This is a genomic window from Bradyrhizobium vignae (assembly GCF_004114425.1).
GTDB classification, from domain to species: Bacteria; Pseudomonadota; Alphaproteobacteria; order Rhizobiales; family Xanthobacteraceae; genus Bradyrhizobium; species Bradyrhizobium vignae.
On the sequence record NZ_RDQF01000033.1, the window covers coordinates 1 to 80,836 of the forward strand.

The 80,836-nt window shown below is 62.3% G+C and carries 71 protein-coding genes and 4 pseudogenes; 47 read left to right on the forward strand and 28 right to left on the reverse strand.

What is annotated here, in order from left to right; translation table 11 throughout:
- Positions 1-1,315 (reverse strand): VCBS domain-containing protein (locus EAV90_RS24585; RefSeq protein ID WP_208738542.1); only part of this gene is annotated, 1,315 nt, incomplete at its 3' end.
- Positions 1,316-2,340: 1,025 nt separating this feature from the next.
- Between EAV90_RS24585 and EAV90_RS39670 the strand changes: the two genes are divergently transcribed.
- A complete protein-coding gene (locus EAV90_RS39670) occupies positions 2,341-2,478 on the forward strand; it encodes a hypothetical protein (RefSeq protein ID WP_164937090.1) in 138 nt (45 codons plus the stop codon).
- A 246-nt stretch (positions 2,479-2,724) separates the two neighbouring features.
- Here the strand turns inward: EAV90_RS39670 and EAV90_RS24590 are convergent, their stop codons facing one another.
- Both EAV90_RS24590 and EAV90_RS24595 read right to left on the reverse strand, forming a co-directional pair.
- Entirely contained in the window at positions 2,725-2,958 is a 234-nt protein-coding gene (locus EAV90_RS24590) for a hypothetical protein (RefSeq protein WP_129144936.1), read from the reverse strand.
- Positions 2,959-3,131: 173 nt separating this feature from the next.
- Positions 3,132-3,710: a hypothetical protein gene (locus EAV90_RS24595; RefSeq protein ID WP_245509602.1), complete on the reverse strand. Its 579-nt coding sequence runs from the start codon at positions 3,708-3,710 to the stop codon at positions 3,132-3,134.
- 475 nt (positions 3,711-4,185) lie between these two features.
- Between EAV90_RS24595 and EAV90_RS24600 the strand changes: the two genes are divergently transcribed.
- The 15 genes from EAV90_RS24600 (at position 4,186) to EAV90_RS24675 (ending at position 18,473) form a co-directional block, all read left to right on the forward strand.
- Positions 4,186-4,605 (forward strand): H-NS histone family protein, encoded by a 420-nt coding sequence (locus tag EAV90_RS24600; RefSeq protein WP_283810505.1) that lies wholly within the window; start codon positions 4,186-4,188, stop codon positions 4,603-4,605.
- A 331-nt stretch (positions 4,606-4,936) separates the two neighbouring features.
- Positions 4,937-5,230: a hypothetical protein gene (locus EAV90_RS24605; RefSeq protein ID WP_347338815.1), complete on the forward strand. Its 294-nt coding sequence runs from the start codon at positions 4,937-4,939 to the stop codon at positions 5,228-5,230.
- 101 nt (positions 5,231-5,331) lie between these two features.
- Complete coding sequence (locus tag EAV90_RS24610) at positions 5,332-5,838, forward strand: A24 family peptidase (protein WP_164937091.1); 507 nt, start codon at positions 5,332-5,334, stop codon at positions 5,836-5,838.
- A gap of 1 nt (position 5,839) precedes the next feature.
- A complete protein-coding gene (cpaB, locus tag EAV90_RS24615) occupies positions 5,840-6,799 on the forward strand; it encodes a Flp pilus assembly protein CpaB (RefSeq protein WP_129144940.1) in 960 nt (319 codons plus the stop codon).
- Complete coding sequence (locus tag EAV90_RS24620) at positions 6,799-8,004, forward strand: CpaE/TadZ family protein (protein WP_122404943.1); 1,206 nt, start codon at positions 6,799-6,801, stop codon at positions 8,002-8,004. Before cpaB ends, EAV90_RS24620 begins: the two co-directional genes overlap by 1 nt.
- The gene (locus tag EAV90_RS24625; RefSeq protein WP_129144989.1) at positions 8,001-9,446 is read left to right on the forward strand and encodes a TadA family conjugal transfer-associated ATPase; all 1,446 of its coding nucleotides are present in this window, start codon (positions 8,001-8,003) and stop codon (positions 9,444-9,446) included. Before EAV90_RS24620 ends, EAV90_RS24625 begins: the two co-directional genes overlap by 4 nt.
- Positions 9,443-10,375, forward strand: a complete 933-nt coding sequence (locus EAV90_RS24630) for a type II secretion system F family protein (RefSeq protein WP_164937092.1) — start codon at positions 9,443-9,445, stop codon at positions 10,373-10,375. The genes EAV90_RS24625 and EAV90_RS24630 overlap by 4 nt, the downstream gene beginning before the upstream one ends.
- Complete coding sequence (locus tag EAV90_RS24635) at positions 10,372-11,280, forward strand: type II secretion system F family protein (RefSeq protein ID WP_129144942.1); 909 nt, start codon at positions 10,372-10,374, stop codon at positions 11,278-11,280. Before EAV90_RS24630 ends, EAV90_RS24635 begins: the two co-directional genes overlap by 4 nt.
- A gap of 47 nt (positions 11,281-11,327) precedes the next feature.
- Positions 11,328-11,930 carry a methyltransferase family protein gene (locus tag EAV90_RS24640; RefSeq protein WP_245509603.1) on the forward strand — a complete coding sequence of 201 codons (603 nt, stop codon included), beginning with the start codon at positions 11,328-11,330 and terminating at the stop codon, positions 11,928-11,930.
- A 509-nt stretch (positions 11,931-12,439) separates the two neighbouring features.
- A complete protein-coding gene (locus EAV90_RS24650; RefSeq protein ID WP_129144945.1) occupies positions 12,440-13,777 on the forward strand; it encodes a pilus assembly protein TadG-related protein in 1,338 nt (445 codons plus the stop codon).
- Positions 13,777-14,193: a TadE/TadG family type IV pilus assembly protein gene (locus tag EAV90_RS24655; protein ID WP_245509604.1), complete on the forward strand. Its 417-nt coding sequence runs from the start codon at positions 13,777-13,779 to the stop codon at positions 14,191-14,193. Before EAV90_RS24650 ends, EAV90_RS24655 begins: the two co-directional genes overlap by 1 nt.
- A 419-nt stretch (positions 14,194-14,612) precedes the next feature.
- On the forward strand, positions 14,613-16,235 hold the full coding sequence (locus tag EAV90_RS24660; protein ID WP_129144947.1) for a type II and III secretion system protein family protein: 1,623 nt from the start codon (positions 14,613-14,615) through the stop codon (positions 16,233-16,235).
- 12 nt (positions 16,236-16,247) lie between these two features.
- Positions 16,248-16,646 carry a hypothetical protein gene (locus EAV90_RS24665; RefSeq protein ID WP_129144948.1) on the forward strand — a complete coding sequence of 133 codons (399 nt, stop codon included), beginning with the start codon at positions 16,248-16,250 and terminating at the stop codon, positions 16,644-16,646.
- 166 nt (positions 16,647-16,812) lie between these two features.
- Positions 16,813-17,262: a tetratricopeptide repeat protein gene (locus EAV90_RS24670; protein ID WP_245509605.1), complete on the forward strand. Its 450-nt coding sequence runs from the start codon at positions 16,813-16,815 to the stop codon at positions 17,260-17,262.
- Between the two features lie 971 nt (positions 17,263-18,233).
- Positions 18,234-18,473, forward strand: a complete 240-nt coding sequence (locus EAV90_RS24675) for a tetratricopeptide repeat protein (protein WP_245509606.1) — start codon at positions 18,234-18,236, stop codon at positions 18,471-18,473.
- Positions 18,474-18,869: 396 nt separating this feature from the next.
- Here EAV90_RS24675 and EAV90_RS24680 read toward each other — a convergent pair whose 3' ends face one another.
- A complete protein-coding gene (locus EAV90_RS24680; RefSeq protein WP_129144950.1) occupies positions 18,870-19,136 on the reverse strand; it encodes a hypothetical protein in 267 nt (88 codons plus the stop codon).
- A 615-nt stretch (positions 19,137-19,751) separates the two neighbouring features.
- Between EAV90_RS24680 and EAV90_RS24685 the strand changes: the two genes are divergently transcribed.
- Complete coding sequence (locus tag EAV90_RS24685) at positions 19,752-20,030, forward strand: hypothetical protein (protein WP_164937093.1); 279 nt, start codon at positions 19,752-19,754, stop codon at positions 20,028-20,030.
- Positions 20,031-20,107: 77 nt separating this feature from the next.
- On the opposite strand, the gene EAV90_RS24690 is transcribed toward EAV90_RS24685, so the two are convergent.
- Positions 20,108-20,845, reverse strand: coding sequence for a metallophosphoesterase family protein (locus EAV90_RS24690; RefSeq protein WP_129144952.1), 738 nt, complete (start codon positions 20,843-20,845; stop codon positions 20,108-20,110).
- Between EAV90_RS24690 and EAV90_RS24695 the strand changes: the two genes are divergently transcribed.
- Complete coding sequence (locus tag EAV90_RS24695; RefSeq protein WP_129144953.1) at positions 20,844-21,077, forward strand: hypothetical protein; 234 nt, start codon at positions 20,844-20,846, stop codon at positions 21,075-21,077. The two genes, EAV90_RS24690 and EAV90_RS24695, sit on opposite strands and share 2 nt — an antisense overlap.
- 358 nt (positions 21,078-21,435) lie before the next feature.
- The gene (locus EAV90_RS24700) at positions 21,436-22,866 is read left to right on the forward strand and encodes an undecaprenyl-phosphate glucose phosphotransferase (protein ID WP_129144954.1); all 1,431 of its coding nucleotides are present in this window, start codon (positions 21,436-21,438) and stop codon (positions 22,864-22,866) included.
- 44 nt (positions 22,867-22,910) lie between these two features.
- Here EAV90_RS24700 and EAV90_RS24705 read toward each other — a convergent pair whose 3' ends face one another.
- The 3 genes from EAV90_RS24705 to EAV90_RS24715 form a co-directional block, all read right to left on the reverse strand.
- On the reverse strand, positions 22,911-23,198 hold the full coding sequence (locus EAV90_RS24705; protein ID WP_129144955.1) for a hypothetical protein: 288 nt from the start codon (positions 23,196-23,198) through the stop codon (positions 22,911-22,913).
- A 404-nt stretch (positions 23,199-23,602) separates the two neighbouring features.
- On the reverse strand, positions 23,603-25,804 hold the full coding sequence (locus EAV90_RS24710; RefSeq protein WP_122404928.1) for a Wzz/FepE/Etk N-terminal domain-containing protein: 2,202 nt from the start codon (positions 25,802-25,804) through the stop codon (positions 23,603-23,605).
- Between the two features lie 31 nt (positions 25,805-25,835).
- Entirely contained in the window at positions 25,836-26,510 is a 675-nt protein-coding gene (locus EAV90_RS24715) for a hypothetical protein (protein ID WP_245509607.1), read from the reverse strand.
- A 486-nt stretch (positions 26,511-26,996) separates the two neighbouring features.
- On the opposite strand from EAV90_RS24715, the gene EAV90_RS24720 reads away from it, so the two are divergent.
- Genes EAV90_RS24720 through EAV90_RS24735 form a run of 4 tightly spaced genes read left to right on the forward strand, consistent with a single transcriptional unit; the run spans position 26,997 to position 31,754 of the window.
- Positions 26,997-28,208 carry an acyltransferase family protein gene (locus EAV90_RS24720; protein ID WP_245509608.1) on the forward strand — a complete coding sequence of 404 codons (1,212 nt, stop codon included), beginning with the start codon at positions 26,997-26,999 and terminating at the stop codon, positions 28,206-28,208.
- Between the two features lie 7 nt (positions 28,209-28,215).
- Complete coding sequence (locus EAV90_RS24725; protein ID WP_129144956.1) at positions 28,216-29,553, forward strand: hypothetical protein; 1,338 nt, start codon at positions 28,216-28,218, stop codon at positions 29,551-29,553.
- Between the two features lie 9 nt (positions 29,554-29,562).
- Complete coding sequence (locus EAV90_RS24730) at positions 29,563-30,669, forward strand: acyltransferase family protein (protein ID WP_129144957.1); 1,107 nt, start codon at positions 29,563-29,565, stop codon at positions 30,667-30,669.
- Positions 30,666-31,754 carry an acyltransferase family protein gene (locus EAV90_RS24735; protein WP_129144958.1) on the forward strand — a complete coding sequence of 363 codons (1,089 nt, stop codon included), beginning with the start codon at positions 30,666-30,668 and terminating at the stop codon, positions 31,752-31,754. The genes EAV90_RS24730 and EAV90_RS24735 overlap by 4 nt, the downstream gene beginning before the upstream one ends.
- A 17-nt stretch (positions 31,755-31,771) precedes the next feature.
- On the opposite strand, the gene EAV90_RS24740 is transcribed toward EAV90_RS24735, so the two are convergent.
- From EAV90_RS24740 to EAV90_RS24780, 9 genes are all read right to left on the reverse strand, one after another.
- Positions 31,772-32,908 carry a glycosyltransferase family 4 protein gene (locus EAV90_RS24740; RefSeq protein ID WP_245509609.1) on the reverse strand — a complete coding sequence of 379 codons (1,137 nt, stop codon included), beginning with the start codon at positions 32,906-32,908 and terminating at the stop codon, positions 31,772-31,774.
- Positions 32,909-32,989: 81 nt separating this feature from the next.
- Positions 32,990-34,432: a lipopolysaccharide biosynthesis protein gene (locus EAV90_RS24745; protein WP_129144960.1), complete on the reverse strand. Its 1,443-nt coding sequence runs from the start codon at positions 34,430-34,432 to the stop codon at positions 32,990-32,992.
- Between the two features lie 117 nt (positions 34,433-34,549).
- The gene (locus EAV90_RS24750) at positions 34,550-35,665 is read right to left on the reverse strand and encodes an acyltransferase family protein (protein ID WP_129144961.1); all 1,116 of its coding nucleotides are present in this window, start codon (positions 35,663-35,665) and stop codon (positions 34,550-34,552) included.
- A gap of 234 nt (positions 35,666-35,899) precedes the next feature.
- Positions 35,900-39,808 (reverse strand): RHS repeat domain-containing protein, encoded by a 3,909-nt coding sequence (locus EAV90_RS24755; protein ID WP_129144962.1) that lies wholly within the window; start codon positions 39,806-39,808, stop codon positions 35,900-35,902.
- A gap of 514 nt (positions 39,809-40,322) precedes the next feature.
- Positions 40,323-41,714, reverse strand: a complete 1,392-nt coding sequence (locus tag EAV90_RS24760) for a hypothetical protein (protein WP_129144963.1) — start codon at positions 41,712-41,714, stop codon at positions 40,323-40,325.
- Complete coding sequence (locus tag EAV90_RS24765; protein ID WP_129144964.1) at positions 41,711-42,985, reverse strand: glycosyltransferase family 4 protein; 1,275 nt, start codon at positions 42,983-42,985, stop codon at positions 41,711-41,713. Before EAV90_RS24765 ends, EAV90_RS24760 begins: the two co-directional genes overlap by 4 nt.
- Positions 42,986-43,015: 30 nt before the next feature.
- Entirely contained in the window at positions 43,016-44,350 is a 1,335-nt protein-coding gene (locus EAV90_RS24770) for a hypothetical protein (RefSeq protein WP_129144965.1), read from the reverse strand.
- Positions 44,351-44,453: 103 nt separating this feature from the next.
- Complete coding sequence (locus tag EAV90_RS24775) at positions 44,454-45,635, reverse strand: glycosyltransferase (protein ID WP_245509610.1); 1,182 nt, start codon at positions 45,633-45,635, stop codon at positions 44,454-44,456.
- 213 nt (positions 45,636-45,848) lie between these two features.
- Entirely contained in the window at positions 45,849-46,952 is a 1,104-nt protein-coding gene (locus EAV90_RS24780; RefSeq protein WP_129144993.1) for a glycosyltransferase family 4 protein, read from the reverse strand.
- 180 nt (positions 46,953-47,132) lie between these two features.
- On the opposite strand from EAV90_RS24780, the gene EAV90_RS24785 reads away from it, so the two are divergent.
- Both EAV90_RS24785 and EAV90_RS24795 read left to right on the forward strand, forming a co-directional pair.
- Positions 47,133-48,020 carry an aldose 1-epimerase family protein gene (locus tag EAV90_RS24785; RefSeq protein WP_129144966.1) on the forward strand — a complete coding sequence of 296 codons (888 nt, stop codon included), beginning with the start codon at positions 47,133-47,135 and terminating at the stop codon, positions 48,018-48,020.
- Positions 48,021-48,273: 253 nt separating this feature from the next.
- A pseudogene (locus EAV90_RS24795) lies at positions 48,274-48,369 on the forward strand (DNA-binding response regulator); the annotation flags it as partial.
- Between the two features lie 25 nt (positions 48,370-48,394).
- Here EAV90_RS24795 and EAV90_RS24800 read toward each other — a convergent pair.
- Both EAV90_RS24800 and EAV90_RS24805 read right to left on the reverse strand, forming a co-directional pair.
- Entirely contained in the window at positions 48,395-49,189 is a 795-nt protein-coding gene (locus EAV90_RS24800) for a lytic transglycosylase domain-containing protein (protein ID WP_245509611.1), read from the reverse strand.
- A gap of 49 nt (positions 49,190-49,238) precedes the next feature.
- Positions 49,239-49,541, reverse strand: a pseudogene (locus EAV90_RS24805) (alpha/beta hydrolase family protein); the annotation flags it as partial.
- Positions 49,542-49,676: 135 nt separating this feature from the next.
- Between EAV90_RS24805 and pgm the strand changes: the two are divergent.
- The 4 genes from pgm to EAV90_RS24825 all read left to right on the forward strand — a co-directional run bounded on the left by pgm (position 49,677) and on the right by EAV90_RS24825 (position 54,410).
- Complete coding sequence (gene pgm / locus EAV90_RS24810) at positions 49,677-51,323, forward strand: phosphoglucomutase (alpha-D-glucose-1,6-bisphosphate-dependent) (protein WP_129144967.1); 1,647 nt, start codon at positions 49,677-49,679, stop codon at positions 51,321-51,323.
- A 289-nt stretch (positions 51,324-51,612) separates the two neighbouring features.
- Entirely contained in the window at positions 51,613-52,662 is a 1,050-nt protein-coding gene (locus EAV90_RS24815) for an aromatic ring-hydroxylating dioxygenase subunit alpha (RefSeq protein ID WP_129144968.1), read from the forward strand.
- Positions 52,663-52,665: 3 nt separating this feature from the next.
- The gene (locus EAV90_RS24820; protein ID WP_129144969.1) at positions 52,666-53,418 is read left to right on the forward strand and encodes a GntR family transcriptional regulator; all 753 of its coding nucleotides are present in this window, start codon (positions 52,666-52,668) and stop codon (positions 53,416-53,418) included.
- Positions 53,419-53,429: 11 nt separating this feature from the next.
- Positions 53,430-54,410, forward strand: a complete 981-nt coding sequence (locus tag EAV90_RS24825; RefSeq protein ID WP_129144970.1) for a PDR/VanB family oxidoreductase — start codon at positions 53,430-53,432, stop codon at positions 54,408-54,410.
- A gap of 219 nt (positions 54,411-54,629) precedes the next feature.
- On the opposite strand, the gene EAV90_RS24830 is transcribed toward EAV90_RS24825, so the two are convergent.
- Positions 54,630-56,591: a putative bifunctional diguanylate cyclase/phosphodiesterase gene (locus EAV90_RS24830; protein WP_129144971.1), complete on the reverse strand. Its 1,962-nt coding sequence runs from the start codon at positions 56,589-56,591 to the stop codon at positions 54,630-54,632.
- Positions 56,592-56,851: 260 nt separating this feature from the next.
- Positions 56,852-57,217: a nuclear transport factor 2 family protein gene (locus EAV90_RS24835; protein WP_129144972.1), complete on the reverse strand. Its 366-nt coding sequence runs from the start codon at positions 57,215-57,217 to the stop codon at positions 56,852-56,854.
- Between the two features lie 173 nt (positions 57,218-57,390).
- Between EAV90_RS24835 and EAV90_RS24840 the strand changes: the two genes are divergently transcribed.
- The 3 genes from EAV90_RS24840 to hemC all read left to right on the forward strand — a co-directional run bounded on the left by EAV90_RS24840 (position 57,391) and on the right by hemC (position 60,864).
- Positions 57,391-57,981 carry a TetR/AcrR family transcriptional regulator gene (locus tag EAV90_RS24840; RefSeq protein WP_122404907.1) on the forward strand — a complete coding sequence of 197 codons (591 nt, stop codon included), beginning with the start codon at positions 57,391-57,393 and terminating at the stop codon, positions 57,979-57,981.
- A 252-nt stretch (positions 57,982-58,233) separates the two neighbouring features.
- Entirely contained in the window at positions 58,234-59,859 is a 1,626-nt protein-coding gene (locus EAV90_RS24845; protein WP_129144973.1) for a GMC family oxidoreductase, read from the forward strand.
- Positions 59,860-59,883: 24 nt separating this feature from the next.
- Positions 59,884-60,864 (forward strand): hydroxymethylbilane synthase, encoded by a 981-nt coding sequence (gene hemC, locus EAV90_RS24850; protein ID WP_122404905.1) that lies wholly within the window; start codon positions 59,884-59,886, stop codon positions 60,862-60,864.
- A gap of 397 nt (positions 60,865-61,261) precedes the next feature.
- Here hemC and hemE read toward each other — a convergent pair whose 3' ends face one another.
- The gene (hemE, locus tag EAV90_RS24855) at positions 61,262-62,296 is read right to left on the reverse strand and encodes a uroporphyrinogen decarboxylase (RefSeq protein WP_129144974.1); all 1,035 of its coding nucleotides are present in this window, start codon (positions 62,294-62,296) and stop codon (positions 61,262-61,264) included.
- 110 nt (positions 62,297-62,406) lie between these two features.
- On the opposite strand from hemE, the gene EAV90_RS24860 reads away from it, so the two are divergent.
- The gene (locus EAV90_RS24860) at positions 62,407-62,622 is read left to right on the forward strand and encodes a hypothetical protein (RefSeq protein WP_122406831.1); all 216 of its coding nucleotides are present in this window, start codon (positions 62,407-62,409) and stop codon (positions 62,620-62,622) included.
- 172 nt (positions 62,623-62,794) lie between these two features.
- A pseudogene (locus EAV90_RS24865) lies at positions 62,795-64,698 on the forward strand (diguanylate cyclase).
- Between the two features lie 48 nt (positions 64,699-64,746).
- On the opposite strand, the gene EAV90_RS24870 reads toward EAV90_RS24865, so the two are convergent.
- On the reverse strand, positions 64,747-64,965 hold the full coding sequence (locus EAV90_RS24870; protein ID WP_122404903.1) for a SlyX family protein: 219 nt from the start codon (positions 64,963-64,965) through the stop codon (positions 64,747-64,749).
- Positions 64,955-65,737, reverse strand: a complete 783-nt coding sequence (gene trhO / locus EAV90_RS24875) for an oxygen-dependent tRNA uridine(34) hydroxylase TrhO (protein WP_129144975.1) — start codon at positions 65,735-65,737, stop codon at positions 64,955-64,957. The genes EAV90_RS24870 and trhO overlap by 11 nt, the downstream gene beginning before the upstream one ends.
- Positions 65,738-65,931: 194 nt before the next feature.
- Between trhO and ggt the strand changes: the two genes are divergently transcribed.
- The 5 genes from ggt (at position 65,932) to EAV90_RS24900 (ending at position 72,153) form a co-directional block, all read left to right on the forward strand.
- Positions 65,932-67,518 (forward strand): gamma-glutamyltransferase, encoded by a 1,587-nt coding sequence (ggt, locus tag EAV90_RS24880; protein WP_129144976.1) that lies wholly within the window; start codon positions 65,932-65,934, stop codon positions 67,516-67,518.
- A 231-nt stretch (positions 67,519-67,749) separates the two neighbouring features.
- Complete coding sequence (locus EAV90_RS24885) at positions 67,750-68,313, forward strand: (2Fe-2S)-binding protein (protein ID WP_245509612.1); 564 nt, start codon at positions 67,750-67,752, stop codon at positions 68,311-68,313.
- Between the two features lie 4 nt (positions 68,314-68,317).
- Entirely contained in the window at positions 68,318-69,334 is a 1,017-nt protein-coding gene (locus EAV90_RS24890; protein ID WP_129144978.1) for an FAD binding domain-containing protein, read from the forward strand.
- Positions 69,335-69,336: 2 nt separating this feature from the next.
- Positions 69,337-71,628, forward strand: a complete 2,292-nt coding sequence (locus EAV90_RS24895) for a xanthine dehydrogenase family protein molybdopterin-binding subunit (protein ID WP_129144979.1) — start codon at positions 69,337-69,339, stop codon at positions 71,626-71,628.
- Positions 71,629-71,688: 60 nt separating this feature from the next.
- Positions 71,689-72,153, forward strand: coding sequence for an FKBP-type peptidyl-prolyl cis-trans isomerase (locus tag EAV90_RS24900; RefSeq protein ID WP_122404897.1), 465 nt, complete (start codon positions 71,689-71,691; stop codon positions 72,151-72,153).
- A gap of 60 nt (positions 72,154-72,213) precedes the next feature.
- On the opposite strand, the gene EAV90_RS24905 is transcribed toward EAV90_RS24900, so the two are convergent.
- The gene (locus EAV90_RS24905; RefSeq protein ID WP_129144980.1) at positions 72,214-72,432 is read right to left on the reverse strand and encodes a CsbD family protein; all 219 of its coding nucleotides are present in this window, start codon (positions 72,430-72,432) and stop codon (positions 72,214-72,216) included.
- A gap of 129 nt (positions 72,433-72,561) precedes the next feature.
- Between EAV90_RS24905 and EAV90_RS24910 the strand changes: the two genes are divergently transcribed.
- From EAV90_RS24910 to EAV90_RS24920, 3 genes are all read left to right on the forward strand, one after another.
- Positions 72,562-73,074, forward strand: coding sequence for a cupin domain-containing protein (locus tag EAV90_RS24910; protein WP_129144981.1), 513 nt, complete (start codon positions 72,562-72,564; stop codon positions 73,072-73,074).
- Between the two features lie 129 nt (positions 73,075-73,203).
- A complete protein-coding gene (locus EAV90_RS24915) occupies positions 73,204-73,632 on the forward strand; it encodes a VOC family protein (protein WP_122404894.1) in 429 nt (142 codons plus the stop codon).
- A gap of 36 nt (positions 73,633-73,668) precedes the next feature.
- Positions 73,669-74,157, forward strand: a complete 489-nt coding sequence (locus EAV90_RS24920) for a VOC family protein (RefSeq protein WP_129144982.1) — start codon at positions 73,669-73,671, stop codon at positions 74,155-74,157.
- Between the two features lie 168 nt (positions 74,158-74,325).
- Here the strand turns inward: EAV90_RS24920 and EAV90_RS24925 are convergent, their stop codons facing one another.
- Positions 74,326-75,462: a hypothetical protein gene (locus EAV90_RS24925; protein ID WP_164937094.1), complete on the reverse strand. Its 1,137-nt coding sequence runs from the start codon at positions 75,460-75,462 to the stop codon at positions 74,326-74,328.
- 2 nt (positions 75,463-75,464) lie between these two features.
- Entirely contained in the window at positions 75,465-76,166 is a 702-nt protein-coding gene (locus EAV90_RS24930; protein ID WP_164937095.1) for a FecR family protein, read from the reverse strand.
- Positions 76,167-76,357: 191 nt separating this feature from the next.
- Between EAV90_RS24930 and EAV90_RS24935 the strand changes: the two genes are divergently transcribed.
- Complete coding sequence (locus EAV90_RS24935; RefSeq protein ID WP_129144985.1) at positions 76,358-77,647, forward strand: phospholipid carrier-dependent glycosyltransferase; 1,290 nt, start codon at positions 76,358-76,360, stop codon at positions 77,645-77,647.
- Between the two features lie 54 nt (positions 77,648-77,701).
- Here the strand turns inward: EAV90_RS24935 and EAV90_RS24940 are convergent, their stop codons facing one another.
- The gene (locus EAV90_RS24940; protein ID WP_129144986.1) at positions 77,702-78,343 is read right to left on the reverse strand and encodes an OmpA family protein; all 642 of its coding nucleotides are present in this window, start codon (positions 78,341-78,343) and stop codon (positions 77,702-77,704) included.
- Between the two features lie 413 nt (positions 78,344-78,756).
- Here EAV90_RS24940 and EAV90_RS24945 point away from each other — a divergent pair, with 413 nt between their 5' ends.
- From EAV90_RS24945 to EAV90_RS24960, 4 genes and pseudogenes are all read left to right on the forward strand, one after another.
- Positions 78,757-78,978, forward strand: coding sequence for a hypothetical protein (locus EAV90_RS24945; RefSeq protein ID WP_129144987.1), 222 nt, complete (start codon positions 78,757-78,759; stop codon positions 78,976-78,978).
- Positions 78,979-79,007: 29 nt separating this feature from the next.
- Entirely contained in the window at positions 79,008-79,163 is a 156-nt protein-coding gene (locus EAV90_RS24950; protein WP_430644746.1) for a hypothetical protein, read from the forward strand.
- A 187-nt stretch (positions 79,164-79,350) separates the two neighbouring features.
- Positions 79,351-80,511, forward strand: a complete 1,161-nt coding sequence (locus EAV90_RS24955) for a winged helix-turn-helix domain-containing protein (protein ID WP_129144988.1) — start codon at positions 79,351-79,353, stop codon at positions 80,509-80,511.
- A 131-nt stretch (positions 80,512-80,642) separates the two neighbouring features.
- Positions 80,643-80,836, forward strand: a pseudogene (locus EAV90_RS24960) (MFS transporter); the annotation flags it as partial.

The window sequence follows — 80,836 nt, forward strand, 5'->3', positions numbered from 1 at the left end:
CATCGATCGTGAAGTCGCCGTAGCTGCCGTGGACATTGCTCTGCGCCACGACGTGGGCTTCGCCGGTGTCGGGGTCGGTGATGGTGAGCTGGCCGGAGGTGTTGAGGGCGGCGGCTGCATTGCCCTCCGTGGCGGACTTCGAGTCCGATGAGACCGTCGCGGCATCGTTCGTGCCGGTGATGGTCACCGTGACGGTGCCGGTGGCGGTGCCGTCCTGGCTCACCACCGTGAACTGGTCCTGGACCTGCTGGCCGGCGGTGAGCTCGTTGTGGGCGCCATTGCCGGCGTAGCTCCAGGCCCCGTTGGCATCGATCGTGAAGTCGCCATAGGTGCCATGGACGTTGGTCTGCGCCACGACATGGGCCTGACCGGTATCCGGATCGGTGATGGTCAGCTGGCCGGAAGTGTTCAGCGCGGCGGCAGTATTGCCTTCGGTGACGGACTTCGAGTCCGACGAGACCGTGGCCGCATCGTTGGTGCCGGTGATCGTGACTGTGACCGTCTGGGTAGCTGTCGAGCCGTGGCCGTCATTGATCGTCACCACGAAGCTCTCGGTGACGGTCTGGCCCGCAGCGAGGTATTGGGCAGCCGCGTTGTTCAAATTGTAGTGCCACTGCACCGAGCCGTTCGCGGCATTGGCCGCCTCATTGACCGGATCGAGCGAAAACGTGCCAAGCGAGGTCGTATTCGCGGGCGACGCTACAAACGTCGCTGTGTGGGTATCACTCAGATCCACATCGGTGAAGCCGATGCTGCCTGCGGTATTCAGGGAATCCGACGGGTCCGGTTTCGACGGCGCGTCTTCCACCACCGAGCCGCTCTGCGGGCTGGAGGTCATATAGACCGCGTCGTTCACGCCATTGAACTGGAGCGTCACCGTCGCCCAGCTCAGCGTGCCGTTGCCCATCTGAATGGCGTAGGTGAATGTATCGGTCAGCGTTTGTCCGGCCGCCAGCGCTTGAAGCTGAGCGTTGATATCGCCCTTGTCGTAATGAACGGTGCCGTCCGACTCGATCCAGATGCGCGCACCGAGCGCGCTGCGGTCACCGGTTCCGGCCATGCCGGCCGCGTCGCTGCTGTACGCCACATCCTTGACCAGCAAATCCGCAGGGGCGTAGCTCTTGGTGGACGCGGAGGCGCTCGTTCCGTCGTCCAGCGAGAACAGCGTCTTGGCCGCGCCGCCAAGATCGTTTGCCAGCACGTTCAAGATGAGAATGTTGCTGGCGTCTTCCGTAAACGAGAAAACGTCGGCGTTGGCCTGCGGAGTATTTCCAAACGAAACCGTGCTGCCGCCGCCCGTGGTCTGCGTCGCCATAGCTAAATCCTCCGGATGATACGCCGTCCGCGTTCACGGACCTGGAATTGCACAATTGCGCGGTGATAGTCGGCCGATGCCTTGCCTACACCGTTGAAGAAAAATGCTCTGCTGCCGAGCAAGACTGTCGTCATGCTGAGGGCTGAGAAAATCTGCAAAGAATGCATGCGACGAACTCAAGCTTGTCTGGAGCTGGCGTCGCTCCGAGCTCGCAATAGGAGATCGCGGCCTGACAGGAACGAGAGATTGTCCTTGGGCGCCGGACCGTGCGCGACGGGATCGTTCGCGAACGGCACCCTGCGCGCGTCGAAGGATCACACGCTGACAGAAAAGAACGTGGAATCGCCTGAAGATCGGCTTCAATTTGAGCCCGGCCGAAGATGGTCTCGGACTCCCACACAAAACGCACGCGTCTCAATCTCATTCGCGGGCCCTCGTCTGCCAATGCAGAGCAGAGAGTGTCGCCGCCACATCAATTCACGCAACCGCGAGCGTTCGCTCGGACGAATGACATGTCCGCTCGTTAGCGCCGATCTGGCCCACCTGCTGCCAAGTTACGCGAAAAGATTTAGAGCTGTATTCCCCCTGCCCATTCGTGTGCGGTCCTCGTCCGCCCACGTTGACAATATTGATCTGCAGCATTCTTCATTGATCTGCAGCATTCTTCAGCTCCCGAGTGCCGTCCGTGATCAGGAGCGATCACGATCGTTTGGCTCGGGATTTAATTAAACCTAGATTAAAATAATGCGACGGTCCATTTATTTATTCATCCCCTGCATTTAATGATTAATGCATGAGAATCAGCAGCAAAGAGACGCTTGCGTCGCTTCCGGCAGGAAACACCGGATTCATACGGGCGTTATCCGACGTCGCGGTCGCTGCTCGGACCAACGCCGGCACAGGATCTTGCGAGGTCGTGCAAGCCGACGACATCGCGCTTAAATGATAAACTCGAGCTTGATTGATAATGGTGCTGACCTCGGCATATAATCAAAAAATATGCTTGGGGAAAATGGGAGGTTGGAATGGAAGCTGCCCGCCGCTTTCGCGCCATGGCGCTACTTTGCCGACAGACCGCCGCGCGCCAACCCGAGAGAAGCTGGAAACTGCTCGCCGAGGCAGAGTACTGGGAGCATCTGGCGGCTGCGGCCTTGACTCAGTGAGCTTGGAGTGAGCGATTTTTCGTTGCTTGCCCTTTCATCGCCTTCTTAGTTCAAGTCATAGTTCGAGGCGGTCATGTCCAGTCCGCGTCAGGTTTACAGCTGTGCCGTTCTGAGTGAACGTCGCCAAGCGCTTGTGGTGGAGCTTAGAGAAGTGGAGAAGCTTCGAACCAAGCTCCGGCGTGTAGAAGCGAGAACAATCGGCAGAAGACGGTGTGTCAAAGCGGGCAACAGAACAAGCGCCGTGTACTAACTCGGCGGCGAGACCGGCCTTTTATTCAGGACAGAACGGCCGCACCGATTTCCGTTCGACGCGGCACTTTGAAAAACCGCAACGAGCCGGTCACCCTCCCAAAGCTCCACGTCGTGCTCGCCAGACATTTGCCCGGCTCGATGCCGTGCTGCCTGCTCGTCGATGCAGTCGAGCTTTGCGGCGCAGATCACTCGGCGGCTGCTGTCCACCACGAACACTTTGTACCGCATGATGGTAGTCCGATCCCAAGAAAGGGGACCGTCATCGTAATCGAATGTCCGTCCAAGTCAGGGAGAAACTCTGTGGCGGTGCGCGGAACCTTTGTACGTGTGGCAATTCAGCTATAGCCCGCGTGAACTCATCGACTTCGCGGTGAGCGTCAGGGTCAGCAGTGTGGCACGCTTCAGTGGCGCAATCTCACCGCCTGTCGAAGCGTGCGACTCGCGCTTAAGAGCGAGAAGCCCCCGAGCGTCATCAGCAGCACACCGAGCCAAGTTACCGTCCGGCTGCGCGCCTCGTCGGGCGCCTCTTCATCGCGCGCGCCCATCGGCATAGCTGGAGATAAGTCGGCTCGCGCGGCAGCGGAAAGCTTCTCCACGTCAACTTGGGGCGGCGTGGAACGCTTGGGCGTGAGTTGGTCGCTGGAAGGATCCGAGATGGGTGCCGCCGGCATCAGGATCGGCGTGCCCGCATCAACGACAGAAGCAGCATCAGCCACCCTCACCTCGCGTGCCGGCGGAGTCGGCTGAGCCTCGCCGGCCGTCGCGGAGCTTAGTACCTCGGCGCGCGCATCGCTCACCGGGCTCCGCCGTTGCCGCGCGGCCACCTTCTCGTCGGGCCTGACGGTGCGGTTCGCGATGCGACTATGAACCGGTTTTCGCAGCGTCGCGACGCCCTCGGCCAAGAACCAGCATTTGCGGCGGCCGTCCCGCCGATAGACCCAACGCTGGCCGGCGCCGGGCGGGTTGCCGGGCTTTGCCAAGCATTCCGGCTGCGCCGAAGACGTTGCAGCGGGCTCGCGAGCAGGATCGAACAAGTCTGTGAATGGATTGGAGAGCGCAGGTGTCGCGGCAAGACCTCCAAGAAGAACCAAACTGGCGAAATAACATCGCAAATGACCGGACATCGGAAACTCCCGGTGATACGCCCACCCGGCACGAGCCTTCGCAGCGATATGGGCTCCGATACGACTTAAATCTGGCAGCGCAATGAATTAATTGTGTTGCAGGCCGGCCGAATTAATAAGCCCGCCCAGCACTCCCGGGTTGCAGCACGGGGCTACGAGCCCAATTAAAGGGTCAAAGCGCAGCTGGCGGGCCGCAAGTTTCTGGATGTCATGATCCCGATCGCGGCCTCAACGCGTTACCCCTCACGGTAAATTAAATGCTCCGCCATGATGTTACCGCCGTCGGCCCCGCTCTCTGCAATCTCCCGAATTTAAATGTGGATTATGCGGCTTGGATCTAACTGATGGCTTGTCTGCGCCGTCATTCCCGATTTGTCTGCCTGCGCCTTCTCTCAGGAATTCGGATCAAGCCATGAATACCGCGCATTTCAATTCGCTCTCTCTCGAGGAGCTGTGCATACTTCACCAACAGGTGGCCGCCAGCCTCGTTCAAAGAATTTTGGTGCGGCACGCACGGCTGGAGGAACGGCTCCAGAAGATTGGACGGGCCGACGAGGCCACACGGTTTGATCGCAAGCGCCGTCCCTATCCGCCGGTGCGTCCCAAATATCGCAATCCGAAGAACCCGGCGCAGACATGGTCGGGCCGCGGCAGGCTGCCCCGCTGGCTGCGGCCGCAACTGCGAGGGGGGCGCAGGCTGGACGATTTCCTAATCGACCAGGCTTTGGTCCAAAAGCGGCAGCCCAATTGAGCGCCGCAGTCGCGATCGCGCCGGGAACAAGGCCAGAATTGATCGCCGGCGGCCTCTTACATTTTGGGGCGGGCGTTCTTGAATTTGGATGTGAATAAAATAAAGGCGCGTCATTTAATGTGGTCGAAACGGAGAGGGCTCGCGTGATCTGCGGCTGCTGTCCGTATTATTCCGGTGAATCTCAATGATTAATGGTTAATCCGCGTAAGCAACTGTAACAAAACGAATTTATGGATCACCTGTCAGATTCGCCTGGTGAGGGACTCGAAAATTTAAAATCAGCAACATATTAATTATTGACTAAATATAATATTTAATGAAGAGTTTTCGAGTGGCGGCGTTGTCGTTCGCAGCCGCTGAAATTTGCCAAGGGTGTCCTGCAATCCATCTTCAAAGAAAGGCTTTCCCTATGCTGCACTATTATATCAAGACCACCGAAGCCATGAAGCGTCTGCGCGCCGACCAGGAGGGCGTGGTTTCGTTCGAGTACATTATCGTCGCGGTTTGCATCGTTGGCGCAGTCGGCGCTGTGTTCGGCGGTGGAGCTGGCGGTCAGATCGGCTTGGCGCTGCAGAACGGGATCGGCCAGATCACCGCCACTTTCGCTAATGCGATCGCTGGTTGATACGGCCATTTGAACCCGGAAGGGGGGCAACCCAGTGCGCCCCCCTTTGCTCGAACTCCCCCTATCTCGTGCGCGTTCCACTTTTCTGAGGCGTGCATTTCATGAGTTGGATTGCTCCCACAGCCTCGTTTCTTGAAATCGTATTGTTGCTCTACGTCGCAACGATCGACGTCGCGACGCGGCTGATCCGAAACGAAATGTGTCTGGCCCTGGCGGCCCTCGGGATCGCCAGTCAATTGGCCAATCCAATGCAAGTTGCCGAGTCGCTGATATCGGCCGCGATCCTCTTTCTGCTATTGTTCGTCCTATACGCGCGCGGAGGGATTGGCGGCGGCGATGTCAAATTGCTGACTGCGTTGGCGATCGGATTTCCCCTGACCGGCCAGATTCAGCTCGTGACCATAACTGCGCTGGCCGGCGGCGTTCTTGCCATGGTGCATCTGATGATGCGCCACCTCCCTCATCCGAAACTGGCACCCACCAGATCGTCACTCCCACGCCGGGTTTACGCGATCGAACGTTGGCGCCATTTGCGACACGCCCCGCTGCCCTACGGAGTTGCAATAGCGTGCGGCGGCATCTGGACGATTTTGAGCAAAGGATTGTGAGATGTCATCTGCGTTGCGTCTGTCGATCATCATGGTGCTTCTGCTCGCAACCACGGCGTTCGCGCTCGTCGCCTATAACATGAATCTGCCGAAGGCGCCCGCTCCGGCCCCGGCGCAAGTCACGGAGACGGCTCCGGCACCGGCGCCTACCGGCGGATACTTCGTCGCGGCGCGTTCCTTGCCGAAGGGGACTTTGGCCCGCGAAGAAGATTTCACCGTGCGTTCGGTGCCACCGGAGCGCATTCCCCAGGGCGCGATTCTTGAAACACCGGAGTCCAAGGCCGGACTTCCCGGTTCTCTGATCCGCAGGTTCGTTGAAGCAGGTAGTCCCGTGACGTTGCAGGACATCCTGCGTCCGCGGGATCGAGGCTTCCTGGCCAGCGTCCTGGCACCGGACAGCCGTGCCATCAGCATCAAGGTTGACGAGGAGGCGGGTGTCTCCGGCCTGATCAGGCCGGGTGATCACGTGGACGTCGTGTTGACCCAGGTGTTCGAGAAGGCCGACACCGCACGTCGAGCCCTGAGCGAGACCGTTCTGCGCAACGTTCGGGTCATCGCGATCGACCAGGAGATCGTGCAGGGTGCACGACCGATTGGCGGAATGGCAGGCAAGCAAACGCAAACCGTGTCCCTGGAGCTTGCACAGGAGCAGGTCAAGAAAGTCACCGTGGCAAAGCAGCTCGGAACACTGTCTCTGGCCGTGCGTGCAGCAGTCGATCAATGGGACAAGGCCGACACTGGCGCGATGTCCAGCTGTGATGTGTCCCCGGAACTGGCTCGCCAGTACGCAATCGCACGTCAGAGAACGGCAGTCGTCATTCATTCGGGCGGCGAAGCCAAGCAATACACGGTCAGGAAGCAGGACGAGGACGCTCTCGTCAGCTGCGAGGGGACCCCGGAAGTCGTGCACCAGACCGCAACGGCCGAAAGTTATGACAACAGGTTTTCGGAGAAACGTTGATGAACATTGCCCTAGCCGTTCCGCCCGAAGAATCGACATCGATCGTCACGCGTAACCGCATCGTTTGTTTCGTAAACGACGAGATTAGCGCCGCGGCCTTGCGCAAGGGCCTCGAAGGCGCCAACCTCTCGATCAGGCGCGGCACGATCCGCAATGCGATACGGATGCTGGAATCCGACACAGACCTGTTCGCGCTGGTAACAGACATCAGCGGCATCGATGATCCCTTCACTGAACTGGAAAGGCTGGCCGGCGTCTGTCCGCCCGACGTCCGCGTAGCTGTGATTGGCGAGAACAGGGAGATCACCTTCTACCGTGAGCTTCTGGAGCTCGGCCTGGCCGAGTATCTGCCGCGGCCGCTCACGCGCGATTTGGTGCTGGACCAGTTGCGCCCCAAGCTGCTGGGCGACGTTGCCGCCAATCAGATCGATCGTGGCGGTCACGTGGTTTCGATCTGTGGGGCGCAGGGCGGGGCCGGCGCCACGAGCATCGCGATCAATCTGGCACTGCAACTCGCCGAAACCACCAAGGCCAAAGTGGCGCTGCTGGACCTTCACCTGCAGGGCGGCGAAGCCGCCGTGATGCTGGGTGTCCGTCCCGGGCCGGGGCTGCGCATCGCCCTGGAGAACCCGATGAGGGCGGACACGCTGTTCCTCGAGCGGGCGGCAATCGAAGTCAACGAGCGGGTCTGTCTGGTCTCGGCCGACGAGGATCTCGATGCGCAGCTCGAAATCACGGAAGCCGGCGTACGACACGTGCTGGGTCTGCTCCGTCAACGATTCAACTACATCGTCGTCGATGTGCCCGTCCCGTTTCCCCCGTCGATCTATCCGGTAATCAAGCTTTCCCGTCACGTGATGGTGCTGCTCGAAGCCGAGGTGACCGGACTTCGCAATGCCCACGCACTGCGCACTGCCGTCGTCAACATCGCCGGCAAAGATCGGGTCTTTACCTTGCTCAACCGCGCCGGTCGTCCCGGTGGACTCCCGAGGGAGGCAGTTGTCAAGGCGATGGGCGCAGAGCCGGACATCGTCGTTCCCGATCTCGGCAAGGGGATGACCGAAGCGCTCAATCTCGGAATTCCCGCTCTGAAGCACGTCAGGAAATTGCGACGTCACCTGGCACCGATTGTACGGGAGATCAGCGGTGTCGGCGCCGAGCGGAAGAGCTGGTGGAGGAGGGTGCTCACAGCACATCTGCGATGAAAATATTTGGAAGACGTGAGGAAGAGGCGTCCGTTCTTGTAGCTGCATTGGGGACTGAGCTGCCTGGTCCTCCGGCAGGCTTGCCTCCGTCGATGCCCAACGTTGCTGTATCTGCGCCAAGCGCGCCTCCACCTGTGTCAAGCCTGCCCGCATCCGCGTCCAGGCGCGACGAACTCCCGATCCACCACCCGATAATACCGGATTCGTTGCGTGAACGGGTCATCGAGCAGATCGAGCCCGCGGTGGCGGCAACCGTCTCGCGCGAAGTTCTTCGGCGGCAGATCGAGGAAATCATCCATCAAATCGCCAACCAGGAGCGGCTCGAGCTATCGGGGCGCGAGCAGCTTCAGCTCGCGGACGAGATTGCCGACGACATGACGGGGTACGGGCCGCTCCGTCCGCTGCTGCTCGATCAATCGATCAGCGATATCATGGTGAACGGTCCCAGCAACGTCTACGTGGAGCGCAGCGGCAGGCTGGAACGAATTGCGGTGCGATTCCGCGACAATGACCATATCGCCTCCGTCGCTCAGAAGATTGCCGCGCAGGTTGGCCGGCGCGTCGACGAATCCAGCCCGATGGTGGACTGCCGCCTGCTGGATGGCAGCCGCGTCAACATCATTCTCCCGCCGCTGGCGATCCATAGTCCGTGCATCTCGATCCGGAAATTTCCAAGCCACCGTTTGGATATCGCCGGATTGATCGAAAATGGCTCAATGACCGCGGCCATCGGAAAACTGCTGGAGATCGCCGCCCGGTCTCGGCTCAATGTTCTGGTCTCCGGCGGTACCGGCTCCGGCAAGACGACGCTCCTGAACGCGATGAGTCAATTCATCGATCACAGCGAACGCATCGTAACGATCGAGGATGCGGCAGAGTTGCAGCTTCAGCAGCCGCACGTGATCAGCCTGGAGACCCGGCCTCCCAGTCTGGAGGGCACGGGGCAGGTGACGCAACGGGATCTGCTGGTGAACGCCCTGCGCATGCGTCCCGACCGGATCGTCGTTGGCGAGGTCCGCAGCGCAGAAGCTTTCGACATGCTGCAGGCGATGAACACCGGCCATGATGGTTCGATCTCCACGGTCCACGCGAATAGTACCCGGGATGCCCTGACCCGCATCGAAAACATGGTGCAGATGGGACAGGTCAACCTGCCGTCGCGCGCCATTCGAGCTCAGATTGTTGCTGCGCTGGATCTCATTGTGCAGGTCGAACGCATGCGGGACGGACAGCGCCGTATCGTTCAGATCAGCGAGGTCATCGGCCTCGAAGGGGAGGTGATCACCACCAATGACATCGCAGCCTTCGAATACAAGGAGGAGGATGAGCAGGGTCGCCTATCGGGCACCTACAGGTGCAACCTTGCCACTCCGAAATTCAAGAGCCGTCTTGTCTATTATGGACTGGATGGAGCATGGGCCGAGGCAATGAGGCAAATATGATGCCGGAGTCGGTAATCGCGTCTTTTCTGGCGCTCGCGATGTGCGCAGCAGCCATTGCGCTGTGGCTCGACGCTCGGGAGCGACGCATCAATCGCCGGCTGGCGGTTGCTCTGCCAGCTTCCCATCCGGCCAACCTACCATCCATTCGCCGGTTGGAGGCCGGGTCTCCGTCGCTGTTGCTCCATCGGTTGGCCAATTACAATCGCGAGATACCTTACATCTGGCATCCAGCCTATGTGTTGCTGGCCGGTGCCATCGCAGCAGCAGCGATCCTCTACACCAATCGCCTGCTGGGATTCTCCATTCTCTACCTGTCCGTCGCGGCGGCCATTGCAGCCATAGTCGTGGTTCGCGGCCTCTTTGGATGGCAGCAGCGCCGCTTTGCCAGGCAACTTTTTCGACAGCTGCCTGATGCGATCCAGCTGGTGACGAGCACCGTTCGATCGGGTCTGCCCGTGCACGAAGCTTTTCGCGCCCTCGCGCGCGACATGCCACAGCCAACGGCTGGGCAGTTTGCCATCGTATGCAGCGAGGTGAATCTCGGAAGATCTCCCGAGGACGCCGTCCAAAGTGTCTATCGGCGAACCCAAGTGGCGGAATATGCGATGTTCGCGGTGACCCTTGCGGTTCAGTTGAAGTCGGGTGGTAGCCTTGCGGAGACCTTACAGAACCTGGGAGACACCGTGAGGCAACGCGTTGCACTGGCCGCGCGGGCCAAGGCCCTGGCGGGAGAGGTGATCTTTTCCTCGCGGGCGCTGACAATCTCGCCCTTGCTCGGGGGCGGGGCGCTATACGCAGCCAATCCGCAAACGGTCGATCTGTTGTTCACTGATCCGGTTGGAAACAAGCTGCTGGCTTACGCGGTGGTCTCGGTGCTTGTCGGGGCCTTGGTGATAAGTTGGATGGTCAGACGGGAAACGGCACTATGACTCTTGGCCTTGGTCTGGTGGCCCTCGCATTCGCAGCCGGTGCTGCGAGCTGTGTGTTGATCATCCGCGAAATGCACATTCGCGCTTTGGACGTGCGGGTGTCGAACGCCGTGATGGGCGTTGCCGGACGATCGGCGCCGTTCCAAGACATGACGGGTTGGTTCTCGTCGCTCGGCATGCGGTACCGCCGCTTCTACGCGGAGGAAAATCTGGATCAGCTACGCGCGATTCTTCAATCAGCCGGTTTCAATCATCGTCGAGCCCTGCCGACCTGGATCGGCGTCAAGGCCGTCAGCATGTTCTTGTGCCCGATCATCGCCGGAGGGGTCGCTCAGCTCCTGGGAAAGCCGTTGCTGGACGTGCTGGTCTTCACGCTGATCGGCATGGCGGTCGGAATCGTGGGACCGCGGTTGATCCTGGCCGCACTGAAGCGGCGGTTTGATGCTGCCATTCGTCTGGGCACCCCGGATATGATCGATTTGCTGGTCGTGTGCAGCGAAGCGGGAATGGGCCTGGAGAGCGGGCTGGCACGCGTTGCGCAGGAAATGGACGAGACCAATCCCTCCATAGCTGGGGTCTTGAGGAATCTTCTTGATGATCTCCGGGTACTGCCTAGCCGCAGCGAGGCGTTCGAGAAGCTGGGAGCTACGTCGGATGGGCTGCGCCGGTTCGGAATCATGGTCGCCCAAAGCCTGCAATACGGGACGCCGATCGGTCAGGCGCTGCGGAGCATCGCCGTCGATCTCCGCCGAGAGCGTATCACCAAGCTCGAGGAAAGAGCGCACAAGTTGGGCGCCAAGCTGACCATTCCGATGGTGTTGTTCCTGCTTCCAGCCATGTTCGTCATTCTGGGAGGCAGCCCCATCCTGCACCTCGTACGTTCATTTGCCAGCTTCGGTAAGTAGCCATGAGCACAATCGTCCTGTCGAAAACCTCCGCTTACGACCGGGCCATGCAATTGTTCGGCGGCATGTGGTTCATGTTGCTGGCACTTGGCGTGGCCATCAAGCTCGGATCGTCGGCTGGGGATCCCTGGCCGTCGCTCCTGTCGAGTTTTTGCCTCGCCGTCTTCTACGTGCTGCTGGCGCTGTTGACCATCACGCGGTCGCCGGCAAAGGCGCAAGCGGATGGCCTCCTCCCGAGAATAGCGGCGTTCGTCGGCACCTACATGCCGTGGACAATCGCCTTCTTCGGCAAGACCGACCAAGCGCTGCCAAACCTGGCGTCCACCGCTTGCGTGCTGATCGGCATGATCATGATGCTGATCACCATCAGGCATCTCGGCAGGTCGTTCAGTCTGGTGCCGCAGGCGCGTAACGTGGTGCAAACGGGTCCGTACCGATGGATCAAGCACCCACTCTATCTAGCCGAAGAGGTTGCACTGTTGGGTGTGGTGCTGAGAAGTCTGACGCCGCTGACAGTGATCCTGCTCGTCCTGCATATCGGCGTCCAGATCTGCCGAATTCATTACGAGGAGGATCTGCTTCGGCGTAACTGCCCTGAATATTCCGGTTACGAAGCATCACGCTGGAGACTGATCCCTTACGTTTGGTGAGTGCGGTCGACCCGGTCGACGACCGGAGTGGCGAGTAACGGTCGAGGTAGGTTCATGAGCCTCAGAAGATGTTTGATCAGGGATCAGCGTGGCGCCGTCGCGCTTGAGACCATGATCGTTTACATATTCCTGGCTTCCTTCCTGCTTGTGCCGCTCGCCGACGTCGCCGCCGCGGGCTTCCAGTTCATTTCGGCGTGGAGCGCGTTGCGCTCCTTCGGGCAGTACGTCCAATACTACAATCCACTCGGCCCCGACGGCACAGTGACCTGGAGGTCAGGGCTACAGACGACAGTTGCGGGTCACTCAATCAGTAACCTCCAGGTAAAATGCGGAGACGCGGGCGCTACCTGCTCGCCGAGCAATATCGCGTCGCCGAAGTACATTACTTTTTCGACAACCATCACTTTGGCCCCGATAGGGGCGCGCGTGCCATTTTGGAAGTCCGTGTTGTGTCCCACCAGTTGTACATACACGCTAGCGTACTCAGAACGCTTCCAGTAGGTGCTTCCATGCGCAATCTGCTCCGTTCCAGGCGAGGGTCAGCGGCATTCGTAACGGCGATCGCGCTCGTGCCGCTGATCGGCGTGGTCGCGCTCGGGGCCGAGGCCGGATCGTGGTACGTCACGCGCAAGCACGCACAGAACGCCGCCGACTCGGGAGCCTATTCGGGCGCCTTGCGGCTTGCATGCACGATTGCTGGCGCGAGCTGCGACGCGCAGTCAGTGGATTACCGTGGCAAGGAATTCGCGGCACAGAACGGGTTTTGCAACTCGAGTCCGAAGGACAGCACGCCCTATCCCGACAGCCAGTGTCCGCCCAGCCTTCCGACCAGAGTCTCGCGAGCCGTGCAGATCGATATCGGTACCTACAGTGGAGGGACGTTCACAACGCCACCAACAGGCACCGGCAACGCCGTTCGCGCCAGGGTCAGCCAGCAACAACCGGCCTACTTGTCGGCGGTGCTGGGGTTCTTGACCATCAACATCCCCGCCCAAGCCATAGCTCTGGTTCAGCTGCCGAGCAAGGTGTGCGCCTTGGCGCTTGGACCTAACCCGACCGCAGGGAGCGGAGCGCTTAAGATTTCTGGTAGCTCCAGCAACAACGGAACAGGTTGCCCGGTGATGTCGGACGACACCGTCCAGTTTGCCAGCACTCCTTCGTTCACCGGTTCAGGGTGGGCCGTCTTTGGTGCAAATGGCTGTTCTCCAACCAGCACCTGCACCGACCCCGGCGTAACGCACAACTACTTCATGCCTCCTGCGATGGATCCGTTGCAAGGACTGAAAACTGCGTCGTTCAACACGAGGACGAGCCCATCAACCAAGCCATGCGGTGGCAATGTTACCAACGGTCAAACCTGCTCGCTGAACCCGAACAGCGCTAGCGGGGTCTACGGCGACCTGAAGGTGAACTCCGGAGGCACGGTAAACTTTGCCCCAGGCACGTACTTTTTCTACAATGCAACGATAACTTTTGGCGGAACGGTCAGCGGCACAGGCGTAACGCTTGTCTTACTCGGGACTTCCAGCCTCACGATCAATGGCGGGAGTGTCAATCTCTCCGCCCCAACGACCAACACTTTCTCTTCTGCTTTGAACGGGGTTCTGATTGACGATCAATCAGCCGCTGGTGTCAGCATCGGCGGCAACGGCGTGATCAAGCTGGCGGGCGCGATGTACTTTCCCAAGGCAGATGTGTCGTATGGCGGGGCGACTCAACCTGCCAATACGACCTGCTCCAGTGTGATCGCAAAGACACTCAACCTCAGTGGCGGCGCGTACTTGAGCACGGATGGATGTGCTCCGTCCACGGTTGCGTTCACCCAGGTCGTCTCTTTGGTGCAATGATGAAAAAGCTCGACAACCGAGGTACCGCGGCGTTTGAATTTATCATGGTGTTCGTGCCGCTTTTCACATTGATGTTCGTTATCTTCGATCTCGGACGTTATGCAGTCACGATGCAGTCCTTGCGGACGCTCGCGAGCGCCGGTGCCCGGGCGGTCATGATTAGCTGCTACACGCCTGCCATGCTTCAAAACCCACCGCAGTCGCCGGCCGGCTGCACCGGAGATCCCCTCTCCACAGGGGCCAAGCAGAACGCAGCGCCGTTCTTGTATTTGGGCCACCTCACACCAACGCTCACCGTCGGCGCCAGCGCCAACAACTTGACCGTTACAGCTTCCCAGGCCCAGTTTACCATGCTGATGCCGATATGGGGCACGGCGCTCGATAAGCCGAGCGCGTCAACGCAAATTCCCTTTTAGTGCACTTCCGAGCACCAGCCGATGACACCTACCCGCCTGGCCATGCGAGAATGTCGACACTTGTTCGACCGAGCGGAAATATGGCAGTGTAGCTTACCTTTTTTGCTATACAGCCTTGTGGCTGCGCCGGACGAGTCGGCGTGGTGGCCTCGGCGTGATGCAACGACATCCGACAACAGCAGCAGAAGAATGATGCTCGCTGGCAACATTGGAAAGTTTTCTTTGCCGCTGTAGACATCCGGTAAGCCTCCCTTGTTGCAAGGAGACCCTTTTAGGGACGATGATCTTGGAAGCACATAGTAACGAATTGTAGTGGGACAGCTTGTAAACTCTGCGGCGTGGTGCGCAGAGGAGAAGCGTTGGGGAAATCGAGCACGTAAATTTGCGGTGATAGCCGCGGATTACGTTGGGGGACTCGAATGGGTGGTAATTACGTTTCGGGTGCGAAGGTAGAGTGGCTTCTCGCCTGCGGTGCGATGGGGCTGTGCACGGCGCTCGCTTGGTCTGGTTGCGCCGATCGCGCCACGGCTGCAGACCGGCGGGGCCCCTCCGGTGGCGTCATCGTCAGCGAGATGAGCGACGTCCAGCGCGTCAAGCTCGTCGTCAACAAGTCCCGTACCTTCAAGGTCGACACACCCTTCGCGACCATCGTGGCCGGCTCGTCTGACATCGTGGACGTGAAGTCGCTCAGCGATCACCTGATCTACGTCCAGGGCAAGCAGACCGGCACCACCAATGTCATCCTGCTCGACTCCTCGATGAAGCAGATCGGCATCCTTGACGTCGAGGTCGTGATCGATACCGGTAATCTCCAGCAGAACATCCGGACCAGCACCGGCGGACAGGGTATCCGCGTGTCGGCTTCCGAGGGCCAGGTGGTGCTCAGCGGAACGGCCGCGGATGCGGTTACGGCCGAGCGGGCCATGGCGATCGCCACCAGTACGGTCGCGAAGGGGGGAACGGTCGTCAACGCGATGAGCGTCGCGGCCCCGCAGCAGGTGATGCTGGAGGTGCGCTTTTTGGAAGCGAACCGCATCGCCGGTCGCGAGCTTGGCATGAACCTTTATGCGGCAAATGCCAGTGGGTCGAATATTGCCAATTCAGGGCTTGGCGGGGCTAGTTCGATCAATACGAAGAGCGGCCGAGTCGCGATGCCCAACGTCGGTCCCCCACCGGGCTCAATCCCGTTACTCGGAACGGCGGGGACGCTCATAGGGGCCGCGGGCGGTGTCTCCCCTATCCCGTTCGGAAGTTTATTGACCAGCATCCTCCGAACCAGCAATGGCAGCTCAGTGGATTTGCTGATCACCGCATTGGAGACGAAAGGGCTGGTTCGCCGACTGGCCGAGCCAAACCTGACCACGCTTTCCGGCGATGCCGCCCGCTTCCTGGCCGGCGGTGAATTTCCGGTGCCGATACCGACCCAGACGTCGAATGGCTTTCCCACCATCACGATCGACTACAAGAAGTTCGGCGTTGAGTTGTCCTTCGTGCCTACCGTTCTTTCGCGGGGTGTGATCAACCTTCGGGTCGAGCCCTCGGTCAGCGAACTTGATTTCTCCAATGCGATCACCATCCAGGGGACGACAGTCCCAGCATTGACCCGTCGCGACGCGCGCACCACGGTCGAGTTGCGCGACGGTCAGAGTTTTGCGATCGCCGGCCTTCTGCAGACCCGCAATCGGCAGGATGTTTCGCAATTGCCTTGGATTGGCTCGGTGCCTGTGCTCGGGACGCTGTTCAGCAGCAAGTCTTACCAGCAGGAGGAAACTGATCTCGTGATCGTCGTGACGCCGCGCCTGGTCGCGCCGGCGGCACCCGGCCAGCAACTGGCCTCGCCGCTAGACTCGCGGCTGCCGGCCAACGATGTTGATTTCTTCCTCAACGGGCAGATGGAAGTCCGCAAGCGTTACGACGATTATGTCAATTCAGGTGGCGACGTGAAGGGTCCGTACGGTCACATCATCGCTCCCGAGATTAGGGCACCTGTCGTCGCCCCTGCCGCTGCTGCCGACCAGCCGGTCGTGAAAACCCTCAACTAAAGAAAGCGGGAAATGAGCATCAGGTATCCGGCTCTGTTCGCACCCCTCCTGCTCGGGGGATGTTATGGCCTCGCCGGCCATGACGAGATGGAGCGTTACGTGCAGCGTTCCGACACTCTCACGATGAGCGCTGGCGATGCCAAACAGGTCAACGCTGTCACCCATACGATCCACCCATGGCCGCGATACGTCGGCGATCGCAGGCTCGCCTACGACGCCCGGCGCGTGGGTGCCGCTGTCACACGCTATGGCAAGACGCAACAGCCGGTGGATCAGCTCCCCGATAACGGTGATCCGACGAAACAAATGGGCGTGCGGACGTTGCCGACGCAGAACGTCAACATCGAGGGATTGGGGGCAGGTTCGTCAGCCGGAGTGTCGGTACCGGTCGGCGGAGCACCTAATAGGTAGGAGCGAAGGGGGCCTTGGCTTTGAACGTTCTAGCGATGATCTTTCCATGAGTTCGCCCAGCCGGACCGGGACAATTGTTATGCGGCGCGTCTTCTTGATACTGACCTGTTGCTGCTTGGGGACAGGCCTTGCTGCGTGCGACTACACAACTAGGGAGGCAGTGATCGTGGCTCCGGTGGATCCGCCGGGTGGCGACCCCGTGCAGGAGCCGACCGACGTCAAATATTACCCGTCGGACGAACCCGTGCGGCTTGGGCTGGAGCACTACAACCGTGGTAGCTACGGCCTCGCCCAGCGCTATTTCAAGGACGCCGTCGAGAAATCGCCGAAAGACATCACCGCTTGGATTGGCCTGGCTGCAAGCTATGATCGGATTCGTCGATTTGATCTTGCCGATCAGGCCTATGCCCGAGCGATCCGGCTCGGCGGCGAAACTGTGCAAGTCCTGAATGACCAGGGATATTCGTACATGTTGCGCGGCAATCTGGGTGCGGCGCGCCGAAAGTTCGAGAAGGCTTATTCGCTCGATCCAGGTAATCCGGTCATCGCCAATAACCTCGAGCTTCTCAATGGCAGCCGGCGGTTCATTGAAAGACCACCAAACAACCAGCCCTAGCGGTCTACGTTATTCCATGGTCTGCAAGGCGGCTCAATGATCCCCCGCCAAAACCGCCTCCATATCCCCGCTGCCAAGTTGTCGAGGCTGTCGTGCCCCCGGCGCATTGGCCTGCACCCCTGGACGATCGTAGCGTAATGCGGTGCAAGGCTCGGGTCTGCGCTTTCGAACATTCATGCACCTTGCGGCCGTGGCATTCCAACACATCACCGCTGGTGCGCTATGGTCCTAGTTCGCATCCTCGTGGCCGCGTCACAACCGCCTGGACCCAGCACGCTCCCAGAAATTTCCCGTCGATCGAGGAAAGCATCGGCGGTGGTTCGGGCAAAGAGATGACGTAAATTGCATCAGAAGCCCTGATGGATGATCGTGCTGCTTATGGTGTCGTCCAGAATGCGCAGAGCGGGAAACAAGTTTCTCACTGGGGCGAACATTCTCGGATGTGAAAGACAGCAAATTAGCGTGATGATATGCGCGCCGACAAGTATATAACGAAAGTGTTAAGGGCCTCGCGATCAAGACGCAATTAAAGGCCCGGCGGTCGCAAGCCAACGACCGCCGAGATCGCCGCGCTGGGATTACTGTTGATAGTGTGCGGCGCGTGCCGTTCGGTTTACGACTCTCATTTGCATTTGACAGCTATTTTTTGCAAGCGTGGAGCTTGGAGAAAAGGACGCCGAGCAGCACGTCTAGCGATCACGAATAGCCGCTAGACTAATGGTTCTTCACCGTGGCATCGATAATTGGAGAACATAGTGGACGCGTGGACGCTTATTCCGTTTCCCTGTTCAGCGCACGCTCATTCCCTGATCACATCAGCAATTTCCCTGTTATTGATTTGCGCATGCGTTGCCGTTATACTTTGGAGTCGCAGGCGTTTTCTGGGATTCCGTTGGTCAAATCGCCCGCCACAGAGCAGGATTTCCCTGTAGAATTCCCTGTTCGCAGGGAAATTCACCGGCTGGATCGGCTTGGCTGCAAGCTATGATCGGATCCGTCGATTTGATCTTGCCGATCAGGCCTATGCCCAAGCGATCCGGCTCGGCGGCGAAACTGTGCAAGTCCTGAATGACCAGGGATATTCGTACATGTTGCGCGGCAATCTGGGTGCGGCGCGCCGAAAGTTCGAGAAGGCTTATTCGCTCGATCCAGGTAATCCGGTCATCGCCAATAACCTCGAGCTTCTCAACGGCAGCCGGCGCTATCATTGAAAGACCACCAAACAACCAGCCCTAGCGATTGTCTCGGTAAGTACACGCGTCTGCATTCGGTCGAGGCGCATGTAAGCCGCCTGCCGCGTTGGGCGCGTTTCTGACGCTTGTCCAGCCCCAGCTGACCGCAACGGTAGTGTCATCGATGCGACCATCATAAGGTGGTGCAATTTGGCGCATCGCGCTCGACGCAGGCGGGGTTGGCCGCGAGGTATGATCTGATACGCCGGTCCTTTCAGGTCAGGCTCGACAGGCTGGCAACGCAGGCCCGAGTCGCCGCGCTCGCCTTGGCAATCTTCTCAGCCGCCCAAATGAAAAGCGCCGCTACCGTTTGCTCGGCGCGGCGGTTGATGGTTGAGGGCGTCTGGGTTGCGGTTAGCCCGCCGCTCCGGCACGTTACCGCACGTACCAATATCCCCACCAGCGCTGGGACACCGGCCGCGCCGCTGCCTTCATGGCTGCGACTTCCTCGACCGGGCGCAGCTGGGGGCCATAGATCGCGGGCGGATAGACATCATCCCACAGCACGAGTCCGCCTTGGACGGCGGCCGCCCGATGATGGGCCGGAGCAACGGAGAGCTCGGCGGCGGACGCCACGGATGCCGACAAGGTAAGGCCGAGAGCAGACAGGGCAATGGATGGAATAAGGGCACGGAAGTTCATTGGATTAATCCCTCTCAGAATGAGATGCGAAATAATGCGACGGGTCCCTTACGGTTGCAAGAGCATCGGCCGACGGATCGACCCCAATCTCCCGTTGCGGAGGCGCGCGGTCTCGCGACGCACGCCTGCTCGGCCGCGACGGGTCTGGACATGTCAGGCTGCGAGAAACGTCTCTCTTGCGTCTCTCTTATATGGAGCGGCACTCATATAGAGCGTCCGATGATTGCCGCCGGGCGAGGCGAGATGCAGCAGTGCCGCCAGACCTGGCTGCCTAGAAGAGATCGCAGGTTGAACAATCTTTCGGCGTCGAGGAGTCTTCGAGAACCATGATGTCGACACACTGCTCGCTCTTGATAGGAGGCGTACGATCCAGGACGACTCCCATGACTTCTGCGTTTGTCTCCGCTTCCATCTTTGGTGCTGGCCTCATTCTGGGATACGCGCTGCGCGCCTGGCGCGTCCAACGAAGAACCGTGAACTCATCCTGCGGCGCCTCACGCCGTACGTCCGAGCCCGCTCCCACCTCGACGTTCGGCCACGCCCGACGAGCCTTCTAGGCATCGTCCAACTCGTTGCAGCATCCAGCCTCATACTGGAACGTTGGGACATGATGAAATGAGTGGGCCCAAGAAGGATGCGCCGCGACGCTATATCGTGGACGGCGCCGGACAGCGCGTGCTCGTTGGTTTGACGATCTCGGAAACGATCGAGTTCGAAGCGCTGGACAAGCCGGACACCCGCCCCGGCGCAGACTTGCTTGGAGAGGCGGCTCGTGTCCATGAGGCCAAGCATGACAAACGTTGGATGGAACTCTACGTCAAGCACGAGCGAGCCTGGAGCGACTGGATGGCCCAGACGCGTGAGCGTCTGGAGAAGCCGCCTTTGCTCAACTAGAGCACGATAACACCAAGGCCACTGCATCGTTGCCGCGAAGCCATCTCGCCCGTTAGTGGCAGGTAGGGGGCCTCATATCACACCGCGATCATGCGGCTTCCCTGGATGCTCATCAGGGTGAGGTTGCCGGTCGCATAGGCGCCGGTGTCGATGTTGACGCGATTGGCCATGAACTCCGCGCTGCGGACCGGCGTGTGACCATGGACGATATACTTGCCGAAATGCTCCTCGCTCCGCAGGAATTCCTCGCGTATCCAGAGCAGGTCGCGCTCGGTCTGCGCGGCCAATGGAACGCCGGGGCGCACGCCAGCGTGGACAAAGAAGAAGTCTCCGCAACTGAAGCTCAGCCGCAGATTGTCCAGGAATTCCAGATGCTCGGTCGGCATGGCGCGAATCAAATCGCGCAGGATCGATGCCGGCTCGTCGCGCTTGAGATCCGGCGGCGCAAGCCCGTATGACATCAATGTCTGGGTCCCGCCGAAGGCAATCCAGTCCTCGAACAGTGAAGGATCTTCGAAAACCCTCACCAGAAAGGCCTCGTGATTGCCCTTGAGGAAAACCGCATTTCCCCGGCGGCTCCGCTCGACCAGGATGTCGAGGGTGGAGCGCGTATCCGGGCCGCGGTCGATGTAATCGCCCATGAAGACTTCGACGGCATAATGCGGCCGGCTGCGGGCGACGTCGGCATCGACCACCCGCAGCATGGGCTCGAGCAAATGCGCGCAGCCGTGAATATCCGAGATCGCGTAGATGCGAACTCCGTCCGGCAATTGCGGCTTGGGGATGGAGGAGTGTGGTCGCGCGAGGGATTTCATGGCGCTCATCGATCGGGTGGTCGAAAAGTTATCCCCAAGTCGCCGGCACCGGAGAGCTTCCATCCAACACGAACAACGTGAATTCGGTGGGGCCGCGACCTCGTTCTCCGACCTGATCATGCCAAAAGAAGGGCGGCATTTTTTGCCGACCTTGTTTGTGGCGGACTGCAGGAACAAGATCGGTGCGCAGGAATTGCATCACTGCCCCGAAGTGTGCAGCAAAGCTGCATGACTCGTGGAATCTTCATATTCAGCCACAGATAGAAATCCGAAGAAATTCTCGCAGCCGACTCTGTGTGCTTCGGCGGGAGCAATGCAGCGCCTCAAAGTTGAGCGGAGAGGCGCATCGGATGCGGAACTTGAGTCAAAATAGGGCAGTCCGTTCACTCGTATGTCAGCACTGTGACGACATTTTCAGCGCGTCGAATTTCGCTGCGTACTTCGACACGACGCATCGTCCGTGCGCCGCAAAAGTTTTGCGTGCAGCGCCACAATGTCGCTGCGATCACTCAACACTTTCGCGCGGGGAATTGACGAGTCTTCAGCATCACGATGAGCGTCAGGCACTCTCTCGATAGGCAGAGGTTCGAATGGCTGTTGCAACTTATGGTTCTGAAAACGCCCATGCGCTTTCATCTGCGCGCGGCAGCGCTCTTCAGAGGCCTTTTCAGATCGTCGTCATCGCTACTGACTTTCTGTTGATCCTGTTGAGCTATGCGGCGGGAGCTTCGCTGTATGGTGGGGCTGTCGCTTCGCCTGCCGACGGCGCATCGGTGGGAGCCGGGTTGTTCGTGGGCGTGGTGTTCGTCGGGATCGCCTATTTCCGCGACGTCTATTCCACGCACCGCCTGCTCAATCTCGTATGGCAGCTTCGAATGGCGGCGTTCATTTGGCTGACGTCGCTCACGATCCTGGCCGTTGCGGCCTTCCTGCTGAAATCGACCGACAATCTATCGCGCGGCACCGTCATCGTCTTCGCCGTGATCGGCGGACTTGGCCTGATCAGCCTGCGCTTCGTCTGGCAGGCCGTGTTCGGCACGAGCTTTGCGCGAAGCCGGTTGGTCGATCGCAAGGTGATCCTGCTCAGCCTGAAGCCGCTCGACTTCACCTCGAGCCGCTTCAAGGATCTGCGCAGGAATGGCTTCGACGTCATGCGCCATTTCGTGCTCGGAGACGACCGGGATGATGGCCAGTGGGAGCGACAGATTCGCGACGTCATCCGTCAGTCGCGCTCGGCTGACGTCGATGAATATCTGCTTGCGATCGACTGGAACGAATTGCCGATGCTGCGCAAGCTGGGGCCATACTTGCGCGCCGTCCCGCAGCCCATTCGCCTGCTGCCGGACGACCCGGTTGCTGACCTCGTGACCCGTCCCTTTTTGCCGGTCAGCGGAACCGTCGCGGTCGAGATCCAGCGACCGCCGCTCACAATTCTCGAACGGCTGCAAAAGCGCTGTCTCGACGTCGGCGTCGCTCTGTTCGCGCTCGTGCTGCTGACGCCGCTGCTGCTGACCGTTGCCATGCTGATCAAGCTGGATTCACCTGGAAACGTCATATTCCGGCAGTCGCGCCGCGGCTTCAACGGCCGGCCGTTTGAGATCTGGAAGTTTCGAACCATGACCGTTTGCGAGAATGGTGAGACGGTGACACAGGCGACGAAGAAGGACGCCCGTGTCACAAAAATTGGGCGTTTCCTCCGCATGACGAGCATCGACGAGCTGCCGCAGCTCTGGAACGTGCTGCGTGGGGACATGTCACTGGTCGGACCGCGTCCGCACGCGCTCGCCCACGACAACTACTACGACGAGCTCATCAGCAAGTATGTCTACCGCCATCACATGAAGCCGGGCTTGACGGGCTGGGCCCAGGTGAACGGATTCAGGGGGGAAACGCCGACGATCGATCTGATGGAGAAGCGGGTCGAGTACGACGTCTGGTACGTCAGCAACTGGAGCATCTGGCTCGACCTGAAGATCATGGCCCGCACCGCGTCCGCAGTGATGTTCCAGGAAGCCTACTAGTCGCTTGATGTCTCAACCGCCTGAGAGCGCTGACCCGAGGCGCCTCAGGTTCCATTGCGCGGCGGCTTGCCGAGGAGCCGCATGATCGCATCCCGCAGGGCAAGAAGCGGCGGCACGAGCACGAAGAAGGCTCCCATTGCAAGGGAGAAGATGACATGGCGGATCGAGAAAGGTTCGTCCTGCTCGATCTCGCGCCGGCTTGGCTCGATGGGCGCCGGTGAGAGCGTCGTTGCCATGGGCTGCCGAAGCGGCTTGCGCGGGGGGATCACGACCAATACGAAGAGAATGTTGAGCAGAACCCAAATAGTCAAAATCGTAAGGACGATCAGCATCCGAGCCCACCGGAAAAGAGCTGTGAGTGAGTATGGGCCGAGATTAGCCCCGGGGAACCGAGAAGGAAAGATGCCTAAAGTTTCGTCATTTTGAGGCATCAAGCCCGGATTGTCTCGTCTTAGCGACAGATGGTTGCCCATGGCGCACCGTCTTGGTCAATCCTTGCTTTTGGCTAGAGCAATAACCGCAAGTTGTGGATTCCGGATGAATACGGACGTCCAAGCAGCCCGGCTGTGCCTGGGCACGATCTCCGTCCGTCCGACGGGCTCGGGCTGTCTCGCGTGCAAGGCGCGCTCGCTCGCCTTCAAGCGACAATTCCACGAAACAAGAATAAGGTCCGCTGCCAAATGGCAGCGGGCCCGAGGTCGTTCCAGTTCGGCTGGGCGCGTCGCCGCGCCTCCGCCTAGGCGTGCTCGACGTAGTAGCTGTTGTGGTGCTTACCCTTGTAGGCCTCGATGCGCTTGAGCATCTTCGGATTGGCGCGGTTGAGCACGGCACCGAGCAGTTTCTTCTGGAGCACCTCCGACCCCGAAACCGACTCTTGAAGAGCGCTTCGTGTCGTCTGCCCCCATTCGATGACGTAGACCATGGCATCGATCAGGAGGCTGACGGCCTTGGAGTCCGCCACCGGCATCACCGGGGCAAGATCGATCACGATATACTCATAGTGCTCTCTCAGCACCTTGAGCAGCTCGGCCATCGCCTTCGATCCAATCACGTCGGCCGAATTCACCATGCGGGAAGCCACGACGGAGGGAAGGAAATCCAGTCCCGTCTCCTTGCTCCGCTGCACGTGGTAGCCGAGGCTCGCGGGGTCGTTGAGCGCCTCCACAAGTCCGCTCTTGGCGTTGGGCGCGAGCTCTCGCGTCAGCGAGCGCGTGTGCAGGTCGCCGTCGATCAGCACCGTGCGATGCCCCGTGAGAGCGATCAATTGCGCGAAATTCGCCGCGACGGTCGTTTTTCCTTCCTTGGGAAGGGAAGAGACGATGCCGATCACCTTGATCTCGCGGGTCAGGCGCGCAACGTCGATCGACACCTTGATGTTGCGCAACGTCTCGGCAAACCGCGAGAACGGATGATCGACGACATAGCGAGATATATCGGATGCGCCGGTCTTCGCGGCTGGACCGATATCGGGCAGGACGCCGAGGCACTTCACGCCGAGCTCATCCTCGACCTCGCCGGGGGTCCTGAGCACGTCGCTCAGCAGTTCACGCGCAAATGCGACACCGAAGCCGAGACAGAGGCCGCCCACCAGGCCGCCAACGAGCGCCAGGACCGTGCGCGGTGAGCTCTTTTGGTCCGGATTCGTGGCGGTGCTGATGAGACGCGCCTCGCTGAGCGGGAAGCTCTGGTTTTGCGTCGCGCTTTGCAGCTTTTCGAGGAAGTTGTTGTAGAGATTGCGATAGGTGTCGGCGGCGCTTTCGAGATCGCGCAGCTTGACCTCGGCCTGGCCGGTGTGACCGGCCTGGGCAACGAGGTCCTTGACGTTCTTCTCGAGCGACGCCTCGCGGCTCTTTGCGATCTCATAATCGCTGCGATAAGCATCCCCGATCCGATGCAGCTCGTCGGCGATGTTCTTGCGCAGCTCGTCCATCTTGTTGGCCAGATTGACCGCCGCAAGGTGAGTCTTGCCATAACGCCTGGACCAGTCGGCATATTGGGCCTGGAGGTCGAGATATTGGGCGCGCAGGCGGGTGATGACCGAATTGTTGAGAGCGTCCGTCACCGTCGGCTGCGCGAGATCCTGGTCGGAGATCGCCTCGATCCGGTCGAGCCGGGCCTTGGCCTCGGCCGTCGCAGCCCGCGCTTGAACCAGCTGCGTATTCAGGTCCGACAATTGCTGCTCGGACATCAGGCCGCGGCTGGTTCCGACGATGTTGTGCTCGGCCTTGAAGGTCTGCACGGCGCGGTCGCTGGCCGTTGCCTGCTCGCTCAGCTCGAGGCTGCGCTGCTGAAGCCATTCGGTTGCCCGCTTGGTGGACTGATATTTGGCTTCCAGAGCGCCGACAAGATAGGCATTGGCGATGGCGTTGGCGATCTTGGCGGCCTTGTCGGGGGTCCGTGCGCGATAGTTCAACGAGAGAACATATGTCGTCAGGACGCGCTCCGTTCTCAGGTTCTTCTGAACCTGCTCGACCACGGCATGTTCGATTCGTTCCTGGGTCGGCGGTTCACCGGAGCCAAACAGCGAACTCACCTTGCCGATGATGAGGGAGAGAAGGCCCGGATTGGAACCTTTGAACTCCGGATCCTCCGTGAGCTTCAGACGACGAACGACGGACAGAATCAGGTCGTCCGAGTTGATGATTTCGACCTGACTGTCGACATAGCCGGTGTCGATCAGGGCGCTGTTGGTATTGCTGTCCTTGTCCAGCACCTGTGCCTGACGCGTGTCCATCATGATGCGGGCATTCGCCGTATACATGGGTTGCGCCGTAATCAGGTAGACCATCACCAGCGCCAACGAAGCGCCGGCGCATGCCGCAATGATTGGCCATTGGCGGCGTAGCACGTCGGCCACGCGCTCGAAGCTGAGCACGGCCCCGCCGAATTCGATGCCGAACCGGTGTCCCGACTGGAAATGTTCTCTAGGCTGGTACATTTGCTAATTCGCTGCCTTTGACGATCACTGATCAATTCGGAAGGGGAACGGGCTTGAAGGGGTCGGCCAACTTGGTCTTCCATTCGCCGTCGAGCAGCGCTCCGCCTCGCGGCGGCCGCGCAAGACCCTTGCTCTGCGATTGGGCCTGCTGGGGGCCCGAGTCCTCTCCCGCTGCGGAATAGCCTGATTGCACGTTGAGATCGCCGATCCGCTGCGCGAAATCCCTGATCTTGCGGGCTGCGTCGGGCTTCGTCGACGTGCACCGCTCTTCGGCAATCCGCAGCGCGGCGCCGATGGCCGACCTATCGCTTGAAGCCGATGCGGAGATGAGCGTCTGCACGGAGGGCAACACCGATGGATTGGTCGCGATGAGAGCCGAGAGCCGATATCTCAGCTTCTCCTTGTCATTGCGCAGTCGCTCCAGAAGCGAAGACGGCGACTTGACGAAGGTATCTAGTTCGAGCTGCGAGGCGCGGTCAGAGAATTCGACGCACTGGGCGCGGCAAGCATCGCTGCTCGAAACGATCAGCGCAGAACCTATCAAAACAGTCGATAGCCATCGCGGCTGTGCATGACGACGTGTTAGTCCGCGGCCCATCCGTGTTCCTTGCTTCTGTTGCAATAGGAGAACACGCGAAACTTGGCAGGTAACTGTGTCATCTTTTTGTGCGGCGCAAACTGATGCACGATCGTCGACGACGAACAACGTTGCTCAAACTTTGCGCCGGTTGCAAAAGCACGATTTGCAATGCCTGCGAGATTGGCATGTCGCGCTCATGGATGTTGCAGCTTGAAAACATATCAGGCACTCGCAGACCCGCGGGTCGCAAAACCGACACAAGTCACGGCGCGCTTGTATTGTTCCCTCGGACAAAAGAATTTTTGCTGCGACATCCATACGCAGACAGACCAATGTCTTGGGAATGGCCTCTACCGCAACAGCGCCGAATTTCGCGCACACTTTCCACGCAAATACTCGCAATCATCACAGCTGATGGAATTTGCGCCCGAAGCACGCGGCGCCTCAAACAAAAAGTGGCGTGAAGTTGGCGCTCACATGTCTGAATGATCTACGAGCATTGAAAGTATCGTCGGTCGTCATGCATCGCGTGCGAGTCCGTGAATCGCAGAGATTGAACACGCGCGAGACCTGATCCACACTGCTGCGGCGCAATAGCTATGGAATGTTGATGTGACGGAGTTGGTTCATCGTGAGAAGGCGCATGTCCTGCCCCTCGACAGCATTCGGGGGATCGCCGCGACTTCGGTGGTGATTCACCACCTTCTGCTGATGCCGACTTTCCTCGCGGCGTTCCCGCACAATGCGTGGATCAACTGCTCGTTCTTCAGAAGCGCCTGGCTGCTGGTCGATTTGTTCTTCGTTCTCAGCGGGATCGTCATGTCGCTCAGCTACGTCGAGAGCGACTTCGGGCGCTTCTCGCTGCGCGAGTTCATGGTGCGGCGCCTGGCAAGGGTCTATCCGCTGCACATCGTCATGCTGATGGCCAATCTGTTGTTCCGCCTCCTGCGCATCAGCCTGGTCATGGCGGGTGTCGTGGTGGCTGCGCCGGCGGCCTTCGAGGTGAACAACGCCTATTCCTTCGTGCTCAATGTCCTGCTGCTGCACTCCATGGGGTTCATCGATTATCTCAGCTGGAATGCGCCGAGTTGGAGCATCAGCGTCGAGTTCTACACCTATCTGGTGTTCGGCCTGGTCGTCCTGTTTGCCCAGCGCATGCGTTCGCTGTTGTGGTTCTACGGTCTCTGCGGGCTGCTTGCGGTCGGGAGCCTCGTCTTCATCATTTTCGGGCTCGACAAGAGCAGCCTCGGGCTTCAGACCGACTTCGGCATCCTGCGCTGCTTCGTGAGCTTCTTTCTGGGCGTGCTGACGGTGCGGATCGTCGATCGGCTGCCGGCCATGCCGGGCCCTGCGGTCCAGGGCATGGTGCAGTTCGTCGCCATGATCGCCAGCATCGTCCTTGTGTCGGTGGCGGAGACCAATCCCGCGGCGACCTTCCTCGCGCCGGTGACGTTCGCGATCTTCCTCGGCAGCTTACTCGCGTTTCCGGATGCGATGCTGGTGCCGCGGTTGCTGGTGGCAGGACCACTGGTCTGGCTCGGGCGCCGCTCCTACTCGATCTACATGGTGCACGCGGTCGTGGTGCTGCTGGCCGAGTATTTCGTGCGCGCGCTCGGGGCCGGGCGGATCGCCGCGCTCGATTCGGTCTGGGCCGGTCTGCCCGCAACGCTGAATCTCGTCGTCTCACTTGCCGCCGTGCTGGCGGTGTCGCACTTCACCTATCTCTACGTCGAAATCCCTGGCGGCAGGCTGATGCGGAACGCTCTTGGCAGCCGGTCCGATTTCTCGGCTTCCCCGGCGCCATCGGCGCGGCCGACGAACTGAGCGGGACATGACCATCCTCGCGCTGAACCGTCCCCGAATCACGCTGATCAGCCTCAACATCGAGGCGATCGCGCTCGGCGTCTATCTGGTCCGCGACGCCTTCGGCGGCGTGATCCGCTACTACACCAGCATCTATCACATGGATCCGCTGTGGTATCTGCCGGACGCCGTTGCGCTTCTGTGCCTCGTCCAGTTCTTCGTCCATTGCATCCTGCGCAATCGCAGCACCCTGGCCCTGCTGGTCTTCGTGCAGATCATGCTGTCGCTCGTGCTCGGCTATTTCATGCTGGGGACGATGAACGCAGCGATCTCGTCCTTCAAGATGATGCTGCCGGTGTTCGTCGGATTCTGCTTCTGCGATTCGAGTCTGGGCTCATACCGAAAGCTTCTGTCGGTCATCGCCGTGACCTTCTATCTGTCCGTGATCGGCGTTTTCCTGACGAAATTCTACGCGATGCCTTGGGTGGGCTACAAATACGAATCCTTCGGCGCGGTACGGGAGGCCGGCCGGTTGTGGTGGGCCTACGGCGGCGACGACCAGCGCCTGATGGGCTTTGCGGCCGACAACACCATGGCCGCCTTCTTCATCCTGGTATCGTTCGCAATCACGTCAATCCGCAAGAGCACGTCCTGGTGTATTGGGGCCGGATCGATCGCTATTTATGTGGTTTGGCTGACCACCAGCAAGACGACATTCATTGTCCTGTCGTTCTATTTGTTGCTCCTGCTTCTTGTACGAATGTTGCCGGAGCGGTCTCGCTTTTTGGCTGTTCGGGGCATCGCGTTGTGGTCGTTTGCTGCGATCCTGATTCCGCTCTTCATGATCCTGCTCGCGTCAGGCACGCCGGCGGTCCCGCACTCGACGCTGTACAGCATTCTTGATCGCATCAACAACAGCTGGCAATTGCCCTTCGTCTACATGACTCAGCTGATGCCGATCGGGTTGGTGACGGGTTGCGGTGCGGGCTGCTTCAACTATCCGCAGCAGCTGTTCTCGCCGCTCGCGTCGTTTTGGGTGCCCGTCGACAATTTCTACATCGGGACGTACCTGATGTTCGGTCTCCCCTTCGTCGCGTTCATGGTGATGGTGTTCCGGGCGACGTTCGGTGCGACCGACGTGTACAAGCTGACGCTGCTCTTCGTCGTCAACCTGTTCACGATCACGGTCTTGAATTACGGCCCGGCCTCCGGCCTGCTGATCATCGCATTGAGTTTCAGCGAAGTGTTCTCGCGGCGCGCGACCTCTGCACGTGGGGCCGACGCCGTGCCAATCGTCATGCGGCCTCCGATGCGGCCACTGGATGGCTTCAGCCCGGATCTACCGGCGGCGAGCGGAAGCAGGTGAGAACGAACGATGCATAGACGGCTCGCATTCATCGACACGCTGCGCGGCATTGCCGTGCTGTCGGTCCTGGTCCAGCACGTGTTCGAGTTGATCGTCGAGAAGCACCCGACGGGCGCCTATTACTGGCCCATCCACGACGTGTTTGGCTACTACATGAACTTTGGCCGGTTCGGCGTCGTGTTGTTCTTCTTCGTCAGCGGCTTCGTCATTCCGTTCAGCTTTCCGGACAGCACCACGCCCGTGCGGGATTTTACGATCAGCCGCTTCTTCCGTCTCTATCCGGCCTACTGGACGTCGCTCCTGGTCGGGCTCGTGACGATGCAGCTCTTGGAGTCGAAAGTCTATCCGCTGGGGCAGGTCGCCGCCAACGTGACGATGTTGCAGACCTTCGTGAACGTCCCGAACCTCTGGGTGTTCTACTGGACGCTGGCGATCGAGCTGCTGTTCTACGTCGGGTGCACGATTCTCTTTGCGATGGGGTTGCTGAACCAGCGCTTCACGGCGGTGACGATCGTCGTTGCGGCCGCGCTGGTCGGAACCACCGCCGCGCTCATGATCGAGAACAGGACCGTCTCCTCGGTGATGGAGGTCGGGTTGAACCTGTCGGCCATGTTCCTGGGCAAGATCATCCGCGACACCGTCGTCGGCGGCAAACTGCGCTGGACCCACGTGGCGGTCTGCACGCTTCTGTATGCGATCTTCGCCGCCACCCTGTCCGATCGGCGGTTCGGAGGCGTGTATCACGAGAATTTCTTCTACAGCTATTCGATCGGATCGGCCTATGTCTGCGCGGCGCTGGTCTTCATCGCCTTTGCCGTGTTCGGCGAGCGAATGGCGTGGCGCCCGATGGCGTTCGTTGGCGTGATCAGCTATTCGGTCTACCTGATGTCGCCATTCGTGATCGTCGCCGTCCATCGCCTCGTTTGGTTCGGCAACGGGCCGCTGGGATGGTCGCTCTTCCTGGCCGTGATCCTGGCGTTGTCGATCCTGGTCAGCTGGATGACTTACGCCTTCGTCGAGAAACCCTGCATTTCCTTCGGGCACAGGTTCCGCTCGGCGCGACGGAAGCCGGTCGTGCTCGAGCCCGCCCTCAGCACCCAGGGTGCCGCGGAGTGATCAAGACACCGCACCAGCCGGGCGCCGCCTATGACGGATCGTTCGTTCCGTCGGTCCAGGGCCTGCGGGGCATCGCCGCGGTGAGCGTGCTGATGGATCATTTCTACGACATGCCGAAGGGCGGCATGTACGACATCCCGGACCCCGGCTTCCTGCCACCGCTCTGGTCCTGGCTGCAATCGGCGATCAATGTCGGCGGGCACGGCGTCGAGCTGTTCTTCATGATCAGCGGATTCCTGATCCCGGCGAGCCTGGTGCGGCACGGGTCGCTGTCGCGGTTCTTCTTCGATCGCGTCCTGCGCATCATGCCGGTGTTCGTCGTGCTGCATCTTGCGTTGTTCGCGATCGGTCCGATCGTGGCCTACAAGTTCTTCCGCGGCATCGATCTGAGCAGCTATCTCGCAATCTTTGCGGCCAATCTGTTCTTCGTACAGGACGCGCTCGGCCTGCCCATTGCCCAGCAGAATGCCTGGACGTTGACCTATGAGTGGGCGTTCTACATCTGGTTTGCGCTGACGTTCTCGACCTGGCGCACCGGGGGCAGATTGCTGGCGGCACCTTTGCTCTTGCTTGGCATCGCCTGCCTGATGCGCTGGCCGATCACCGCCTTCTTCTGCATCGGCATGCTGTTCAGCGCCACCGGATTCCGCATCTCGATTCCGGGGCGTGCCGGCTTGCTCGCCGGCCTTGCCTGCGGAGCGGCGCTGTATGCGAGCCTGGTGCTGTTTCATCCCTTCGTCGGTCTAATTCCCGGATTTCTGCTGTTCGGCATGGTGCTTGCTCCGGACTCCGGCATCGGCAAAGCTCTGAGCACACCGGCCCTGCAGTATGTCGGCAAGATCAGCTACAGCCTCTATCTCGTGCACCCCTTCGTGCTCTTCCCCTTGCAGTTGATCGGCCTGAAGCTGGTCGCCGTCGGCGTGGATCGCTGGCTGCTGTGGGCCGCCTTCATCGGGCTCGGGCTCGTGATGTCACTCGTTGCGAGCGCGATCAGCTATGAATTGATCGAGGTCAGGCTGAGGCGATTGCTGGACGGTGCGATCCGCAGCATGTTCTTTCGACCGCAGGTCGAGCAATCGGTTTGAGAGGCCGCCTGTCGCGGTCAGCTCACGGTGCGGCCAGCGAGCCGGTGATAGGACCCGAGTAGCTGCTCGGCGATGCGATCCCAGTTCAAGAGTCCGGCTGCGGTCTGCCGCGCGCCTTCGGTCAATGTCGCGGTTAGAGGCTTGGAGGTCAGCACGCGTTCGAGGGCGTCGGCCAATGCCGTGGCGTCGCCGGGCGGAACCAGCAGTCCGTTGACGCCATCCGTCACGACGTCGGGAATGCCGCCGGTCGCACTGGCGACGACGGGCCGGGAATTGCCATAGGCGGAAGCAAGCACGCCGCTCTGCGTTGCGTCCTTATAGGGCAGGGCAACAACTGTGGCGGACCGAAACAGTCGTCCGGTATCTGCGGGCGAGATATAGGCGTTGATGGTCTTGACCGTCGGCATCGCCTCCATTCGCGCGCCGAGCCGTGTCATCTCGGGGCCGCGGCCGGCGACGATCGCTTCATGGGCGACACCGCGCTTGGCCAACATGTCGATCGCATCGATGAAGACGTCGAGGCCCTTGTAAGCCCACATCCGCCCAAAAAACAGGATGCGTGCAGCTTCAGGCGCAGTGACCGCACCTCCGGCCGGCGGCACCATGAGCACGCCGTGCATGCTGGAGACCGTTTCGCCTTTGAAGTCGGGCGAGGCGCGGCGAAAATCGGCAATACAGCTCTCGCCATGCGTGGTGACGACCGATGCGGCTGCGCGCATGCGCCCGCGCCAGGCATCTTCACGTGGCGAGGTGCCGGAGCCGCCTTCCGAATGCGGAATCGCATCGTGAACCGTCAGCACCAGCGGAATGCCAAGCGGACGGAGAAACTGGATCAGCTTGGACGTGTAGATCTCCGGAACTTCGTGACAATGAATCACGTCGGGACGAAACGAAATTATGTCCAGGAACGAGGCCGGGATGCCGATCGCGCCGCCGCGGCGCAGGCTCAAGTCACGAATTCTCGTCTCAAACGGAGCCGTCACGGCGATATCGGCCAGTTCCCATTGCTGATTGGCGTCTTTGCGATTGAGCACCAGCCGGACGTCGCAATGGCGGGCCAATCCCGACGCGAGACGGTAGGAATATTCCGCAAAATGTGGTGCGTAGATCGCCACACGCAAACGTGGACTCTGATGGGCAACTGTGCCGTGCACGGTGATCTCCTGGTTCCCTGACCTTCCTAGATCAGATGATCCTCAACGCCTGATGATGCCGCAAGATTGGGAGGTCAGTGTTCAATTATCGGCAAAGCGCATGCTGACCCTCGTCTTGGTCCATCCGTGCGAGACGTACCGATACATCTCACGTCGCGCGGAGGGGAACATCGCGATGACAAGCAGCGATACCGCGTAGGATAGGCCAAAGCAGGCCAGCAGAGTTGGCAGGTCGCCAGAGAGCCGAGCCATCATCGCGTCGCGCAGCAGGTGAACGCTGATGATCGATGCGATCGCGCCCGCAAGGTGTGGCGCGATTGATTGCATGACGTCGCGATGGCCGACGGGACCTCTGCGTCCGACGAACCACCACAGAATGGGTGTTCGCAGGCATTCGCTGACCGAATATGCCGCCGCCACGCCCGCCGGCCCGTAGTGCAAGCCGCAGACGAATGCGATCACGGAGGTGATTGCGACGAAGAGCCCCCACTTCATGTATTCACGCGATCGTCCCTGGCTGAGGAAGAGCCAGTTCGCCGGGCTATTGGTCGCTTGCAGGAGTGCGGCGACGCTCAACCCTACAAAGACCGGAGTCACTTCCTTCCAGCGATCTCCGAGCAAGGTCTCAACCAGAGGGCCGGCGGTCGCAATCATGAAGGCGACCCCCGGCAAGACCACCGTATAGGCTGGCAACACGGCACGGCGATACGACTGACGGTAGCGCTCGGTTTCGTTGAGCAGGCTGGACAGGGTCGGAAGCATGATCCGGACCATCGGATTGGTGATTTGCTGAAGCGGAAAGAGCAGCAGCCTGTAGGCCCGATTATAGACACCAAGGGATGCCGCGCCCCACACCTGCCCGATCAGGACGCTGTCGATGTTGCGGGAGAAGAACTCAGCGAGGTTGTAGCCGGTTACGCCGAGGCCAAAGCTCAGCATCCCCCGCGATTGCCCGATGGACCCTGGCCGCGACGGCAACCATCCCGAGCTCAGCCAGGCGCCGCTTGCGAGTACCACCCCGGACGTCAGGCTGCCGGCGAGGATCGCCCAGTAGCTGTGGTAGATCAGGGCCATGGCGATCGATGCCGCAAGTCCGGACAAAGCCGCCATGGACTCGATCGCGGCGAGCGTCCAGAACCTCATTTGTCTGGTGAGGAGCGACAGGTGTTGAACGTCTGCACCGCTGAGCAGGAGGGTGAGACTCATGCTTGCAGTGAGCGCCGCCAGCTTGGGCTCGCCATAGAACTTTCCGACCAGGGGGGAGAGCACAACAAGCGTCAGCGCCAGTGCCGCTCCGATGGATAAATTGACCCAAAACAGCGAACTCAGGTCGCGTTGGCTGAGCGAGTCCTTCTGAACGGTGGCATGTCCAAGCCCGAGGTCCTGGAACAAGACTGCGAAAGCGAGCACCGGAGATGCCATGGCGAAAATGCCGAAATCAGCGGGAGTAAGCAGCCGCGAGAGGATGATCACCGAACCGGCCTGCGTTCCCACGCGCACGATTTGGGTGGCAATGGCGGCCATCGCGCCCGCGCGAACTCGTCTCGCGTGGGTCTCCTCCGAGTAGCGTGGATTTAGCTCGATCAATTCGATTGCCTCTGCAAATCGCTCGCGGCGAGTGAGGTCAAAGCATGAATGCCGTCAGCGGGCATTCGCGGACTCCACAACGGCGGTATCGAGCGAGGCTGTGGTCAAGACCTGCCGCGAACGCGGTCGACCATACCGATTGATCCAGTCGCGTGCCGGCCTTTCAACATAAGCATACGTGACATCGGCCGTGATCATGAGCAGGAGGCAGCATGCGAGCACGAACAGCGGAAAATCCTTTGGGCCCAATGAGAAGTGCCGCCAGATTGGAAGGAAAACGAGAATGATCAGAAGCTCATGCAGCATGTAGACCGAGTAGGATGTGTTGCCGAGACGGCCCAACCATGCAGCACCGGGAACCCGATCAAGCGCGCTCTCACCGACCGCCGTCAGCAGGATCGCCAGCGAGAACAGGATGATCGCAAGATCGGGCTTGGCGAAGATGTTGAGGATCAGGACCGCCATCGCGAAAACTGCAACGCCGAGGAAAATGACGACTCTCTTGCGGTAGCTCCCTGATAGGCGGAAAAGAATGGCGAGAAGAATGCCGTTCAGGAAGCTAGGCAGCGCCCTCAGCATTCCATAGTCGAAGTTCGCGCCATACATCTGCGATCGTTCATGCCAAATCGGTAAATGGCCATGGGCAAGGATGCCGTACGATGCGGCGACGATCAGCGCGAGAAGCACGGGCGATACGCTCCTTGCGAGATACATCAGGAGCGGGAACAAAAGATAGCAGAACAGTTCCGCGCTGATCGACCATGCGGGCGTGTTGAAGCTTAGGTGATCGGTGACGCCCCAGGCCTGAACCAGGAACAGGTTGTAGATGAAGTCCGATACGCTCGTATGTGAGGCGGAATCGTGAATGCCGATGAACGCGACGCCCCCGAAAGCCAGCAGTGTCAGAAGATGCAGCGGATAGATCCGGGCGATCCGGCGAAGCATGAAGCGGAGATAGGAATGGCCCTCGCCGGAGTTGGCCGGATAAGAGTACGAAATGACGAAGCCTGAGAGGATAAAGAACATGTCGACGAACAGGCCGAATGATCCATTCCAGGCCGGAGAAATGCCGGGGTCAATGTTTTTCAGGTGAAAGACAAAGACTCCAAGCGCGGCAACGAACCTGTAGAAGTCGAGGACGACAAAGCGTCGCGGTTCATTGCCATCCATGTCGCCACATCGCGCTGTTCAAGACCGAGCGCAACGGTAAATGCAAATTGTGACGCAAGTTCGGACCATGCTGCATCGCGACGCAACGGAGCATTGCGCCGATCAGAGAGTCGAACAGGCTGTGCCTGCTCAAACGCGAGGCAAGGGCCTAAAGCTTGATCGAAGGGTCGGATCGCAAGCGGCGATCCAACCCTTCTTCGTCAAAGAGAAGCCGAAGATTAGCCGTCCGCCAGTTCAAACGAAGGCAAAGTCATGGCTGGTAAGATTGGTGACGTAATTGTTCTTGATCAGGATCGAGTCGTTTGCCGACAACTGGATCGCCACGTCCGTCCCCCATTGCGACATTTGGAGGTGGCCGTAATCGGACACCAATAGCTTAGAAATCGCAATCGTATCGTGATTTGCCGTGTCGCCTGCCTTGAAGTTCAGGATCTGATCATGGCCATGATCGTAGAGGATAGTGGTTGAATTTGGCGCCGACGAAAACAGATCGTCACCATTTCCGCCCTGGATGCTGATTCCGGCGGCGACCGCCGTCACGTTGTGGGTGCCATCCGGCTTCACGTCGTCGAAGGACTGCAGAGCACCAGCCGAGTTGTACTTCTCGTGCTGCGTCGTGCCGGCCTGCCCGTTGAAGTTGAAGAGAAAGATGTCCTTGCTGGCGTCGGCATGTTGAGCGATCTCCTGGGTCTTGGTCCCGCTGCTGTCATAGATGTCGGTCAGCGTGCTGCCGTCATTGTTGAGCACCTGGGTGTAATCCAGCGTGCCGTCCGCGTGAGTCCGGGTGATTGCTACTACATGCCCGGCAGCATCCAGATGCTGGTGCTGGGTGGTGTAGCTTTGACCGGTGATGTTGTAGCTCCAATTGTCCGAGGTTCCGTCGGGGTTAGTGATGTAAGCGGCGCTTTTCACGCCGCCGGTATAGATCGTCGTCGCGCTATAACCGTCGGATCTTGTCGTCACCTCGCTCGTCAGCGTTCCGCTCGCGTCGTACCAATCGGAGGTCTTCGTACCGCCGGACGTCTGCACCAGCGTGAAGGCCAGGCTGTTGTCGGCGTGGGTCCGGACGATGTTGGTGAGAAAGCCCGTCGAATCGTAGGTGTCGTGCTCGGTGGTATAGTTCTGACCGACGACATCATACAGGAAGACATCCTTCGACCCGTCGGCATGATGATCGGTCTCGTCCGTCTTGTTGCCCCTGGCATCGTAGTTGCTGACAGAGCTGCTGCCATCGGCATTGATGTGCTGGACGTAATCAAGCGTGCCGTCAGAATGCGTTCGGGTGACGTCGGTGATGTGGCCTGCTGCGTCGAGGTGTTGATGCTCGGTCGTATAACTCTGGCCCGCGATGTTGTAGCTGTAGTTATCGTGGCTCTGGTCGGCATTGATGATGTAGGCGGCCGTCTTTACGCCATTGGCGTAGACGGTCGTCGAACTCGAGCCGTCGGCGTTTTGCACGACCTCGCTGGTGAGGGTGCCCGTCCCATCATACCAGTCGGATGTCTTGGCGCCGCCACTGGTCTGCTTCAGCGTGAAAGCCAGGGTGCCGTCGGCGTGGCTGCGCTCGAGCAAGGTCAGAAAACCCGTTGCATCATAATGATCGTGCTCGATCGTGTAGTTCTGCCCAGTGATGTTGTAGAGCCAAAGGTCTTTGCTGCCGTCGGCGTGTGCATCCGTCTCGCTAATCTTCGTTCCCGTGCTGTCGTAGTTGACGACGACGCTGCTGCCATCGTTGTTGATCACCTGGGTATAGTCGAGCGTTCCGTCGGCATGCTTCCGGGTGACGGCGGTCACCTTGCCCGTAGGATCGACGTGCTGGATCAGCGTCGTGAAACTCTGACCCGTTATGCCGTAGCTGTAATTGTCCTGGCTGCCGTCCGCGTTGCGGACGTAGGCCGCAGTTTCGGCCCCGTTGCTGAAGAGTGCGGTCGAATAATAGCCGTCGGCCTTCTGGACCACTTCACTCGTGAGATGTCCGGTGGCGTCGTACCAGTCGGTTGTCCTGGTCCCGTCGGTGCTCTGGACCAGGCTGAACGCCAGGCTGCCGTCGGCGTGGCTGCGCTGCAACGAGGTAAGAAAGCCGGTGCGGTCGTAGACGGCGTGTTCGGAGGTATAGCTCTGCCCGACGATGTTGGAGGTCCAGACATCGATGCTGTGATCGGCGTGATAATCGGTCTCGACCTGCTTGACGCCGGCGGCGCTGTAAAGCGTGATCGCGCTGCTGCCGTCGCTGTTAAACAGCTGCGTCGATTCCAGCGTACCGTCCGCATGGGTCCGGGTCACACTCGTGACATGCCCCGCCGCATCCAAGTGCTGAACCTCGGTCGTGTAGCTCTGGCCGGTGATGTTATAGGCGTAGTTGTCCTGGGTGCCATCGGCATTCAGGATGTAGGCCCTCGTCTTCACCCCATCGGTGTAGAGCGTCGTGGAGTAGGCCCCGCTGGCCTTCTGCACCACTTCGCTGACGAGAACGCCCCCGATTGTATAGGTATCGGTGGTTCTCGTGCCATCGGTTGCAAGATGGATCAGCGCCGTCTTGATTCCATTGGTATAGCCGAAGGAATCCTCCGAGCCGTCGGAATAGTCTATGGTGGTCGTGAAGGGGCGGCCGCTGTCATCCAGACCGGTATTGGAATTCGCGGTAAGCGTTCCGGTGGAATCGTAAGTGAGAGTGTTGCTCCAGGTCGCGGCCGTGTTCGTCACCGAGAAGGAATATCCACCCTGGATCTTGGACAGCGCGCTGCCGTAATGGGCGATGATGTAGTCCATCGTCGCCTTCGAGGCGACCGGAAGGACGTGCGAGTCGGTCAGCGTGATGCTCTGCAGCGCCGTCGACTTGCTGAGGTCGGACAGTTGCGGCGCGATCTCGGCGGCCGTGCCGCTGACGCTGGTCCGGGTGTCCGGGGGAGTCGGGGTGGTCGCAGGCGCGTCGATCTCGATGACCAGCGGATGATCGCTGACCGGAACGGTGATCGTGCTGACGTCGGTATAGCTGGCGATCGCCGTAGTTCCCGTCAGCGTGTCGTACACCTTGACCGTGTGATGGACGGCCCCGAGGTTCACCGTGACGGTCTGGGTCGGATTGGATATCTCGGTATCGGTCGCATCGTTCCAGAGCTTCGGCTCGGCCCAGACGACGAGCTCGTAGGCGCCGTTGCTCTTGCCGAGCACCATGCTGTTGCCCGAGGCCGGCATGTTGCTGAGGGTGTAGTTCAATGGATCAGTCGGCTGCAGTCCGCCCTTGCCGTCGTCGGCCAGAATGGTCGTCAGGTTATGAATCGCGGTCGCGGCGAGCTTTGGCGTGCCGTCGGAGTTGAACAGCCCGAAGTTCGCTTCCGGATCGGTATTGGCGGCGGAGGAATCGCGGTCGAACATCTCGTAGAGATAGGTCGCGCTCACGCCGGCCTTGTAGGCATCGACCAGCGTGTTCAGGATCGACTTTGCCTGCACCGTCTCGTCGACGCCGAGATACTGCGTGTTGGCTTGCGTGGTGTAACCGGTTTCCGTGATGACGACAGGCTTCCCCGGCGCCGCGGTCGAGACGGCGCTCAGCGTTGCCGCAATGGAGCTGCTCGGAGTCAGGCTGGTGCTGACATAGGCGTGCGCGTTGGCGTAGTCGACCGAGCCCGACATGTTGCCGAGCTGGCTGTAGCCTTGCGGATCGTTGTAGGCCAGCGACAGATTATAGACGGGGGTGTTGGCGAGCGCGGCGTTGGAATTGACGGCCTGATAGAGCGCGCTCTGGAACTGAGCCGCGGCACTGAGGCTCGAGCTGCCATTGTAGCTGAAGGGCTGGTGATTGGCCTCGTTGAGACCTTCGATGGCGCTGATGCTTCCCGGATGGCTCGCCGCGAACTTCTCGAGCGAGACGATGTAGTTCTGCAGCCCGGTTGCGCCTGTCTGAGGCAGGGCGGACGATACCAGGAAGTCGAACTTGTAACCGGCAGCGGCCAAGCCATCAACCATAGGTTGTGAAGCCGGGCTGGTTCCCATCGCGTCGCGGAGATGGGTGACGCCAAGGTACTTCAGGTTATCGACCATCAGTGCGAGATTGTTGTAGTCGGTCCACCCGAAGCCGGCGTGCGTGTTGACGCCGATGGAGTTGACGAAGCCGCTGGCGGACAGGATGGTTTGATCGGACATTGCACACTCTAGTTTCATCGCGAGCGAAATTGCTCGCAGGGATTTGCGTTCAAGCTTCTCTATCGAGTGTGAATTTCAGATAAAAATGAAAGCTACAAATCGCGAGCGAAGGAAGTTCCTTGTGCAGGAACTGATTTGCTCATGTCGTAGCAGAATATTGATGCGATGCCGGTGCAGGATGGCGTGAGGAAGGCACTTTCAAGATTTTCGCGTTTTGCACTGCTGAATGTGTATGCGCAAGCCGTACGAACACGACGAGCTTGCAATGGAACACGCGGCACTCTTGCAGTGCTCGATGCCGGCTAAGGGCGCTCTGCCGTGTCCGCAATCCGACGGGCATCTTCACCTGCAGTCCATAGTTTCTGCACAGGACGTTTGCAAATGCCGTTTCTACGGGCGGTTAAAATATAGGGTTTGCACGCAGCGGTTGTGGTGCCGTTCATGAGGTGCACGCACGCACAGCGGGAATCGGGACGCGAGGCTGGTTCCGTGCCGCAACCACGGGTGCGGCGAATCAGCTGCGGCGGCTGAGCATGAGAAAGTCGCCGCGCCATGCGATGATCGCAGTCGCGAGCGCGGCGATCACGATCTTGCCGCCGAGCCATGCCGCAGGCTCCGTCGGCATCGAACCGAGCGAGCCGATCAGGATTGCGGCCACCAGCGCCTGCGCGACCAATGACCCGCGCGGAAATGCCTCAAACCGCAGCGTAGGACCCAGCGCGACCAGAATCGTTGCGAGGGTGGCGAGCGAAGCGCAGTTCACCGCCCCCCGCGGCGACAGGCCGGCCGACGCCGCGACCAGGGAGAGGGCCACGACGATGGCGAGCTGGCCGGCCGCGACCAGCACCAGCCTGGTCGCCAGCTTCTCGAGGTGGGGGACAACCGCGATCGTCGCCTGCAAATGGGTATGCAGGAAATAGAAGGCCGCGATCGCCGGCGCCGTCTCCAGGAATCCACCCAGGCTCTCGTGCGGCACCAGGATCCGCGCAGCATCAGGAATGAAGCCGACCAGCCCGCCGAGCAGCACGAGGGTCGTGCAGATCATGAACTCGAACATCCGGCGCGCCGATTGCACTGATTTTGCGCCGGTCCCGTGCTCGAAATCGTTGACGACTTCGGGATAGCTCACGGTGTGGATCGCCGCATTGAGAACCCAGAACGGGCGCTGCAGCAGGTCGAGCGCAATCGAGAAGCCGGCGCCAGCCCCCGTCGCACCCAGCCGGCCAATGACGATGATCCGGAGCAGCACCGGCACCGACAGATGGATGACGGATGCGGCTGCGGCGAGCATGCCGTAACGGGAGAAATCCCCCCAGTCGGCGAGCATCGTCTGCAGCGAAACGCGTTCCAGGGGGGTGCGATAGGCCGCCAGCGCCGCGACAAGGCCCAGTGCGTGGCCGGCGCTAACGCCGAGCAGCGCCGCTTCGGCCGTTCCTGAAATCGCTGCTCCCGCGGCGGCCCCGGCCAGAAGAGCGGTAGCCCGGAACGCAAGAAGAAAGGACGCGATGCCCAGCCGATCGGAGAGGCGGACCGACAGGAAATAGAGATCCGTCAGGCCCTGAAGCACGGATATGCCGAGGCCAAGCGCGATGATCCCTGTCGGGAGCGCGCTGGCCAAGGATGCACAGCTCCCGATCACGACGAGCGCGCCCGCACTCGACAGGCCTGCGGCAAAGAGCGACCATCTCAGCCGCGCCGCCTCCTTCTCCCTCGCTGCCGCCAGAAAGCGCAGTCCGGCAAGCTGGAGCCACTCGAACATGAGGACGCAGAGCAACTGGCTAGAGGCCAGGGTGAAGGAGAAACTGGTGTAGGCGGCGGCGGGCAGCAGATGGCTGAGCGCGAAGATCAGGATGATCGCCGCGGCACTCTGGTAGACGTAGCCCGCCATCGCGAAGAGGCGTGTCATCTCGGAATGAGGCGCTCCTTGCCGACGGTCGATCCCTGTGGCGCTTCAGTCATTGCTGCGCGCATGCGCGACATCCGTTGCTCGCGCAATTGCTCATACAGGTTCTTGTATGAAGACAGCACGTCGGCAAATATCCATTTGTTGGTATCGGCGATCAGGCGTCGGCTGATCTCGTCGATCTTGTGCGGATCCGACGCGACTGCGAGCATGCTCCTGGCCAGGGATTTGGGATCTGCGTCGGTCAGCCAGCCCGTCACGCCGTGCTTGATGACCTCGGGCATGCCGCCAAAGCGCGTTCCGAGCAGCGGCCTGCCGGCCGCCTTGGCATCTGCAACGACGAGTGGACCGGGGTCGTGCCAGATCGACGGGGCTATCACCACGTCGACCTGCCTGTAGAAATCGTCCGGCGAGACAAAGCCCATGAACTCGATGCGCGCGTCCGGAGCGAGCGCCCTGAGGCGTCGTTGCTCCTCGTCGCTGACCCGGCCGGCGATCAGCATCCGGATGCGATCACGGGGCAGCATAGCAAGGGCCCGCATCAGGTTGTCGATGCCCTTCTCCTCGGTGAGGCGGCCAATGAACCCGAACGTCACTTCCGTGGTGCAGATCGGACGAGGGTAGGGCGCGCGCGGCGGCTCGGTCGAGGCGTTGCGGATCACGGTGCGGATCGGCGTCTCCGAGAACATGCCCATATCGGTATGAATCGACAGCACACGCTCGCTCACGCCGACCACGGCGCTCAGCCAATGTGTGGCCCGCTTGCGATGAAAGCTCAGAATTCCGCAGCTCGTGCAGGTGTGCTCGCAAGACCGTCCCTTGTCGAAGCGGGAGCAGCGTGGACAGGTCAGATAGTAGTCGTGAAGCGTATGCAGCACCGGCACGCCGAGCTGGGCGGCAACGCGCCAGATCGCGGTGGTGAGACCCGACAAATTGTTGGAGTGCAGCACGTCCGGCTTGAAGGCCCGGACTCGCTCCGCGATCAGGGGCGCCTGCATCTGCCAGTCGTCGATCGCGTGCCAGACGCCGCGTAAAGCGGCGTTCTTCTGCTCCATGAAGGGCAGATAGATGTTCCGCACCGGCGCGGAATAGACGTTGATGCCGTTGCAGCTTTCGCGCTCCTGCCCAGGGGACGATGCGGTCCGTATCACCTCCACCTCGTCTCCGCGCTGCACCAGGCCTTCGGCGAAACGTCGCGCGAAGATCTCTGCACCGCCAACGATCTTTGGTGCCTGAGGCGTCGGATAAAGCGTGGACGTCAAAAGAACTTTCATCACGTAACCTCATGTCTTCAAAAATCGCGCCTACCGCGCCGGCCTTATCTCCAGGGCGGGAGCGGCACCGTTCTTGGCTGCAATCAGAACCGGTGTGCTCGAAACCGGAATCCAGGCCCCGGATGCAGGTGTTGCGGCCGCATCGCACGGCAGTGCATAGGTAGTGCCCTGCTGATCGCCTTTGAGCCGGATTTCGTAACGTCGATCCGGAGCCTCGGACCAGACCGCGACTCTGCCGCCGGACGTCGTGGATGCATTGATCGAAACGATGCCGCTGGCGAGCTCGCGTCGCTCGGCACTCAGGCTGGAGCGAATGAAGGCCCAGGCGCCCTGGGCTGCACAGGCGACGGGCTTTGGCGAATTGTCGAAGCGATAAAGGCCAAAGTTATGCTCCAGCTCCGATGGATTCTTGCCGCTGTCCTTGAGCTCGTAAATCCAGATCCCCTTGAGCCAGCGCGTCGCGGTCGACGCCCACAGGATGAGCTGCGCCGTATTGTCGGCCTGGGCCTGTTCGCTGACGCCGCATTTGTTGGTGGGCGTGGTCCAGCCCGTCTCGGTGACATAGATCGGGAAGTCGGCATTTCCGCTCGCCTGGCCGACGAGCCGGTGAAACGCCGTGAGCCGCTCGATGATTTCGGCCGAGCTGCGTTTGCTCGGGCCCATGCAGAAATTGTAGAGATGGATCGACGCGCCGTCGGCATATTGCAGAATGCCGGTCCGCAGCATCTTCTCCGTCCATGTCCAGCCCGGATCGTCGCCGAGCGCGCCAACCAGGAAAGGCGCGTTCGGCGCCACCCGCTTGACCGCCGGTCGTGTGGCCTCGGCAAGCGCCAGATAGTTCTCCGGCGAGAAGGCGGCATCCTTCTTCGCCGCCAGGTTCCACTCGTTCCAGAGCTCGAACAGGGGATGCTGCGCCACGACCGATTGCGCCGCCGCGGCAGCATAGTCCGCGAACCGCTGCCGCGCCTCATCGGTCGTTGGCGGCGAGGAATTCGGAACGAGATGATGGCCGAAGGCGAGGATCAGGAGGGGACGCGCGACCCCGGATTTGACTTGCGCTTCGAGCCTGCCGAGCCTGGGCGTGAAGCCCATCCGGCGTCCGCCGACCTCGAAATCGGACCAGGGAAAATCGTCGCGGAAGGCGTTGAAGCCGAGTTGCTTGATCTGGGCGATGTTCTCTGCGGGCACGTATCCGCGCTCGCTCACCGGCCCGCCCAGCCCCTGATGGGTGCCGACGCCGAGCAGGAATCGCGTGTCGAGCGGTTGAGCCTGCTGAGCGCAGGCAGGGACCGACAGAACAATGGACGAGATGAGGCCCGCGAGGCGGAGGACACTGTCGCGGACCAAGGTGCGTGGGCGTGTCATGGTCTAGATCACGCGCGACGCACTGGCGGTGACATCAAGCCCGGCCCAGGGCATTGCCATCGCGATCTCCTGCATCTGCAGGGGCGACCGTGCATTTTGCTCATCAGAAATTCTTTGAGAGATCCGACTGCAGTCCCGCTTTCGCTTCGACCGGTGTCTGGTCGTCCTGAAGGAGCTCGACATAGACCTGCTGCAATTCTCCATGCGTCTTCTGGACGTCATACAGCTGCTTGAAGCGGTCGTAGCCGCGCTGTCCCAGTACCTTGAGATCGAGATCGAGCGCTCGCCGGAACCCGTCGACGAGCGGCTGAACGGCGACGGGCTCGCAGAGCACGCCGGTGACGCCATCGACGACGATCTCGGGCAATGCGCCGCTACGGAACGCCAGGATGGGCTTGGCTGCGCGCATCGCTTCCAGGGCAACGAGACCGAAGGCTTCCCATCGTGATGGAATCACGACGAGGTCGGCGGCCTCGAGCTGGGTCTCGATGGTCGGGCGGTCCAGCCAGCCCAGCAGGCTCACGTTGGAGGGGACCGTCGGGCCTTCATACTTGTTGACGACGGAGGCACCGACCATGCGGATGTCGAGCACATCCTCGAGCGAGCGCGCCGCTTCGATCAGGAGATCAAAGCCCTTCTGCCGGTCCAGGCGTCCAATGAACAGCACCTTGACTTTCTTGGATGTTGTCCAGTCCGCCGCGACGGGCTGCGGCGTGCGGCTCTTCGAGATGCCATTGTGGACGATGGTGAGGCGCTCGGCGGGAATTCCCGCGCGGACCGCCTCATTATACTCGTCACCGGAGATGCAGATGATCCGGTCCGACGTGCGCGCGAGAAGATTTTCTGCTGCCTTCGTGATGAGATGGCTGAGACGACCGGTCTCGCGCGAAAATGCCCAGCCGTGTGGGCAATAGACCACACGCGGGCCGTTCGAGCGGGCCGCCAGCACGGGCCGGAGCACGAGGCCTGCAAAGGAGGAATGCAAATGCACCACGTCCGGCCGGAAGGCGTCGAGGGCTTGCATGCTTGCGCGCAACATCTGGAACAGCCCGGAGACGCTGCGGCCGGTCCGCTCGAACGTCGTAATCTGGCTGTCATCGATCGCGCCGAGATCGCGACGATGATCCGAGGGCACGACATAGTGCACGTTGTCGGCGCCGAAGCTCGCCTGTTGCTGCGGATGCAACTCGTTCAGATAGCTGGCAATCCCGCCGCGGATCGTCTCGGCGACGTGCAGCACTTTCATCGTCTGCCTTGCGTAGGGCCGCGTTGGAGAGCCGGACATCGTGTATCCCTGTTCTGAGTTCGCTACTGCGAAACACAGTTCCTCGAATACGTAGCGATATTGGGGCAGCGATGTGGTCATGTTGCGCCAAGCTCTTCGTGCGTGCGATCACCCGCAAGAACGAGAAATTTTCATGGAACTATGCAAGAAGCCGCGAGTTGCAAATCGTTTGTGCAAAAACCGTTGCGCGCGAGAGGCGAGCTGCGTCGAATTTCAAGCAGCGCTGGCGACGTTCGCCGGCGCTGCGAGGTGATCGAGCAGAGCCTTCGCCGATTTTTTCCACGAATAGAATGTCACGCGATCCTGTTGCCGCATGCGTTCCTGGTCCGAGATCGCGCCCGCTGCCAATCTTTCGAGCATGAGCTGCTTCAATGCTTCGGCATCGGTGGCGCGAAAATACGCGGCCGCGTCACCGCACGTCTCCACGACGGCATCAGCCGTCGAAGCGATGACCGGACAACCGAAGATCATGGCTTCGAGCGGCGGCACGCCGAATCCCTCATAGAGCGAGGGAAACACGAATGCCGATGCATGCGCATAGAGAGCTGCAATCTCGCTGTCGGTCAGACGGCCAGCAAGCAGCAGGCCTGCAGCCCCTACGCCCGAATTGTCTTGAAAGACTTTACTGTTATCGCCGCCGACGATGACCAGGGGAACGTCAGGCCGATCGAGCAGCTGGATGGCGCGGATCGCGACGGAAAGATTCTTGTTCTTGGTCCTCGAGCCCACATAAAGGAAGAATTTCTGCGGCTGAAGGCCGAGCCGGGCAATGATGCCGGGATCTAGTTTCGTCTTGGCGAAGTGCTCTGCGCTGTTAGGAAAGACCGGGATCTCTGTTGCCGATAGATTCAACACCTCGGCGAGCTCTCCGCGCGAAAAAGCCGATACGGTTGCAATGCTTGCGCGCCGGGCGAGCAGCCGGCCCATGGTTCGGTGAACTGCCAGATAGCGCCAGTTGAAGAAGTCGGGCCGGCGAAAGACCTGGGCGTCGTGGATCACGACGAGGTGGTCGCGATGGAAGACGGGACCGGAATTGGCCAGACTGATCAGGCGGCCTCCGGCGGCGGCGCGCGCGAGATCGATTTGATCCCACGCATGTCCATGCAACCGGCCGACTGGGCGGATCTTGATCCGCTCGAGATCAAGGCTCTCGCTTGCATCCGCAGGCGTCAGCAACTGCCAGTCCGCATTGCGCAGCGAGGCTGGAGTCTGCTCAGACGCCAGCAGCACGTCGATGGCCTTGACCACTTCAGCGGCATAGCGCTGAACGCCCGTGAGCTTTTGCGACAGAAAGCGGCCGTTGATGAAGAATTTCAATTGGCTACCACGATGGTTCATGGAGTCCCGGCCGGGGTCCCGGGGAGCTCGCGGTGGAGGAACCGCAAGTGAGCAATCGTTAGGTACAGAAATATGACGCAGCTCGGCATGGCTCCGAGGCGCCGCCTGCATGGCCGGCGCTGCCTTGCTGCGTCTGAGTCCGCGGTGTAGAGGTCGGCAATGACCGACGACACCCACTCCCTTCGCAGCGGCTCCCTCACCGCAACCATCAAGGCGCACGGCGCCGAGCTGTGCTCGCTGAAGGACGGCGGCATCGAATTCCTTTGGCAGGCGGGGCCGGAATGGCCGCGTCACGCGCCGCTGCTGTTTCCCATCGTCGGGCGTCTTGCCAATGACGAATTGCTGCACCAGGGCAAATCGTATCGGATGACCCAGCACGGCTTTGCCCGCGACAGCCGCTTTGTGTGGGCAGAGCGCGGCGAGAGCCGCTGCACCCTCGTGCTCCATGACAATGAGGCGACGCGCGCGCTCTATCCGTTCCCGTTCCGGCTCATGGCCGCCTATGCGATCGATGATTCCGGTCTCGAGCTGACGCTCACGATCGCCAACACCGGCAAGGAGACATTGCCGGCTTCGATCGGCGGCCATCCCGCCTTCAACTGGCCGCTGCAGTCCGACGCGGCAAAGCAGGACTATGCGCTGACCTTCGCGCGCGCAGAGTCGTCTCCCGTCCGCCGTCTCGATGGTGGACTGCTGCGCCCGGCAGTGCAGCCGAGCCCGGTCAAAGGTGCCGCGCTGCCCTTGTCCGAATCCCTGTTCACCGACGATGCCATCATCTTCGACCGGATCGAGAGCACTTCGGTCCGCTATGCCGCGGGGCAGGGGGCATCGATGGGGCCCTGGCTGAAAATGTCCTGGCGCGGCTTTCGCGAACTCGGCGTCTGGTCGAAACCGTCAGGTGCGCCGTTCCTCTGCATCGAGCCCTGGCGCGGCTATGCCAGTCCCGCCGGCTTCGACGGCGAGTTCACCGACAAGCCGGGCCTGATGCACATCGCGCCGGGCGCTGAAGAAGAGTTGTCCTACCGGATCGAGGTCGGATCGTCCTGACGCCGAACAGATTCCGCACGCATGTTTGCGGCGCGCGTGCTTCGATGATGCTCAGACCTCCATACGCGTGAGATCCTCGCCGAGCACGACCGGCCCCGCATAGTCCTGCCTGACATCCTCGAGCAGCGCGTTCAACATGGCATCATCGCTGCGCGGCCGGTGATGGGTCAGCGCGAGCTTCTTGACGCCGGCCTTGGCCGCGATCTAGATGCGAAGCGTGCGGCCGAGCAAGCCGCGGCGGGCTGCCGGAGGCGTGGATCGCATCCTCGGGCTCGAGGTCGCCGGCGACCACTACGTCACCAGGCCTATCAACTTGCGCGATCTGCTCGCGCGCGCAGAGCTCGCGCTCAGTGAGCAGTTGTAGGACATCATCGTCAGCGAGACGCGACGCGCTTCCATCGTGCTTCGATGCGTGCCTTGATCTGGCTGATGCGGGCCTCGTGTGCGGCCCAATAGGCGCGGCTGGCGGCCGCGGTGCCTTGACGGTAGCGGGCATAGACCGCTTTGGGCTGCACCGCGATCTTCGGGCGGCTCGCCGGTTTTGCCGGAGCAGGAGCAGCGACCGGGGGCGGCGGATCCGGAGCAGCCGCAGCTTCGGTCCCCGCCTGCATCGCGTTCATGGCAACGAGACGGTTGCGGGCCCGGTTGCAATAGACCTGCGACCGCGCGGTCATCTCCTCTTCGCCATGACCTGCCCGGTATTTCATCAGGGCGCGGCAGAGGTCGCCGCCCGCCAGCTGCCAAGCCCGGCTGAGATAAAGCACCCCGTAATGGATGTTGATATCAGGCTCCGCCAATTCCGCATTGCTCCCGCGGAAGCCCAGCATCGCCGCCGTCTCGGGGCGCACCTGCATCAGGCCGATTTCGCCCGCCCTGCCGATGATCGCCGGGTTATAGCCGCTTTCGACGAAGACGACCGCTTCGGCGATATCGGCCGGTAAATTGGTGCTTTTAGTTTCTCTCTCGATGATCTTCCGGATCATGGCCCGCGATGACGGCGTTTCGCCGGCGCCGAGCTCCGTGTTGGCGTTCGCGATCGTCGAGGTCGTGTGCGGCCCGTCGATATCGCCGTCGCCGGCATGTGCACCGATCGGGGCCGACAAGAGCAGGACGACCGCGAGGTGTCTCCACATCGCGCCGAGTATGAAGCGTGCCCGATCCCACAGCATGGGTTTGTCATAGCGCTCCGGAGTTAACAAACCGGCCTCTGGCGCGAGGTCACTGGCGCGCGCGGGCGCTCTGCTCAGTGGACCTTGCTTGCGAAGGCTCCGCCAGCTGGTCATCGACCGCATAGAGCGTGCAGACGGGCGACCATTTCATGCAGGCCGCCAGCGAGTCGCGCCCGGCGTCGTCGGCTGAGGCGCGACCCGCGCGCCAGCCGTAACCGCCGTTCGGCGACACGGCAAAAGCCTTGTGCGGCAGCATGCTTGCGAGATAGCGCGCGAACTCGGCCCGCGCGGCCTCATTGAGCTGGTGCGGTGGCGGCAGCGGATCTGGCGGGCTCAGAATGCCGTGGCTGAGATCCGGAGCGGTTGTCCCGCATGTCATGCGAACCACAACCCAGGAACGCCTTCCCCCTCGCGCGTGTTGTGCCCTTGGCGGGGGCACGGCCGATGCTATGGTGTCCCGCACTCACGACAGAACGAGGATATTTCAGTGGCTGATGTTCATCCCGCGGCGGGCAAGCAGGCTTCGCCGGACGCGCTCACCAATATTCCGCGGCTGGTGACGGCCTATTTCGCCGGCAAGCCGGATGCGTCCGATCCGGCGCAGCGCGTGGCGTTCGGCACGTCCGGCCATCGCGGCACCTCGTTCAAGAACACGTTCAACGAAGGCCACATCCTCGCGACCACGCAAGCCATTTGTGATTACAGAAGAGAAAAGGGCCTGACAGGTCCGCTCTTCATCGGCATCGATACCCACGCGCTGGCCGAGCCGGCGCTGGTCAGCGCCATCGAAGTGTTCGCCGCCAACGGCGTCGACATCATGATCGACAAGGACGGCGGCTACACGCCGACACCTGTCATCTCACACGCGATCCTCACCTACAACAAGGGCCGCACCAGCGGCCTCGCCGACGGCGTCGTCATCACGCCCTCCCATAATCCGCCCGAAGACGGCGGCTACAAATACAATCCGCCGCATGGCGGCCCGGCCGATACGGATGTGACCGGCGTCGTCGAGAAGCGCGCCAACGCCTATCTCGCCGGCGATCTCGAGGACGTGAAGCGCATCGACTATGCCAAGGCGCGCAAGGCGGCGAACGTCCACGCCTACGACTTCGTCACCCCCTACGTCGCCGATCTCGGCAATGTCGTCGATCTCGATCTCGTCAAATCCGCCGGCGTCAATATCGGCATCGATCCGCTCGGCGGTGCCGCCGTGCAGTACTGGCATCCGATCATCGAGCGCCATGGCCTCAACGCCACCGTCGTGAACCAGGCGATCGATCCGACCTTCCGCTTCATGACGGTCGACTGGGACGGCAAGATCCGCATGGACTGCTCCTCGCCTTACGCGATGGCGAGCCTGATCGGCATGCGCGACCGCTTCGACGTCGCCTTTGCCAACGACACCGACGCCGACCGCCACGGCATCGTCACCCGCACCGGCGGCCTGATGAATCCGAACCATTATCTGGCGACCGCGATCTCCTACCTCTTCGCGCATCGCCCGAACTGGGGCAAGAGTGCTGCGATCGGCAAGACCGTGGTGTCGAGCTCGATCATTGACCGCGTCGCCAAGAAGCTCGGTCGCAGGCTGGTCGAGACGCCGGTCGGGTTCAAATGGTTCGTCGACGGCCTCCTCACCGGCAGCTTCGGCTTCGGCGGCGAGGAGAGTGCAGGGGCCTCGTTCCTGCGCCGCGACGGCACGGTGTGGACCACCGACAAGGACGGCATCATCCTCGGCCTGTTGGCTGCCGAGATCATGGCCAAGACCGGTCGCGATCCCAGCCAGCTCTTTGGCGATCTCACCGCCGAGTTCGGCATGCCCCATTACGCGCGCATCGACGTTGCCGCGACCGGGCCGCAAAAGAACATCCTGAAGTCCGTCACGCCCGAGCAGCTCGGCCTCGAGGAGCTCGCCGGCGATCCGGTGCGCTCAACGCTGAGCAAGGCGCCCGGCAACGGCCAGCCCTTCGGCGGCATCAAGGTCGAAACCGATTTCGGCTGGTTCGCCGCAAGGCCGTCGGGGACGGAGGATGTCTACAAGATCTACGCCGAAAGCTTCCGCAGCCCCGAGCACCTGAAACGGATTCAGGAGGAGGCCCAGGCCGGCCTGGCGAAGGTGTTCGCGGCGTAAGGTGTTCTGCAGCCGGCACGCCTTTCTCTCGCCCTCCGAGAGGGCCGCCACATTTTTCCGGTGTCATCGCCCGCGAAGGCGGGCGATCCAGTACGCCGCGCCTGAAGTTGTGTGAACCAATGTCTGCCGCGGAGTACTGGATTCCCCGCCTTCGCGGGGAATGACAGCGGATGGTATGTATACATAATGGAATATGAAGGTAATATAATACGGCATTTTTGGCCTTGAACGTTTCCGTACCCCCGCTATTGTATACATAACGTATTCATAAGCCGTGGGAGTGAGACCGATGACAAAACCCTTTCCCATGAACGCCTGGTACGCCGCCGCCTGGGACGCTGAGGTGAAGCCGGCGCTGCTGCCGCGGACGATCTGCGGCAAGCATGTCGTGATGTATCGGAAAGCTGACGGCTCGGTGGCCGCGCTGGAGGACGCCTGCTGGCATCGCTTGGTGCCGCTGTCCAAGGGGCGGCTGGAGGGCGACACCGTCGTCTGCGGCTATCATGGCCTGAAATACAATGCGCAGGGCCGCTGCACCTTCATGCCCTCGCAGGAGACCATCAACCCCTCGGCCTGCGTGCGCGCCTATCCCGTCGTCGAGCGCCATCGCTACATCTGGCTCTGGATGGGCGATCCTGCACTCGCCGATCCCGCGCTCGTGCCCGACATGCACTGGAACGACGATCCCGCCTGGGCCGGCGATGGCAAGACCATCCATGTCAATTGCGACTACCGCCTTGTGCTCGACAATCTCATGGATCTCACCCACGAGACCTTCGTGCACGGCTCGTCGATTGGAAATGACGCGGTGGCGGAAGCGCCGTTCGACGTCACCCATGGCGAGAAGACCGTGACGGTGACGCGCTGGATGCGCGGCATCGAGCCGCCGCCGTTCTGGGGCAAGCAGCTCGGCAAGCCTGGCCTCGTCGATCGCTGGCAGATCATCCGTTTCGAGGCGCCGTGCACCATCGCCATCGACGTCGGCGTGGCGCCGACGGGCACCGGCGCGCCGGAAGGCGACCGCTCGCAGGGCGTCAACGGCTTCGTGCTCAACACCATCACGCCGGAGACGGAGAAGACCTGCCATTACTTCTGGGCCTTCGTTCGCAATTATCGCATCAGCGAGCAGCGCATCACCACCGAGATCCGCGAGGGCGTCTCCGGCATCTTCCGCGAGGACGAGCTGATCCTCGAAGCGCAGCAGCGCGCGATGGACGAGAACCCCGACCGCATCTTCTATAACCTCAACATCGACGCCGGCGCGATGTGGTCGCGCAAGCTGATCGACCGGATGGTGGCGAAGGAAAACGCGCCAACGCACCTCCAGGCCGCGGAGTAGATCATGGCCGAGCGTGAGGTCGACCGCTCCGTCTCGCAGACCGTGAAGGCGCAGCTCGCGCTGCGCGATCAGATTCTGTCGGGGTCTTTACGCCCCGGCGAGCGCATCTCCGAGCTGCAGGCGGTGGAGACCACCGGCGCCTCGCGCACGCCGGTGCGCATGGCGCTGGTGCGGCTGGAGGAGGAGGGCCTGCTGGAGGCGATCCCCTCGGGCGGCTTCATGGTGAAGGCGTTCTCCGAGCGCGACATCTCCGATTCCATCGAACTGCGCGGCACGCTGGAAGGTTTGGCTGCGCGCTTTGCCGCCGAGCGCGGCGTCTCCGCGCGCGAGCTCGAATCGTTGAAGGAGTGCCTTTCCGCAATCGACGAATTGCTCCGCCAGGTGCCGATCTCGGTCGATGCCTTCTCGTCCTATGTCACGCTGAATGCGCGTTTCCACGCGCTGCTCACGGAACTGTCCCGCAGCCAGCCCCTGATCCGGCAGATCGACCGCGCCTCAGCGATGCCGTTCGCATCGCCAAGCGGCTTCGTGATGGCGCAGTCGGCGCTGCCCGAGGCGCAGCAGATCCTGATCATCGCCCAGGAGCACCATCGCGTCGTGATCGACGCCATCGAGAACCGCGAGGGCGCGCGCGCCGAGGCCATCATGCGCGAGCATGCCCGGCTCGCGGTGCGAAACCTGCGGCTCGCGCTGCGCAACCGCACCCATCTCGACCTCTTGCCGGCGCTCGCGCTGATCAAGACCGCAACCGATTGAGGGCAGTCACAATGCGCTTCGTCGAAACCCGGATTCCGGCGACACTCGTCTCGACGCGCGATCTCGCGCCCGGCATCCGCGAATTTCTGATCAGGCCGGATCAGTTCGACGTCACGTCCTATCCGGTCGGCAGCCACATCAATGTCAGCGTCACCATCGACGGCCTGCCGGAGACGCGATCCTATTCGCTGGTCGGCGAAGCCTCTTCGCATGGCTTCAGAATAGCGGTGCGCCGCGCTGAGGATTCCCGCGGCGGCTCGCGCTACATGTGGCAGCTCGCACCCGGCGCGCGCCTCGACATCACCCGGCCCGCTTCGCTCCTTGCGGTTGACTGGGCTCGCGAAAACTACTGCCTGATCGCCGGCGGCATCGGCATCACCCCGATCCTCGGCGCGGCGCAGGCACTGGCGCGGCGCGAGGCAAACGTCGCGCTGCACTACGCCGTGCGCTCGCGCCGTGAGGCCGCCTATCTCGACGATCTCGCCGCGATGCTCGGGGACCGTCTGGTTGTTCACGCCAGCGACGAGGGCCAGCGGCTCGATCTCGACGCCCTGTTCGCCTCGTTGCCGCAAAGTACGCTGGCCCTGTTCTGCGGCCCGATGCGGATGCTGGACGCCGCGCGCCATGCCTGGATCGGGGCCGGCCACCCGCTGCCCGATCTCCGCTACGAGACCTTCGGCTCCAGCGGCACGCTGCCGACCGAAACTTTTCGCGTGCGATTGAAGGACTCGAACGTCGAGCTCGAGATCCCGCGCGAGCGCTCGATGCTGGACGTGCTCAACGCCAGCGGCCACGACGTGATGTACGACTGCAAGCGCGGCGAATGCGGCCTCTGCGCCATCGACGTGGTCGCGGTCGACGGCGAGATCGATCATCGCGACGTCTTCTTCAGCGATCATCAGAAACAGAGCAACCGGAAGATCTGCGCCTGCGTCTCCCGCGCGCGCGGCACCATCACGGTGGACACCCTGCTGCGGGCGGATGCGATCTGACACTAAAGCGCGATGGGATCAGGATGAATCGCCATCGCGCTTCAGGTTATTGTTTGAGCATGATCTTTTCGGAAAACCGCTGCACACTTTTCCGGATCATGCTCTAGGAGAGGTCGCCATGCCCGGGCTTGTCCCGGGCATCCACGTTCTTCATGCTCGGAGCCGACGCGTGGATGGCCGGGACAAGCCCGGCCATGACGCATTTGGAAGCGCTGGCACCTACGCCGCGTAAATCGCCCGAAGCTTCTTCGTATCGAGCAGCGCCAGCACGCCATCGGCCGAAACAGGCCGGCTGATGAGATACCCCTGCACCTCGTCGCAACTGATCTGGCGCAGATATTCGAGCTGGTCGGCGGTCTCGACTCCCTCCGCCACCACGCCGATGTCGAGGTCGCGTGCCAGCGAAATCACCGACTTCACGATCGCGGCGCAGTCCGGCTGCACCAGCATGTCGCGGATGAAGGACTGGTCGATCTTGATGCGGCTGAACGGCAGCTTGCGCAGGTATGTCAGCGACGAGAAGCCGGTGCCGAAGTCGTCGAGCGCCACGGTGACTCCGAGCTCCAGCAATGCGTTCAGGACCGTCGCGGCCGAGCCGTATTTCGACAGCAGCATCGATTCCGTGATCTCGATCTCGAGCCGATGCGGGGCGATCTTGGCGTCGGCGAGCGCCTGCACGATGATCTGAAGAATGCCTGTATTGTGGAACTGCGCCGCGGAGAAGTTCACGGCGACCCTGATCTCTTCCGGCCATTGCGCCACGGTGGCGCAGGCGCGGCGGATCACCCATTCGCCGATCGCGTGGATCAGCCCGGTCTCTTCCGCGATTGGTATGAATTCACTCGGCGGCACCAGCCCGCGCGAAGGATGCCGCCAGCGCAACAGCGCCTCGAAGCCGGTGATCCGGTTGTCGCGGATATCGAGGAAAGGCTGGAACACCAGGAACAGCTCGTTTCGCGCGATCGCGCCTTCGAGGTCCGACTGCAGCGCCTTGCGGTCGCGAGATAGCCTGTCATCCGCTTGTTCGAAGAAGCAGACCGTGCCCGGCCCCGCCTTTTTGGCACGGTAGAGCGCCGCATCGGCGTTCTTCATGACGTCGAGCGCCGTGTTGCCGTCGCGAGGGGCCAGCACGATGCCGACGCTGGTCGCGCCGATGATCTGGCGGTCTTCGATCTGGAACGGTTCGTCGAACGCCGCGACGAAGCGCTCGGCGATTTCGAGCGCATCCTCGGGCCGCGCCAGATTGGCCATTACCAGTGCGAACTCATCGCCGCCGATGCGCGCTATGTGCTCGGCCGTGCGGGTGCAGCGCTGCAGGCGGCCTGCGACCTGCACCAGGAAGTCATCGCCGGCGGGATGGCCGAACTTGTCGTTGACCTCCTTGAAGCGATCGAGATCGAGCAGCAGCACCGCGAACTCCTCGCCGGAAAGGGCCAGTCGCTTCAGCGCGGCATCGAGCGTCTCGTTGAAGGCGAAGCGATTGGGCAGCTGCGTCAGCGAGTCCTGGCGCACCGTGCGCTCCGCCTCGATCTGCCGTATCACGCGCCGCGCGAACGAGAACGAATTGACGAACACGTTGCGCAGCAGCACGCTGCCATAGACCACGACGAGGAAGGCGATCAGCAGGAAGGCCAGGTCGCCGTTCCTGCTGAGGCAGATCGCGATGCCGAGGAAGATGGGCGCCGTGAACGCGATGGCCGCGATCGGGATCGTGGCGAAGGCCAGCGCGCCTCCGGCCAGCATGCCCGAGCACAGGCAGGTGATGACGAGCTGTCCGCCGGTCGAGGCGCCGGCGAAGAACGCGACCGGGACGATGCCCCAGGCGGAGCCAAGAATGAAGGCATTGCGCACCAGCCGGTACATGGCGTGGCGCGAGACGGATTGCGGCTTGGTGATGCGGCGCGCGGCGTAGGATTGCAGGCAAAATCCGATCGCGGCGGCGGCGACCGCGACCGCCCAGATCAGGGCGAACATCCGGTCCGGCGACTGCCACAGCGCGATGGCGAGTACGATGGCGTTGCAGGCATTGGCGAGCATGATGCCGACCGAATAGCCGAGCACCAGCGACATCTGTTCGGCGCGGATATGGCCGGCCATCGCCTCGTCGGTTGCGGGACCGCCAAAGGCCGACAGATCGCCGGCGAACAACCGTGCGACATAGTTGGTCGTTTGAGTCCGCATCCCAGAGCCTAGCAGCAGGGCCGTTCGTCCAGCTCGATCCGGAGAATTCGCTACAAACCTTTGACGAACTATGAATTTTCCACGCCAGCCAGCTTGGCTGCGACCACTCCTGCGTGTTCAAAGCAAGGTATCGATAACAAATCGATACAAATGCGACGCCTTGCGTTACGGATGTAACGGAAGGAGCATGTTGGCGAGCAGTTCCGCTGTCATGTCCCCGGGCTGAACATCAAGCCGGGCGATGACAGCAGCTCGGGGCTTCACCGCCCCAGCTGCTTCGGGTCGTAATAGAACCGTTCCTCGATCAGCTCATCGCCCCGCCAGGCCTGCCACGCGATCTCGTCCAGCGTTCGGACGACGCCTTCGGCATTGGTGAAGCTGAAAACCCAGCGCGTGGCGACGTGGTCGCCCTCGATCAGGCTCGGGCCGACGCGGACGGCCTTGACCTCCTTGAAAGCGGCCAGCACGCCGCGCTCCTTTGCCGCCAGCTTGTCGCGCCCCATCGTCGGCTCGGCGTTGTTCTCGTAGGTGGCAGCATCGGGCGCATAGAATTGCTCGATCGCGCCGACGAAGTCCCCGTCCTCCAGCAGTTTCGCAAAGTCTTCGACGATGTCACGGCTCGGCATGGCGACCTCACGATTAAAACCGACTGATAGTCGGTAAATACCGACCGATGGTCGAAAAGTCAACTGGCCGTCCGCGCTGAATTCGATTAGAGGGGAGTGAGTTTGAATCGATGCGAGCCAAGAACTCGGAACACCTCTCCCCGTCGGGGAGAGGTGGACGCAAGACGAGAGCCATGGCGAAACAGGCGGAGCGGCGGGCGGCGACGACGGAAGCGATCCTGACGGCGGCGCGCCGCTTGTTCGGCACGCAAGGCTTTGCCGCCACTACCATGGACGAGATCGCCGAAGGCGCCTCCGTCGCCAAGGGCGCGGTCTATCATCACTTCAAGACCAAGGAGGCGGTGTTCGAAGCCGTGTTCGATCAGGTCTCGCGCGACCTCGTTGCCGAGATCGACCGCACGGCGCGGGCAGAGAAGGACGTGCTCGCCGCGATGGTCGCCGGCACCCAGCATTACTTTGCCGCTACCGCCAAGGGCCCGACCGGCCAGATCATCCTGCGCGACGGTCCGGCCGTGCTCGGCTGGGAACGCTGGCGCGAGATCGACGCGCAGCACTTCGGCGGCAAGATGCCGCGTGCGCTTTCCGCAGCGATGGAGGCCGGCCTGATCGCGCGGCAGCCGGTCGAGCCCTTAGCGCGGCTGCTGCTCGGCGCCGTGACGGAGGCCGCGGTCGCCTGCGCCGGCCGTGCCGATATCGCAAGGGCAGGCGCGGAATATGCCCGTGCGTTCAAGTCGCTGGTCGAGGCACTGCGCGTGCGCGCATGATTGTGTTAATGCGGAGCGAGTGATGTGGATGGTGTTGACGCCGCACTCGGTCACCTCTCCCGTAGGGAGAGGTCGGATAGCATCGTAGATGCGATCCGGGTGAGGGGGTACGGTCTCACTTGCCATTGCGGCTCCTCACCCGGATTGCTACGGACGATGCTGCGCATTGCCGTGCGCAATCCGACCTCTCTCCGCTGGGAGAGGTGAAGTGACGAACTGGAAACGCCATACCAACAAAAAGAACAGTAGCGCATGAACGCAAATTCCTCTCTCGCACTCAACGATCCCGAATTCGACTACGTCATCGTCGGCGCCGGCTCTGCCGGCTGCGTGCTGGCCAATAGGCTCTCTGCGAACGGCAAGCACAGCGTGCTGCTGCTCGAGGCCGGCCCGAAGGACTCCAACATCTGGATCCACGTCCCGCTCGGCTACGGCAAGCTGTTCAAGGAGAAGAGCGTCAACTGGATGTACCAGACCGAGCCGGAGCCCGAGTTGAAGGGCCGCCAGGTGTTCCAGCCTCGCGGCAAGACACTGGGCGGCTCGAGCTCGATCAACGGCCTGCTCTATGTCCGTGGTCAGCACGAGGACTATGACCGCTGGCGCCAGCTCGGCAACACGGGATGGGGGTATGACGACGTGCTGCCCTATTTCAAGAAGGCCGAGGACCAGTCGCGCGGCGCCGATCACTATCACGGCACGGGCGGACCGCTGCCGGTCTCCAACATGATCGTGACCGATCCGCTGTCGAAGGCTTTCATCGATGCTGCCGTCGAGACCGGTCTGCCCTACAACCCTGATTTCAACGGCGCGACGCAGGAAGGCGTCGGCCTGTTCCAGACCACGACGCGCAACGGTCGCCGCGCCTCCACGGCGGTGGCCTATCTCGGCCCTGCCAAGGCCCGCGGCAACCTCAAGATCGAGACGGGCGCGCTCGCCCAGCGCATCCTGTTCGAGGGACGCCGCGCCGTCGGTGTCGAGTACCGCCAAGGCGCTGCCTTGCGCCGCGCACGGGCGCGCAAGGAGGTCGTGCTGTCGAGCGGGGCCTACAACTCGCCGCAACTGCTCCAGCTCTCCGGCGTCGGCCCTGGCGATCTCCTGCGCAAGCACGGCATCGAGGTGGTGCTGGACGCACCGGGCGTCGGTCACGACCTTCAGGACCACATGCAAGTCCGCATCGTGATGCGCTGCTCGCAGAAGATCACGCTCAACGACACCATCAACCATCCGCTTCGTCGCACCATGGCCGGCGCGCGCTATGCGCTGTTCCGCAAGGGCTGGCTGACGATCGCGGCGGGCACGGCCGGAGCCTTCTTCAAGACCAGTCCGCGGCTGGCTTCGCCAGACATCCAGGTGCACTTCCTGCCGTTCTCGACCGACAAGATGGGCGAGAAGCTGCATGATTTCTCCGGCTTCACCGCCTCGGTGTGCCAGCTACGTCCCGAAAGCCGCGGCTCCCTGCGCATCAAGAGCGCGGACCCGACCGTGCCGCCGGAGATCCGCATCAACTACATGTCGACCGAGACCGATCGAACCACCAACGTGGAGGGTCTGAAAATCCTGCGCAAGATCCTGAACGCGCCGGCGCTGAAGCCGTTCGTGGTCAGCGAGTACGATCCCGGGCCAAAGGTATCCACGGATGCCGAGCTGCTCGATTTCTGCCGTGAGCGCGGCAGCACCATCTACCATCCGACCTCGACCTGTCGTATGGGCAATGACGCGCTTGCCGTGGTCGATCAGCGGCTGAAGGTGAGGGGGCTCGACGGCCTTCGTGTCGTCGACGGCTCGATCATGCCGGACCTCGTGTCGGGGAACACCAACGCGCCGATCATCATGATCGCTGAAAAGGCTTCCGACATGATATTAGAGGAGGCGCGTTGATTTGCGGCTAGAAAGGACAGCGGCTTGGCTACGCGACTGAAGATCGGCACCCGCAAGAGCGCCATGGCGCTGGCACAGACGGACGAGATCGCGCGCCGCCTGACCGCCGCCGTGCCGGGTCTCGACGTCGAGATCGTCAAGTTCGACACCACGGGCGATCTGGACCAGACCAGCAAGCTGCTGCCACATGGCGGCAAGGGCGGCGCTTTCGTGGCGCAGATCCGCGCCGCCGTGCTCTCGGGCGAATTGCAGGCGGCGATGCATTCGCTGAAGGACATGCCGGGCAACGAGGACACGCCCGGCCTCGTCATCGGCGCCACGCTGTCGCGCGATCCGCCGAGCGACGCGCTGGTGCTGCGCGATGGCGTAACGCTGGAGGCGCTGCGTCAGTCGCGCGGCAAGGGTTTTAAGATCGGCACCAACGCCGTGCGCCGGGCGGCTTATGCACGGCGGTTGTTCCCGGAGGTGGAAGTGATCCATTTCCGTGGCGCCGCCGACACCCGCGTGCGAAAACTCGACAACGGTGAGAAGCAGCGCCTGCCGGATGGCGGTGCGGTGGGGCCGGCAGATGCGCTGATCATGGCGCGTTCGGGCCTCGATCGCGTCGGTCTGTCGAGCCGCATTGCGCACGAATTCACCGCGGCGGAGATGCTGCCGGCGGCGGGGCAGGGCATCGTCGCGGTCGAATGCGCGGCGCGGGACTGGCAGACGCGACAAATTCTGTCATCGATCGACGATCCCTTGGCCCACGCCTCAGCCGATGCCGAGCGCGAGGTGCTGTGGGTGCTCAACGGTCATTGCAATTCGCCGGTGGCGGGCTTCTCGACCATATCAGGCGATCAGATGTCGCTCACCGCCTCGGTGCTCGACCTCTCCGGCAACACCATCATCGAAGCTTCGTGCACGGGCCCGGCCAATCGCCCGCGCGAGCTCGGCCGTGCGGTAGGGCTCGATCTGCTGGTGAAGGGTGCGGCGGAGATCATCGAGCGCAGCCGCCCGCGCTGACGCGCTTTCCGCGACCGCCGTCGTCATTGCGAGCGCAGCGAAGTAATCCAGACTGCTACCCGCGGAAAGATTCTGGATTTGCTTCGCTGAGCCCGTCATCGGGCCGCGCTTCGCGTGGACCCGCTGGCTCGCAATGACTGGTGTGATGAGGAGCCGTCGTCTAACCCGCTGCACCAAGAGCCGGTTGGCACGCTGGCCTTTCTCGAAGCGGGGCAGCGGCGCGATGATGCCATACTGCTCCTGTTTTGCCCGACGAGTCAAACCTCGGCGCGATCTGGTGCGATGACGTCTCATCTGATTTCAGCGCGCGCTAAGTCATTGATCGGGCGTGGTCTCTCTACTGTGCATGGGGTTGTTTTCGCACTTTTTTGTTTGCGCCTCCCGAGAGGCGGAAAGATCATCCCCGCACCCGCTTGATCATCTGCTCGACATGAGCGATCGGCGTCTCCGGCTGGATGCCATGGCCGAGATTGAAGATCAGCCGCCCTTGCGCAAAATTGGCCAGCACGTCGTCGACCGCGCGGTCGAGCGCGGCGCCGCCTGTGATCAGCACCAGCGGATCGAGATTGCCCTGCACCGCGACCTTGCTCTGCACGCGCTCGCGGATGAAGGCCGGCTCCGCGGTCCAGTCGATGCTGACGCCGTTGACGCCGGTTGCCTCGACGTAAGCGGGCAGCAGCGCGCCGGCCCCGCGCGGAAAGCCGACGATCTTCGCATCCGGCACCTTCGCACGCACGCCCGCCACGATGCGCCGCGTCGGTTCGCTCGACCAGCGCGCGAACTCGGTTGGTGGCAACACGCCGGCCCAGGTGTCGAAGATCTGTAACGCGTCGGCACCGGCGGCGAGCTGCGCCAGCAGATATTCGATCGAGCTGTCGACCAGCACGTCGATGATTTTGGAGAATGCCTCGGGATGCCGGTACGCCATCATCCGGGCCGGCGCCTGGTCCGGCGTGCCGTGGCCGGCGACCATGTAGGTCGCCACCGTCCACGGCGCCCCGCAGAAGCCGATCAGCGCGGTCCTGGGATCTAGCGCGTCGCGCACGATCTTCAGTGCATCGAACACCGGTTGAAGCTTGCCGAGATCAGCGCGCGGCGCCAGCGTCGCGACCTTTGCCGGATCGTCGAGCGGCTCGAGCCGCGGGCCCTCGCCGACCTCGAACCGCACCGAGCGTCCGAGCGCATAGGGGATCACGAGGATGTCCGAGAAGATGATCGCCGCGTCGAAGCCGAATCTGCGGACCGGTTGCAGCGTGACCTCGGCGGCAAGCTCTGGATTGAAGCAGAGATCGAGGAAGCCGCCGGCCTTGGCGCGCACTTCGCGATATTCCGGCAAGTAGCGCCCGGCCTGACGCATCATCCATGTCGGCGGGACGGTCTGGCGCTGGCCGGAGAGCACGTCGATGAAAGGCTTTTTTGCAGACTGGGGCACGAACTGTCCTGATGCAGATTTGAGGTTCCTGATACACCGCCAAAGGCCCGAGCGGAACAGGGGAACCGAGGCAAATGCGCCGCGTTGACCGGCGAATGGAGGAGGATCTCATGGCTCAGACATTCAATCCCGCCCCGCACGACAAGCACGCCGAAGATCTGCGCGAGGCGCTCGCTGCCGATCGCAATGCCAAGCTCGACGCCGGGCTGAAGGATACGTTCCCGGCTTCAGATCCCGTAAGCGCCGCACAGCCGACGCCTTCGAAGGCCGATGCGGATGCCGAGCATTCCTCATTCTGGGACAAGGTTAAGGCCATCTTCAGCTAGCAGCATCGCGCGCCGGACTCCGATAGGCGTGCTAATGTCTTGTTAGCGATGCCTGGATCATTGCGTCCGTAAGACTACTGGAAACGGGGGAGTCGCCGCGTATTCCGGTCGTGATTTCAGACTTCAATAACACAAGCGGCAGAGTCTCCCGTCGATCGGAGAACCCTGCCGCATGAGCGCTGTTACCCAACGAGCCGGATGGAGCCGTCTGCCGCTGCGCGCGGCGGCTTTCGTCGTGCTGACCTGCGCGACCATCCTCGGCGTCAGCGGTTGGCGCGAATGGGCGGCACGCGACGCGGTCCTCAAGGCCGCCGAGGCGGAGATGGCGAACGTCGCCCGTTCGCTGACACAGCATGCCGAGGACAGCCTCGATCTCCTGGACTCCGGCGTCGTCGGCGTGGTCAGCCGGTTGGAGATGGATGGCACTGGACCGGCCACGATCGCCAAGCTCGGCAACCTCCTCGAAGCGCGCAAAAAGGCGATCGCGCGCATCCACAGCCTCGCCATCATCGACGATCAGGGCAACTCGCTGACCTCGCCCGGTACGATCGGCTCGACCTTCAGCGACGATGCGTTCTTCCGATATCACCAGCTCTCGCCGAAGCGCGAGGCCCATGTCGGCCGTCCCGTGAAGAGCCTCCTGGACGGCGAGTGGGTCATCACCCTGTCGCGCCGCTTCAACAAGCAGGACGGCAGCTTCGGGGGCGTGGTGCTCGCGACCACCAGCTCCGGTTATCTCTCGCATTTCTACGAGCAGTTCGAGATCGGCCGCAACAGCGCTGTGGCGCTGATGCACGGCGACGGCCTGATCATCGCGCGCAATCCCAGCAACGAGACATTCGTCGGACGCAGCGTCTCCGACAAGCCGTTGTTCCGCGAGCCGGATCTGCAACGGCCCAAGGGTGCCTATCATTTCAAGTCGTCGCTGGACGGTGCCGAGCGCGTCAGCTTCTTCAATCGCAGCAGCCGCTTCCCGCTCCTGCTGCTCGCCACCGTCGCCAAGGACGAGTTGCTCGCGCCCTGGCGCGCCGCGGCAATCTCCCGCATGCTCTACGTGCTCGCGCTGGTCATGCTGATCGCGGTCATCGGCGGCGTGCTGGTGCGGCAGTTGCAGCGGGGCCAGCGCATGGCCGTCGCGCTGGCCGAGAAGGAGGCGCATTTCCGCCTGCTCGCCGAAGGCTCCAGCGACATGGTGACGCGCATCGGGCTCGACGAGCGGCTGCGCTACGTCTCCCCTCCTCGGTCCGCATCGTCGGCTGGCGTCCCGATCAGTTGATCGGCACGCCGGCTCTTGCAGGCATCAATCCGGAGGATCTGCCGGAGGTCCAGGCGATCGTCGACGCCATGAAGCGTGGCGAGAAGGAGGAGGCGCGTCTCACCTATCGCAACTCGCACCGGCAGAACGGCGAAATCTGGCTGGAATCGACCATGCAGGTCACACGCAAGGACAATGGCCGCATCGACGGCGTGGTCGCGATCTCCCGCGACGTCACCGAGCATAAGAAGCTGGAAACCAGGCTCGAGACCCTTGCGATCGAGGACAGCCTCACCGGCCTCGCCAATCGCCGCCGCTTCGACGAGCGGCTGAAGGAGGAATGGGCCCGCGCCTATCGCGACCGCTCCAGCCTTGCTTTGCTGATGATCGATGTGGACCACTTCAAGGCCTACAACGATGAATACGGCCATCCCGCCGGCGATGCCTGCCTGCGCCGGATCGCAAAAATCATCGCGGCCGAAACGCAGCGCGCCGGCGATCTGGCGGCGCGCTATGGCGGCGAGGAATTCGCCGTGCTGCTGCCGAACATCGACGCCGCCAGCTGCGCAGGGGTCGGCGAGCGGATCCGCAGCGCGATTCACGAGGCCGGCCTCGTTCATCGCACCAATCTGGCGGCCGGATGCGTCACCGCCTCGATCGGCGGCGCGACCTGCCGGCCGGTGCTGGAGCGCACGGCGGGGGTGGCCTCGCTGGTCGAAGCTGCCGACCGGGCGCTCTACGCCGCCAAGGACGCAGGCCGCGACCGCCTGGTGATGTCGGGTGAGGTGGCCAGCGTGATGCTCAAGGCGTCTGGTCAATAAGCCGCCCTGAGTCCCGGACGCGACGCTGCGTGCCCATGGCACGAGATCTCAATAATGCGGTGGACGCTCGTTGGCAGGTCCCGGCGCGTTTGCCTCGGCCTCCTGGAGCCGCTCATTGAGCTGAGCGATCTGCCGCGTCAACGCGTCGATCTGCTTCCACTGTGCGGTGATGGTCTGGTTCAACGTCTCGATCGTGTCGTCCTGGTATGCGAGGCGCGTCTCCAGCACGTCGATGCGCTCGCTCAGCGTCTTGATCTCATTCGTCACGGCCGTGCCCCAATTCCTGTTCGCGCAGGCCCCGTTCGCGCAAGCCGTGGCCGAGCGCCACGCGCTCGTCGAACACGAAGCACTCGCCGCGCCAGCGGCTCTCCGTCTCCGGCACCTCCTCGAGATATTTGAGGATGCCGCCCTTGAGGTGATAGACCTCGGCAAAACCGCGGGCGAGCAGATGCGCGCTCGCCTTCTCGCAGCGGATGCCGCCGGTGCAGAACATCGCGATCCTGCGGTGCCGCGCCGGATCGAGGCTGGCTGCGGCAAAATCCTTGAACTGGCCAAAGCTCTTGATGCCGGGGTCGACCGCGCCCTCGAATGTCCCCATGGCCACCTCGAAGGCGTTGCGGGTGTCGAGCAGCAGCGTGTCGGGCGTCGCAATCAGCGCGTTCCACTCGGCGGCATCGACATAGGTGCCCACTTGGCGGGCCGGGTCGGCAGTCTCGTCGCCGAGCGTGACGATCTCCTTCTTGAGCCGCACCTTGAGGCGCCCGAACGGCATCGCTTCCGCAGTCGAGAATTTCAATTCGAGATTGTCGAGCCGGCCGCCGAACATGTTGCCGTGTGCGAGCTCGCTGGCGAAGGCGTCGATCGCCTCCGGCGCACCGGCGACCGTGCCGTTGATGCCCTCCTGCGCCAGCAACACGCTGCCCTTCAGATGAAGGCCAGCGCAGAACGCGCGCAGCGGCTCGCGCAGCTCGCGGTAATCGGGGAGGGCGACGAATTGATAGAAGGCCGCGACCCTGGTTGTCGAATTCCGATCAGACATGGCGGCTCGTTTAGCAGGCGGCGGCCCTCCGGAAAACCCGCACGGCGGTTTGCCTCGAAAATCCATACGCCCAGCGGATGGCAGCCATTTGCCTGGTATGCCAGCATTGCCCCGCCGGGCGGGAATGTGTCATGTAGACGCGGTTTTCGAGATGGCGCGCACCCGCGCCGATGGCCAAGAGAGCAAGACATTCGATGAGAAACTTTCATTTCCCCGGCAGGTCCACGGTCCATGCCACCAACGCGATGGTGGCGACCTCGCATCCGCAGGCGTCGCTCGCCGCGATCGAGGTGCTCCGTGAGGGCGGCACGGCGGTGGACGCGGCTGTCGCGGGCTCGGCCCTGCTCGGCGTGATCGAGCCGCAATCGACTGGCATCGGCGGCGACTGCTTTGCGCTGATCCAGCCGCGCGGCGAGGGCAAGATCGTCGCCTATAACGGCTCCGGCCGCGCGCCCAAGGCGGCGAATGCCGACTGGTATCTCGAGCGCAAGATCAACTCCGTGCCGCTGACCTCGGCCCATGCGGTCTCGATCCCCGGTGTGATCGACGCCTTCGCGACCGTGCTGCGCGACCACGGCAAGTTCGGTTTCGACCGCCTGCTCCAGCCCGCGATCAAGGCGGCCGAGGAGGGCTATGTCGTCGCGCCCCGCATCGCCTTCGACTGGAAGAACCAGTTCGAGAAGCTGAAGAACGGCACCAACACCGTGCGCTACCTGCTGCCCGGCGGCAAGCCGCCGGTGGCCGGCGACATCATCCGCCAGGTCGAACTCGGCAAGACGCTGCGCGCGATCGCCAAGAACGGCCGCGACGCCTTCTACAAGGGTGAGATCGCGGAGGATATGGTCGAGACGCTGCGCGGCATCGGCGGCCTGCACACGCTCGACGATTTCGCCGCGCACACGACCGAAGTGACCACGCCGATCGGTACCATGTACAAGGGTTACGACGTCTGGCAGTGCCCGCCGAACGGCCCGGGCGTCACCGCGCTCTTGATGCTCAACATACTGTCGCGCTTCGACCTGACCAAGTACGCGCCCGTCAGCGTCGAGCGCTTCCATCTCGAGGCGGAAGCCGCGCGCATCGCCTACATGAACCGCGAGATGCACGTCGCCTCTCCCGAGCACATGAAGATCAATGTCGCCGAGATGCTCGAGAAGGGCTTTGCCAACGAGTACATCAGCAAGATCCGCATGGACGGCATGCTCGACCTGCCGAACGTCGCGCCGCCGATGAACCCCTCGACCATCTACATCACGGTGGTGGACAAGGACCGCAACGTCTGCTCGTTCATCAACTCGGTCGCGCATTCCTTCGGCTCGGCGATCGTCTCGAACAAGACCGGCGTCTTGTTCCAGAACCGCGCCGGCGGTTTCCGCATCCAGCCCGGTCATCCCAACTGCATCGAAGGTGGCAAGCGCCCGCTGCACACGATCATGCCGGGCCTGCTCACCAAGGGTGGCCGTTCCACCATGTCCTTCGCAGTGATGGGCGGCCAGTACCAGCCGACCGGCCAGACTCATCTGCTGACCAACATGCTCGATTACGGCTGCGACGTGCAGGAGGCGATCGACATGCCGCGCGGCCTGCACTACGAGGGGCAATACCAGCTCGAGGACAGCGTGCCGGCTGCGATTGTCGAAGGTTTGAAGAAGCTCGGCCACAAGACCACCAGCGTTGTCGGCCCGCTCGGCGGCGCCCAGGCGATCTGGATCGACTGGGACAAGGGCACGCTCACCGGCGGCTCCGATCCGCGCAAGGACGGCTGCGCGCTCGGCTATTGAGCTCGCGCGGGGTTCCGCGCACGAGATCAGGACGCGCGATCAGGAAAAGTTGACGAGGGGCGGCGCGGCATTTGCAGCGCCGCCCTTTCTCGTTCGGAACTGCACTCATTGCTCCAAGTTATGCGGCGATGAGCGGTGCAGGCGTGCGCTGCTTTTCTCGATAGCGGCGGAGGCCGGCCCATGTCCGACAAATCAAGTTCCCGACCATCTGGATTCGATCGGCGCGCCTTCATGGCCGGGGCCGCCGGAAGTGTGCTGGTTCCGATGACGGCGCGCGCGGCCGCGCAGGATGCAAATGCGCCCCTCGCGCAGGATCCGTCGCTTCCCGTTGAGGTCACGCTGCGGGTGAACGGCGAGGACAAGCACCTGAGCCTCGACGCACGCACCACGGTGCTCGATGCGCTGCGTGAACATCTCAAGCTCACCGGCAGCAAGAAGGGTTGCGACCACGGCCAGTGCGGCGCGTGCACGGTGCTGATCGATGATCGCCGGGTGGTATCGTGCCTGACGCTGGCGGTCGCCGCCGAAGGGCAGGAGATCACGACGATCGAGGGCCTCGCCACCGACGACCGCCTGCATCCGATGCAGCAGGCCTTCATCGACAACGACGCATTCCAGTGCGGCTACTGCACGCCTGGCCAGATCATGTCCGCCGTGGCGTGCGTGAAGGAGGGGCATGCGGGAAACGAGGCCGACATCCGCGAATATATGAGCGGCAACATCTGCCGCTGCGCCGCCTACCCCAACATCGTCGCCGCCGTGAAGCAGGCCGCGCCCGAGATCATGAAAGGCTAGGCGCATGCGACCGTTCTTGTATCAGAGAGCATCAGACTCGAATATGGCCGTGCAGGCGCTCGGCGCCCCAGCGGCCGCCAACAATCCATTGACGAAAGCGACGGCGCAACCGCTTGCCGGCGGCACCACACTGATCGATTTGATGAAGCTCGATGTGATGCGGCCCGCCACGATCGTCGATATCAATCCGCTGGCGCGCGCCTGGTCGGCGATCGAGCCAGGCAGTGATGGCTTGCGGCTCGGCGCGCTCGCAAAGATGTCCGACGTGGCCGCCCACGCCGAGATTCAGCGCAGCTATCCGGTGATCGCGGATTCGCTGAAGCTCGCCGCCAGCGCCCAGCTGCGCAACATGGCGACGCTCGGCGGCAATGTGATGCAGCGGACGCGTTGCAATTACTTCCGCGATGTTTCCTATGAAAACTGCAACAAGCGCAATCCCGGGTCTGGCTGCGCCGCAATGGACGGCGTCAATCGCATGCATGCGGTGCTCGGTACCTCCGATCAGTGCATCGCGACCTATCCTGGTGATTTTGCCCAGGCGCTGATCGCGCTGGATGCTACGGTCGAGATCACGGGCAAGGCCGGTACGCGCACGATGCCCTTTGCCCAGTTGCACAAGGCCCCCGGCGACACGCCTGAGATTGAGACCACGCTTCAGCCTGGCGAGCTGATCTCGGCGTTCTCCATTTCCGGACGCTGGCCGCGCTCGGTGTATCTCAAGGCGCGCGACCGACAATCTTACGAATTCGCACTCTCATCGGCCGCGATCGCGCTCGATGTGCAGGACGGCACGATCCGGAACGCGCGCGTCGCGCTCGGCGGCGTCGCCACCGTGCCGTGGCGGGCGCGCGAGGCGGAGGCGCTATTGAAGGGGCAGAAGTTCGATGAAGCGCTGGGACAGCGCGTCGCCGAGGCCGCCTTTGCGGACGCCCGCGGCCGTCGGCACAACAGCTTCAAGATCGCGCTCGGCAAGCGTGTGGTGGCTCGTGCGCTTCAGCAGGCCGTAACGATGGAGATCTGACCATGACCGCTGCAGCTCCCGAGCCCAAGGCGAATATGGGCCAATCCGTGCCGCGCTATGATGCGGCCGCAAAGGTCACGGGGCGGGCGACCTATGCCTCGGACATGCCGCTGGACAATCCGGCCTACGCATTCCTGGTCACCAGCGCCATCGCCAAGGGTCGTATCGACCGCTTCGACCTCGACGATGCTGGGCGCGTCCGCGGCGTGATCGACATCGTCACGCACGAGAACGCTCCGAAGCTGAAGGAATCGAAACTCTTCAGCAACGGCGGCTATGCCGGCACCACGATCCAGCCGCTGAAGTCGGCCGAAATCGCGCATGACGGCCAGATCATCGCCGTGGTCATCGCGGAGAGCTATGAGGCGGCGCGCGAGGCGGCCAATCGCGTCAAGGTCAGCTACACCGCGGCGGCGCCGAGCGCGAGCTTCGACTCGCGGGGGACGACCATGGCAGCCGCCAAGGGACAGAACGCGCAGTTCAAGGAAGACCCCGCGGTCGGCGACTTCGCCAAGGCGTTCGAGACGGCCGAGGTCAAGCTCACCGCTTCCTATGATACGCCGACGCAGCATCACAATCCGATGGAGCTGTTCACGACCAGCTGCGTTTGGATGGGCGACAATCTCGTCATCTACGAGGGCAGTCAGTACGTCTATGGCCTGAAGAACGGCGTGGCCGAGCAGCTCGGCATCGAAGCCGACAAGGTGCGTGTGGTCAATCCCTATGTCGGCGGCGGTTTTGGTTCGCGCGGCTCGATGACGCCCCGGACTGCCATCATCGCCGGCATTGCCAAGCGCCTGAACCGCCCGATCAAGCTGGTCCCGACCCGCGACCAGGGCTTTACCATTGCGACCTATCGCGCCGAGACGCGGCATGAGATCAAGCTCGGTGCGAACCGGGACGGAAGGCTGGTCGCTTTGAGGCATGAGGGGGCCGAAGTCTCCTCGCGCCCCGACGCCTATTGCGTCGGCGGCACCAAGACGACGACGCGGCTCTATGCTTGCCCGAATGTGGACAGCCTGGTCTCGATCGTGCGCGCCGATCGCAATACGCCCGGCTTCATGCGATCGCCCCCCGAGGTGCCGTATTTGTTCGCGCTGGAGAGCGCGCTGGACGAGCTTGCGGTCAAGCTCGACATGGACCCGATCGAGCTTCGCCGCATCAACGACACCACGAACGAGCCGATCAACGGCAAGCCCTACACGTCGCGCTCGCTCATGGCCTGTTTCGACGAAGCCGCAAAAGCGTTCGGCTGGGCGCAACGCTCGCCTCAGCCGAAATCGATGTCGGACGGCGACTGGTTGATCGGCTACGGCTGCGCCGCGACCTGCTATCCGACGCAGATGGCGCCGTCCGCCGCGCGCGTGCGCCTGCAGCGCGACGGCCGCACCCGCGTCGAGATCGCCGGGCACGAGATCGGCACCGGTGCTTATACCGTCATCGCCCAGACCGCGGCTGAGCGGCTCGGCGTACCGCTCGAGAAGGTGGCAGTCTTCATCGGTGACAGCGACCTGCCGCCGGCGCCGGTGGCGGGCGGTTCGAACTCGACCGCCAGCACCTGTTCTGCGGTGATGATGGTGTGCGACCAGATCCGCCAGCGCCTGTTCAAGGCGGTGATGCCGAGCGACAGCCTCGCCGACAAGGCCAAGGAGACCGTCGGCATCAGCCCGGCGCCGTCGACTCAGGCGGCGAGAGGCGATCGCTCCCTCGATCTCGACAAGGCCTTCGATGCGCTCGGCGTCGGCGTGGTCGAAGAGTATGGCGAGTGGAAGCCGGAGGGCGCGCCGCTGGATTCCTTCCAGGCCATGCACACGGGTCACGTGCGGTTGATCGGCGGTCACGCCATGAAAGACCAGATCGCCTACGCCTTCGGGGCGGAGTTCGTCGAGGTCCGCGTCAACCGCTTCACACACGAAATCCGCTGTCCCCGCCTGGTCGGCGCGTTCGCGGCGGGCAGAATCATGAATCCGCGCACCGCGCGCAGCCAGCTCATGGGCGGTCTGATCTGGGGCATGTCCTCGGCGCTGCTGGAGGCCACCGAGATTGACGAGCGCAATGCGCGCTACGTCAACGACAATCTTGCCGACTACCTCGTGCCCGTGAATGCCGATGTGCCCGGCGTCGAGGTGATCATGCTTTCCGAGCAGGACGACCATATCAACCTGGTGGGCGCAAAGGGCCTTGGCGAGCTTGCCAATGTCGGCACCAATGCTGCGGTCTGCAACGCGCTCTATCACGCCACCGGTCAGCGTATCCGCAAGCTGCCGGTGCGGCTGGAAAATATCGAGATCTAAGGGGTGGAAACGGCGACGGCGTTGGGTTAGACACCTCCCGCCTCAAACGGAAGGTGCCTTATGCAGCGTTTCCGGCGCGTGCTCCTCGCCCTGATGTCCGCACTCGCGATCACCGTGATCGCGGGCGTGTCGCATTTCGCTTCCACCACGGCCTCGGCCCAGACCGCAGGAAAGACCATGACCACAGCTTCAGGCTTGCAGATCATCGACTCCACCGTCGGCACCGGTGCTTCGCCGCAGCCCGGTCAGATCTGCGTGATGCACTATACCGGCTGGCTCTATGAGAACGGCCAGAAGGGCAAGAAATTCGACTCCTCGCTCGATCGCAAGGAGCCGTTCGAATTCCCGATCGGCAAGGGCCGCGTCATCGCCGGCTGGGACGAAGGCGTGGCCTCGATGAAGGTCGGCGGCAAGCGCACGCTGATCATCCCGCCGCAGCTCGGCTATGGCGCGCGCGGTGCCGGCGGCGTGATCCCGCCGAATGCGACGCTGATGTTCGACGTGGAATTGCTCGCGGTGAAGTGACGGCTCAAACAACAAGACCGGCCTGCCGGCCGGTCTTGTTCATTTTCGATCTTACGCGCATTACTCTGCCGCGCGACGTGCCGCCGCGGCGGCGCGATCCATCGCATCCTTGGCGGCGTCCTTGGCATCGCCCATGGCCTGCTGACCCTTGCCCTTGACCTCCTGCACCGCGCCTTCGCCTTTCATGCGGTCGGATCCGATGGCCTCGCCGACGCCCTGCTTGGCCTTGCCGATCGCCTCGTTGGCGTTGCCCTTGATCTTGTCGCTCGTGCTACCCATGAAACGCTCCTTCCATCTTGCTCGGTGCGACAACGCTCGGCAGCTGGCAGCGTTCCGATTTTGGTATGGCTTGCGGCTGCGCCTTTGGGTTAGTTTTGCCGCGCACGGAACCAACAGAAAGCAAGTCCAATGACCGGCCATGACCACTCGCATTCCCACCATGACCACGATCACGACGATCGCTGGAAACATGACGGCGTGCGCGTCATTCCCGGCAACCAGCTCGATACCAATGTGCCGTCGACGCCAGGCATGGACCGCGCAGCCGCCATCAATTTCGCCCGCGTCGGGGCGCAGAAATTGTGGGCGGGCACGGTCAGCATCAAGCCGGATGCCAAGACCGGCGCGCATCATCACGGCCATCTCGAAAGCGTCATCTATGTGGTGAAGGGGAAGGCGCGGATGCGCTGGGGCGAGAGCCTGCAATTCACGGCGGAAGCCGGTCCCGGCGACTTCATTTTCGTCCCGCCCTATGTGCCGCACCAGGAGATCAATGCCAGCGCGGACGAGGTGCTGGAATGCGTTCTGGTGCGCAGCGACGGCGAGGCGGTGGCGATCAACCTCGACATCGAGCCAGTCGAGAAGCCCGAGACCGTGCTGTGGATCGACCCGGTGCACCGGGATCCCAACGAGAAGAAGTAAGACTCTTCAGGGGCGCGGGCGCGGCGCGATAGAACCCCGCAGACCGGGATTCAAAAAATCGTCGGAAGCGGTGTCGGATGGCGGCCTGGCCGTCCGTCCTTGGGCAGAACCCCGCCCAAGGAGCTTCCAATGCCCAAGATGATCTTCGTCAGCCTGCCGGTGACCGACCTCAAGCGCGCGACCGCCTTCTACGAGGCGGTCGGCGCGGTCAAGAACCCGCAATTCAGCGACGAGACCGCGAGCTGCATGGTCTTTTCCGAGACCATTTTCGTCATGCTGCTGACCCACGACAAATTCCGCCAGTTCACGCCGAAGCCGATCGCGGACGCCAGGACTTCGAACCAGGTGCTGCTCTGCCTGTCCGCGGACAGCCGCAGCGATGTCGACGATATCGTCGCAAAGGCCGAGGCTGCGGGCGGGATGCCCGATCCCAGCCCGAAAGACGAATACAGCTTCATGTACGGCCGCAGCTTCGAGGATCCCGATGGTCATATGTGGGGCGTGAACTGGATGGACCTCGCGGCCGCCCCCCTGCAGCCCGACGTGGCGAACGCCTGATTCAAGCCCATCAAGACCTGAAGAGGAGCATTCACGATGTCCAAGCTCGTGCCCTGCATGTGGTTCAACGGCGATGCCGAGGACGCCGCAAAATTCTACGTCTCGCTGGTCCCGAACTCAGAGATCACGCACGTCCAGCGCAACGTTTCGGACGGGCCCTCCGGCAAGGAAGGCTCCGTGCTCGTGGTCGAGTTCACCGTGGCCGGACAGCCGCTTGTCGCGCTCAACGGCGGCATGAAGATGGAATACACCCACGCGATCTCGCTGATGATCCATTGCGACGACCAGGCCCAGGTCGACAGCGTCTGGGACGCGTTCCTCGCCCATGGTGGCAGGGAGGAGCAGTGCGGCTGGCTGAGGGATCGCTGGGGCGTGGCCTGGCAGGTGGTGCCGAAGGTGATCTTCGACTTCCTGTCGAGCCCCGACAAGGCCGCGGCCGCGCGTGCGATGCAGGCCATGATGAAGATGGTGAAGCTGGACGTGGAAGCCTTGCGCCGCGCGTTCGAGGGCAAGTCGGCAGCGTGAAGGTCGGAATGCTCTCGCCATGAGATCGGTGTCATCGCCCGGCTTGAACACTTGACCGGGCGATCCAGTACTCCGAGACGGGAGTGATTGAATCGAGAGGCTGCGGTGTACTGGATTTCCCCGCTTTGCGCGGGGAATGACAGCAGAGTTTGTGGCCGCGGGCCGCCGCTAATAGTTGATCCTCAGCCCCACGCCGCCGTGGATCGTATTGCCCACCGGCTGCGGGCCCAGTGTGCCGTTGGCGAACAGGTCCACGATCCAGCCCTTCTGCACGCGGAAGCCGAGGCGGCCGCCATATTCGAACCAGCCCTGGTTGCCCATGGTCGGCACCACCACGCCGTTGCCGGTCACCGTGGCGACGATGCCGCTATGGCTGGCGAACGACTGCACCCAGCCGCCATTGATGTTGGTCTCGATGTTGCTGCCGAACAGATGTGTCCACTGGCCGCCGATCTTGATGAGGCTGGTGCGGTCGGTGCCGGTCGCGATGCTGGCGTCGAATGGATTGAACGCCACTGCGCTGTCGGTGTAGCCCGACACACGTTGCCAGAGCTGCCAGACTTCGATCGCGGCCGCGACCTCGTCGCGCGGCGAGAGGCGGCTGATCCAGCCGGCACGGCCGTAGACGGCGTAGTTCGATGCGTTGGTCGAGCTCGTCACGCTGACCGGGCCGAGGCTGGTGTCGTAGCTGCGCGTGTAGCGTGCCTTCTCCCATGGCGTCAGAATGGTGCCGACATCGAAGAACGGGCGCGACGAGCCCCAGTCGGTGAAGTCATAGCGTAGCGCGAAGGCGCCGATCGGCGCGCTCGTGATCTTGTAGCCGCCTTCGCTGTATTGCGTGTAGGCGATGCCGGCGAGCAGCGACAGATTGTTGGTCAGCTCCTTGCGGCCGTGGATGCCGGCCGAGAACGAGCCGGCCGAGCCGAACGCGCTGATGCAATCGCTGCAATTGATCTGCTCGTTGACACCGAGCAGCACCGTGCCGAGCACCCGGTTGGTGATCATCTGGTTGAAGCGCTGATTGGCGAGGCCGCCGATCGAGTTGCCGCTGGAATCCGCACCGGTCGGCGTCGGGCTAGGAGACGGATATGGCGACGGCGACGGCGACGGCGAGGGATAGGGACTAGGCGAAGGGGAGGGCGTCGGGGACGGTGAATAGGTCGGCGTAGGCGACGGCTCGCTGCATTCGATCTCGCAGGTCGCCTGGGCTGCCGCCGGAAGAACATCGAACGCGACAAGCGCAAGCGCCGCCACGGCGGAAAGCAAGCCGGCGAGGATGAGGCGCTTCAACGGGAGCTTCGCCATCGTCAACGCCCGCACAGCATGCCGTCGTCCTGGACGGCGGGCGTGATGGTCGGCGGGGCGCCGGCGTACTGGTTGATCGCGCACAACCCGGCGCTCGCGGCGCAGTTGGCGGCGAAGGTCCAGGGCGGCGTGTTGGTCTTGGCGATGCTCACCTTGCCGCCGGTCGATGTGATGATCGCGGTGTCGCCGGGCTGGGTGAGTTGCACGCACTGAGAGCTTTTCGTGCAGACGCTGGCTGCGCCGTCCTGAAGCACGACCACGGAGCGCCCGCGTTGCGAGAGAATGTCGAGTGTGGTGCCGCGCACGCCGATGGTCGCGAGCGGCGTCGTGATCTTGTAAGCGGCCTTTTCGGAGTGCCCGGTGACGAAGCGGAAGGCGCCGGTGGTCATGCGGATCGCGACGTCGCGATAGCTGTGCTCGTCGTTGAAGACGGTGCGGTCGAGCCTCAGCGTGGCGCTCGGCCCGAGCGACAGATTGGTGCTGTCGGCCATCACGAAACGCGCCGCGCTGTCGGCGCCGGTCCGCACGGTCTCGTCGCGCAGCATGCTGTCGCCGACATTGATCGGCGTCGTGGTCGCGGCGACGCGCACCACCTCGTTCTGGATCACGACGGCCTCGCCGACGCGCGTCTGCGCCTGGGCGCCGGACGCCGCGCAGATTGCGGCCGTGAGCAATATCGGGAAAAGCCAAAAACGCAAATTCATTTCGCAACCGATCGATGTGCGCCTGATCGTACCGGATCGCGCGCGCTTCTGATGTGGCGGAATTATCACAAGCGGCGCGGGACGTGCGTCATGCTTAGTGACAGCTGCGGCAGAATGCGTTCAATGACGAGAACCACTCTCTTTTTCTCAGCGGTGAAGCAGATTTGCCACGCAAGACGGCCCCACAAAAAATGCTCGAATCGCCCGCGGTTCCAGGGGTGTCGCGGAGCGCAGTGATTGCTGTCGCGATTTTCCTGGTTGCGCATCTGGCGCTGCTGATCGGTCTCACCACGCCGGAAAAATTCGTCTTCGACGAGGTGCATTACGTGCCGGCGGCGCGCCAGATGCTGGCGCCCGTGATGTCGCAGCCGATGCTCAATCCGATGCATCCGCCGCTGGCCAAGGAGCTGATCGCGGCATCGATCGCAACTTTCGGCGACAACGCGCTTGGCTGGCGTTATCCCGCGACATTGTTCGGCGCGCTCGCGATCGTCGCGATCTATCTGTGCGGTCTTGCGCTGTTTTCCGCGCAGGGGCCCGCGATCGCCGCGGCCCTGATCGCCGGCCTCAACCAGATGCTGTACGTGCAGGCGCGCATCGCAATGCTGGACATTTTTGCGCTCGGTTTTGGCCTGCTCGCGACCGCGGCCTTCATGCATGGGTTTCGCAGAGAGCGGCCCCAGGCGATGTTTGCGTTCGCGGGGTGCCTGTTCGGCTGTGCGGCGGCCTGCAAGTGGAGCGGCCTGTTTCCGCTTGGCGTGTGTATCGTCATCGTTGCGGTGATCCGCTTGATGCAGGGCTGGCGCACGCTGTTCGCCGACCCGAAGCCGGACGATTGGTATCGGCCGGAGCTTTGGCCAAGCCTGAAGCTGCATCATATCGCCCTCTGCTTCGCGGTCTTGCCGACGGTGGCCTATCTTGCCGCCTTCGTTCCGCTCTATGGATTGTCGCTGCCGGATTTGATCGAGGCGCAGCGGCGGATCTTTGCCGACAACACCACGACGGCCATCGCCGGCCACACCTATATGAGCGCATGGCCGTCCTGGCCGTTGCTCGCGCGGCCGGTGTGGTTCCTGTTCGACAAGACGGCGGAGGACCACGTTGCCGCAATCGTCTTCCTCGGCAATCCGCTGGTAGCGTGGCCGGCGCTGCTCGCGCTCGTCGTGGTGCTGCGCGATTTCATCGTGGCGCGGCGCTGGGACGCGTTCCTGATCGCGGCATTTTATTTCGGTCCCTGGCTCGCCTGGGCGTTGCTGCCGCGCACCCTGGGTTTCATCTATTACTACCTGCCGGCTGCAACCGCAGCGTCGCTGGCGCTGGTCTACGTGCTGCGCCGGGAGGGGCTGCCGCGCTGGCTGCTGTGGGCTTATGTCGGCGTCGCCGCGGCCGCCTTTGCAATCATGCTGCCGATTTCCGCGGCCTTCATCGGCACCTCGATGAAGGGCTTCAACCGGCTGATGCTGTTCCAAAGCTGGATATGACATCGCCGCCTGCCGGGCTGCGGCAAGCGGCGTGTTTTGCCCGACGGTCGCGAGTTACTTCGCCGCCGTCTTGGTGTCCATGTTCACGACCTGGACGCGGCGGTTGATCGGGTCGGCGCCGTTGGCGGCATCCTTCAGCTTGGTCTTGCCGTAGCCGACGGTGACCAGATCATTGCCGTTGAGACCGTAGTTCTGCACCAGGTACTTCTTGATAGTGTCGGCGCGCCGTTCGGAGAGCCCTTGATTGTACTCTTCGCTGCCGATCGCGTCGGTGTGGCCGGCGATCACGAAGGTCGAGCCCTTGAGCGCCGGATCGGACAGAGCCTTGCCGAGCGCCTGCACCGAGGCCACCGACGTCTTGGCGATATCGGCCGAGTTGTAGTCGAACTGGATCTCCAGATCGATCTTCGGCTTGGTCGCAGCGAGCTCGGCGATCTGCTCGCGTTCGCCCGTCGAGAGCGACCTGGTCGATCGGTTGCGCACGGTGTTGAGGAAGGCGGCTTCCTTGGCCTGCGCGGTCGTGTCGGCCTGCGGACCGACGGAGAGGCCGCGGGTCACCGGCTTCGGCTTCAGCGCATCGACGATCTGGCTGGCGGAGATGTTGTTGTCGCCGGCCAGCGCAAGGCTCGCCGTCATCGACAGGGCCGCGGAGAGGGTTATCGCCTTCAGTCCAAAGAACTTATCAAAAAGGGTCATTGTCGTATCCTCGCTGTTACGCCCGATGGCGATTTGATGCCGCGAGCCTAGGGCAGGTTCAACGGCACTGACGTGATCTTGGTCACATTCGAAACTGCGAGCCGAGCTCACTCTTGGTCGGGTTGGCTTGTTCGCGGTTTGCTTCGAACTGCTCCCGAGCGGGTTCCCGGAAATGCGCTTTCACCGATCGTCGCAAAGGCGTCGCGTCGCGGCCCGCCCGCGAACAAGAATTCGTCCAGAAGCCCGCCTAGCACGCGTCAATCATTCGACAATTTGTCCCCTCCGCGACAGGAGCCGAGTTCCGTCCAGTGCCGAGGCCAATTGACCATCAGCGTGACTATCAGTTCTATCGCAGCGGCCCTCCGGATCGGACACTGTCCCTGAGCTCAACGCCCATTTATATCGGCGCAGCGATGATCGCAGTGGCAATCCTGCTGTCGACGCTGATCTCGGGGCTGACCTCCCGCTATATCGGGCTCGAAGGGCCGACCGACGGGAACATGTGGCTGGTCGACCGCCTCACCGGCAGCGTTTATCGCTGCCAGGCGGAGGCACGCGGCAAGGCCGTGTGCGAGCCGGATGTCGCGACCGGAAGCCTCGGTGACCGGTCGAAGGCGCCGAAGGACGGCCGCTGATCCTGTCTTCGCAGCGCAGCAAGATAATTGTGTCGCGTCCACACTTTCGTGTCACCCGCATCCGCGGCGATGATGGCCAGCACAAGGACAACATGATGAAGTCCGCCGCCGCGATAGGCGGTACGCCAGATGCCTCGGCCAAGATGGCGTCCAACAAGGAAATGGCCATGGCAGCACCGACATGAGCAATGGCAAGATGAAGAGTGCCTGCATGCACTACATGAAATCGCAGAAAGCAATGATGGCGAAGTAGGCTTCGGCGCGTCATCCGCCGCGCTGTCAGCAGGTGGCAGCGCGGTTTTTCTTTGGCCGCTCCCGCGGTCCTCTTTCCTCCTTCTTGTTGGCGCGAATCCCGCTACATTGCCTGCTGCAATGTCCCGTACGCCCAAACCGCTTCCACTCACCACGACACAGGCCCGGCGGATCTGGCTGCATGCCCAGCGGCTGGACGAGCGCATCCCGTTCGGCGACGGAGCGCAGGCCGTGGCGGACGCGGTCGCCCATCTCGGCTATGTGCAGATCGACACCATCAACGTCATCGAGCGGTGTCATCACCACATCCTGTTCAGCCGCATTCCGTCCTATCGTCGCGCCGATCTGGGCCAAGCCCAGAGCACCGACAAGAGCGTATTCGAATACTGGACGCATGCGTTGTCCTACGTCCCGGCGAGCGATTTCCGCTTCTTCCTGCCGGCGATGCGCGAGCATCGGCGCGAGGGGCACAAATGGTTTGCTTCGGTGAAACCCGCCGACACGCGCAAGGTGATGCGGCTGCTGCGCGCCGGTCCGCTGACGATCCGCGACATCGATGACGACGTGCTGGTCGAGAAGGAGCATCTGTGGCAGAGCCGTAAGCCGTCGAAGCGGGCGTTGCAGCTCGCCTTCTATACCGGCGCCGTGACCATCAGTGAGCGCCAGGGCATGCTCAAGACGTACGAGCTGATGACGCGCCATTTCGGCTGGGACAAGCTGCCGAAGGCGGCGTCGGCTGGGGAGATCACGGCCTATCTGCTCGACCGCGCGCTGCGCTCGCAGGGCGTGGTCAGCCTCGATTCGGTCTGCCATCTCGACGCGCCGCGCAAGAAGGCGGTCGCGCGCCTGATCGCCTCGCGCGTCCGCCGCGGCGAGCTCCTGCCTGTTACGATCGAGGGCGCCGGCAAGCAGGAGCACTGGGCCTCGCCCGCAGCGTTGGAGCCGCATGAGGTATCGCCCGATCTCGTCCACATTCTTTCGCCGTTCGATCCCCTGATCATCCAGCGCAAGCGCACCAATCTGATCTTCGGCTACAACCACCTGTTCGAAGCCTATGTGCCGAAGGCCAAGCGCAAATTCGGCTACTTCGCGCTGCCCGTGCTGGTCGGCGACGAGATCGTCGCCGCGCTCGATCTCAAGACCGATCGGCAGGCGAAGAAGCTGTTGATGCAGAAATGGACCTGGGTCGGGCAGGGCAAGAAGACGGCGGGACGAAAGGAGCTCGAGCGCAAGATCGAGGACGAGCTCGATCGCTTCGAGCGGTTTCAATTGGCGGAGTGAGACGCCTTCTGCGTCGGCGCAATGGCTTGATCCGGCTGCGCCCCGTGCATTGCTCGCTCCATTGACTCTTTGCCCGCGATGCTCAAAACCGGCCACTCGGCCCACAAAAGCAACAACCCCGGGGGGAAGCCATGAGCCAGACCACCTATGCCGGTTCCGCCGGCGGCGCCAAGAGCGCCAGCAAGAGCGACATCGAAACCTCGACCATCCGCGCCATCTCCTGGCGCCTGATTCCGTTCCTGGTGCTGGCCTACTTCTTCTCCTATCTCGACCGCGTCAATCTCGGCTTCGCCGCGCTGACCATGAACGCCGAGCTGAAATTCAC

Excerpts from the sequence above, each read along its gene's own strand:
- EAV90_RS24590 (WP_129144936.1), bottom strand. The coding sequence starts at position 2,958 with ATGCGGTACAAAGTGTTCGTGGTGGACAGCAGCCGCCGAGTGATCTGC.
- EAV90_RS24885 (WP_245509612.1), top strand. The coding sequence starts at position 67,750 with ATGGCCGGGGCCGCCGGAAGTGTGCTGGTTCCGATGACGGCGCGCGCG.
- trhO (WP_129144975.1), bottom strand. The coding sequence starts at position 65,737 with ATGTCTGATCGGAATTCGACAACCAGGGTCGCGGCCTTCTATCAATTC.
- EAV90_RS24650 (WP_129144945.1), top strand. The coding sequence starts at position 12,440 with ATGCGCAATCTGCTCCGTTCCAGGCGAGGGTCAGCGGCATTCGTAACG.
- EAV90_RS24655 (WP_245509604.1), top strand. The coding sequence starts at position 13,777 with ATGAAAAAGCTCGACAACCGAGGTACCGCGGCGTTTGAATTTATCATG.
- EAV90_RS24660 (WP_129144947.1), top strand. The coding sequence starts at position 14,613 with ATGGGTGGTAATTACGTTTCGGGTGCGAAGGTAGAGTGGCTTCTCGCC.
- EAV90_RS24930 (WP_164937095.1), bottom strand. The coding sequence starts at position 76,166 with ATGAATTTGCGTTTTTGGCTTTTCCCGATATTGCTCACGGCCGCAATC.
- EAV90_RS24820 (WP_129144969.1), top strand. The coding sequence starts at position 52,666 with ATGGCCGAGCGTGAGGTCGACCGCTCCGTCTCGCAGACCGTGAAGGCG.
- EAV90_RS24840 (WP_122404907.1), top strand. The coding sequence starts at position 57,391 with ATGGCGAAACAGGCGGAGCGGCGGGCGGCGACGACGGAAGCGATCCTG.
- EAV90_RS24755 (WP_129144962.1), bottom strand. The coding sequence starts at position 39,808 with ATGTCCGATCAAACCATCCTGTCCGCCAGCGGCTTCGTCAACTCCATC.
- EAV90_RS24830 (WP_129144971.1), bottom strand. The coding sequence starts at position 56,591 with ATGCGGACTCAAACGACCAACTATGTCGCACGGTTGTTCGCCGGCGAT.
- EAV90_RS24765 (WP_129144964.1), bottom strand. The coding sequence starts at position 42,985 with ATGAAAGTTCTTTTGACGTCCACGCTTTATCCGACGCCTCAGGCACCA.
- EAV90_RS24815 (WP_129144968.1), top strand. The coding sequence starts at position 51,613 with ATGACAAAACCCTTTCCCATGAACGCCTGGTACGCCGCCGCCTGGGAC.
- EAV90_RS24705 (WP_129144955.1), bottom strand. The coding sequence starts at position 23,198 with ATGCTGATCGTCCTTACGATTTTGACTATTTGGGTTCTGCTCAACATT.
- EAV90_RS24910 (WP_129144981.1), top strand. The coding sequence starts at position 72,562 with ATGACCGGCCATGACCACTCGCATTCCCACCATGACCACGATCACGAC.
- EAV90_RS24665 (WP_129144948.1), top strand. The coding sequence starts at position 16,248 with ATGAGCATCAGGTATCCGGCTCTGTTCGCACCCCTCCTGCTCGGGGGA.
- EAV90_RS24770 (WP_129144965.1), bottom strand. The coding sequence starts at position 44,350 with ATGACACGCCCACGCACCTTGGTCCGCGACAGTGTCCTCCGCCTCGCG.
- EAV90_RS24695 (WP_129144953.1), top strand. The coding sequence starts at position 20,844 with ATGGCGCTCATCGATCGGGTGGTCGAAAAGTTATCCCCAAGTCGCCGG.
- EAV90_RS24625 (WP_129144989.1), top strand. The coding sequence starts at position 8,001 with ATGAAAATATTTGGAAGACGTGAGGAAGAGGCGTCCGTTCTTGTAGCT.
- EAV90_RS24895 (WP_129144979.1), top strand. The coding sequence starts at position 69,337 with ATGACCGCTGCAGCTCCCGAGCCCAAGGCGAATATGGGCCAATCCGTG.
- EAV90_RS24750 (WP_129144961.1), bottom strand. The coding sequence starts at position 35,665 with ATGGATGGCAATGAACCGCGACGCTTTGTCGTCCTCGACTTCTACAGG.
- EAV90_RS24935 (WP_129144985.1), top strand. The coding sequence starts at position 76,358 with ATGCTCGAATCGCCCGCGGTTCCAGGGGTGTCGCGGAGCGCAGTGATT.
- EAV90_RS24620 (WP_122404943.1), top strand. The coding sequence starts at position 6,799 with ATGAACATTGCCCTAGCCGTTCCGCCCGAAGAATCGACATCGATCGTC.
- EAV90_RS24775 (WP_245509610.1), bottom strand. The coding sequence starts at position 45,635 with ATGTCCGGCTCTCCAACGCGGCCCTACGCAAGGCAGACGATGAAAGTG.
- EAV90_RS24710 (WP_122404928.1), bottom strand. The coding sequence starts at position 25,804 with ATGTACCAGCCTAGAGAACATTTCCAGTCGGGACACCGGTTCGGCATC.
- EAV90_RS24760 (WP_129144963.1), bottom strand. The coding sequence starts at position 41,714 with ATGACACGCCTCTTCGCGATGGCGGGCTACGTCTACCAGAGTGCCGCG.
- ggt (WP_129144976.1), top strand. The coding sequence starts at position 65,932 with ATGAGAAACTTTCATTTCCCCGGCAGGTCCACGGTCCATGCCACCAAC.
- cpaB (WP_129144940.1), top strand. The coding sequence starts at position 5,840 with ATGTCATCTGCGTTGCGTCTGTCGATCATCATGGTGCTTCTGCTCGCA.
- EAV90_RS24900 (WP_122404897.1), top strand. The coding sequence starts at position 71,689 with ATGCAGCGTTTCCGGCGCGTGCTCCTCGCCCTGATGTCCGCACTCGCG.
- EAV90_RS24945 (WP_129144987.1), top strand. The coding sequence starts at position 78,757 with ATGATCGCAGTGGCAATCCTGCTGTCGACGCTGATCTCGGGGCTGACC.
- EAV90_RS24860 (WP_122406831.1), top strand. The coding sequence starts at position 62,407 with ATGGCTCAGACATTCAATCCCGCCCCGCACGACAAGCACGCCGAAGAT.
- EAV90_RS24915 (WP_122404894.1), top strand. The coding sequence starts at position 73,204 with ATGCCCAAGATGATCTTCGTCAGCCTGCCGGTGACCGACCTCAAGCGC.
- EAV90_RS24745 (WP_129144960.1), bottom strand. The coding sequence starts at position 34,432 with ATGGCCGCCATTGCCACCCAAATCGTGCGCGTGGGAACGCAGGCCGGT.
- EAV90_RS24890 (WP_129144978.1), top strand. The coding sequence starts at position 68,318 with ATGCGACCGTTCTTGTATCAGAGAGCATCAGACTCGAATATGGCCGTG.
- EAV90_RS24955 (WP_129144988.1), top strand. The coding sequence starts at position 79,351 with ATGTCCCGTACGCCCAAACCGCTTCCACTCACCACGACACAGGCCCGG.
- EAV90_RS24610 (WP_164937091.1), top strand. The coding sequence starts at position 5,332 with ATGAGTTGGATTGCTCCCACAGCCTCGTTTCTTGAAATCGTATTGTTG.
- EAV90_RS24690 (WP_129144952.1), bottom strand. The coding sequence starts at position 20,845 with ATGAAATCCCTCGCGCGACCACACTCCTCCATCCCCAAGCCGCAATTG.
- EAV90_RS24920 (WP_129144982.1), top strand. The coding sequence starts at position 73,669 with ATGTCCAAGCTCGTGCCCTGCATGTGGTTCAACGGCGATGCCGAGGAC.
- EAV90_RS24905 (WP_129144980.1), bottom strand. The coding sequence starts at position 72,432 with ATGGGTAGCACGAGCGACAAGATCAAGGGCAACGCCAACGAGGCGATC.
- EAV90_RS24635 (WP_129144942.1), top strand. The coding sequence starts at position 10,372 with ATGACTCTTGGCCTTGGTCTGGTGGCCCTCGCATTCGCAGCCGGTGCT.
- EAV90_RS24925 (WP_164937094.1), bottom strand. The coding sequence starts at position 75,462 with ATGGCGAAGCTCCCGTTGAAGCGCCTCATCCTCGCCGGCTTGCTTTCC.
- EAV90_RS24845 (WP_129144973.1), top strand. The coding sequence starts at position 58,234 with ATGAACGCAAATTCCTCTCTCGCACTCAACGATCCCGAATTCGACTAC.
- EAV90_RS24785 (WP_129144966.1), top strand. The coding sequence starts at position 47,133 with ATGACCGACGACACCCACTCCCTTCGCAGCGGCTCCCTCACCGCAACC.
- EAV90_RS24940 (WP_129144986.1), bottom strand. The coding sequence starts at position 78,343 with ATGACCCTTTTTGATAAGTTCTTTGGACTGAAGGCGATAACCCTCTCC.
- EAV90_RS24640 (WP_245509603.1), top strand. The coding sequence starts at position 11,328 with ATGCAATTGTTCGGCGGCATGTGGTTCATGTTGCTGGCACTTGGCGTG.
- EAV90_RS24730 (WP_129144957.1), top strand. The coding sequence starts at position 29,563 with ATGCATAGACGGCTCGCATTCATCGACACGCTGCGCGGCATTGCCGTG.
- EAV90_RS24825 (WP_129144970.1), top strand. The coding sequence starts at position 53,430 with ATGCGCTTCGTCGAAACCCGGATTCCGGCGACACTCGTCTCGACGCGC.
- EAV90_RS24685 (WP_164937093.1), top strand. The coding sequence starts at position 19,752 with ATGAGTGGGCCCAAGAAGGATGCGCCGCGACGCTATATCGTGGACGGC.
- EAV90_RS24725 (WP_129144956.1), top strand. The coding sequence starts at position 28,216 with ATGACCATCCTCGCGCTGAACCGTCCCCGAATCACGCTGATCAGCCTC.
- EAV90_RS24630 (WP_164937092.1), top strand. The coding sequence starts at position 9,443 with ATGATGCCGGAGTCGGTAATCGCGTCTTTTCTGGCGCTCGCGATGTGC.
- EAV90_RS24800 (WP_245509611.1), bottom strand. The coding sequence starts at position 49,189 with ATGCTGTGGGATCGGGCACGCTTCATACTCGGCGCGATGTGGAGACAC.
- EAV90_RS24680 (WP_129144950.1), bottom strand. The coding sequence starts at position 19,136 with ATGAACTTCCGTGCCCTTATTCCATCCATTGCCCTGTCTGCTCTCGGC.
- EAV90_RS24700 (WP_129144954.1), top strand. The coding sequence starts at position 21,436 with ATGGCTGTTGCAACTTATGGTTCTGAAAACGCCCATGCGCTTTCATCT.
- EAV90_RS39670 (WP_164937090.1), top strand. The coding sequence starts at position 2,341 with ATGGAAGCTGCCCGCCGCTTTCGCGCCATGGCGCTACTTTGCCGACAG.
- EAV90_RS24835 (WP_129144972.1), bottom strand. The coding sequence starts at position 57,217 with ATGCCGAGCCGTGACATCGTCGAAGACTTTGCGAAACTGCTGGAGGAC.